Below are 115343 nucleotides of genomic sequence, written 5' to 3'. Positions count from 1 at the left end.
CCACAGGGCGCGAAGCCCCGACGGGCTGTCCACCCGCAACGCCTTGCCGGCCTCCCGCCACGCCTTGTCGCGCCGGTGCGGCTTGACGATCACCGGAAAGCGCAGATCGAGGTCCGGAGCCTCGGCCTCCGCCGACAGGTGCAGCCGCCGCGTCGCCGGAACCGGAAGGCCAAGGCGCTCCGCCAGCGCCTGAAAGCGGGACTTGTCGACCAGATCCTCAACCAGTTGCGCGTCGGCGAGCACGAAACGGAACGCCTGCGCCAGACGCCGCCGATGGCGCGACACCAGCAACAGCTGTGCGTCGGTCTCGAAGTAGAGCACCGGCGGCTCGGCCTGCGCCTCGCCGAACCCCTTCAACGCTTCGACCAGAACGTCCGTGGAAGCCGAAAAATCGGCCCAGGACAGCGCCGCCTTGGTGAAGCGGGAGTAGAGCGTCGGGCTGCCGGGGCGCGCCACCACGGCGCAATCCACGCCGGCCAAACCGATCGCCCGCACCAGATCCATGCTGCCCATAACACAGGCCAGCGCTCGTTTATGCATGCGGCTCATGCTTCCTCCTCGGTTCGGGCGCTGTTGGAAAACAGATTTGGTATGGTTTGTTATCGATGCATCCGGCATCCTCTCAGCAAACCGCCCTTGGAGAAAGTCCATTTTCGAGGGATGACGCGGGGAAACGGACTTTTTGTCGTCCTTCTTTTTTTCGCCTTGATCGTTTTCGATACGGCTCATAGGATGAAAAAATAAGACCGCGGCCCGCCGGTTACGAAAACAGACTTGCGGAGACCGAAAGCGCCGGCCCAAAGGGGGCCCGATACGGGGCCAGGGGAGGGATGGATTGCGCCAGAGAGATGTGATCCCAAAAGGCAACGATCCGGACGTGCGTTTCGGGGACGAGATCTTCCGCCGTATTCTCACAAAGGCGTTGGACAAGGGATACCGCTTTTCACGGTTCGACGAGGTCGGCGAAGGCGGCCCGATTTCCGGCGTCCCGCTGTTCTACCTGCGCCACGACGTGGACATTTCGCCGCCCATGGCGATCCACCTCGGCCGGATCGAGCACGAGCACGGCGTGAAAGCCAACTTCTTCTTCCAGATCAACGCCGAGACCTATTCCCTTTTCGTGCCGGAAACGCTCGACATCATTCGCGATTTACGGGCGATGGGCCATTGCGTCGGACTGCACATCGACGAGCAGTTGATCGGGGCGGACGAACAGGCCATCGAGCAGACCTTCGACTGGCTGCTCCACCGCATCATCGACGTGGATCGGGCGGTGAGTTTCCACCGCCCCTCCCGCGAGGTGCTCGGCCGGCGCTACGCCCGTTTTGTGAACGCCTATGATGACCGTGTTTTCGACAGCGGATCTTACCTGTCCGACTCCCGCCGAAGCTTGGCGTTTCACGAAACGCTGGAAAGCTGGCTGGAGGAAGGAAAGCCGCACATCCAGCTTCTTCTGCACCCGGAATGGTGGTGCGAGGTCAACTCGCTCGATCAGCTGTGGGGCATGTTGAGCGACCGGCGGACCGACCAGCTCTGCCGCTACATGCTGAAGAACTTCCCGAAAGTGTTCAACGGGCTGCTGCATGACGGGGACCGGAACTTCCCAATCTGATGGGACCCGACCTCAAGCGGCCATAACATGGGGCATCGGCCTGCCATGAAAGTCGCCGTGCATCAACCGAACTACTTTCCCTGGCTCGGCTACTTCGCCAAGGCCGCCAGCGCCGACGTGTTCATCTTCCTTGACGACGTGCAGATGCCCCAGGGCCGAAGCTACGTGCATCGGACGATGATCCATGCGCCGGCCGGCGGGACGTGGATGTCGGCGCCCGTCCGCCGGGCGGAACGCCAGCTGATCAAGGACGTGCGCTTCGCGGAGGAGGATTGGCGGCGGCGCCATCGGGCGACGCTGTTCCACACCTACCGCAAGGCGCCCTTCGCCGACCCGGTCATGGCGCTGGTCGACGCGATTTTCGCCTTTGAAAGCGACAGCCTGTCCGCGTTCAACATCCGGGCGGTGACCCTGGTGGCGGACTATCTCGGGCTGTCCTGCCGGTTCGCCCTGTCCAGCGCCCACGGCCTCACCTCCACCAGCGACGACCGCCTTATCGAGCTGGTGAAGGCCGTCGGGGGCGACACCTATCTCTCCGGCGCCGGCGGCAACAACTACCAGGATCCGGGGAAGTTCGAGCACGCGGGCATCGAACTGCGCGTTTGCGAATACAAACCTCGACCCTATCGGCAATTCCAGGGCGACGGCTTCGTGCCGGGCCTCAGCGTGCTGGACGCCCTGTTCAACCTTGGCCCGGACGCGGTGCGCCTCCTGTCCTACGGGGCCGCCGAAACATCCGTGCTGCCAGCCTGATGGGGAAGGTTCCACCCCTTAAGGCAAAAAGAAGTAGCATAAGATTCGACCTTGTGTTATGTGAATAAACAGCGGTACTGGCGCCTTCCGGACCGGGCAAATGCTTGGTGGGAATGCCGAACCTGCCTTGGACGTCGAGGACGATGGCACAGCGACGCGAAAAGGGGAAAATTCCCCACAGTGAATGGTCGGCGATCCGCACGCGCCACGCGGCGGGGGAGTCGCTGGCCAGCATCGCCCGCGATTACGGCTGCACGGGGCCGGCGATCCGCTACATCGTCAACCGACCAGGCAACGGCACCACAACCCCGGCTCCAGCCTCGCCCGAAAGCCGAAACGCCGAACCGTCCGAAACCGGGCGGCCCGAAATCAACCGGCGGCCGGCAGTCGCCGAGGGGACGCCCGCGTCCGCGCGTCCGGAACCGGTCGGCGGCTCTCGTGACGGCCATCGCAACAGCGGCGGCGGCGCGTCGAGCATCGATCCCGATCTCCGCTGGCGGGTCAGCAGCGAAATCGCCTCGTTCCTGGCTGTTTTCGATTCTTTTCTCTCCGACAACTCCCCGGAAATCTACGATGAGCTGTTGGGGGCGACTGACCGGCTGATGCGGGTCGCCGCGCGCACACGCATCGAACTGGAGCGCGCCCGCGCCTCCGCCGAGCCCGACCGGATCCAGGAAGCGCGTCCGGTGGCGCGCGGCTCCCGCTCCCGCGCCGTTCCGACCTGACGCCATTTTCCCCGCTTCGATGGTCCGGCCTTTGATCGTCTAGGCGGGGCGTGCACCCGCCCGCCTCATTTCAATCGTTCCCGCAGCCGACGCGCGAGGATCAGGCCGAGGAAGACCGTGCGCGTCAGCGCGCTTTTTTCGCGTGCCAACAGCCAGATTTTAGCCTTGCGGATCCCACCCTCGACGGCGGTCTTCGCCACCCGAAAGGGGTTCAGCACCACGGATGCATGCGACCGGTACAACTCCAACCGGTCCATATCCTGGCGGACGCCCAGGAACCGGGCCTTATAGGGTTCCCGCCCGCCGCCCATGTACATGGTGGTGGCGCCTCGGGCGATGGCTTCACAGATTGTCCGATAATAGCAAAGCGCTCCCAGCCGGAATTCGTTGTAGGCCGGGTCATGGGCGATCACCTCCACCATGTAGGCGGAGCCGACGATCTGGCAGATCATGCCGGCACAAAGCCGGCCGTCGATGTGCAGAACACTGACGAGGCCACCTTCCTTGGCGAACCGGATGATGCGTTCCGTTTCCTCGTCGTCGATGCTGAATCTTTTCTTTTTTGCTGATATCCGGGCATCGCTCAGCTCGACGATGGTGCGGACGTGCGCCTCGTCGATCTCCGCACCGGTGTAAAAGCGCAGACTGTGGTCGGGAAAGACCCGCGACAACCGGCGCACATCGTATTTGATATTGTTGCGCGTCGACTTGCCGAGCCGTGCCGTATATTCCTCGGCGGTCGACGGCAGGTCGATGACCCAGTCCTCCTTCGAATTGTGCCTCTGATACGGAAAAGGAAACGAGCCCGCATCCGTTTGCAGAGCCTGAAACCGTATCATCGACACATCGGGAAAGGCGTCAAAGATGTAGCGGGCGAAGCGGTTGATCTCGTCCTTGCCGACGACGATGAACTCGTTGAAGACAGTGACCCGCCCGTCTTTGTATTGAAACACGAAGATCGTGGTTGGTTGGTCGCCTTGGCGAACCACATAGGTGCAGACGTTGTCGGTCGGCCGTGATGTCCTGAAGAATGCGAGAGACGAGTGCGGGTGCCCATACAGGCGGATCAGCTCTCCCTCGACGAATTCCGGTACTTCATTGATATAACAGGAAATGTTCCCGGATTTATAATGAGCGGCTTTCAAGTCCTTTTGAAGGAGCATGTAAACTGCCACGGCATAACCTCCTCATTCGGTCGTTTGCGCCGATTGACGCCGATTATGCTTGCTGTTGACCTTGTCCCTTCGCCCTGATTGAAAGCCGAACTCCTTTTGGGGTTGGCTCAATGTATGGCTTGGAGTGGCGGAAGCGTCTCGGGACGGGTGTATGGATGATGCGCGTGCGTTCGCTGCGGTCGGACGGCGATAATATCTTACGCCAACCGCTGCGTAAACAAAGTCGCTTGGAAAAGGGACGGAAAATATGGATGGCCCGAGGCGGCAGAAAGAAGTGGTAAGAACCGGCCTGGAACACCCCGCGAATCGGCGGTAACGGCTCTTCGCCAAAGGAGGCTACCCCCGTCGATTGTCTTCTTATCGGTCTGGATCGCTGGCAAGATCGCCGGGCTCCGGAGCTTTCCGGCCCGCAAAAAGGCCCAAACCCAGCCACGCGAGCGGGACACCAGCCATGCACGCCCAATTTGCGACCGTCGACATCACGCCGACCCAGCCGGCGCCGCTGGCCGGATACGCCGCCCGTCAGGGAAACTTCACGACGGTCGAGGCGCCGCTGGAGGCCAATCTGGCCGCCTTCCCGCTTCCGGATGGGACCTGCGTCTTTCTCGGCAGCGTCGATACGCTGTTCGTCGGGCCGTCCTTGTCCGACCGGATCGCCGATGCGGCGGGCGTGGCGCAGGAGCGCCTGGTGCTCGTGTCCACCCACACCCACAACGCGCCGTCGCTGGCGCCGGAGGTGCCGACGCTCGGCCTACACGACCCCAGCTACGGCGACATGGTCGTGCGGCGCCTGGGCGAGGCCGTGCGTCGCCTGATCGACGGCCCGAAGGAGGCCGTCTCGGCCGCCTATGTCCAGTGTGCCGCCCCCTTCAACGTCAACCGGCGCCGTCCGGCCTGGATGCTCGATTACGGCACGCTGCGTCGAAAGCGGCGGTTCCGCTTCGGCAAGGGCGTCGCGATGGCTCCCTTTGACCGGGGGGTGGTCGATCCGCTGCTGCGCTGTATCATCCTGCGCGGCGAAAACGGGACGATCCGCGGCGTCCTGTGGTCTTATGCCTGCCACCCGGCCTTCTTTCCGTTCCGCGACCGCGTGTCACCCGATTTTCCCGGATCGGTCCGCGCCCATCTGCGCCGGAGGTTCGGCGACGGCTGCGCCATCCTGTACGTTCCGGGCTTCGCCGGTTCGGCCATTCCAAGGATCCCCTTCGCCCTGCCCCGCTCCGCTGGGGAGTGTCTGGCGCGGCTGCTGCCCTTCAACCCAGGCCTGCCGTCCTTCACGCCGGCAAGCTATGGAGAGTGGGTGGAACGGCTCTGCGCCACGGCGGCGGCCTGCGTCCACGACGCCCCGGCCGGAGACGAGGCCCCTGCGGTGACCTTCGCCCGGACCCGCTCCCCCGACATTTTCATCGGCCAGGGATCGACGTCGGGAAGCGATGTGCCGCTGGACATGGCCCGGCTGGACTTCGGCCCATCCTGCGGGCTGGTGGCGATCACCGGCGAGATGGTCGGTGAATGGATGCCGGTACTTCCCAAGTCGCTCTTCGAGCAGCGGATCGCGACCGGCTATCTGGCGGGGCCATGTCTCTACGTCCCGACTGACGCCGTCGTCCGGCAGGGTGGGTACGAGGGCGACGGCTTCCGTTCGCGCTTCGGCCTGGACGGCCGGTTCGTCGATGGGATGGACCGCATCGTCAACAGCACGCTGGGCACCATCTTTCAGTAGTTTCCCTTCGCCGAGCGAGGTGGACGCGATGACGCCGGTGATGAAATGCGGACGCGGCCCGAGGCTGTACCGTTGGTTCCGCCTTGCCGCCCTTTGCCTGGCGTCGCCTTTTCTTTTCGCCCTTCACGCCGCGCCGTTCGACCACACCCACCCGTGGCCGACCCCGCACGGCTCTCCCACGGCCGATCCGGTGCGCGGGAGCATGGGACAACGCTGCTGGAACCTGCGGAGCGCCGGGAGCAAGGCCCTGAAGCACATGGTCGCCACGACCAACATCTACGTCTCGCCCAGCGGTTCCGACGCCAACGACGGCAGCAAGGACGCGCCTTTCCGGACCATCGGCAAGGCGGCGTCGGTCGCCACGCCGGGAACCACGGTGCGCGTGGCTCCGGGAACCTACCAGGGCGGTATCAAGACCTGGGTGAACGGCACGGCGACGGCCCCGATCCGCTACCTGTCGGAGGTGAGGTGGGGTGCCCGGATCGTGCCGGCGATCTTTTCAAAATCCAACACCGCCTGGGACAACCGGGGCGACCACGTCGTCATCGATGGATTCGAGGTGGACGGTTCCCGCCATCCGCCCGGCGGGCAATGGCGCTGGGGCATCTACACCAGCGGGTCCCATTCCACCATCACCAACACGAAAGTCCACAACATCGCCCGCGATCCCAGCGCGCTCGGCGACCACAACGGGGGTGCGGGCATCCAGGGCGACGGCTATTACGGCGGGACCGACATCGATCTGACCAACAACATCGTCTACAACGTCGGCCCGCCCGGCCGCAGCAACGGCCTCGTCCACGGCATCTACGTCTCGACCCCCGCAAACGTCGAAAACAACCTCGTCTATCAGGTCCCCGGCGTGGGCATCCACCTGTGGCACGACGTCCACCACGTCAACATCCTGAACAACACGGTGTTCAAGAACGGCGCCGGCATCCTGGTCGGGGCTGGCGACTTTGTCCGGACGCGGGCGCCGAACGACCACACCGTCGTCGCCAACAACATCGTCTACGACAACGCGCACAACGGCATCACCGAACAAGGTCTGACCGGGACGCGCAACGTCTACAGCCACAACCTCGTTTACCGGAACGGCACCGACTGGAACCTCAAGACCGGGATGCGCCCGGTCGGCACGGTCACCGCCGACCCGAAGTTCGTGAACTACGTCCCGACCGGCGGCGGCGACTACCGCCCGGCCCCCGGTTCGCCGGCCATCGACGCCGCGCGCAGCATCTGCGACCTGACCACCGACCTCAACGGCGTGCCGCGCGGCCAAGGCATCGGCACGGACATCGGCGCCTACGAGCACAAGGCGGCCACCACAGCCGCAACGCCCACGCGCCTGCCGGAGCCGCCCTCGACCGACGTCATCGTCAAGGTCACCGCGTCGGGCGACCAGTACCGGGGAACGCCGAAGTTCCAGCTGGTCATCAACGGGCAGGCCTGGGGGCCGGTCCACACCGTCACCGCCGAGCGGGGGGCCGGCACGCAGGACTTCCGGTTCCGCCCCATCAGCGTACCGTCCGGCCTGTCGAGCCTCGGCGTGCGCTTCCTCAACGACGCCTATCGCAGCGATGGGGCGGATCGGAACCTCCACATCACGGCGGTGCAGGTCAACGGCATCGACCTGACGCCATCGCGGACCGGTCTCTATCGGACCGGCGACACGGCTTATGTGGATGTCGGCCGCCTGACCATGCCCTGAACACCCCCTTCGGCCTTCCGGCGTGCTAAGCTGCCGCCGGAAGGAGCATTCATGTCGTCTGAACACGTCTTGAAACTGGGTAAGTGGGACCGTCCCGCCAGCCTGCCGGACAGCCTCGCCACCGAACTGTCGGGCTGGCGTTTCGTGCTGAGGAATCCGGTCGCGCCGAGCTTCTATTCGAAGCCGGGAGCGCCTTGGGATATCCCGCCGGAAGGCTGCCTGCGCGTCAGCGAGCGCTGGAATACGGCGACGGAGGCGAACGCCACGCTCTTCCCCACCGACCAGTCCATTCCCGACGGCCATTGGGCGCTCGCCCGGTTCGAGGCGTCCATGTGGCGCGTGCAGTCCCTCGTCCCGGCCGATGGGCGCGCCACCGTGCGCGAGTTGCTTCGGGCGCGGGCCGACCGGCTGGTCAACGCCCGCCGCTGGACCCGCAGCGACCTTGAACTGCTCCAGGTTCTTCAGGATGGGGAGGTCTTCGCCCTCGACGACCTTCTCGCCGGCGACGAAGCGCGGGGGCGATCCCTGCGATCCCTGACGAAGCTGCAACTGGCCGCCGAGGCGTCCGGCGCGAACCCGGAGCTTCCGGACGCGTCCCGGCGCCTTCTGGACTCCGGCAAGGGCCCGGCCGTCTGGACGGATGCGGAGGCCAGGGAGGTTGCCGCCACGATCCTGGACTGGCATGCCCGGAAGCAGGCCCGCACCGCCGCCCGGGCCGGCCGGGGGGCGGAGGCGCGCGAGCGTGGCGAGGCACTGAAGGACTCCGTCGCCGACGCGGTGCGCAAGATCTTCCCCGGCATTCCCAAGGAGATTGCCGCCGCCGTAGCGACCCGCCTCGCGCCCAGCGTCGGCAAGCTGGCCCGCATGCCGGGGCTGCAGCCCATCGTCGATGCGGTCGCGGAAATCCGGCTGGAGCGGTGGCGGCAGGCCGTCGCCTCGGAACCCGAGGTGGCCGACCGGCTGCTGGCGATGCAGAAGCGCGGCGACCCTGGCCGGGCGCGCAAGCGCTACCGCGACCAGCGCGCGGTCGAGCGTGTCGAGGCCGAACTGCGCGACTGGCGCGGCGACCTTGCGCCCGTCTCCACGCGCCGCCTCGGATAAGGGGGACGCGGACCGGGGGGTTAAAGCGGATTTCAATCCGCTTTGGACCGCGACGGCGGTCCCGGCCGCGCGTGCGGCCGAAGCCCTGCCTCTCGCGGGAACGCAGTTCCCGCTGGCGGCAGGCGGATGCCAATGGCATCCGCTGAGAGCCGGCGAATGAGGCCATATGAATCTAAAGCGAATGCAAATTCGCTTTAGTGGCCTGGAAACACGGCGCGCGCCCAGTCACGCCAGTTCAGGCCCTCCCGGCTGCGGGTCGCGGGCACTGACCGCATCAGGCCGGCCGGACAGCGCGCGATCCCGCTGCGCAACAGCCGCGCCGGCCACATGATCCGCCCGATGGGCTCGGCCTCCGTCTCCACACCGAGCAGAAGGCGCGGGAACAGCGGGTTGGTGCGCAAGGTGAACTCGAACGACGCCCAGAACTTGGCGTTCAGCTCCATCAGGACGAAGTCGTCGCGCCGGGCGCAGGGCTTGAACTCCACCAGCCCCCAGCCGGTGTATTGGAAATCGGCGATCAGCCGCGTGGCCAGTTCCTCCACGCGCGGTGATTCATAGCGCTCAACGGCGACGGCCGAGCCGCCGTCCGGCGGGAAGCTGAACATCTCGTGATGCAGGCTGGAGGCGACGATCTTCCCCCGATCGGCGAGGAAGCCGAAGCCGATGACGCTCGCCCCCTCGATCACCTCCTGGAGGAGGTAGCCGCCCTCTCGCGCCGGCGGCGGCACGGCGTACAGTGAGTCCAGGCGGCGGCGCATGCCGCCGGTTCCCTCCCGCGCCGGCTTCAGGAAGACGGGGCCGCGATGGCCGTTCGCCTCTTCCACCGAATGCCAGGTCCGGGGCACGGGGATGTCCAACTCGCGCGCGCGGTTCAGCGTCGCAACCTTGTCGTAGAACCACAGATTCCGCCGCTCGAACGCGATGTCGCCGAGCCGGATCGCCTCACGGTCCTTCAGCACATGCTGCATGGCGTCGGAGCCGGTGGCGATGACCGTTCCGTCCTGGCAGGCGGCTTCCCCCTCCTCCACCGTCAGGTAGCGGGCGAAGGGGCGACGCGGCGGAACCCGTTCCCCCGGCAAGGGATATCCCAGCACGCGGAGCGACAGGTCGTTGCGCTGGAGCACGTCGGCAATGGCGAAGGACTGGGACAGGCCGGGAGACAGAATGACGACCTCTCCGACCCGGCCGGCATGGTGCCGTTCAGGCATGGGCCGTCTCCTCTTCGCCCGACGTTTCCACCTTCCTCGGTTCCGCGTTGCGGGCGAACAGATATTCGACTACCGTGTCGAGCAGGTAGACGAAGGATTCGGCGATGACGAACAGCACGAGCCAGCCTGTGTAGCTCAAGTAGCCGAGCGCTGCCGCCGCCCCGATGGCGAGAAAATTCACCGTTCTGATGACGTGCCACAAGACGATGTAGCGCCGCGCATCGACGATCAGCGCTACGTTGCTGGCCGGTTGCGAGATGAAATACATGTAGGAGGCGATCGCCATCATCGCGATGGAATGCGACGCGCTCTGCCACTGGGGACCGGCGACGTAGGACAGGAACAGCGGCCCGAGATCCCGGATGAGGATGAAGGGGATGAGGCCGATCCCCGCCATGGCTATGGTGGCGCGCAGGACGAGCCACGAAAAGGGCTTCCGCTCCGCATGCAGGCGGGAGACGCGCTGGTTGAACACGTCGCTGACCGCCGCCGACACCACCCGGCAGGGCGCGTAGACCAGCGATCCCGCCAGCGAATACCAGCCCGCCTCCGTCGCCCCGAAGGCGAACATGATCGTCGAAATCGGGATCTGCTGGTTGACCGAGGCGACAATCTGCGACAGCGCCAGGGCACCGATGGTCTTCCGGTGGGTCCGCAGCGTCGCCAGATTCCGGCGCAGCCGGGGCCGGAACACCAGCCGATGCACGTTGCCGGGCAGGATCCACAGCTGGATCGCCAGCGCGCAGACGTCCCCCACCAGCTGCCACAGCACCATGACCAGGGCGCCATGGCCGGCCGGCGGAGTCCAGACCAGCGGGGTCAGTGCCGTGCCCGAGACGAAGATCACCGCCCGCGTCACCTGGGCGACGGAAACCACCTTGAAGCGTCCGATCCGCATGGCGTAGGAGCGCAGCCCCATCGTCGTGATCAGGATGAAGACGCTCAACGGCGCCGACCACATCAGCGCCCACTGGCTCGGGATTTCCATGGAGAAGTGGGAGGCGACCTCCCAGCCCAGGGCTATGGCGACCAGCAGGACCAGGGCCGTCACCGCCGTCATGGACACCAGCGCCGCCAGCAGCCGGATCGCCATCGACCGCGTCGGCACGACGACGATCAACCGCTCCATCCTCCAGGTGCCGAGCGTCGCGATCAGCGAAGTGGTGCTGTAGGTGAAGGTGTAGAGGCCGAAGTCCGCCGGCTGGTACAGCATCAGGAACAGCGGCGCGCCCAGGAACAGAACCACCTGGGACAGGAACGCGCCGCTGGCCAGCGCCGAAGCATCGCGCACCAAGGACGACCGGGTGAATTGCCGAAACATCGCGCGCGAACCGGACCAGAAAGACTGCATGCGTCGTCTCCGCCCTCGGGCCTGACGGGATCAAAGTTCCCAGCAGGTCAAAGTTCCCAACGGATCACAGTTCGATGTGGCAGACCAGCCGCTCCGCCGCCGTCAATGGGGTCAGGGCGTAGAGTGCCTTTACGTTATGGGCGGCGATGCCGCGCAGCGGGTTGGGGATGCCCTTGATCCGTTCGCCCAGGAAACGGTCGGCCGGGCTGCCGAAATTGTAAATCCGCATATGCCGATATGGAATGCCGCTCTCGCGGACGATGGTTTCGATGTCCTGGCGGCGGAAGAAGCGGAGATCGTAGATGGTGTCCTCGCGGGACTTCTCCTTGAATTTGCGCTTCAACGTCTCGTTGTGCCCATTGTGGACGATGAAGAACAGGTGCGACCGCGTCACGCGGGCCTGCTCCCGCAGCAACTCCTTGATGAAGGCGTTGTCGTCGAACAGCACGAAGAAGCCGTTGTGGAACGACACGTCGAACTGCCGGTCCCGGAAGGTCAGGGCGGCGGCGTTTTCCACGCGGAAGTCGATGTTGGGCAGATCCTCGAACTGGTCGTCCAACTGCTGGATGACGTGCGCGTTGCTGTCCGTGGCGACGACCGTCTTGCCGATCTCCCGCAGGTAGAGCGAGTCCCGCGCGCTGCCGCAGGCGATCTCAAGAACCGTGTCGAACCGGCCTAGCGGAAGCTGCGACAGGAACAGACCGGCGCGGGGAACGGCCGACAGATAAGACCCGAGCCTCAGACGCCAAGTCGCCGTCCAATCGTAGGTCCGCCTTGCCGTTGCTTGCATGGGAGTCTCCGTAGCAATGTCGTGGGACTTGCCCCGCGGGGTACCGGGCGATAACACCGATCTTATCGGAACGGCTATCAGACCCGGCGTCCGGCCCGCAATGGAGCATAAGAGAAGAGGTCAGGCGTTTTCGGTCTTGCGCAGCGTGTGAAAATACTCCGCTCGGGTGTCGGCGGGCGCCGGGCGCGGCACCGTGACGGGACGCCAGCGGATCACCAGCGCCAGAAAGGTGAGATAAATGCGGTCGTCGGGAAGATAGCCCTGCACCGTCATATGCGAGATCATCTCCGTCACGAACAGCAGGACGATGGCGGCGTCGGTCCAGCGCAGGGTATCGTCCCGCGCCATGCGGAAGCAGGCCACGACGCCGAGCACGACCAAAGCCAGGTAAAAGGCCGCCCCCGCCACGCCCATCTCCACCAGGATTTCCAGCAGCAGGTTGTGCGGGTATTCCAGGCTGTGCTGCAGGCGGAATTCCCCCATGCCCCAGCCGAGCAGAGGCCGTTCCAGCCATTGGCGGTAGGCGAGGTCGCGCGCCTCCGATCGCACGTCCAGGGAATGGGTCATCTCGTTGGACAGCTGCATCTCGAAGCGTTGCAGCGTGTGCAGCTGAAGCGCCGCCCCCGTCGGCCCCTTCACCGCGACCAGCGTCGCGTAGCCCATCCAGGCCATGAAGACCAGCGTCCCGACCAGCAGGAAAAGCCGCTTTATCCCCACGCCGAGCCGGCGCGGCGACAGCAGAAGTGCCATCCCGATCAGCGGGATGCCGAGCACCGCGAACAGCATCGGACCTCGGCCGCCGATGACCGTCAGCGCGAACAGAGCCCCGACCGCACCGACGATGGCCGTCACCAGCCATTTGGGAGGCCCGTAGATGGCCAGCGCGAGGCAAGCCAGGAACAGAAGTTCGCCGTGCATGCCGTATTCGAGATAGTTGTTCCCGTTGATGCGCCCGGTGTTCGCCAAGGCGCGCTCGTCGATGCCGACGACCCAGCGGTAATAGGCGTAATAAAGAAGAAGCGCCACGCTCAGGCCCACCATCAGCCGCACCAGACGGGCGCGCCGCTCCGGGTCCTGCGCCAGAATGGAAGCGAAGAAATAGGCGGTGGCCCCGACCACGATGAAGCGGGAAATCTTATCGATGTTCCGGTATTCGTAGCTGGACCAAAAGACGCTGACGGCGCAGACCGCGCAGAACAGCACCATAAGGATGTCCGGCAGGTCGATCGGCAGCGGTTTCAGCCGGCGCGCCAGAACGCCCCACAGGATCAGCCCGCCGGTCATCACGAAGAACAGCACCGTCATATCGACCGGAACGAACCGGAATTCCGGCAGATTCTTGAACCGCCCCGCGAAGAGGAACAGGATGAAGCAGGTCTCGATGGACAGCAGGTCGTCCAGCAGGGCCGACCTCCACCCGCCCGGCTTTGAGCTGGCCGGACGGCCCGCATGGTAGGGCGGTTCTGGTTGAGCGCGCATCGTCGTTTCCACTCCCCGTTTCCGGCGGATTCGGCCATGGCATGCTATCTTACGAAAAGATTTCCGTAAACAAAACACGACATCAAAAAAGACGTAGAGCATGACGCGGATGCGCGATACCACACCACGGTTGCGCCCTAATAGTCGGTAACTTCCCCGAATGAGCGTTTGAGATGGACGCCTTGAAGGCGCCTTCTTTCTTTTGCTCATTTCGCGAATCTGCGCCCCGGCTGGCAGGGTAAGATAACACGGCGGCGCCATAGGGAGCCCACAGTTCCATGTCCCACAGCCATCTGTCCCACGGCCATCCACAGCAGGACCGCGTCAAGGTCGTCCACCTGTCGTCCGTGCATTCCGCAGAGGATGCGCGCATCTTTTCAAAGGAATGCATCAGTCTGGCGAAGGCGGGCTACGAAGTGTCGCTCGTCGTCCCCGACAACCATCTACAGGCGGCCGGCGGGCAACCCGCCCGGCGGCAGGACGTGGACATCCTGGCCGTGAAGCGGAACCAGGGCCTGCCGAAGCGTCTTTTCCGGACGACTTGGTCGGTCCTGTTCGCCGCCCTGAAGCTGCGCGGCGACGTCTACCATTTTCACGATCCCGAACTGATCCCCATCGGTCTCCTGCTGCGTCTGCTCGGCAAGCGCGTGGTTTACGACGTTCACGAGGATCTGCCGCGCGACCTGATGACCCGCCGCTGGATCCCGCGCGCCCTGCGCCAGCCGGTCGCCTCCGCCGTCGCCCTTACGGAATGGACCGCCGGCCGGGCCATGTCCGGCGTGGTGGCCGCCACCCCGATCATCGCCCGGCGCTTCCCCAAGGAAAAAACCGCCCTTGTCCAGAACTTCGCGATCCTGCAAGAGCTGGGCGACGTGGGCGGCCCACCCCTGGCCGAACGGCGGGGCGTGGCCCTCGTCGGCGGCATCACGGTGGACCGCTGCGCCCTCGACATGGTCGAGGCGATCGGGCGCGTGGGCCGTTTCCCCGACGCCAAGCTGCTGATGGCAGGCAACATGGAGTCCACGGCGCTGCGCGACCGGATGGAGGCGCTGCCGGGCTGGTCGCGGGTGGACTACCGCGGCCATCTGGACCGACCCGGCGTCCGCCAGCTGCTCAGCGAATCGCGTGTCGGGCTGGTCCTCTATTACCCGACGCGCAACTACGCGGAGGCGCAGCCGGTCAAGCTGTTCGAATACATGGCCACCGGCATTCCGATCATCGTCACCGACCTGCCCTACCTGCGCTCCGTCGTCGATGAACACCGCTGCGGTCTGGTCGTGCCGCCCCGCGATCCGGCCGCCATCGCCTCGGCCATCGAATGGATGTTCGACCACCCCGAGGAGGCGGCGGAGATGGGCCGGCGCGGCCAGGAGGCGGTGCGGAGCCTGTACAACTGGGGTCATGAGGAACGCGAGCTGATCCGGCTCTACGACCGCATCGCCCCCCGCCGCAGCCGCGACCGGACGCCTTTGCCCGGCCTCGCGCGGGAGAAGACGGAAGCCCGCTCCTGAAAGATTTCCAAAAGAAAACCCCTCTCCCGCACCGGCAGGAGAGGGGTTTTCTTTTTGGGCCGGCCGCTGCTTAACCGCTCGCCGCTTACACCGCGACCCCGAACTGTTCCTCCCACAGGGCGAGGCTGAACAGACGCCATTGCCCGCGCAGATCCAGGCTGCGGAAGCCATGACGCAGGCGGTCCGGGTTGCAGAAGCGCGCCAGCAACGGCGACCGCTCGACCGTCGCCTCCATGGTCCCGGCGTGCTGGGTGAGCCAGAGCCCCTCCGGTGCGGCGAAGCCCAGTTTGCTGCGGCGCCACGCGATGCTCTGCGGCAGCACGTCCTCCATCGCCTTGCGCGCGATCCATTTGGACCAGCCGTCGCTCATCTTCAGGTTCCAGGCCAGTGCGATGCAGTGCTCCACCAGCCGGTGGTCGAGGAAGGGCAGGCGCGTCTCGATGGAATGCGCCATGGCGTTCTTGTCCTCGAACCGCAGCAGCGGCGGAAGACCGGTGTTCTCCACCTCCAGGATTTGCAGGCTGCGCAGGTCCAGGCACGCCCGCGCGTACCGGCGGACCCAGTCGGGCATCGGCGGGCGCGGGCTGAGGTGCGGCGCCCGGCCGAGATAGTGGAGGTAGCGCAACGCCGGCGACAGATCCCGCACAGCCAGCGCCGCGAAGCGAAGGCTGGTCAGCATGGCGTTGTTCTGCAACGCCTGCCGCTGCCAGCGCACGACCTCGCGCGTGCCCTGCTGCCGCCACACGGCGAGTGCGTAGGCACAGTAATAGCGCTCGTAGCCGAGCAGCGTCTCGTCGGCCCCTTGCCCGTCCAGCAGGACGACCACGCCATTGTCACGCGCGGCCTGCATGACGAAGGACTGCATGCAGATCGACGGCGACGGGAAGGGCTCCTCCTGCTGGCTCACCACGCGGGCCAACGTGTTCCGGAAATCCTCGTAGGACGGCCTTGTCTTGATCCAATTCAGCCGGCCAGCACGCACCACCTCCCCGGCGAAGCCCTCCTCGCTGAGCGCGGGATCCTCGCTGATCGCGGTTATGGCGCTGAAAGGCGTCTGGCTCTGCGCACCGTGCAGCCGCGCCGCCAGCATCGAAACGCAGGAGCTGTCGAGCCCACCGCTGAGGCAGGTCCCCACCTGCACGTCGGAACGCAGCCGCAGCCGGACGGAGTCCTCGAACAGCTGGCGAAAGGTCCGCACCGCCTCCGGTCCCGTCCGGTCCTCCACCCCCGCCAGACGGTCGGCCAGATTGTAGTAGCGGTGCACCGAACAGCGGTCGCTCTTCAGGTCGTAGACCAAATAGTGGCCGGCGGCGAGGTTGGAGACCCCGTCGAAGAAGGTCTCGGTGGATTGCAGCGGAACACCGCCCAGCAGATAGTCGGACACCGCCGCCGGGTTCGCCCGCACCGCCCCCAGAAGCGGCAGCAGTTGCCGGATCTCCGACCCGAAGGCGAAGGCGTCCTCCGTCTCCACGTAATGGAACGGCTTCTCGCCGAAACGGTCGCGGGCGGCGAAAAGGATCCCGCGATTCTGGTCGTACAGGGCGAAGGACCACATCCCGTTCAGCCGGGACAGACAGTCCGTGCCCCAGGCGGCGTAGGCGGCCAGCAGAACCTCGGTGTCCGACTGGGAGCGGAAGCGGTGGCCGATCGCCTCCAACTCCTCCCGCACCTCGACGAAATTGTAGATTTCGCCGTTGTAGGTGACGATGTGGCGGCCGTCCGCCGACGCCATCGGCTGGTGGCCGGCGGGCGACAGGTCGAGAATGGCCAGCCGGCGGTGACCGAGCGCCACCCGGCCGTTCACCCAGTGCCCCTCGCCGTCCGGACCGCGGTGGCGGACGGCGTCGGTCATCTCCTTGATGCAGCGGCCGAGGTCGAGCTTGCCCGTCCGCGCGACGATGCCTGCAATCCCGCACATGATCTCAAACCTCCTCGGGATGACGTCACCGGACGTAGTATTTCCGGAAGCCGCGGGAGAAGATGTCGGCGTCGGCATCGCCGTAGAGCTTGTATTTACGCCCGTCCACCTGCGACAGGACCAGCCCGTCCACCGGGACCCGGTCGTCGGACAGGCGATGCAGCGCCGTCATCAGCGTCGTCGCCCGCGTGGAGCGCCAGCGGGCCAGCATGATCGTCCGGTCGGCCAGCCGCGCCAGGATGTGCGCGTCGCACACCGCCAGAACGGGCGGCGAGTCGATGATGACCGTGTCGTACTGGACCACCAGATCGCCGATCAGCTCCTGCATCCGCGCCGACTGGAGCACATCGCCCGGTGCCGCGAGACTCTGCCCCGCCGCCAGCACGTCGGTGCCGGAGCTAACGTCGTGCTGAATCACGTCCTGCAAGGGCCGGTCCTCGGTCAGGAACTCGGCCAGCCCCGGCCCCCGTTGCAGGTTGAACACGCGGTGCATGGTGGGCGCGCGCAGGTCGGCGTCGACGACGATCGTCCGGCGTCCCGACAAGGCCAGCATGCGCGCCATCGAGGAAGCGAGGCTGCTCTTGCCCTCGTTCGACACCGACGAGGTGATCAGCAGTACCTTAGCGGGGTTCGGCCCAGCGACGCCGGCGCGCAGCGCGATGGAGCGCAGATGCTCCAGGAACAGGGAATCGCGCTCCTCCAGCACCTCGTCGGCGGGCTTGGCGCGCCGCCAGCGCCGGAAGCGCACCGTCGGCAGCGTGCCCAGCACGCGCAGCGGCGTCATGTGGCGCAGCTGCGTCAGGCTCTGGATGGAATGGTCGGCGCGCTCCAGGATCACCGCCAGGATGGCACCGATGGCCGTGGACAGGATGAAGGCCGTCGCCACGATGGCGGCAACCGGCGGATGGGTGACCTTGCGCGGCACGACGGCGCGCGAGATCACGTTCACGTCCGCCCCGTGCAGCTTCAGATAGTCGATCTGCGCGTTGGCGTTGTTGAGGCGGGCGGTCAGCTGGGGCAGCAGGGTCCGCTTGGCCTCCATCTCGCGCTCGGCGACGCGGCTGTCCACCTCCGACGCGTTGACGCGGGTCATCTGGTCCTTCAGCGCCTCGATCTGCCGGCGCAGGCCCTCCTCGTTGGCCCTGCCGATGGCGACGGCGTTGAGGCGGGCGGTCTGGATCTTCGCCATCTCCTCGGCGATGCGGCCCCGGATGTCGCGCAGTTCGGTGCGCGCCTCGATCAGGCGGGGATGGCTCTCGGCGTAGCGGACGGAGAGCTGCTGCACGCGGGCGCTGGCCGCCGCCGCCGTCTCCTGAAGCCGCTGGATGAGGGAGGAGCTGAGCACCTGCGCCGCCACCGTGATGTCGCCGGACTCGCGCACCTGCTTGGCCTCGGCGAACTGGGCCTCGGCGCGCAGCCGCTCGGCAGTCGCCGCGATCAGCTGCCGGTTCAGTTCGGACATGCGCTCGGAGAGGGAGCGGGTGTTGGAATCGGGCTCAATGCCCAGCCGCAGGCGCATGTCCTCGAAGGTGCGTTCGGATTCATGGATGTCGCGGTTGAGCTTGGCGATCTCCGCCGTCAGGTTGTGGGCCAGGGTCTCGGCCGCCCGGACTTCCTCATCGCGCTTCTGAATCATGAACTGGTCGGCGATCATGTTGGCGACGAGCGCCGCGCGCTCCCGGTCCTCGGACAGGAAGCGGATGCCGATGACGCGCGAAGCGTCGCTGGAGGTGGTCTCCACCCGGCTGAGGAACCGGTTGATGATTTCGTCCCGGACGCGCTCGGGCGACAGGTCCTCGGCCGCCTGCTGCGTTTCCGCCGAGGGCACGAAGGCAAGCGCCGGCTCCATCCACGTCGTCAGCGTGGCGCGGGCGTCGTCGATGAAGGCGCGCAGGCCGGTCGGCGGGCGCAGCGTCGGGTTGAACTCCGCCACGCGGTCGAGGCCCAACCGCTCCACGACGGCCTCGGCCAGCCCGCGCGAACGGATGATGGCGATCTCGTTCTTGCGCGCCGTTTCTTCCGACGGCAGCAGGGTGCTCTGCTGGACCGCCGCACCCATGGGCGTCAGCTCGCGGGCGTTGAACATGATCCCCGCCTCGGCCTCGTAGAGCGGCGTCATTAGCCGCGTGGCGAGGAAGGCGAGCGCCGTCGCCACCAGCACCAGCAGCGCGATCAGCACGCGGCGCCTTTTCAGCGCGGCGAAGGTGTCGATTTCGTGGGTGGCTCGGCCGCCGTCGGGATTGACGTACGGCACGGCGTCGCGGGTACCGGCAGGCACGATCTTGTACTGATCCATAACCCTTCCTTTCACCACACGTGAAGGGCGCCGCTTCGGCCAGCTTGGGAACGTGGCCGCGCATCCGCTTCTTTTAGTGCCGGCGCACCGCCGCGCGCGTGGCGCGACGGGCAACGGGCATCAGGCGACGGGCGGCGGCGGGCCGCCCGGACGGGTCCCCCGGCCAGCGATGGCCGGAAGCTCGTCTTTTGCACAACACCCGATAAGCATAAGACAGCGAAATCATCTCTGTAAATGCAAAAAATGATGATCTCCGGACGCGCCTTATCTCCAATGTGAGGTGTGATCCGCCGGCAACAACGTTCCTACCACTTTCTTTCTGAACCTGCGGGCACCCTTATTTTCCACATCCGGCCGCCGCGCCTTATGTTTACATTAAGAGAAAAGATAACGTACCATCGCCTCGACGCCCCGTGGGGACCGGGACCGACACGTCCCGGCGAGAAGCGGCAACCATCCCGAGGCGCAACAAGGAGGGAGCGAATGAAAGGAGTCATTCAGTGTGGGGGCAAGGGCATGCGGCTGCGGCCCTACACCATGGTCTTGCCAAAACCGCTGATGCCCGTCGGTTCCAAACCTGTCCTGGAGCTTCTGCTGAAGTGGCTGCGCCGCAACGGTGTTCAGGAGGTCTACATCACCACCGGCTATCTCGGCCATCTGATCCGCACGGTGTGCGGCGACGGCCGGCAGTGGGGCATGAGCATCCGCTACACCGAAGAGCTTGAACCGCTCGGCACCGTGGGCGCTCTGCGCCTGCTGCGCGAAGAGCTTGACGAGACCTTCCTGGTCATCAACGGCGACGTTCTGACCGACCTCAACCTCGACGCCTTTTCCGGTTTCCACCGCCGCCAGGAAACGCTGCTGACCATCGCCACCTCGCGGCGCGCCATCCAGACCGATTTCGGCATCATCGAGGAAACGGACAACCGTGTCACCCGCTTCCAGGAGAAGCCGACGCTGACGCATCTGGTCAGCATGGGCGTCTACTGCATGGAGCCGGGCATTCTCGACTACATCCCCGACGGCGTGCCGTTCGGCTTCGACAACCTGATGTCCTGCATGCTGGCGGCGCGCGAGCCGGTCAGCATCTTCCAGCACGGCGGCCTGTGGCTGGACATCGGCCGCGTGGACGATTTCCAGAAAGTCCAGGAAATGGCCTGGGACGAGCAGTGGCCCACCTTCGAAACCCGCGCGGTCGCCTGAAGGCCGCCGAGTTTCCCTTCAATCCTTTCCGGCCTGCGATCTTTTCCGGAGAAACCTCATGCTGCTGGTCGCCGAGCCCATCCTTGGCGAGGAGGAAAAGGCCGCCCTCGCCGCGGTCATCGACGACGGCTGGATCACCATGGGCGACCGCGTCCGCGCGTTCGAACAGGCCTTTGCCGAGGCCCACGGCGCGCGCGACGCCGTCGCCGTGGGATCCTGCACGGCCGGGCTGCATCTGGTGCTTCTGGCCCTCGGTCTCGGCCCCGGTGACGAGGTGCTGGTGCCGTCGATGACCTTCGTCGCAACGGCCAACAGCGTTCTCTACACCGGGGCGACCCCGGTCTTCGTCGACATCGAGGGGGTGGACCTGCCCCTGATCTCCCCGTCGGACGCCGCCGCCAAATGCACGGAGCGGACCAAGGCGGTGATCCTCGTCCATTACGCCGGCTACCTGCCGGACCGCGAGGCGTGGCGGGACTTCGCCCAATCCCGTGGTCTGTTGCTGATTGAGGACGCCGCACACGCCGCCGGCCTGCCCCAGGCCGGGCGCATCGGCGACGCCGCCGTCTTCAGCTTTTACGGCAACAAAAACATGACCACCGCCGAGGGCGGAATGGTGTTTGCCGAGGACGACGCGGTGCTCGACACGGTGCGCCAGCTGCGCGCCCACGGCATGACCAGCGGGGCGCGGCAACGTCTGACCGGCCACGCCAGCGGTTACGACGTGACAATGCTGGGCTTCAACCACCGGATGGACGAGCTGCGCGCCGCCATCGGGCTGGTCCAACTGGCCCGGCTGCCGGCCTGGAACGCCACGCGGCGCGACCTCGCCGCCCATTATCGCCGCCGGCTGGCGCAGGACTGCCCCGACGTCGTCATGCCCTTCGCAGACCCGCGCCCGTCGGCCCACCACATCCTGCCCGTCCTGCTGCCGGCGGGGATCGACCGTCAGCGTCTTGCCGACGATCTGCGCGGCGACGGCGTCCAGACCAGCGTCCATTACGCGCCGGTCCACAGCTTCACCTTCTACCGCGAGCGCTTCCCCGGCGTGAACCTGCCCCGGACGGAGGAGTTCGCGCGCCGCACGCTGTCCCTGCCCCTGCATCCGAAAATGGGGACCGACGATGTCGAAAGCGTGACGCGGGCACTGGCTCGCGCGCTGGCCCATCAACGCGAGGACGTGCCGCAATGACCAGCGATTCCCAAGCCGCCACCGCCACGGGCAATTTCGACGGATTCCTGCGGCGTCTTTTCGACGTGACGCTCGCCTTGGTCGGCCTCATCCTTTTCTTACCGGTGCTGATCCCGGTGGTGATCGCCATCCGCCTGGACTCGGCCGGCCCGATCTTCTTCTCGCAGACGCGGCTCGGCCAGCACGGGCGCCTGTTCCGTCTCTACAAGTTCCGCAAGTTCCATGACGGAACCACGGGCCGGGCGGTGACGCTAAAGGGCGACAGCCGCATGACCCGCGTCGGCCGCTTCCTGGAGCGCACCAAGATCGACGAGGTGCCGCAGCTGTGGAACGTGCTGAAGGGCGACATGGCCATCGTCGGTCCGCGCCCGGAGACGCTGGACTTCGCCGACCTGTTCCAGGGCATGTACCACGGCGTGCTGGACCATCGGCCGGGCCTGTTCGGGCCGAACCAGGTCTATTTCCGCAACGAATGCGCGCTCTATCCCGAAAAGACCGACCCGCACGCCTTCTACCGCGCGGTCCTTTTCCCGGCGAAGGCGCGCATCGATCTCGGCTACTTCCCGCGCCGCAGCCTCGGCCAGGACATCGTCTGGCTGTTTCGCGGCCTGCTCGCCGTGTTCGGCCTCGGCCTGCCGAACGACGGCACGCTGGAGCGCATCCTGGAGCAGCTGCGGGCGGAGAACCGCGTCACGGTGAAGGAGTAGGTGCGGGTTAGCCCTTCGCGGCAGCCCGCTCTTTCTTTTGCTTTTGCCTCGCGAATTTGTTTTTTGGATAAGATAACAAACGGCGCGTGAGACGCCCGGCCAGCGCCCGCCACCAGCGCCCGCCAAGGGAGATGACCCATGTACCAGCTGGACCCCCGGCAGACCGACATTCCTGACGACCTGACGCCGAAAAAGCGTCGCTTTGTCGCCCCGGAGCAGACCATCGGGCGATCCCCCGACGATCCCGAGGTGCAGCGGCTGCTGAACCTGTTCAACGACCGCGCCGCGACGGTGGCGGTGGTGGGGCTGGGCTATGTCGGGCTGCCGCTGTCGCTCGCCGCCTGCGAGGCCGGCTACCGCGTCATCGGCTACGACATCGACACGGTGACGGTGGAGGAGCTGAACGCCGGCCACAGCCCGCTGCACCACATCGGCGACGACCGCATCGGCGGCGCCGTCGCGACCGGCAACTTCGCCGCGACAATGGAGGCCGCCCGCTTCCGCGACGCCGACGCCATCCTGATCTGCGTGCCGACGCCGCTCGGCCCCCATCACGAGCCGGACCTGTCCTATGTGGAGGCGACGGCCCGCGCCATCGCCGAACATCTGCGGCCCGGCCAGCTGGTGGTTCTTGAATCCACCACCTATCCCGGCACCACGCGCGACGTGATGAAGCCGATCCTGGAGGCCGGCGGGCTGAAATCCGGCACCGACTTCTACCTCGCCTACTCGCCGGAGCGCGAAGACCCCGGCAACCACGATTTCGGCACCGCCCGCATTCCGAAGGTTGTGGCCGGCGACGGCGAGGCGGCCCTGCGGCTGGCCGTGGCGCTCTACGACCAGTTCGTGGTCGGCACCGTTCCCGTCTCCACGCCCGAAACGGCGGAAGCGGTGAAGCTGACCGAAAACATCTTCCGTGCGGTCAACATCGCCCTGGTGAACGAGCTGAAGATCGTCTTCGACCGCATGGGCATCGACATCTGGGAGGTGATCGAGTCCGCCAAGACCAAGCCCTTCGGCTACATGCCCTTCTATCCGGGGCCGGGGCTGGGCGGTCACTGCATCCCCATCGACCCCTTCTATCTGACCTGGAAGGCGCGCGAGCTTGGCATCAGCACCCGCTTCATCGAGCTGGCGGGCGAGGTCAACGCCAGCATGCCTTACTACGTCGTGCACCGCGTCCGGGAAGAACTGGACCGCCGCTTCCGCAAGGGCCTGACCAGCGCCCGCGTGCTGGTGGTCGGCATCGCCTATAAGAAGGACGTGTCCGACATGCGGGAAAGCCCGGCGCTGACCATCATGGAGTTGCTGGACGCCGCCGGGGCCAAGGTCGATTACTACGACCCGCATTTCCCAACTATCCCGCCGACCCGGCAGCACGCCGAACTGGCCGGCAAAGCGTCGGTCGCGTTCGAAGGCTACGTGCTGTCCCGCTACGACGCGGCGGTAATCGTCACCGATCACAGCGACGTCGATTACGAAAAGCTCCTGCGCTTTGCCAAGCTGGTGGTCGACACCCGCAACGTCGTGGGCGCGCTGGGGCTGTCCGAAACTCCCGCCGTGGTGGCCAAGGCATGACGAGCATGAAGACGACGGATTTGCCCCGTGTTGCTATGGTCGGCTGCGGCTATTGGGGCATCAACCTGCTGCGCAACCTGCACGCCATCGGCGCGCTGGCCGCCATCTGCGAGGCGGCGCCGGCCCGCGCCGCCGAACTGTCCGAACAGTTCGAGGTGCCGGCCCTGACCTTCGACCAGGCTCTGGCCTCCCCCGACATCGAGGCGGTGGTGCTGGCTACCCCTGCGGAGACGCACGCCACGCTCGCCGTCCGCGCCATCGAGGCTGGCAAGCACGTCTTCGTCGAAAAGCCGCTGGCGCTGTGCGAGGAGGATGCGGAAAAGGTCCGCCGGGCGGCCACGGCGCACGGCCGCGTCGTGATGGTCGGGCACCTGCTGCAATACCACCCCGCCTTCCTGCGGCTGAAGCAGCTGGTCGGCGACGGGGAGCTGGGGCGGCTGCGCTACATCTATTCGAACCGCCTGAACCTCGGCAAATTCCGCAGCAAGGAGGACGTGTTCTGGAGCTTCGCTCCGCACGACATCTCCATGATCCTGGCGCTGGCCGGCGGCACGCCCGACAGCGTGCTGGCGGTCGGGCACAGCTACCTGCACAACGGCATCTCCGACCTGACGACGACGCACCTGACCTTCGCCAACGGCATCGACGCGCACATCTTCGTGTCGTGGCTGCACCCCTACAAGGAGCAGAAACTGGTCGTCGTCGGCGACGACGGCATGGCGGTGTTCGACGACTCCCGCCCCTGGGCGGAAAAGCTGGTGCTCTACCCGCACCGCGTCTCCTGGCGCGACGGCGTGCCGGAACCGTCCAAGGCCGACGCCCACCCCGTGGCGCTTGAGGCGGCCGAGCCGCTGCGGCTGGAGTGCCTGCACTTCCTCGATTGCATCCGCGAGGCCAGGCGTCCGCGCACCGACGTGGCGGAGGGCATCGGCGTGCTGAGCGTGCTGGACGCCGCCCGGCGCTCCATGGCCTCGGGCAAGCCGGTCGCCATCAAGGCCCCGGACTATGTGGAACCGGCGCCCCCGCCCTACGTCGTGCACCCGACCGCCTGCGTAGACGAAGGCGCGCTGGTCGGCGCCGGCACGAAGATCTGGCACTTCAGCCACATTCTGAAGAACACGGAGGTCGGGCGCGACTGCACCATCGGCCAGAACGTGGTGATCGGCCCGGACGTGACGGTTGGCGACCGCTGCAAGATCCAGAACAACGTCAGCCTCTACGCCGGCGTGACGCTGGAGGACGGGGTGTTCTGCGGCCCGTCCTGCGTCTTCACCAACGTCAACAACCCGCGCGCCGAGATCGAGCGCAAGAGCGAGTTCCGCCCGACCCGCGTCGGCCGGGGCGCCACCATCGGGGCCAACGCGACCATCGTCTGCGGCCACGATCTCGGTGCCTACTGCTTCGTCGCGGCGGGGGCGGTGGTGACCAAGCACGTGCCCCCGCACGCGCTGGTCGTCGGCAACCCCGCCCGCCAGATCGGCTGGGTCAGCCACGCCGGGGAACGGCTGGGCGACGACCTCGTCTGCCCGCGCACCGGCACCCGCTACCGCCTGGACGACAAGCTCGGGCTGGTCGAGATCGCGGACACCCAAAAGCAGTTCGCCAAGTCGGCCTAAGACCAGAAGAACCACCCATCGTCATTCCCGAAATCGGGAATCCAGGGCACGTCGAAACGCTCCAGTGTTGCCCTGGATCCCCGTTTTTGCGGGACGACGGAAAAGAAAATCGAACACGAAAAGGGAAGAACCGGCATGACCGATCCAATCCCCATGCGCCGCCCCATCGAGTTCATCGACCTCGGCCGGCAGCAGCAGCGCATCCGCGAACGGCTCGACACGGCGGTCGCCCGCGTGCTCGACCATGGCCACTACATCATGGGACCGGAGGTGTTCGAGCTGGAACGGCGGCTCTCCGCCTTCTGCGACGTGCGCCACACGGTCAGCTGCGCCAACGGCACCGATGCGCTGGTCATGGCGCTGATGGCGAAGGACCTGAAGCCCGGCGATGCCGTCGTGGTGCCCAGCTTCACCTTCTGCGCCACCGCCGAGGCGGTCAGCATGCTGGGCGGCATTCCCATCTTCGCCGACGTCCTTGAGGACACCTTCAACCTCGACCCGGCGAGCCTGAAGCAAGCGATCTCCACGGCGCGCGACGAAGGGCTTCGGCTGGCCGGCGTCATCACGGTGGACCTGTTCGGGCAGCCCTGCGACTACGACGCCATCGAGCCCATCGTCCGCGAGAACGGCCTATGGCTGATCTGCGACGCGGCCCAGGCCTTCGGCGCCATCTACCGGGGCCGCCACGTCGGCACCATCGGCGACATCACCACAACAAGCTTCTTCCCGGCCAAGCCGCTCGGCTGCTACGGCGACGGCGGCGCGGTCTTCACCGACGACGACGAGACGGCCGAGGTGCTGCGGTCGCTGCGCGTGCATGGCCAAGGCAAGGACAAGTACGACAACGTCCGCATCGGCGTGAACGGGCGGCTCGACACCTTGCAGGCGGCGATCCTGCTGGAAAAGCTGGCCGTCTTCCCGGAGGAGCTGGAGGCCCGCGCGCAGGTCGCCGACCGCTACGACGCGCTGCTTCCGGTCGAGCTGGCGCGCCCGGCGCTGCTGCCCGGCACGACGTCGGCCTGGGCGCAGTACACGCTGCGCACCCCGTCGCGCGACGCGGTGCTGGCCCGGCTGAAGGAGCACGGGATGCCGGCGGCCGTCTACTACGCCCGCCCGCTGCACCGGCAGAAGGCCTACGCGCACTATCCGGTGGCCGGCGGCGAACTGCCCGCGACCGACCGCCTGACCGCGACGGTGCTGAGCCTCCCCATGCACCCGTACCTGACCGACGAAGACCAGCGCTACGTCGCGGCCAGCCTGCAATCCGCCTTCGGCGCCGTCCAGGCGGCCGCCGAATAAGCCGGGTATCAGCCAAGATGAACATCCTGCTCATCAACCACTACGCCGGATCGGACGGGATGGGCATGGAATACCGCCCGTTCTATCTGGCCCGCGAATGGGTGGCGGACGGCCACCGGGTGACCATCGTGGGGGCCGACTACTCCCACCTGCGGCACCACCAGCCGGTCGTCCGCCGCGACCTGGACGTGACGGAGGAGGACGGCGTCCGCTTCCGCTGGCTGCGCACCCGCCCGTACAGCGGCAACGGCGTGGGTCGGGTCGTCAACATGCTGACTTTCGTGTCCAAGCTGTTCGCCAACGCCGACCGCATTGCGCGGGAGGAGCGGCCGGACATCGTCATCTGCTCCTCCACATACCCGCTGGACATCCACCCCGGCGCGCGGATCGCGGCCAAGGCCGGGGCGCGGCTGGTGTTCGAGGTGCACGACCTGTGGCCGCTGACGCCGATGCTGCTCGGCGGCTACTCGGCACGCCACCCCTACATCCAGCTTCTGCAACGGTCGGAGGACTGGGCCTACCGCAACGCCGACGTGGTCGTGTCGATCCTGCCGGGGGCGCGCGACTACATGGTCGGGCGCGGCCTGGACCCGGCGAAGTTCGTGCACGTCCCGAACGGCATCCCCATCGCCGCCCTTCAGGGCACCGGAGCCGGTGACCTGCCGGAGCCGCTCGCCACCCGCATCGCGAAGGAGCGTGCCGACGGGCGTTTCCTGGTCGGCTATGCCGGCGGCATCAACTTCGCCGACGCCATCGGGACGGTGCTGGACACCGCCGTGCTGCTGCGGGACGAGCCTGTGTCCTTCATCCTCTGCGGCGACGGGCCGGGCGCCGGTGAGCTGAAGGAACAAGTCACCCGCGCCGGGCTCGACCGCTTCCACCTCGCGGGCGTGATCCCGAAACGGACCGTTCACCGCTTCCTGTCGGAGATGGACGCGCTGGTCACCCCGTGGAAGCGCAGCCCGCTCTACCGCTTCGGCATTTCGCCGAACAAGATGTTCGACTACATGCTGGCCGGCCGGCCGATCATCCAGGCCTGCGACGCCTGCAACGACCTCGTCGCCGAGGGGCAATGCGGCTTCACGGTCCCGCCCGAAGACCCGGCGGCGCTCGCCGACGCCATTCTCCGCCTGTCCCGCATGCCACCGCCCGAACGCCTCGGCCTGGGCGAGAACGGCCAGCGCTTCGTTCTGCAAAACCACGACTACCGCATCCTCGCATCCCGCTTCATCGCCGCGACCGCCGCGACCTGAGACGCAAAAGAGGCCAGCGCATGAACCACCTCGCCAGAAAGACGGCCGACCACAAGACCGCTTACGATCCCTGGCCGCGCGTGGACCGAAGCCGCCCGGTCGTCTGCGTCCAAGGGCTGGGCTTCGTCGGTTCGGCCATGTCCATCGCCATCGCCAACGCGCAGCGGGACGGCCGGCCGCGCTATTCCGTGGTCGGCGTGGACCTGCCGAACGAGGCCGGGCGCCACCGCGTGTCCTGCATCGACCGGGGCGAGATGCCCTTTCCCGGCGGCGACCCCGAATTGGACGCGGCACTCGCCCGCGCGCACGAGGCCGGCAACCTGACCGCGACCGACGATCCGGACATCTTCAGCATCGCCGACGTGGTGCTGGTGGACATCAATCTGGACATCGACTGGTCGGCGCCGGAGCCCATCGTCCATTTCGGCCCCCTGCAACGCGCGATGGACGACCTGGGCGCCCGCCTTCAGCCCGGCACGCTGGTCATCGTCGAGACGACCGTCCCGCCGGGCACCTGCGAGCGGGTCGTCGCCCCGCGCCTCGCCGCCGGGCTGGAAAAGCGCGGCCTGCCGCCGGACGCCATCCTGCTGGCGCACTCCTACGAGCGGGTGATGCCCGGAGCGCAGTATTACGAGTCCATCGTCAATTACTGGCGCGTCTACGCCGGCATGACGCCGGAGGCGGCCGACGCCTGCGAGCGGTTTCTCGGCACCGTCATCAACGTGCGAGACTATCCCCTGACCCGGCTCGGCTCCACCACCGCGTCGGAAACGGCGAAGGTTCTGGAGAACGCCTACCGCGCCATGACCATCGCCTACATGGAGGAGTGGGGACGCTTCGCCGAGGCGGTGGGCATCGACCTGTTCGAGATCGTCGCGGCCATCCGCAAGCGCCCGACCCACGCCAACATGCGCCAGCCCGGCTTCGGCGTCGGCGGCTATTGCTTGACGAAGGACCCGCTGTTCGGCGCGGTCGCGGCGCGCACGCTGTTCGACCGGCCGGACCTGGCCTTCCCCTTCTCGGCGGCGGCAGTGCAGACCAACGGGGCCATGCCGCTGGTGGCGCTGGACAAGCTGCGGCACCGGCTGGGCGGCAGCCTGTCGGGGCGGCGCATCCTGCTGCTCGGCGTCAGCTACCGGGAGGACGTGGGCGACACCCGCTACTCCCCTTCTCAGGTCTTCGTCGAGGCCGCCGAAGGCGAAGGCGCCGACGTGGTCGGCCATGACCCGCTGGTCACGGTGTGGCCGGAACTGGCGCGCGGGGTCGTCAACGACCTGCCCGACGCCGGGAACTTCGACGCGGTGGTCTTCACCCAGCCTTCCCGCTTCTACCGCGGCATCGACTTGGCCGCATGGCTGAAGGACGCCGATGTGGCGGTGATCGACGCCAACAACGTCCTGACGGACGCGCAACGCCGCCAACTGCGGGACATGGGCCGCAGCCTCACTTCGATCGGACGGGGGGACGCATGCTGAAAGTGCTCGTGACCGGCGGTGCCGGCTTCATCGGCTACCACCTCGCCCGCACGCTGGCGGAGCGCGGCGACGCCGTGGACATCCTGGACAACCACGGGCGCGGCGTGCGCGACGGCGCGTTGACCGACCTGCTGGCCCGGCCCAACGTCCGGATGCTGGAGGCCGACCTGTGCCGCCCCGGCCTCGCGGAGGAAATGGACGACGACTACGACGTGATCTTCCATCTCGCGGCCATCATCGGGGTGGCGCACGTCCGCTCCCGCCCCTATGAGGTTCTTTCGGCCAACGTCGCCATGCTGGAGACCGCGCTGGCGCTCGCCCGCCGGCAGAAGGCTCTCGGCCGCCTCGTCTTCGCCTCGACCAGCGAGATCTACGCCGGCACGCTCCAGGCCTTCGGCATTCCGGTGCCGACCCCGGAGACCACGCCCCTGACGGCCGGCGATCTGGCCGAGCCGCGCACCACCTACATGCTGTCGAAACTGTATGGCGAGGCGCTGTGCCGCTTCTCCGGCGTGCCCTTCACCATCGTGCGTTTCCACAACGTCTACGGCCCCCGCATGGGGCTGGCGCACGTCGTCCCGCAATTGCTGGAAAAAGCCCATCGGCTTCCCGAGGGCGAGCCGCTGGTGGTAGCCAGCGTGGACCACAGCCGGTCTTTCTGCTTCGTGGACGATGCGGTGGAGTATCTGCTGCGCATGGCGACCCTGCCGGCCTGCGCGAACGAGACCTTCAACATCGGCACGCAGGAACCGGAGGTGCGGATCGGCGACCTCGCCCAGGTCATCCTGGACACGGTCGGCCGGGGCAACCCGATCGCCGCCGCGCCGGAAACGCCCGGTTCCCCGTCTCGCCGCGCGCCGGACATGAGCAAGGCCATCGCAGCGACCGGTTACCGTTCCCGCATCGACCTCGCAACGGGGGTGCGGCGCACCTACGACTGGTACAAGGACCGCGTCTTCGACAAGGCCGAGATCTGCGCGGTTTGAAAACGAAACGAGGGCCTCTTTCGAGGCCCTCGCTTTCTTATCAGCCGTGGCTGGCCGAGGTCAGGTCGTGCGGCAGCGCATCGACGTGATCGACGGCGTGCGCGGCGTCATCGACGACCGGCACCACCGCGACCGTGGGCGCCGCCGGATCGGAGATCGCCGGAACTGTACCGGCGACCTGCTGCTGCACAAAGGCCAGATACTCCGGCGACAGATCGACCCCCAGCGGAGCGGCGCTCTGCGGCGTGGCGACCGTCTCGGTATGGGTCTTGCCGGGATCGAGGTCCCAGTTGTTGCCGTTCCCCCACACCTTGTTGTTGACATAGGTGTTGTTGGGACCGGTCAGGCCCTGCTCGGTGATGCCGTTGTAGGCGTTGTCGTGGACGCTGTTGTTGGTGACTTCGACATGGTCGGCCGGGGCCGTCTCGTTCACAAAGTCACCGGCGCCGACCAGGATGCCCGCACCGTTCTTGTACACCGTGTTGTCGGCAATCTTCACGTCGTGGGCGTCGTGCCACAGGTGGATGCCCACGCCCGGAACGTTCGACACGTCGTTGTGCTCGACCGTGCCCGAGGACGAGATGTAGATGCCGTGGATCAGGCCGTTGGTGGTCCCGGCCGGGCCGACGTTGTAGATGACGTTGTTGCTCAGCGTGAAATCGCCGCCGCCGTAATAGCCGTCGCCCTGGATGCCGGCGCCGCCGTTGGAATCGCCAAGCGCGTCGGCGTTGCGGGCGATGTCGTGCACCTTGCTGTTCACGATGGCCGAGCCGTCGCCGCTGGTGAACAGGCCCCAGCGCCACGGCGTGCCGCCGTGGGTGGCCGACCCGTCAACCTCGAAGCCGTCGATCTTGACGTGGTCGCCCCGGTTGTCCCAGGCGGTGTTGGACGAGGAGTCGGCCGGCGGAACGATCTTGGCGCCCCACTTCACGTCCGAAACATAGGTGATCGGGGCCGACGCCGTGCCGCTGGCCGTCGTCTGGAAGCCGCCCTCATAGGTTCCGGGCGCCACATGCACCGTGGTTCCAGCCTCGGCGGCTTCGGAAGCCTTAACGATGGACTTGAACGGCGAACCCTTGCTGCCGTTGTTGGAATCCGAGCCGTTGGTCGAGACGTAAAGATCGGCCATAGCGGAGTTTTCCTTCGTTATGCGCGCTTTTAAAAAGCAAGAAGCCGCGGTCGGGCGTTTGGAAGGGCCCATGGAATGTGCCCCACGAAAGCATGGGGGCTGCGGCGGATGGGTATGTCGGGCCAGCCGGATCGACCGCCAGCCCCGTTCGTCTGGCCCCAGAGAAAAGGCGATTATGGTTAACAAAACATTACCCGCCTGATTTTCCGCCGGACGCTCGCCGGAGGCGGCCGGAACCGGGATGGGTTGCCGGGGCGCACCACCCTCGTGCTACATGATGGCGTGCTGCATGATGGCCTGCAACCGCACGGCGGCCGAGGAAGAGCCATGTTCCACCGTTCCCCTCCCCCGACCCGTCCCACCGGTGCCGGAGCGCAATTCGCGGCGCTGGTCACCGACGTGGCGCGCACGGTGGGAGGCCGCTTCGCGGCGGTGGCCGTGCTGGCGACGCTGGCCGCCATTGCGGAGGGTGCCGGCCTTCTGCTGCTGATGCCGTTGCTGGACCTGCTGGGGATCACCGGCAAGGGCGACGGCTCCATGCCCATGCTGCGCGCGGTTGGGCAGCGGATCGGCCTTGGCGGTGCGCTGGTCCTCTACGTCCTGCTGATCGCCGGGGCGTCGGCCGTGGTCTGGGCGCGGATGGTGGCCGGCACGGCGCTGCTGCTGAACTACGTCGATGCCCTGCGCCGGCGCCTGCACGACGCGGTGATGGCGATGGGCTGGCCCGCCCTGGCGGCAAGGCGCCAGGCCGACCTCACCCACGCGCTGACCCAGGAGGTCGCGCAGTGCGGCAGCGTGGTGCATTTCCTCCTGCAGATGCTGGCGTCGCTGGTGCAACTGCCGGCGCTGATCGTGGCGGCCTTCCTTCTGTCGCCGGCCTTCACGGCGGCGGCGCTGCTGCTGGCCGGCGCCCTCGCTCTGGCGGTGCGACCCCTGAGCCGCCGCGCCTACGCCCTTGGCCACGCGCTGGGCGAGACGCGGCGCGCCCTGAACGCGGAAATTGCCGATCAGACAGCGGGCCTGCGCATCCTCAAGGCGCTGGGCGCGGAGACGGTGCGCGGCGCGGAGTTCCGCGCTCTCGCCGGTCAGGAACAGGAGCGGCAGCTGTCCCAGGCGCGGGCCTCGGCCACGGCGCGGATGACGCAGCGGGTGGCGGCGGCCGGGGCGGCGGCCCTGGCGGTCTGGGCCGGTCTCGGCCCGCTCGGTCTGCCGCTGCCGGAGATGCTGGTTCTGCTGGCCCTGTTCGCGCGCCTGATGCCGGCGGCGCTGCGGGTGCAGGAGACGTGGCGCGTCATCCTGCAAATGCTGCCGGTGCACGGCCGTCTGCTGGCGTCTCTGGAGGAATGGCGGCGGGAGGCGGAGCCGGCGCCGGCCGAGGTGCCCCCCGCTCTGACCCGCTCCATCGCCCTTTCCGGCGTGGGCTACCGGCACGCGGCGCGGGCGGACGGCCCGCCCACGCTGGCCGGCATCGTCGCGGCGATCCCGGCCAAGAGCACCACCGCCCTGGTCGGCCCGTCCGGCGCCGGCAAATCGACGCTGGCCGACATCGTCATGGGGCTGGTGGCGCCGGACGAGGGGGCGGTGCTGGTGGACGGGGTGCCGCTGGATGGCCCGGGGCGGGTGGCGTGGCGCCGCCGCATCGGCTATGTGCCGCAGGACCCCTTCCTGTTCCACCGGACGATCCGCGAGAATCTGGCCCTCGCCCGCCCCGACGCCGGGGAGGAGGATCTGTGGCGCGCGCTGGAGGAAGCCGCCGTAGCCGACGCCGTGCGGGCGCTGCCGCAAGGGCTGGACACCGTCGTCGGCGACCGGGGCGCCAGCCTGTCCGGCGGGGAGCGGCAGCGCATCGCCCTGGCCCGCGCCCTGCTGCGCCGGCCGGACCTGCTGGTGCTGGACGAGGCGACCGCCTCGCTCGACGCGGAGACCGAGGGGCAGGTGGCCGACACGCTGCGCCGCCTGCATGGGCGCCTGACCGTGTTGGTGGTGGCTCACCGCCCAAGCACCGTGCGCACGGCCGATCACGTCCTGGTGCTGGAGGGCGGACGTCTGCTGGCCAGCGGTTCCTGGACGGAGGTGTGCGGCACGGCCGGAGACCGGCTGGCCGCCCTGGACATGGCCGGGTGAATGGCCGCCCTGAATTGCGTGCCGCGCGATACCCATGTGGCCAGAATGGTGACAAGCGCACCGGGCAGCGCCGTGCCGCACCGCTCCCGCGCAATTGTGCTGGACCGAAAGCAACCGCGAAGTGCATAATTCTCGTGTTTTGCCGTGGGAATTCGCCCGACGTCCCACACCCTCCTTGCGCCTGGAGACACCTCAATGATCGCGATCGAAAGTCGCGTCGTCGCCGCTCCCAACCTGCTGTTGACGGAAATTGATGGCGAAACGGTGATGATGGAGGTGGAAAGCGGCCAGTATTTCAACCTGGACGCGGTGGGCTCGCACATTTGGCGCGAACTGGCCGCCCCGGTGGAGGTGGCCGTCCTCTGCCGTCGGCTGGAGGACGAGTACGAGGCTTCCCCGGAGCGCATCCGCGACGATGTCCTTCGCTTCCTGAACCAGATGCTGGACAAGCGGTTGATCCGGATCGAACCGTGATCGCTGCGGTTCTTCGCCTGGAGGCCTTTCTGGCCTTGGCCCTGGCTCGTGTCCTGCTGTTCTCCCTGCCCTGGTCGCGGACCTCGGCGCTGCTGGGCCGCTTCGCCGCACCGGCGGGAACCGGCGCGCCTCCCAGCCCGCGCGACACGCAGCGGGCGCGGGCGGTGGCGCGGCGGGTGCGCGGCATGGCCGACCGGCTGCCTTGGCACAGCACCTGTTTGGTCCGGGCGGTGGCCGGCATGCTGTTGTTGGCCCGCCGCGGCATCCCCGGCAGCGGCATCCGCTTCGGTGTGCGCAAGGAGGACGGCCGGCTGAGCGCTCATGCCTGGTTGATCTTGGGATCGGAAGTCCTGCTGGGCGGGGAGGAGGCGGACACCTACGTGCCGCTCGCCGACCTTGTCCGCCGGTCCGGGGGCGGGGCGGCGTGAACGCGACCGAGCAGGCGTCCACGGCGCCCGGATACGACTACGGCCTCTACGGCTTGCGGCTGCGCTCGCCGCGTCCGCTCCCCTTCCTGCGCCCGATTCCGCCGGACGCGGGAAAGGAGGCGAACGTGGAGATCCGCTTCGCCCCCGTCGCCTTGTGCAAGGAACCGGTCGTCCAATCGTCTCCCTTTTCCAGCATCCACGCCGACGGCACCATTGTCCTGACGCGGCCGGAAGGGGTCCGTGTGCTGATCGAGGGAGGGCGGTGCCTAACCGTGGATGCGGCGGCGGACCTGACGGAGGCTGAACTCCATACGTGGCTGTTCGGCCCGGCCATGATGATGCTCTGCCACCAGCGCGGCACCCCCCCGCTGCACGCCAGCGTGATCGAGATCGGCGGTCAGGGCGTTGCCATCGCCGGCGACGCCGGGGCCGGCAAATCGACCACGGCGCGCGCCCTGATGAAGCGCGGCCACCGGCTGCTGACCGACGATCAGGCGATCGTCGATCCGGAAAGCCGGCTGGTCCATCCCGGCTATCCGGCCATGAAGCTGTGGGACAGCGCGGCGGTCGCCTTCGGCGACGCGGTGGACGGGAGGCTCCGGGTGAAGCGGGGGTTCGCCAAGTTCTTCCGCCCGCTGGGCGAGGACTTCCACCCGGACCCGGTGCCTCTGGCCCTCGTGCTGGTGCTGAAGACCGTTCCGGGAGCGGCGGCTCCGGTGGTCGAGGCACAGCCCCCGATCGCGGCGGCGGCGGCGCTGCTCCACCGCCACCTGTCGGGGCCGGGGGTGGCGCGGGCGCTGGATCGCGGGCGGGCGGCGTTCCAATGGACCACCGCGCTGGCGCCGCGCGTGCCGGTGCGCATCCTGCGACGTCCCGACGATCTGGCGCGGCTGGATGCGCTGTGCGACGCCATCGGTGATCTGGTCCGATCGGTCGCGAAGGGGAACAGGGCATGAGCGCGATTGCGGGACTTTGGCATCTCGACGGCCGGCCGGGGGCGGCGGACCTCCTGACGCCCATGCAACGCGCCCTGGCCCCGTTTGGCGCCGACCGCGCCGACGCGTGGGACGGCGGGGCTGTCGCGCTGGGCAGCCGACTGACCGTCCTGCTGCCGGAGGACGTCCACGACCGCCAGCCGCTGGTCGGGGGTGGCGGACGGTTCGTGCTGGTGGCCGACCTGCGCCTCGACAACCGCCCCGAACTGGCCGAAGCGCTGGGGATCGACCAGCGTCGCGCCGGGGCCATGGCCGATTCCGACCTGCTGCTGGCCGCCTGGGAACGCTGGGGAGAGGGCTGCCCGGCCCGGCTGATCGGCGCCTTCGCCTTCGCCCTGTGGGACGCGGAGAACCGCCGGCTGCACCTTGTGCGCGACCAGATGGGCGAGCGCCCGTTGTTCTACCACCACAGCCCCGACCGCATCGTCTTCGCCAGCATGTATCACGGGCTGCACGCCTTGCCCGACATCCCGCTGGCACCCGACCTCGGCGCTGTCCGCGCGCACGCCGCCTTTTTCGCCGATTACAAGGATCGCAGCTTCCACGCCGGCATCAAGCGCGTGCCGCCGGGATCCCGGCTGGAGATCAATGCCGGCGGTTTGCGCGTCAACCGTTATTGGGAACTGCCCGACCCGGCGCCGTTGCGACTGTCCAGCGACGCCGAGTATGTGGAGGCGTACCGCGAGACCTTCGACCGGGCGGTGCGCGACCGGCTGCGCGCCATTGGGCCGATCGGCTGCCATCTCAGCGCCGGCTACGACAGTTCCGCCGTGGCGACCACGGCGGCGGCAATGCTGGCCGAACGGGGGCAACGCCTGAGCGCCTACACGGCGGTTCCCATGGACGGGGTCACCCTGCATCCCTGGCGAGGGCAGATCATCGACGAAAGCGGAATCGCCTCCATCACCGCCGGGCGCTACGCCAACATGGACCACATTCTGGTCGGCCGGGACGGCCGCGCGATCGGCGAAGATTTCGAGATGATCTTCACCTATCTGCAGCAGCCCATCCGCAACGCCTGCAACCGAGTCTGGCGCTTCGACATCGCCCGGCGGATGCAGGAGCGGAAGGAACGGGTCCTGCTGAACGCCATCTTCGGCAACCTGACCATCAGCTACAACGACCGCGAGGCGCTGCCGGAGATGCTGGCGACGGGACGATGGCTGCGCCTTGCGCGCGAACTGCGGCTGTTGGCGCGGGGGGGATACTCCGTTCCGGGGCTGTTGGCGGCGACGCTGACGCCGTTCACGCCGGAACCGGTTGTGGCGCTGGCGCGCCATCTGACCGGGCGCAAGCGGGTGACCCGCCGGTATGCCTCTCCCCTCAGCGAAGCGGCTCTGGCGGCGATCCAAACCGAAGAGGCCGAAGGCCGATGGGAGGATATGGCCCGAGTGGCGGTCGGCAGCGCCCGGACACGGCGGGGCCGCATCGGATTCGGGCTTTTTCAGGGGGACACCGGGGCCTTCAACACGGCAATGCTGGGCGCCTTCGGTACGGACGAACGCGACGCGAGCCGGGACGTGCGTTTCATCAACCTGATCCTGTCGCTGCCGAGCCGGATGTTCCTGCGCGACGGCCAGGCCAAATGGATCTACCGGCAGGCCTTCGCCGGGCGGGTGCCGCCGGAGGTGATGATGCCCGCTTCCCGCAAGGGCTACCAGAGCGCCGACTGGATGCACCGGCTGGCGAAGGGACGGACCAGGATCAACGCGATACTCGATCAGGCACGGGGCGTCGCGGCCATCGAAGAAATGTTCGACATGCCGGATCTCGTCCGCCTGTCCCGGGAAGAGCTGGTCTTCGACCAGGCACACCTACCGGAAGTCCGCGACCGGCTGCGCTTCCGCTTTCTGACGGGCATCTGCAACATCGACTTCCTGCTGCGCGCCGGTCTGGGGCGGACGGGTTGACCCTCGCGTCCGCTCCCGGCACGGAGACCGGGCGCGTTCAGCCGTCAGCTGCCGAAGCCGTCGTCACCCTGGACACCGCCCGTGTTCCCGGTGCTGTCCACGATATCGAAAGCCGTGAGCTTCGGCTCGCTCCAAGGCTTCCGTTCCCGACGCTCGTCGGCGTCTTTTACGGCGATCGCTTCGCTCATACTTCCTCCAGTTTCGCGCTGCAGCGGGTTGAGCGTTTCAACCCAGTGTTGGGCAAGGGCCAGAATCGTTACCTCTTTTGGCCCTGCCGGTCAATGTTTTCAGGGCCGCCACGCGTCAAGGCCGCGGGTCGGGTGGGACGATTGACGCAAACCTCCGGACGCCGGCCTTGATGCCGTCCAAGTCTCCGTCGGACCGTTGCGGCGAGGCCACGACGGCGAATCGCCGAAGCCTTCAGCGGCTTTCGGATGCTGCGGGGCGACCATTTCCGCTCACTCCCCCCAAGCCGGTCGACCTCTGGCGGCAAAATGCGATGCCAAGCACCACCATTCCGTTCATGGCGAGCATTTTCAAACGGAAACTCCCGCAAAAACGCCCTCAATATTACAGAGTTGCAATGAAAAATCGAATCTAACCAATTTTATTTATGCCACACGTCATGTACAGTCTGCGGGCAACCATTATTGCCCGAATCTGCACGATAAAAATCGCTTGATACGGGCGCAAAAGCCAAGGAGGAGCCAATGGCGGAGGCATATATCGGGGAGATTCGCCTCTTTCCTTACAACAATATCCCGAGCGGATGGCATGTCTGCGACGGGTCGCTGCTGACCGTGCAGCAGAACGTGGCGCTCTTCTCACTCCTCAGCACGAGTTTCGGCGGTGACGGCCGGACCAACTTCGCTCTGCCGGACCTGCGCGGCCGCACCATCATCGGCGCCTACGGGGTGAACCAGAACGTCGCCACCCAAGTTGGCGGCAAGGGCGGCACCGAGACCGTCACCCTGACGCAGACGCAGATGCCGGTTCACAACCACACTCTGCAAGGCTCCAGCTCGAACGCCGGCACGGCAAACCCGACCAACGGCTATTTCGCCGTGCCGACAGCGCCGTCGACCCTGACGAACCCGCCGGCGACGCCGCCGATCTACAGCCCGGCCACCACGCCGCAAGTCGCGCTGAACTCCAACATCATCCAGCCGGCCGGGGGAAACCAGCCGCACGAGAATCGGCAGCCGTTCATTGCCCTGCAATACTGCATCTGCGTCAGCGGCTACTACCCGCAGCGGTCCTAATCAATAATTATTGGGAGATTGACCATGGCCGAACCTTACGTTGGAGAGATTCGCCTGTTCGCGGGCAATTTTGCACCGAATGGCTGGCATCTGTGCGACGGCAGCCTGCTCGCCATTCCGCAATACGAGTTGCTCTACGCCCTGCTTGGCACCACCTACGGCGGTGACGGCCGGACCACCTTCGGCCTTCCCGATCTGCGCGGCCGACTGCCCATCGGTACGGGCAGCGCCAACGGTGATCCCAACCAGGGCGGGACGAGCGCCTATACGCTGGGCCAGACCGGCGGCGCCACGACCGTGACGCTGACCGAGGCCCAACTTCCGTCCCACACCCATTTGCTGACGGCCACCAGCACCCCCGCCACCCAGACGTCGCCGGTCGGCGGCATCCTGGCCGACCCCACCGACAACTTCAATTCCTACATTCCCTATTCATCGACCGGCGTCATGCGCGTGATGGCCAATAACTCGCTGCTGCCCGCCGGCGGCAACGCGCCCCACAACAACGTTATGCCCACCATGCCGTTGACCTACATCATCGCGCTGGTCGGCCTTTACCCGGCTTCGAGCTGAGCGAGGGGGAGCAGAATCATGGACGCATTCTTTGGTGAGATCCGCGCATTTCCGTACAATTTCGTCCCAATGGGCTGGATGGAGTGCGCCGGCCAGACACTCAATATTCAGGCCAACCCCGCCCTGTACTCGATCCTCGGCATCCGCTTCGGCGGCGATGGGCAGACCAACTTCAAACTTCCCGACCTGCGCGGCCTCGCCGCCACCTCATTCGGGCCCGACGCCCTTGCGAACCCTTGGCCGTTCGGGCAGTCGCAAGGCGCGCCCACGGTTACGCTCAACCAAACCCAAATCCCGTCGCACGACCACGTGATCCAGACGCAAGGCGGCACTCCCCGCCTGACGGCGCCCGGAAACACGGCCATGCCAGCGGCCCCCCAGTTCATCTCGGGCGGCACGACCTACGTGTACCCGGCATATGCCAGCGCCACCGCCAGCCCGGCGCCGGTGGTGGCGCCGATGTCCCCGATGTCCATCAGCGTGGCCGGCGGGGGGCAACCCCACGACAACCATTCGCCGTACCTTGTCTTCCACTGGTGCATCAATGTCGATTCACCCGACTCCGTGTATCCGGTGAAGGACTGAGCGGGGGCCGGCGGTCGTGATTCCCGCGACACCGGCGCCGCTTCCGGAGTTTCCGAAGGTCGGGCAGCTTCCCCTTGGGAGGCTTGCCCGGCCGGCCTCCGGATACCGGCTGCGGCCCTGCCGCAACGCCGACCTGCCTTTTCTGCGCCGCCTCTACCGGCACGCCCGGGATGCCGAACTGGCCTCGACCGGCTGGCCGGAAGAGATGAAGCGCGCCTTCTGCGAGCAGCAGTTCAACGCCCAGCACACCGATTACCTGCGCCGCTTTCCGGCGGCAGACTATCTTGTGATTCAGGACGGGCGCGGTCCGGCCGGCCGGTTGTATGTGGATCGCTCCTCCTCCGACCTTCACCTGATCGACGTCAGCCTGCACCCCGCCCACCAGGGCCGCGGGCTGGGCTCGGCCCTGCTGCGCGTGTTACAGGAACTCGCCGCACAGCGGGGCGGCGGCGTCACGCTGAACGTCGCCCTGGACAACCATCGCGCCGCCTCGCTCTACGCCCGCCTGGGCTTCCATCCGGAAGGGGACGGCCCGACCCACCGAACGCTGCGCTGGATACAGCCGCCTCCCTGACGCGAATATTGATTATGTTCATTGGATGGTCTGGAAAACGTAAGCCCTGATAAGACGTTCCTATGTTCTATCCGGACTGTACCCCTTACGAAGACTAGACGGGCCAGCCGCCCCGCTATAGCATGTGCTCCATTAGAAAAACGCGATGAAGATGGCGGCCCGCTGACGCTGCGACCGGCCCATCACCCTTACCGCGCTTCATGGCGGAGGCATCGTCATGGGCGATCTCATGGGCGATAACGCCGAACGGACGTCCCACGACCAATCCCGGTTCCCGGCCGCGCGCCTATCCCGGCCGTTGTGCGGGCAATGCCCGGTCCGGGACGGCAGTCTGTGTCGCCGGATGGAGCGCCGGGATCGCGACCGGCTCTTTCCCTTCGGCGCGCGCATCCAGACCCGCAGGGCCGGGGCGCGGCTGTTCCACCAGGGCGAGCCGTTCGATCACATCCTCATCCTGCAATCGGGCTGGGCGCTGGTCCACAAGCTGTTCGAGGACGGCGAGCGGCAGATCGTCCGTTTCGTCCTGCCCGGCGATCTGATCGGCTTCGAGGGGAATGAGGAGGCCGGCATGGCCTACACCGCCGAAGCCATCACCGACGTGACCGTCTGCGCCATCAAGCGATCCGTCTTCTACCGCGCCTGCGCGCAATCGCCCCGGCTGGCGATGAGTTTCGCCTCGCTGGTGACGCGCGAGGCGCTGTCCGCCTGGAACCATGTCGGGGCCCTGGGGCACCAGACGGCGCAGGGGCGGGTCGCCAACCTGCTGCTCGACCTGCACCGGCGCGTCACCGCCCACCGGAACCCAAAGGACAGCGTCCTGCACATTCCTCTCAACCAGGTCCACATCGCCGACGCGACCGGACTGACGCCCGTGCACGTCTGCCGGACCCTGAAGCAGTTGAGGACGGAAGGGCTTCTTGATTTCCGGAAGGGCGCGCTGGTCCTGCTCGACCCGGAGCGTCTGGCCGAGATCGCGCAACTCGATCCCGACATTGCGCCGGAAGGCTCCATGACCATCCCGCCGAGCGCCGTCGCATGACCGCGCCATTCCTGGGGAGGCCGCACCGATGACAAGACGTTTGAGCCCCCTTCTTTTCCTCGTCCTGCTGGCGCTGCCGTCGCCCGCGCCGGCCGCAAGCGATGGGCCGGGCAACCCCGGCTACGGCCGGCAGGAAGCGGAGGAGCTTTGCGGCGGCTGCCACCGCGTGTCGCGGGACGGTTCCCCCAAACCCCCGGCCATGGTCGATGACACGATCGCGCCGGACCTGACCGAGCGGGTGCGCGATCCCGCCATCACCGAGCTGGCCCTGCGCAGCTATCTGCGGACCTCCCACCCGGTCATGCCGAACATCCGCCTGACCGAGGAGCAGACCGACGACATCGTCGCCTATCTGCTTTCCCTGAAAGGAAACCCGCGATGAAACGGCCCCCGCACCCCGTCATGGCCCTCGGCGCGGCCGCGCTTGCGGCGCTCCTGACCTCCGCCGCCTCGGCGCAGCCAGCCGATCCCGTCGCCGGCCGCCGCCTCGCCAACCGCTGGTGCACCTCCTGCCATGTGGTGGACAGCGGGAAGGGCGGCACCGACGCCGTGCCGACGCTCGCCAGCATCGCCCGCGATCCCAACCGGGGTCCGAACTGGGTCCGGCAATGGCTGACCTCTCCCCACCCCCCGATGCCCGACCTGAACCTCTCCCGCAACGAGATCGAGGATGTGGTGGCCTATCTGCAAAGTCTGGCGCGCTGACCCGCCCTCGGCGGCGAACCTAATCCAGGTTAAGGCCCGCGCGCGGAAATGGGTGCTGAATGGCCTCCGCAGCAGGAGGCCCCACCATGCGCAGGCACGCCAAGATCTGGTTCGTGCTGGCCGACGGCAGCAAGGCGCGCGTCTTGCTGCACCGCGTGGGAGAGCCGCGCCTGTTCGAGGAAATCGCGTGCGCTTCCGCGTCACCGTTGGAGACCGGGACGGGAATTGCCGACCTGATCAACGAGGCCGCCGCGCATGGCCTGTTCGACGGGCTGGTGCTGGTGGCGCCGCAGCGCACCTTGAGCGGCCTGCGCCACGCGCTGCTAAGCCCGGCGGGAGAGCGCCTGATCCATGGCGAGCCCAAGGATCTCATGGGTCTGCCGGGGCCGTTGCTGGCGGCGCGACTGTCGGCCCTGCTGCGCCGCCATACGGCGCTGTCACGGGTGAGGATGTGAACACATCGAGCCGGGGAGGAGGGCGATGAACGCGTTTTTTCTGTTCACGGGCAGCGGCCCGCTGGTGATTCTGACCTCCTACAACGCGATCGAGGATCCCGAACTGCTGCGCAAGCTGGCGACCAAGGGCATCGACAAGTTCGTCGCCCACTCCATTCCGCTTTCCCTGGCAAAGGAACGCTACGGCCGGCATTTCGACATGGTGTGCCAGGACCTTCGCGAAACCGACGACCTGCGCGTTCTGGACTACAACGGCCAGCACGCGCTGCACCTGTTCCACTTCCGCGAAATGGGACCGCCGACCGCGCATGAGCCGTCGTCGCGCTGGTGATCGGGGGTGCATCGATGAAGGCGATGATCCTGCCGGAGCCGCGCAGGACCCTGGTTTCCGCCACCCTGCCCGATCCGGAACCGGGGCCGCGCCAGCTGCTGATCCGGGTCCACACCTGCGCGGTGTGCCGGACCGACCTGCACGTCATCGACGGAGAGCTTCCAAACCCCAAACGCCCCCTTGTCCCCGGCCACGAGATCATCGGAACGGTGCTCGACACGGGACCGTTGGTGGAGCGCTTCAAGCTCGGCGACCGGGTCGGGGTGCCGTGGCTGGGGTGGAGTTGCGGGGAATGCGCCTATTGCCGCTCGGGTCGGGAGAATCTGTGCGACCGGGCACTCTACACCGGCTACCAGATCGACGGTGGCTATGCCGAACTGACCGTGGCGGACGAGCGTTACGCCTTCCCCATCGACCCTTCCTATTCGGACCTGGAGGCCGCGCCGCTGATGTGCGCCGGCCTGATCGGCTACCGCGCCCTGCGCATGGCGTGTGAAGGGGCCGGCGACGGGGAGTGCCTCGGCCTCTACGGTTTCGGGGCCGCCGCGCACATCGTGGCGCAGGTCGCCCGCCACCAGGGGCGGAGGGTCTTCGCCTTCACCCGCCCCGGCGACGACGCGGCGCAAGGGCTAGCCCGCGCGCTCGGCGCGGCCTGGGCCGGCGGCTCCGATGAGGCGCCGCCGGAACCGCTCGACGCGGCCATCCTGTTCGCCCCGGTCGGGGCGCTGGTGCCCACCGCGTTGCGGGCGGTCGCCAAGGGCGGAACCGTCGTGTGCGCCGGCATCCACATGAGCGACATCCCCTCCTTCCCCTACGGCATCCTATGGGGGGAGCGGGTCGTGCGCTCGGTCGCCAATCTGACGCGCCGCGATGGGGAGGAGTTCCTGGCTCTCGCCCCGCGGATCCCGGTCCGGACGCGGGTCACGCCTTTTCCACTCGCCCAGGCAAACGAAGCCGTCGCCGCCCTGCGTGGCGGCGCCATTGCAGGGGCGGCGGTGCTGACGCTGTGAGCGCCTTCAGGTCAGAAAGCGGAAGCAGTGCTCGTCGTAACAGACCGGCGGCAGCTTGCGCGAACGCAGCGCCGTGTTCAGCGCCGACAGGTTCCGCCGGCCGATTTCATGGGCCAGTTCGGGGTCCGGACCATTGTAGAGATGCCGCAGATAGGCGGCCAGGATAACGCCGTCGGTGCCGTCATGGTCGGCCGCTTTCCTCAGCGCCTCGGCCAGGAGCGTCACGGAACCTTCCGTTACAACGGGACGTGCGATGAGTTCGACGTTCATTGAGGATCCTCCCGTAAGATTTTATACCTTCAGCCTTCTCGCCTCGGCTGGTCTTGCGAGCAGACATGTTGTGATTAGCCCGCATTGATCCAAGACGAGGGTCTCGCAAGCGAACGTTCTATGTCTTGATTCAGATCATCTCTCCCGCGCCATATCCGGAAGAGCCGCCCCTATGCTTTCGAAAGCGGCAAAAGCAATCGTAGCAATTTCCTCCGCAAAGGAATGAGTCTTGAATTAGGGCTACCCCAAAAGGCGCAGGCGGACACTCGCCCGCATCCTTGATGTCCGGCCTCGTCCCGCGTAGTTCAGCTTCATCACCGGTTCCGGGGTGACCAGATCGATGAGCATGGCCGCGAAACGCGCCGCGACGATCCCTTTCCGCTATCTGGGTTTCGGGCTGCTCACCGTGCTTGGCCTGCGGCGGCGCGGCTTCTTCATTCCGCACCGTTACGCCGAATCCCTGCCCGACGCGGACCCGGCCCCACCCTACGCCCCGTGCGAGGCGCTGTTCGACCGCCACCGGGCGGATTTCGCGGCGGTGCTCGCCGACATGGACGTCCACGCCGACGCCCTGCTGGCCATCGGGCGCGAGCCGCCGCCGCAGCCCCGGTGGCGGCAGGACTGGTTTCCCCGGCTGGACGCCGCAGCCGCCTACGCGCTGGTCCGTCGGCATCGGCCCCGGCGCATCGTCGAGATCGGCTGCGGCCACTCCACGCGCTTCCTGGCGCGCGCCGTGCGCGACGGCGGCACCGCCTGCACCCACACGGTGATCGATCCGCAGCCGCGCGCCGACATCGGCGACCTGCCCGTTACCCTGATGCACGCCCTGGTCCAGCGGGTGGACAGCGCCCCCTTTGCGGCCCTGGACGCTGGCGACATGCTGTTCATCGACGGCAGCCATATCCTCGTGCCCGGCAGCGATGCCGACCACCTGTTCAACCGCGTCCTTCCGGCGCTCCGGGCCGGGGTTCTGGTCCACATCCACGATATCCTGCTGCCCGATCCCTACCCGCCCGCTTGGCGCTGGCGCGGCTACAACGAGCAGCTGGCGGTCGCGGCCTTGCTGTCGGGCGGCGCCTTCACGCCGCTGTTCGCCAGCCACTACGCCGCGACGCGCATGGCCGCCGAGGTGGCCGGCAGCGTCGCCGGACAACTGCCCCTGCCGGACGGCGCCATCGAATCCAGCCTGTGGCTGCGCAAGGTGAGCGCACCCCTGGGCGCGCTTCCTTAAGTGACCTGCCGCGTCGGTGTCGCTGAAGACCCATCAAGCGCGGGTGGGCCGCCCCTGATCCGGCAACACCCGTTATGGCGGCGCGCTCGGGTAGGCATCCCCTTGCGGAAGCAAGCGCCGGAATTCATCACGGACAATCCGGTAGCAATCGCAAGCGACCTCCTCCAACCCAACCGGGTCCGTGATCGTGATGTGCCCGCGCGTGTGGCGGATCATACCCGCGTTCTGCAAATCGTTCAGGGTCACGGTGACTCCGGCCCGCCGAACACCAAGCATGATGGCAAGATACTCATGGGTGAGCGGGAAGTCGTCGCCCGTGCGGTCCCGGGTCATCAGCAGCCAACGGGCGCACCGCTCCTCGATGCCGTGCAGACGGTTGCATGCGACCGATTGAGCGACCTGATTGAAGTGCGCCTGGGCAAAGCGCAACAGCTTGGCCCGCAGCGTATCGCCTTGGCGCAGCGCGGCCGTGAGCGCCTGGGCCGATATCCGCCAGCCATTGCCGGGGACCTCCATGTCGCACTGCTGAGGCATCCGATCGCTCTCCAACAGGACCGATGTTCCAACCAGCCCTTCGTTCCCGATGGTACCCACCTCCACCGCGCCGCCATCCGGCAGGACGGTGATCAGGGAGGCGCAGCCCTGCTCAATGAACCACGCCTGCGTGATGGGCTCATCCGCCCGGAAGAACGTCATTTTGTGCGGCAACGGGACGGGCGTCAGGTGGGGACGAAGCAACGCCTCCTCGGCAGGCGATAGACTTCTCAGGATGTAGTTTCTGCTTTCCATGGCGCTGCTCTCCGCATTCGCCGCGCAAGACGTCCGATGGAGCCAACAGCCGGGCGCCATCCGTTTGCATGTCCGCCAGCTGCGCAGAACGGGACGAGGGCGAGGCGCAACGCACCGGTGAAACCGGCAACAGGTGTCTGATCCTTTTTGTACGGAAACGGACAGTCAGAAGCACCGCAACCGGTGCATTGCTGAATGCGCCCATCGTTAGCGCGAGAACAAGCCGTCATGTCGCAAAAGGATCTTGAAGAGCTGTTGCGCCGCCATCGGGAGGTCATGGAGCAGGCGCGCGCCGTCGTTGATGAATCGAGGCGTCTTCGTGCCGCCAGCAAGGTGTCGCGGTCCGCAAACGAGAGAAAAAGCAAGCCTGAGGATCCATCAAAGTAGCGGATGCGCTGCTCATCGAAGGCGCAGCGGCAACAGCCTCTTAGCCGAGGCTGGGCGCGGGATCGAAGAAACGGAGAGCCCGCCGCTTCTTGAGGCGGCCGAGATGCTCCAGCAATTCAGCCACGTTCTCCGCCTCGACGCGGAGCAGACCGACCTGTTGCATGCCTTCGAAAATGACCGGATGTCCGGTGCCGGTATCGAACACCGTCCAGCCGGAGCCCTCGTAGTCGGGCCTTATTTCATAACGATTCGCCATACCCCCAGCATGGCTTTTTGCAGCGCAGTATGACACGGGGAATAAGGATATCCCCGCCACCCCCGACGCGCTGGCGCCTCCCCCAAGGGAGAGGGATAAGCGGTGATCCATTTACAGTATTGTAGCTGGGGATTGAGCCGCTGCCGATGACACGGGATGTGGATCGCGATAGCCGTCTTGCTCGGGGGATCCTTGGGCGTTTCGATTCCCGCCATTGCCACCGAGGCAGCGGCCACGGGGGCAGGGGCCACGCAGCGCTGGGTGGCTCCCTCCGCCATCGTATCCACGACCGGAACCGGCATTTTGAAGCTGTGCCGCGACTGGATGATCGTGCACAGCTGCCGGGAATACGGGGACATCGACATTCCGGCCCGCGTCGCCATCGGCGACGAATTCGAAATCACGTTCGGAAGCAATCCGAAAACCATTCGCTTCCAGGTCAAGGGCGTCTTGCTCCAGGACCACGGCTGCCTGCTGATCCCCAACTACGAGTCGATGCCGGCTGACCTGAGCCCCGACCCGACGTCCGACATGGTGATCGTGAAGGACTGCACGGTGATCCGGTGACGGCCAAGTTCTTGCTTGGTTCCGGGCATTCGGCTACTCTGCGCCGGTCAACGCTCAAATTGTCTCCGTATGAAACGCGCCCGCCGTCGGGCCACGCCGGCGCTTGGCCTGACCGACCGGAAAGGCACGCCATCGTAGGCTCGGCCAACCAAAGGGCGGCCCGACAGCCGTTGCAGAAGACCCCCGTTAACCAATGCAACATACACCGAAGAAATGCTGCACGATGTTGCACTGGCTAACGTCGAATAACGAACCCGCCCGCCACCGCTGCACAATGGACGCATACGAACGAACACGAACAACACCTTGAACAGAAAAGAGAAAGCCGGGATTTCACCCATTGTGCAGAATCGCCCCACTGCACAATCTGCACAACGATGCACAATCCGCGAACGGGCGGATCACCCACCCGTTCCCGAATGATCGCGACGTGGCCCACGCACGACCGAGAGACGGTCGGCTGGGATACCCAGGGCAGCCATGGCCGTCGCCACGATGGCGCGGGCGGACAGCCCAGCCTCTTCATACTGCCGCTCGGGCGAGTCCTGATCGATGAAGCGGTCCGGCAGGACCATGGGGCGAATCTTCAGCCCGCCGTCGAGCAGGCCGGAGGTGGCGAGGAACTGCAGCACGAAGCTGCCGAAGCCGCCGACCGAGCCCTCCTCGATGGTGATCAGCACCTCGTGGTGCAGCGCCAGCTGGCGCACGAGGTCTTCGTCCAGCGGCTTGGCGAAGCGCGCGTCGGCCACCGTGGTCGACAGCCCGCGCGCGGCCAGCTCCGCCGCCGCCTTGCGCGCCTCGCCCAGCCGCGCCCCGTAGCTGAGCAGCGCCACCTTGGAGCCCTCCTGCACCACCCGGCCCTTGCCGATGGGCAGGATGAGGCCGCGCTCCGGCATCTCCAGCCCGACGCCCTCGCCGCGCGGGTAGCGCAAGGCCGAGGCGCGGTCGTCGATGGCCGCCGAGGTCGCCACCATGTGCATCAGCTCGACCTCGTCGGCCGCCGCCATCAGCACGATGTCGGGCAGGCAGCCGAGATAGGCCACATCGAACGCCCCGGCGTGCGTCGCCCCGTCCGCCCCGACCAGTCCGGCGCGGTCGAGCGCGAAGCGCACCGGCAGGTGTTGCAGCACCACGTCGTGCACCACCTGATCGTAGGCGCGTTGCAGGAAGGTCGAGTAGATGGCGCAGAACGGCTTGAAGCCCTCGGTGGCCAGCCCCGCCGCGAAGGTCACCGCGTGCTGCTCGGCGATGCCGACGTCGAAGCAGCGGTCGGGAAAGCGCTGGCCGAACAGGTCCAGGCCGGTGCCCGACGGCATGGCGGCGGTGACCGCCAGCACGCGCCGGTCGGCCTCGGCCTCGGCGATCAGGGCGTTGGCGAAGACGCGGGTGTAGGTCGGCGCGTTGGACTTGGGCTTGGCCTGGGCGCCGGTGATGACGTCGAATTTGGTGACAGCGTGCAGCTTGTCGGCCGAGGCCTCGGCCGGGGCGTAGCCCTTGCCCTTCTTGGTGACGACGTGGATCAGGACGGGCTTGTCGTCCTCGGCGTCGCGCACGTTCTGCAACACCGGCAGCAGGTGGTCCAGGTTGTGCCCGTCGATGGGGCCGATGTAGTAGAAGCCCAGCTCCTCGAACAGCGTGCCGCCGGTCACCATGCCCCGCGCGTACTCCTCCGCCCGGCGCGCCGCCTTGCGCAACGGGCGCGGCAGTTGGTCCGCCAAATCCTCGGCGATGTGGCGCAGGGTCAGGAAAGGCTTGGAGGAAATCAGGCGCGACAGGTAGGCGCTGAGCGCCCCCACGGGTGGGGCGATGGACATGTCGTTGTCGTTCAGGATCACGATCACCCGGCTCTGGCCGGAACCGATGTTGTTCATCGCCTCATAGGCCATGCCGGCGCTCATCGCGCCGTCGCCGACTACGCAGACCACATGGTTCCTGCGGCCCAGCCGGTCGCGCGCCACCGCCATGCCAAGCCCGGCGGACATGGCCGTCGAGCTGTGCGCCGCCCCGAAGGGGTCGTACGCGCTCTCTGTCCTCTTGGTGAAGCCGCTGAGGCCGCCGCCCATGCGCAGGGTGCGGATGCGGTCGCGCCGCCCGGTCAGGATCTTGTGCGGGTAGCACTGGTGCCCGACGTCCCAGATCAGCCGGTCGGACGGCGTGTCGAAGACGTAATGCAGGGCGACGGTCAGTTCGACCACGCCGAGGCCGGCGCCGAGATGGCCGCCGGTGACGGACACCGCGTCGATGGTCTCCACGCGCAGTTCGTCGGCCAGCTGGCGCAACTGTCCGGCCTTGAGGGCGCGAAGCTCGGCGGGGGTGGGAACGGTGTCGAGAAGGGGGGTTCTGCTGGTCACGGCTCCGTGCTCCTTCCCCGTTCCGCGCGCCTGTTTCGGGCTTTTGCGCGCGTGTTGTTCTTGGATTCGAACTCCTGGATTTGAACAAGGGTGAAAGCTGTCGGAAGGGTGCGCCAGCATCCCGCGGGTATGATACGGTAAACTACCGCTCCCGCGCGTTCAGGCGTCCTTGCGCCCTTTGAGCACGAAAGAATGCCGGACGATGCCGTTGATCCCGACCTTCGATGGCATGGCCGAAAGCCGGCCAGGACAACCGCCGACCTTTTCTTCGTTCAGGAGCCCCCGCCGGATGACCGGCTGTTCCAGGGGGGCATCGACTGGCAGCGGATGACCTTCTACGACGACCGCGACGGCCATGCCTCGTACCGCGCCTTCGTGAAGCAGCGCCGTGCCATCGGCTGGGCGATCCAGAACCACCGCGGCTTCATCACCCTCACCAGTCCGGAGCGGAGCAGCCGCAAGATCATCATCGTCGCCAACGCCCCGGGAGTGGGCGGGCAAGGGCGTGCCGCGCTGCGCGACTGGATGGTCCGACAGCAGGCGTCACCCTCCATCGTCATCCATCGTGGGCACAGCTACCACGAAGACAGGACGATGTCCGAGATCGCCTCGGCGACGGCGCTGGTCTTCTGGGGCTCCTGCGGCGGTCAAGTGCGGCTTGCCGCCACGCTGGAGCAGGCACCAGACGCGCAGGTGCTGGCGACCCAGAACATCGGCATGTCGAGCATCAACCAGACCTTGTTGCGGATCATCGAGGAACGGTTGCTGAACAGCGGCGTCATCGACTGGAACGCTGTCTGGGCCGGCGCCCAGGCGCAGATCAACGACCAATATTTCTCGCCCTATAAGCGGCCCGACCAGAATTCCACCAATCTGGCCCTGAGAGGCTGGTGCATGTGGGTGGAACGGTCGAAGCACCCGCAGACCTGACCGATCCATGCTGTCGGCCAAGCGGCGTCCGTTCGCCATACCCGCGAACCGTCCGGCCGAAGGCCACAATACGTTTAAAACCACTCTTGACATGTGCGTCGTAGTTGACAGAACGACCGTCACCCGACACCCTTTGCAGGAACGGACACCCCGACTTCCGTTCGAGGAAGAACAATAACTTGTGTTCGATGGCCCAGCCGATGCCCGTGACCGAACCGAGACTCTGGCACGAGGCTGAGCGGCCATGATGCACCGCATCCGCATCGCTCGCACCCCGCGCACGCTTTACACGGCGCTGGTCCGGAACGGCGAGCCCGTCATCGATTCGGCCACCCTCATCCTGAAGCGGCTGCGCGGCGAGCTTCCGTCCGCCTGGGGCATGCTGCTGGCCGAACCGCGTCAGAGTGTGGACACCATCGACTGGTGGGGCGAAGGCCTGGGCAACCCCACGCCGCTGCACGCGGTGCCGGCCCATGAGCGCGCCAAGCTGCTGGCGGTCCTGAAGGAGCGGCTGGAACACGTCCGCTCCATCGCCGAGCGAGCGCGCGCCGGCAATCCGGAACTGGCCGAACTGATCCGGCTGGCCACGCAGTTCCCCGACGACAGCTGCGTCTATTCGGTGGCCGGGCAGCCGTGCGTCATCTTCTGGGGACACGCCACCGCCGGAGCGGCTCTTCTGGTTTCCGCGACGGCGACCGCCGCGCCGGTGGCTACGGGAGCCGCACCGCCCCCGGTCAGCGCCCCTCAAAACACCGCCTCGCCTGCCCCCAGTCCAACGCCGGCAACCCCGCCCCCCACACCGAACCCCACACCGGTCTTGGCCGTGCCCGGCTGGCGGGCTGGAATGATTGCCGGCTTGACCGTCCTGCTGCTCTTGTTGCTCTTCGCCGGCCTCGCCTTCTGGCTGCGCTGGTGGCCGGTCCCGCTGCTCATCGGCGGCGACCTGCAAGCCCGCCTGCGGCTGGAGGACGACCGGTCCGCGACGCTTCAGGCCGAACTTGACGCGCTGGAGGCCCGCTTGCAGGACGCGCGCAAGTCCTGCCGCGCGCCGGAGCCGGGCGCGGCGGCGCTGCCGCTTCCCCTTCAGCCGCCATCCGCGCCACCGTCCACACCGCCGGTCATCGCCGCGCCGGATCCGAAGCCGACGCCGGCACCGGCCCTGCCGCCGGTCGCAGCGGTGGAAGCACCGCCCGCCGCTCCGGCCGAGCCTCCGCTGCCGAAAAGCAAGCCCACGCCGCCGCCAACTCCTTCACCGGCACCTGCCCCGGCACCCGCCGTCGCGCCGGAAGCGCTGCCCGCTCCGGCACAATCCAAGCCGAAGGCACAGCCACAGCAGGCCGCAACCTGCCCGTCGCCGCGCCAGCCGTGGGAGGCCCCGGAAGTGGTGTTCGCCCTGGATGCATCCGGCAGCATGGCCTTTCCCTTTGGCATGTCCGACGCCGAGGAGGCGGCGATGATCGCTGGCGTCCGGCGCGGCGATCCGGCGGCCCTGGCGCGGGCCGGCGCGATCAACGCCAACCGTGCCGGCGACCGCCGCATCGACCATGCCAAGCGGGCGACGAAGGCCGCCGTGGACAAGCTGCCGGGCGATGTGGACGCCGGCCTGATCGTCTTTGGCAACTGCAAGAGCACGGACAATTTCAGCTTCTTCAAGAAGGGCGAGCGGCCCCGGCTGCACGGCATCGTGGACGGCATCCAGCCGCAGCAGGGCACGCCGCTGGCGCGCGGCATCGAACGCGCCGCGACCATGATGGACGGCTCCGATCCCAAGAAGCCGGCGGTCATCGTGGTCCTGTCGGACGGGCACGATTCCTGCGGCGCCGACCCCTGCGCCGCCGCCCGCCGGCTGAAGGCGCAGAAGCCGGGGCTGGTCATCAACGTCGTCCAAGTCACCAACGGCGATTCCGCGTCCTGTCTGGCGCGGGAGACCGGCGGGCGGGTCTTCAACGCCCAGGATGTCGGCGGCCTGATGCCGGCCGTGCAGAAGGCCACGGGCCAATCCCCCATCCCGGCCGAATGCCGGGGGCAATGAGGTCGTCGATGTCGATGGGAGCATGGCTGCGCTCGGAACCGTTGAGCGCCTATCAGGCGAAAGGGGCGCACGGCGACCCGGCCTTCCGCTCGGCCGCCCAGCTGCGGCGCGCGGTTCAGGTGCGGCTGGGTGGCGACACCGCCGACTTCCTCGCCGTGCCCAAAATCAACGAGCAGGGCGACCGGATCGACTGGTACGCCCCCTTCCCCGGCGACGTGGTGCCGCCCGCAAGCCAGACGGAGGAGGAGCGCGCCGACGCCCACGCCCAGGCCAGGGCCATGCAGGAACGCATACGCGCAGCGGCCACGGAACACCGGGCGCGGGCAACGACCCGCGACGACACGCTGTTCGCCGACCTGCTGACGGCGGCGGCGGAATTCCCGGACGGCAATCACGTCTATCTGGTCGATGGCCGTCCGGTGGCGACCTTCTGGGGCTTCACCCACATCGGCCTGGACGAGACCAGTTGGGCCATCCGCCCGCCGGTCGTCGCCCCCGCCCCGGACCCGGTGCCGGAGCAAGCCGCCCCATCCGTCGCCCCGGTTCCGCCACCGCCGGTGGCGCGCAGCTGGTTCCCGTTCCTGGCAGGCTGCCTGCCCTTTCTGCTGCTGCCGCTGCTGGCCCTGGGCCTGCTGTTCGGGTTGCGCGGCTGCGCGCCCGATTTGGTGGAACCCTATGTGGCCCGCGTCGCGCCCAGCCTGCCGGATCTGTTCGGCTGGACCAAGCCGGCCGAGCCGGAGCGCCCGGCCGAACCGCCGACCGTGGTGGTCGAGCGCCCCATGGTTCCGACCGTGCCCCCGACGCCCGATGCAGTAACGCCCGATGCCGTGCCCGCCGTCCCGGTCACGCCCGTCGTCCCGGCCGACCCCGCGCCGGAGGCAACCGCCCCCATGCCCCCGCCGCCCCTGCCGGAGCACAAACCCACCCCGCCCGCCGTTCCCCCAGCCACGCTGCCGCCGCCCGCACCCGGCCCCCTCGTCATCCCCGAGGAGGCGCGCAAGCAAGGCCGGGTGGACTTCCTGGAAGGCAACTGGCGTTCCAGGACCGACCTGTACGAGACGCGGTCCGGGCAGCCGGTGGTGGTGGACTACAGCTTCGACCGCAAGGGTGGCGGCACCCTGACCATCCGGCAGAAGAACGGCGTAGTCTGCCAGGGGCCCGCCCAGGCGCGGATGCAGGACGGACGCCTGACCATCGACGGGCTGAACGACCCGACATGCAGCGACGGCTCCGCCTTCACGCGCTCGCGGATCGACTGCACGGTCGGCGAGGGCGGGCGCGCCGCCTGCCAGGGCCGTCATTCGAACGGCCGCACCTTCCAAGTCGACATGCAACGCTAGGCCAACCGGGAAAGCGCTCGAATGCTTGCGGAACTGCGCAAATACGACGAAGTCACCTCGCTCATCATGAAGAGCGGCATCCAGTTCCTCGACGTGGGTCTGGTGCTGAAGACGGCTGGCAGCATGCCCGCCGGCTTCGTGCGTGACGGCGGCGGCCTGGGGCTGATCCGCCTCGACTACGACCGGGAACAGGGCGACTACCACCTGCCCGGCGACAGCCGCGCCCGCAAGAACCCGCAGATCGAAACGCTGCTGAAGGACACGCTGGCCCTGTTCGACCGGCAGTGGCTGCCGATCCCGGTGCTGCGCCGCCGCCCGGACGGCGGGTTCCACGAAGGGCCGACCAACTGGGCGCGTGCCCGCCTCGTACAGCTGGCTGAGGGGGAGGACCCCAAGCACACGCACCGCCTGACCATCGCCTTCGACACCACGGTGATGGACGAGGACGGCACGCTCTACCTGCGCCCGACCGGGGAGGACGTGCGCAGCGGCCATCTGTTCCAGTTCACCGACGACGCCAGGGTTGCCGCCGGTTTCGCCTCCCTTCCCTGGGTGGACGCGTGGCTGCGCGAACAGTTCGAGGCGGCGGCCAAGCGCCGGCGCATGCACCAGGACGACCTCGCCGCCGAACTGGCCGACTTCAAGCACCGTGCCCATTTCCTGCATCTGCTGAATCTCATCCTGGCCGCCGTGGCGGTGCCGCAGATCAAGGTGATCGCCAACCGGCCGGACGCCCTGCACCGCCCGGTGCCGGTGGATTTGATCCTCGACCTCGGCAACGCGCGGACCTGCGGCATCCTGATCGAGGAGACGCCCGGTTCCTCCAACCGGCTCGGCGACGTGCACGCGCTGGAACTGCGCGACCTGGGCGAGCCGCAGCTCGTCTGGCGCGAGCCGTTCCAGTCGCGCGTCGAGTTCGCGCAGGCCCATTTCGGCAAGGACCATCTGTCGGTGCAGAGCGGCCTGGGCGACGCCTTCCTGTGGCCGACCATCGCGCGGGTCGGGCCGGAGGCGATGCGGCTGGCCGGGCGGCGCCGGGGCACGGACGGGGCGACCGGCCTGTCCAGCCCCAAACGCTATCTGTGGGACGAGAACGAATACCCCACCGCGTGGCGCTTCAACGCCCCCCCGACCGGTGGCGCGTCCTGGGACGAGCCGCACGCTACCGCCGCCCCCTTCACCAACCACATCGACCAGAAGGGCGAGGCGCTGTTCGCCGAGGACGGCAGCGGCATGCCGGTCTTCATGCCGCACTACTCCCGCTCGTCCCTGATGACCTTCACGCTGACCGAGATCCTGGTGCAGGCGCTGACTCAGATCAACGCCCCCTCGCAGCGCCAGCGCTCCAGCCACGCCGACCTGCCGCGCCACCTGCGCCGCATCATCCTGACCGTGCCGCCCTCCATGTCGGTGCAGGAGCAGGCCATCTACCGCGAGCGCGCCAACCAAGCGTTGCGGCTGGTGTGGACGACGCTGGGCTGGCACCCGGAGGATTACGGCCCGGAGGTCAGCCCGCACTGCTGGCCGAAGATGCCCGACCTCGTCATGAACTGGGACGAGGCGACCTGTTCGCAGGTTCTCTACCTCTACAACGGGATCGTCTGGCATTTCGCTGGCAACGCCGAGCCCTTCTTCGCCACCATGCGCCGCCCGCGTCATGGGGAAGTGCCGGGGCGCAAACTGCGCGTCGCCTCGCTCGACATCGGCGGCGGCACCACGGATCTGGTGGTGACGGATTTCTCGCTGCACGGCGAGGGCATCAACCCCGACATCATCCCGGATCAGCTGTTCCGCGAGGGCTTCAAGATCGCGGGCGACGACATCCTGCTGCGCGTCATCCAAGCGGTGGTGGTCAAGGCCATCCAGCAGCACATGGCCGCCTGCGGCGTCCCCGACCCGCGCCTGCTGGTCGAGGAGCTGATGGGGCCCCATGCGACCGAGGCGCAGAAGGCCATGCTGCGCCAGCAGTTGGCCGTGCAGGTGCTGCACCGCATCGGTCTGGCCGTGCTGTCGGCCTACGAAGGGTACGACCCGGTGACCGGCGCGCCGGTGGAGGTTCGGGCCGTCCAGGACTTCTTCGACGTCGCCAGCCAGCCGAGCGAGAAGGTCGTCGCCTATGTGAACGACGCCGTGAGCGCGGCCGGCGCGACCGGCTTCGACCTGCGCACCGTGCCGGTGACCATCGACCTGGGATCGCTGCACGCCCTGTTCTGGGATTGGGAGATCCACAAGGTGCTGCGCTGCCTGTGCGAAGCGGTGCGGGCCTACGACTGCGACGTGCTGCTGCTGTCCGGCCGTCCGTCGCGGCTGCCGGCGGTGCGCGAGATGCTCCAGGCCGAACTGCCTCTGCCGCCGGATCGTGTGGTGCCGCTGCATTCCTTCCGCATCGGCAGCTGGTACCCGTTCCAGAAGAACGGCCGCATCGGCGACCCGAAGACCACGGCGGCGGTCGGCGCCATGCTGTGCGAGCTGGGGCGCTGCGGCAACCTGCGCAACTTCGCCCTGTCGGCCGACCGCCTGTTCGTGAAGTCCACGGCGCGTTACGTCGGCTTCCTCGACCTCGTCGGGACCATCACCCAGGACAACGTGCTGGACGAGCTGGACGTGGACGTCCGCCCTTCCGACGAGACGGGCGGGGCGGAAACGCAGGACCTCGCCAAGACGCACGTCTACCGGGGCATCGTGCAGCTGGGCTTCCGCCAGCTGCCCATCGCCCGCTGGCCGGCGACGCCGCTGTACCTGATGCACGCCGTGCCCGAACGGGCGGAGGCCGCGCGCGCCGCCGCCCCGCTGCTGACGCTGAAGCGCACCGTGCGCATTCCCAGCGCCGATCAGGTCCGCCGGGGCCGCAAGCCGCCCTTTGCGGTGGAGGATTACGGCATTTCCACGGCCGAACCGACCAACTCCGTCGCCGGCTTCCGCTCCTCCGACGTGAAGCTCAGCCTGCACACCCTGCCCTACACCGGCGTGGGGGAGAGCGGCTATTGGATCGACACCGGCGCCGTCGCCCTGCAGAAGTGAGAGAGCCGTCATCATGACCATGGATGGAAAGCCGCTTTCCGACCTCTGCCAGAATGCCTTCGAGGCCGCCGGACAGGCGATTTCCTGGATCGGCGACACCCGCGCCGACGCGCCGCGCCTGGACCGCGAGGGCGATGCGCTGACGCTTCAGCTGCGCCAGACCCGCAACCACTTGCGCCGCCTGCGCTGCGCCGCCGAACAGCCGCTCGCCATCGGCTTCTTCGGGGAGAGCCAAGTCGGCAAGTCCTACCTCGTCTCCGTCTTGGCGGCTGGGACCGATGGGCAGCTGGAAACGCAGCTCGGCGGGGACCGGCTGAACTTTCTGAAGCACGTCAACCCAGTCGGCCACGGCAAGGAGGCGACCGGCCTCGTCACCCGCTTCACCTGCCAGCCGGGCGGCGCGCCGTCCAGCCACCCCATCGACGTGCGGCTGCTGTCCGAGGCGGACATCGTCAAGATCCTCGGCAACAGCTATTACCGCGACTTCAACCAGCAGACCGCCACCCAGGTCAGCGACGAGACCATCAAGACCCGTCTGGCGGAACTGCGCGGCAAGGTCCAGGCGCAGCCCACTGGCGACCTGACGCCGGAGGACGTGATCGACGTCGCCGACTATTTCGGCCATCATTTCAAGGCGTCCATGGAGCGTTACGCGCGCTTCTGGAAGGAGGCGCCGGACCTCGCCCCGCGTCTGGCACCGGAGGACCGCGCCCGCCTGTTCGGCCTGCTGTGGCAGGACGTGCAGCCCTTCACCGACTGCTGCCTGATGCTGACCCGCGCGCTGGGGACGCTCGGCCACGCGGAGCGCGCCTACTGCCACCTGTCCGCGCTGGTCGAGCGGCGCGGCGGCGCCTCCAGCACGGAAACGGACTTCAGCAAGGAAAAGGGCATCATCAACGTCCAGACGCTCTGGCATCTGGGCAAGGACGGCGCCGACGCCGTGCCGCTGCTGCCGGTCCGAGACGGCGAGGCTGGGGCGGAGGTGTCGCTGCCCCGCTCCGTCCTCGCCGCGCTGGTCGCGGAGCTGCGCTTCGTGCTGGCCGACCCGCCGACCGCCGATCTGGTGAAGCGGGTGGACCTGCTGGACTTCCCCGGCTATCGCGGGCGCCTGAACGTCACCAGCGTGGCGGAGGTGACGCACCAGTCGCGCTCCACCGCCAACGCCGACCCGGTGGCGGAACTGTTCCTGCGCGGCAAGGTCGCCTACCTGTTCGAGCGCTACACCGCCGACCAGGAAATGAACCTGCTGCTGCTTTGCGTCGCCTCCTCCCGCCAGCCGGAGGTGGCGGCGGTCAAGGACGCGGTGTCCGCCTGGGTGCGCCAGACCCAGGGCGCCACGGCGGCGGAACGGCGCCGCCGCGCCGCCGGCCTGTTCTTCGTCATCACCCGATTCGACGAGAAGGTGGCCCCCATGGCCGCCGAAACGGACGAATCCCGCCGCATCGTCTGGTCCGACCTGATGAAGATGGCGCTGGAAAAGATCGGCGGGGAAGACTGGGTGGCCGACTGGAACGGCCGCCCCTTCGACAACACCTTCCTGACCCGCAAGCCCCGGCTCGCCGGATCGGTGATCGCCGTCGAAGGGCCGATCGAAAGCGGGGTCGAGACCGGCTATCTGCCCGGCCAGAAGGAGCGGCTGGACAAGCTGCGCGACGCCTTCCTGAACGAACCGCTGGTCCGCGAACACATCGCGGAGGCGCCGGACGCCTGGGAGGCCGTGATCGGGCTGAACGACGGCGGTGCTGACCGGCTGGTCGCCAAGCTGTCGGCCGCCGCCGACCCGTCGCAGAAGACCGGCCGCATCGAGGAGCTGCTCGCCCACGAATGCCGCCGCCTGCGCGACGGCGTCGGCACCTTCTATTCCGGCGCCGGAGCGGAGGCGGAGGAGCGGGTTCTCACCGATTTCGACCGCCTGCTGGAAGGCCTCAACCCCGATTTCCTGGGCGGCATTCTCGCCAGCCTGTACCCCTCGGCGGAGCGGCTGCGCTCGCTCTATTTCGGCGCGGGCGAGAAGGCGGAGGCCGAGACCCCGGCCGCACGCCCGCAACGCAGCCGCCTGGACCTGTCCGCCCTGCGCAGCGCCGCCCCCGCCGCCAGCGCCGCGCCGAAACCCAAGTCCGGCCGCGCGGCGGACTTCGCCCGCGCCGTGCTGCGCGACTGGCAGGAGCAGTTGCAGGCCTTCCCCGAGGACGAGGCGCTGCTGCGCCATCTCGGCAACCTGCCTCGCGATTCCGCGCTGTTCATCACGCGGGAGCTGCGCCGCGCCGCCTCCGCCCGAAACCTGGAGGACCGCATCGTCCAGGCCATTGAGGCGGCGGAGGCCAACGTCGGCGCCCAGTGGGAGGCGCTGGTGGACCGGCAGGTGCTGACCGCGTCTATGGCGATCAGCCGGCTCATCGACTACCTCGGCATGCTGGAGCGCCCGCCATCCGCCCGCCCGGCCCGCCCCGGCGACGACAGCCCGGTTTTCGCCGACCCGCCGCCGGCCGGCGCCTATCCGGACCTGCCGGAGGAGGAGACGCCCAGCCCCTTCGCCATCGACTGGCTGCTGTCTCTGCGCCAGAGCGCGCTGGACAACCTGGGCCATTCGGAATCCAGCGAGATCCCGCCACACGCCAACCAGCGCCTCGGCCGCATCCTGGCCGCGCTGCCCGCCACATTGCCCACCACGGGCGCCTGAGCACGAGGGAGACCCCGGCATGCGCGCCGACATCACCACCCACCCGCGCCTTGGCCCCGGCCATGGGCAGATCACCCTGGGCGCCGGGGCCACCGCTCCGGACGCCATCGCCATCGAGCGCAACCAGAGTTCCGCGCGCTGGCTCGGCCCCAACGGCTGGCAGGCGCACGAGCACGCCTTCAGCGTCGGGCCGGATCTGGAAGCCGGCGTCGAGGCCGGCCAGACGGTCCTGACGGTTGGCCCGGTCATCGTAGAACCGCTTCTGGAGGCGCAGGCGACCGCCGCCGCCTTCCGCCTGCACGTCCATGGCGCGACGAAGAGCACCGCGACGCTCAGCGTGCGCGGCCTGCTCGGCAGCCGGGCGCGCGCCGCAGAACCGCCATCGCCACCGCCGCCTCCCCCACCACCACTACCTCCTCCGCCGCCGCCACCACCGCCGCCCCCTCCTCCGCCGCCGATCAACGATCCACCAGGGGTCGGGTTGATCGCCGCCGGGATCGTGCTCGTCCTTGCCGTGGCCGGCGGGGCGGCGTGGTTCGTCCTGAAACAGACGGACGAGACGCCCATCCAGACCGCCGCTGCGCCGCCCCCGGCGCCCGCGCCGCAGGACATCCGCGCCGAGGTCCGCGCCTTTCTGGAACGCACGCCGGCGGCGGCCGACGCGCGCGGCAAGGGTGACGAACTCGCCAAGGGCGGAAAGCTGGACGGCGCGCTGCTGGTCTACCGCTACGCGGCGGAGAAGGGCGACGGCGACGCCGCCCTGGCGCTCGCCCGCATGTACGATCCAGCGACCTTCAACCCGCAGACCAGCCCACTGCCCGGCCCCAACGCCGACACGGCCCAACGCTGGTACGAGGCAGCGGCGGGCGCGGGTTCGGTCCCGGCGCAACGGCGCCTCGGCACCCTGCTGAAGGACAGCAACCCGCCGAAAGCTCTGGAATGGCTGAAAAAGGCCGCCGCCGCCGGCGACGCTGAGGCCGCGACCCTCGCCGCCGCGCTGGAGAAGAAGTGATGCCGCCGCGTTCTCCCGCCCTTTCCGCCCTCCTCGCCGCGCTGTGCCTCACGCTGGCCGCACCCATCGCCACGCACGCGGCGCCGGAGCGGACGCCATTGCTGATGGAAGGCAAGAAGACGCTGCACCAGCGCGTGCTGACGCGCCCCGGCGCCGCGCTGGCCCCGGCACCCGGCGCCGCCGCCAAAGGCACCGAACTGCCGGCGCTCTCCATCCTCTACGTCTACGACCGCAAGACGGTCGGCGACGCGGAATGGCTGGAAGTCGGCCCGAACAGCCGGGGCGAGGTGAAGGGCTGGGTCAGGGCCGATGCGACGCTGCCCTGGAAGCAGCAGTTGACGCTTGCCTTCACCAACCCGGCCGGGCGCGACCGCGCGCTGCTGTTCAAGGACAAGGCCGGCGTGCTGTCGGTGCTGGAATCCGCAGATCCGGGGACAGCGGCCAAGCCGCTGCTCACCGCCGCGACCAAGCCGCCTCTGCCGGCAAACTCGCCGGTGATGTCGATCGAGCCGGAAACCCACGTCGATTTCAACAAGCAGTTCTACCTGCTGCCGATCCTCCAGGCGGAGGAGGCGTACCACGGCGCCGGCTTCCCCGTGCGGGTGCTGGAGGTCGCCTCGGTCACCGCCCGGCCGGAGAAGGCACCCGACCAGCCGGCGCCCGACCGCACGCTGGCGTTGCGCAATTTCACCGCCAACGTGGTGTTCGTGATCGACAGCACGATCTCCATGGATCCCTACATCGACCGCACGCGCGAGGCGGTGCGCCGCATCTACGCCCGCGTGGCCGAGGCCGGGTTGGGGTCCAAGGTGCATTTCGGGCTGGTCGCCTTCCGCTCCTCCACCACGGCAACGCCGGGGCTGGACTATGTCTCCAAGCTGTTCGCCGACCCCAACAAGGTGGCGAACGGCGACGCCTTCCTGGCCCAGGTGAAGGGCCTGTCCCAGGCCAAGGTGTCGAGCGCCCGTTTTGACGAGGACGCCTTCGCCGGGGTGATGACCGCGCTTCGCGACATCGACTGGTCGGAGGCCGGCGGACGCTACGTCGTTCTCGTCACCGACGCGGGCGCGCTGAAGGGCGGCGACCCACTGTCGGAAACGAAGCTCGACGCGGAGCAGGTGCGGCTGGAGGCGGAACAGCGCGGCGCCGCCATCTACACGCTGCACCTGAAGACGCCAGCCGGTAAAGCGAGCCACGCTCAGGCGCAGGCCCAGTATCAGGCGCTGTCCTTCAACCGGGCGCTGAACAAGCCGCTCTATTACGACGTCGAGGCCGGTTCGGTGGAGCGGTTCGGCGCCACGGTGGACGCGCTCGCCGACGCCATTGTCAATCAGGTCAAAGTCGCCGCCGACGGCAAGATGTCGGAGGACGCTCCGGCCGCCGCACCGGAAAAGGATCCGGCCAAGCGCGCCGCCGACGACGCCCGGCTGGTCGGGCGGGCGATGCAGCTGGCCTATCTCGGCCGCGTCGAGGGGACGGAGCCGCCGCGCCTGCTGCGCGCCTGGATCGCCGACCGCGACTTCGCGAAGCCCGACCTCGCCACCACCGACGTGCGGGTGCTGCTGAACAAGAACCAGCTGTCCGACCTTCGCCAAGCGGTGAAAGGCATCGTGGATGCGGGCCAAGCGGCGCAGCTGACGCCCGACGACTTCTTCAAGCGCCTGCGCTCGGCCGCCGCTGTGCTGGGCCGCGACCCCAACCAGATGAACCGGCCGGACGCGCTGAAGCTGGGCGACCTCGGCCTGCTCGGCGAATACCTCGACGACCTGCCCTACAAGAGCAAGGTCATGAGCATCGACCAGCAGACCTGGAGCCGCTGGTCCATCGGCGAGCAGCAGGCCTTCCTGGACGAGTTGGAGCGCAAGCTGCGCCTTTACCAGATCTACCACGACGACACCGCCCGCTGGATCGCGCTGGACGAGGGCGGCAGCGCCGCCGATGCCGTCTTCCCGGTGCCGCTGGAGGCGCTTCCGTGACCGACGTCCTCCGGCTGGAGGGGGTGACGCGCCGCCATGGCGAGGGAACGGCCTCCTTCCGGGTGGAGGTGGGGCGCCTTGCTGTCGCGGCCGGGGAATGCGTGGCGCTGACCGGCCCGTCTGGATCGGGGAAAAGCACGCTGCTGGACCTGCTGGGCCTGATCGGCGCGCCGGAAAGTGCCGAGCGTTTCACGCTGACGACGGCGGGCGAATCGCTGGACGTCGCCGGGCTGTGGGCGCGGCGCGACCGCGACGCGCTCGCCGACGCGCGGGGCAGCGGCATCGGCTATGTGCTGCAAACCGGCGGGCTGCTGCCCTTCCTGACGGTGCGCGAGAACATTGCCCTGTCCTGCCGGCTGAACCGCCAGGGCAGCGCCCGGCGAGTGGCAACGCTGGCCCGCGTGCTGGGGGTGGAGCGGCTGCTCGACCGCAAGCCGCGCGACCTGTCCATCGGCGAGCGGCAGCGCGTCGCCATCGCCCGCGCGCTGGCGCACGGGCCGTCGCTGATCCTGGCCGACGAGCCGACCGCCTCCCTCGACCCCGCCAACGCGGAGCGGGTCATGGCCCTGCTGCTGGAGGTCACGCGCCACATGAAGGTCGCGGCGGTGGTGGCCAGCCACGATTGGGACCTGCTGGCCCGGCATCGCGTGCGCCGCGTCACGGCGGATCTGTCCGCCGCCCAGGACGGCGCGGTCGTCGCGCGCTTCAACGGGTGAGCGCGATGAACCGCTGGCTGCCCGCCCTGCATTTCGCCTGGAAGGACTTTCTGCACGAATGGCGGATTTCCGCCTGTCTCGTGCTGGCACTCGCGGCGGTGCTGACGCCGCTGTTGGTGCTGTTCGGTCTGAAATCCGGCATCGTCACCACCCTGACCGAGCGGCTGAAGGCCGACCCGGCCAATCTGGAAATCGTCGTGCTCGGCAACGGCCGGCTGGAAACGCCGTGGTTCCAGACCCTGTCCGCCGATCCGCTGGTCCGCTTCGCCGCACCCCGCACCCGCAGCCTCGCCGCGACCATCGACCTGCTGGCCGATGCGGACAATGGGCGCCGCGTGCTGCCGGCGGTGGAGATGCTGCCCACCGGCCCCGGCGACCCGCTGCTCGACAACCGCCCGGTGCCGGCCGATGCCGCCCAGGCGGTGCTGAGCGCGGCGGCGGCGCGCAAGCTGGGCGTCGGTCCCGGCGGGCGCCTGACCGCCGTCGTGCCGCGCAGCAGCGGGGAACGGCGGGAAGCCGCGTCCGTGTCGCTGACCGTGCTGGACGTGCTGCCGGACTCCACGCTCGTCCGCGAAGCGGTGCTGGTTCCCCTGCCGCTGCTGGTCGCGGCGGAGGATTTCCGCGACGGCTTCGCCGTTCCGGACCTCGGCTGGCCGGGCGAGCGCCCCGCCCCGCCGCGCACGCTGTTCGCCAGCGTCCGCCTGTACGCCGCCGGGATCGACGCCGTGGCGCCGCTGGCCGCCGCGCTGACCGCCCGAGGGCTGGAGGTGCGTACCCGCGCGGCGGAGATCGAGCAGGTCCGCGCCATCGACCGGGTGCTGAGCTTCCTGTTCGCCATCATCGCGGGCATCGGCGCGACCGGCCTCGTGCTGTCGCTGGCCGCCAGCCTGTGGGCCAACGTGGACCGCAAGCAGAAGGATTTGGCCCTGCTGCGGCTGGTCGGCTTCACCACGGCGCCGCTCGTCGCCTTCCCCGCCGCGCAGGCCGCGCTGACCGCGCTGTTCGGCTGCGCCCTGTCCGGCGCCGCCTACGCCGCCGTCGCCGCCGCGCTGAACCGCGTGCTGGCGGAAAACCCCACGCGGGACGAGGTCGTCTGCCGCCTGACGCCGGAGGCGGCCGGGGCGGCGGTTCTGCTCACCCTGCTTTTCGCTCTTCTCGCATCCAGTCTCGGAGGGATCCGTGCGTCGCGCATCGAACCGTCGCAGTGTCTGCGGGATGTTTAGCCGCGCGCTTGCCGGCGCCGCCCTTCTGGCGGCCCTTGCCGTCCCCGCCCTGGCGGCGGACGCCCCGACCCCCTTGCCGGCCCCCTGGGCGGAAAATCTGTGGAACCCGAAGCCGGACAAGGAGGACGTAATCCTTCCCATGCCCTGCGGCGGCGCCATGGCCTTCCGCCGGGTGGAGGTGCCGTCGGACGGACCGCTCGGCGACTATAAGGTGATGCTGGGCGGCACCGACGAGGCGGCGGCCTACGCCGAAAACAAGCACGCCGACTTCATCGCCGGCAGCTTCGGCGCCGGCAAAGGCGGGCGTTATTACCTGATCGGCAAGTACGAGGTCAGCGACCTGCAATTCCAGGCGCTGTCCGGAACTTGCCCGCAGCCATCCATGCGGCTGCGCCTGCCCAAGGTAAACGTCACCTGGTTCGAGGCGGTGGGCTTCGCCGACGCCTACAGCACTTGGGCGCGCGCCAACGCCGCCGACAAGCTGCCGCGCGAGGAGCAGGAGGCCGGCTTCCTGCGCCTGCCGACCGAGGCGGAGTGGGAATTCGCGGCACGCGGCGGCACCAAGGTCACGCCGACCGAGTTTGAGGACCGCACATTCCCCACGCCGGAGGGCATGGCCCGCTACGTCTGGTTCCAGGGCAGCCAATCGGCCAACGGCAAGCTGCAACTGACCGGGCTGCTGCTGCCCAACCCGCTCGGTCTGCACGACACGCTGGGCAACGCCGACGAGATGGTGTGGGAGCCGTTCCGCCTGAACCGCGTCACCCGTCCGCACGGACAGGCCGGCGGCTTCGTCGTGCGCGGCGGCAACCTGTTCACGTCGGAGGCCGACGTGCGCACCAGCTACCGGCAGGAGCAGCCCTTCTACGACGCGCAAGGCGCACGCCGCAGCGGCTCCACCGGCTTCCGGCTGGTGGTCGCCGCCCCGGTGGTGACCAGCCCGACCCAGCTGAAAGGCATCCAGAGCGCCTGGAGCGCGCTGGGCACCGCAGCCGAAAACCTCAGCGGCCCGGCCCTGACCGACCCCGTGGAAGAGCTGAACGTCATCGTCAAGGCGACCGAGGACGAGAACGTCCGGCGCCGCCTGCAAAATCTGCAAACCACCATCAAGGGCAACATCGCCGCCCGCGACGAACAGCGCGACCGCGCCGCCCGCGTGCTGCTGCGGCTGGGCGCCTTTCTCGGCAACAAGCTGGCCGACGACGCCCGCTCCATCGACCAGCTGGCCGCCGTGTACGAGGCTCGCGTCAAATCGTCCTCCGCCCAGGATGCCCTGGCCCAGCGCTACAAGGGCCAGCTCGACGTTGAGCGCGGGATCCTGGATGGAAATCTTAAATATTATGCGGATACCGTTCTGCGCGCGGCGGACGATTACCATGCGGACGTACTCGCCCGACAGAACGAGGTGCTGGCGTTGGAACTGAAAAACAGTGGGCTTACCGACCTCGTCCGCACGGCCGGGGTCTTCCTCGGGCACACGCAGGCCTACCGGGCCTCGCGCAAGGCCGAGCGCGACCAGTGGCTGGAACAACTGAAGAAGAATCGCTGACGGAGCGGACCCAGGATGCTGAAGAACCGGACCACCCTTCGAAACACCGCCTTTCGAAACACTGCGGCGGCCTTGGCCGTGGTCATGACGCTGAGCGCCTGCGCCACCCAGCGCGACACCACCACCATGACGCCCGCCGAAAAGCGCCTGTATGAACAATCGCAGGACTTCAACCAGACGATGGCGGAGGGTGCGGTGGCCGGCGTGCTGGTCGGCGCGCTGCTGGGCGCCGCCATCGGCGGCCGGCGCGGGGCGGCCATCGGCGCGGGCGCCGGACTCGCCGCCGGTCTCGGCGCCGGCTATATGGTCGCCAAGCAGAAGGAAACCTACGCGAACGAGGAAGCTCGCCTCGACAGCATGGTCGCCGACGTGCGGAACGACAACGTGAAGCTCCAACAACTGACCGCCTCGGCGCGCGACGTAATCGCCCAAGACCGTGACCGCATCGCCCTTGTCCAGCGCGAACTCGCCGCCGGCACCATGAAGGCTGACGAGGCCAAGCGCCGTCTGGCCGCCGTCGATCAGAACGTCGCGCACCTTCAGAAGACCATCGAAAATCTGAAGAAGAAGGTGAAGGAGTACCGTGAGGCGTCCAACCAGACCCGCGCGGAAAAGCGCATGAACACCTCGTCGATGGATGCGGAAATCGCGCAGCTGGAAGGCCAGGTCTCAACCCTGGAGAACGAGTTGAACCAGCTGGTGACGCGCCGGTCCGTCACCCGCGTCGGCTGATCGCGGAGACACGTCCATGAAGCGCACCCTTCTCGCCGCCGCCCTTCTGCTGCCGCTCTCCGCCTGCGTGACCGACGATCCGACCAAGGGCGGTTTCTTCGGCGGCGTCGGCGGCCTGTCCAGCGGCAACTACTCCAAGCGCATCGACGAGCGCAAGACGGAGCTGGAGAACCAGCAGGACCAGCGCATCGCCAACCAGCGCGCCCTGGACCGCGCCCAGCAGGAGCAGTCCGCCGTTGCCGACCAGCGCCGCGCGTCGGAAGCCAAGCTGCAAACCCTGCAAAACGACATTGCCGGACTGCGCCGCCGGCTGGCGGTGGCCCAGGGCCGGGAAAGCGCGTCCAAGGCGAAGCTCGCCAGCCTGTCGGTGGAGGCCGAACAGCTGGAGCGCGACACGAAGCTCGCCCAGGCCGACGGCTTCGCCACGCCGGAGGAGCGCGCCCAGCGGCTGGAACAGCTCCGCCGGTCGAAGGAGGAGCTTGAGCGTCAGGTGCAGTTCGCGCTCAAGCGCTGAGCTGGATCACTCGCCGCACTTGGTGTCGGTCACGGCGAGGCCGACACCATGCGCGGCGGCGTAGCCGGCGAGATCCGCGCCGGCCAGCGCGTAGGCGGCCTTGCTGCTTTCCGTCGCGTTCACGGTCAGGAAGGTGTTGATCCCCACCACCCGGCCGCAGCGGTCCACCAACGGGCCGCCGCTGTTGCCCGACGAGATTTGCGCGGTGTGGGCGATGGTGGCGAAGCCCTGGTCACGGTTCTGGATCGCCATGACCTCGCCCCGGCTGAGCGCCAGATCGGGAATCGCCGCGAGGTCGCCCTTCAGCAAAGCCTGAAAGCTGCTGTCGTTGCTGAGCAGCAGCCCCGGAAAGCCGGCGGCGACCACCTCCTCCAGCGGAGCGACCGACCGCGCGATGGCCAAGGTTTGCCGCCCGGCGACGCCCTGCTGAAGCTTCAGGATCGCGTAGTCGCGGCCGTTGCTGTCCTTCGGGACGGTCGGCGTGACGGCGGCGACGCGCGCCAGCAGCGGCTCGCCCAGCCCCTTGCCGACCAGGATGACCTCGCCGTTCTCAGCCTTTTCGACCACGTGGCGGTTGGTGATGACCGTGTCCGGTGTGACGAAGAAGCCCGACCCCGTCATCGGCGGCGCCAGCACCAGTACCGTGGTGGCCTCCAGCCGCCGCACCAGCTGTTCGCGCGTCAGAAGTGTGGGCGGAGCGGAGGACGCTTGCACGACGGGGGGCGCAGGCCGGGGGGGCGCAGGTGGGCTTGCTGAGGCGTGGCCAGGATCTCCCGGTGCCGGCGCGCAAACGTCGCCCTGCACCTGGGCCCGCAGTTCGTCGATGCGCTGCTGAAGGGAGCGGTTCCGTTCCACCCGTTCCTGCAGTTGTTGCTCAACCACCGCACTGTCCGAAGGGCGGTCGCACCCGCCCAGCATTCCCACCAGGACCGACAGCGCCAAACCGAGAGCAACGGAGGTTCGCTGCATTCACCGCTCCAACACGCGCCGTTTCGTTCATTCAGAAGCCGGACTTCTCCATTTTGGTGTACCACGTTCCTGAACATGCACGACAGACAAACGTCGGGGGCGTGTGCGGACGGGCCTTACATCACGGCCAGCAACAGAAACGGCAGCCCGAGCACCGCCAGCGCCGTGGAGCCGAGCACCGTGCCCGCCACCTCCTCCGGCGCGTTGCCGTAACGCAAAGCCCAGAGGTAGTTGAACACCGCAACGGGCATGGCGCTTTCCAGCAGGACCACCCCCCGGACCACCCCTTCCAGCTGCATCGCCTCTACGACCACCAGCCCGGCGGCCAGTCCCAGGCCGAGGCGCAGCGCCGACATACTCAGCGACCGCGCCATGCCCTGGATGCGCAGGCCGGACAGCGCCACCCCCAGCGAGAACAGCATCAGCGGCACGGCGCAGTTGCCGAGCAGCGCCGTCGTGTTGGTCAGCCATTGCGGCAGCGTCCCCCCGACGCCCAGCACCAGCAGCGCCAGAGCCACGGCGTAGACCACCGGCGTGCGCGCGACCTGCCGCAGGTCCATCTTTCCCGCCGCGATGGCCGGGCCGAGGGTGAACTGCAACACCGCCAGCACCGCGAAGAACAGCACCGCCAGCCCCAGCCCTGCCTGACCGAAGGCGAACATGCACACCGGAATCCCGAGGTTCCCCGCGTTTGGGAAGCTGAGCGCCGGCAGATACACCCGCATGGGCAGACGGCAGGCCAGCAGGATCACCGCCCCCACCGCGCCTGCCAGCGCCATGCAAGCGAAGGAGGCCAGCGCCATGGTCAGCAGCTCGTCCCCGCCCAGCGTCAGCCGCACCAAGGAGGAAAAGACCAGGCACGGGGTCGAGACGTTGACCGCGAAGGTGGTGATGAAGGCGCTGTCGTAGGGCAGGTTTGCCCGCTTCCATCCATAGCCGATGGCCGCGATCAGAAACACCGGCACCACCACGGCGGCGATGTCGGACAGGGGAGTCAGCAGGTCCATGGGCTAGCGGGCATCCTCAGCCGTGGCCCCGGCCGTTGCGAACCACATGTCAGCAGCCTCCATCCCTGTTGAGGACAACGTTGTCGCCACCGAAGGTGCCGGACTTCGAAGCCCGGCACAACGGCGGCGCCCACGCTGACATGCAAGGGTGGGATGCGCTACAGCGCCGCCAGCACCTCGTCCAGGGTGGCGAGGAACAGCTTGGCGTCGTCCGACGAGAAGACCAGCGGCGGCCGGATCTTCAGGATGTGGCCTTCCTGCCCGGTCGCGCTGATGAGCACCCGACGCTGGCGCATGCCGTTGACCACGCGGGCGGTTTCCTCCGACGCAGGAGTCTTCAGGGCGCGGTCGCGCACCATCTCGACGCCGATGAACAGGCCGTTGCCGCGCACGTCGCCGATCAGGTCGTGCTTGGCGGACAGGCCGCGCAGGCCCTCGATCATCTCCGTGCCGACCGTCAGGGCGTTCTCCTGGAGACGCTCCGCCTTGATCACCCGCAGCACCGCGAGCGCCACGGCGCAGGACACCGGGTTTCCGCCGAAGGTGTTGAAATAGCGTTGGTTCTTCCCGAAAGCCTCGATCACCTCCGGCCGGAACACGGCGCCGGCCACCGGATGGCCGTTGCCCATGGGCTTGCCGACGGTCACGATGTCCGGCACCAGCCCATGGCGCGCGAAGCCCCACATGTGCGTGCCGAGCCGCCCGAAGCCGGGCTGCACCTCGTCGGCGATGAAGATGCCGCCGGCCTTGCGCATCACCTCCACCGCCGGGGCGAGGAAGCCGGCGGGATCGGTAAAGACGCCGCTGCTGGAGAAGATGGTATCGACCAGCAGCGCCGCCGGCTTGATGCCCTGTTCCGCCATGTCGGCGATGGCCGCTTCCACGGCGCGGGCGAAGGCGGCCCCGACCTCGGCCTCCGGGATGCGGTAGCTGTCCGGCGCCGGCACCACGCGGACGTGGTCACCCAGCTTCGCCGCCGGGCCGAGCGAGGGCGACATCTCGGCGAGCGCGGTGGTCACGCCATGGTAGGCGTTGTGGGCGATGACCACGCCCGTCCCCCCGGTGTGGACGCGGGCGACGCGCAGGGCCAGGTCGTTGGCCTCGCTGCCGGTGCAGGTCATCATCAGGTGCGACAGCTCCGCCGGGAACTCCGCCAGGAAGGCCTCGGCGAAGTCGAGGATGCCGTCGGTCAGGTATCGCGTGTGGGTGTTCAGCACGGCGGCCTGCTTCGCCATCGCCTCCACCACCTCCGGCCGGCAGTGCCCGACCGAGGCGACGTTGTTGTAGGCGTCCAGATAGCGGTTGCCGTCGGGATCGTAGAGGTACGCCCCCTCACCCCGCACGACGTGCACCGGGTCGGCGTAGAACAGGCGGTAGGCCGGGCCGAGCAGCCGTTCGCGGCGGGCGATCAGGGCGCGCTCGCGCTCCGGCAGGGAACCGGCGGCGTCGGGCGCATAGGCGTTGATCATGGTCATGGGATCAGTCTTCCTGGCAGGCCTGACGGAGCAGGCGGGTCGCGGTGGGGGCCTCGTCGCCGGTCAGCCGGCCGAGACCGGCGAAAGCGCGTTCGGCGTTGCGCAGAATGTAGGCGCGGTTCTCGGGGTAGACGGCGGCCCGCCAACTGGTGATGCCGATGGTCAGGGCAAGGCGGGCGGCCACCAGATCGGGCAGCAACTCCACCTCCTCCGGCTTCAGCGGCAGCACGGCGTTGTAAGCGCGGGTCATCGCGACGATGGAACCAAAGGGCGTCTCGCCACTGGCGACGTGATACGCAAGCGCCGTCGCCAGATCGTTGACCAGCGGGGCCCTCAGCGCGTCGCCGAAGTCGATGATGCCGGTGACCGCCTCATGTCCAACCGGATCGATCACCACATTGTGGGGGTTGAGGTCGTTGTGGATGACCTGATGGCGCAGCGCGGGCAGCCGGGGGGCCACCTCGTCGGCAAAGCGGTCGACGAACCGCTCGACCATCCGCCGGCGCGCCTCGTCCTCTACATGGTGCAGCCGGTCCCGGACGCTGGCGGTGCACGTGATATCCCACAGCAGATCCCGCTCTGAGCCGGGATGCTCGAAATCGGCGAGCGCCCGGTCCAGCCGGGCCAGGGTCGTGCCCAGCGCCCGCATCTGCCCCGGCGATGCCGGCGTGGCGTGGAGCGGCGTGCCATCGAGGTAGGTTAGCAGCCGCAGCACCATGGCGCGGCCATCGGCCTGAACCGTCACCTCGGTCCCGCCATCCAGGGTCCGCACGACGCGCGGCACCGGCAGCGTGGCGTCGCGCGCCGCCACATGCAGCATGGCCTCGGTTTGGAAGTGGGTGACGACCTGCGGTTCCGCCGGATTGGTGAACTTCAGCACATAGCCCTGCCCGTCCGGGGCGGTGATGTGGAAGTTGCGATCACGCTCGCTGCTCAGCGCGCGCACGGTGCCGGCCACGCCGAAATACCGCTTCGCGACGGCGGCGGCCTCGTCCATGGAGATCGGCGGCGCAATGGTGGTCAAAACATCCTCTGGCGTCATGGCCGATGTCTCCTCGTCGCTCGAAGCTTCGATGTTTGATGCATCATCTTGGATAAAGGAATGGGCGCGCATCAGGAGGTGACCAGCTTGGTGGCCGCCGCGTCGATCCGCTCCAGAATCGGCCCGCTGGCCGACAGGATGTCGGTTTGGATGGCGTGGCTGGCGGCCGGACCATCGTGGCGGCGGATGGCGTCCATCAGCGGATAGTGGTGGTCGATCATGACGCGTCCGGCGCCCCCGTAAACGTCGGCGATCAGCGGTCCCATCTGGAGCCACAGTCGCCGCTGAATGTCGCGAAGCACCGGCATGTCCGCGATGTCGGCGAGTGCGAAGTGGAACATCTGATTGAGTTCGGTCGCCAGCGGCGTGTCGTCCGCGCCGATCGCCTCTTCGTTGCGTTTCAGAAGGGCTTCCAGGGCGCGAATCTGGGCCGGCGTGGCCTTCTGGGCGGCACGCTCGGCGGCAAGCCCTTCCAAGTTGAGGCGGATGTCGCGGATTTCCAGATAGCCGGCCTTGGTCAGCATGGGAACGCGGATGTCGCGCGGCGAGCGCAGCACAAGAGCCTGATCCTGAACGAGCCGCAGAATGGCGTCGCGCACCGGCGTGACGCTCGTCCCCAGCTGTTCCGCCATGTCGCGGATCTTGAGACGGTCGCCCGGCTTGAACACGCCCTTCATCAGGGCCTCGCACAGCTTCTGGTAAATCGTGCTGCCGAGGTTGTCGTGCTCGACAAGGCTCAAATCGTACCCGGCCATCGTTCGCTCACCACCCCGATATCCGCCCCATCGATGTATGATGCATCATAATGAGGGGTAAAAGGATGGAGGTCAAGACGCGCCTTGACCTCCCGCAGACGCGCTACACCAAACCCCATGCCGTCAGACCGACCACTGCGACGATGACGGCCAGCAGGGACAGGACGGACACCAGCCCGATGGGCAGCGCCAAACGGTAGATCGCTCCTTCCGCCGTCTTCAGACCGAGCAGGCCGGCGGCCAGGACGATGCGGCCGGGGGTCAGCATCGTGCAGATGCTCCCCGAGACCGTCTGAACCGCCGCCGTGAGCATCGGCGACAGGCCGCTCTCGGCCGCGAGGCTCAGCTGGATGTGCATCATCAGAGCGTTGGACGCCGTGTTGGAACCGGTCAGCGCCCCCGCGGCCGCGCCAAAGACCGGCGTCGCAAGCACGGCCATGTTTTCGGCGAACTCCCGCCATGCTTGACCGAACATCGCGGCTCCGCCCGACGCGGACATGAAGGTCGCCAGCTCGACGAAAACCAGAGTTGCCGCCATGGGCACCAGGGCCGCGCGAACGGCGCCACTAGCCACCTCCCTGGCTCGGCCGCCGGGCAGCGGCGCGAGGAGGATGGCGGCGATCAGCACCATCCAGGTCGCCGGATGGCGCAGCACGGCGAGCGGCGCCAAGCCGGCAAACGGGTCGAGCACCAGCCAATTCCCGGCCCAGTCCGAGAGCGGCGGCACGAGACGCGTCGCCATCAGACCGCAAACCAGCGCAACGTAGGGCCACAGGCGCCGAAGAAGCTGTCCCATGTCCACGTCGCTGCGCAGAAGGCGCGGGCCTTCGACCAGCACCAGCATGATCCCCGTCGCCAATCCCCCGCCCAGTTCCGGGGCGACGAAGCGATTGGTCGCCCAGATCAGCGCGGCCAGTCCCAGGATAAGAACGAGATCGGTCGCCCGGTCCGCCAAGGTGGATTTCAGTCCCGACTGGTGGATGAGGCGCCAGAAGACCGGCAAAAGACACGGCAGCACGACCGCCATCAGCAGCGCGCTCGCCGTTCCAAGCTCGGCGAAGGATACACCGATCAGTTCGGCGCCCACCCGCGTGCCGACGCCCATCGCCCCCCACGGAGCCAGCACCTGGCTGAACAAGCCGAGTGCCGCCGCGTGGACCAACGGCAGGCCCATGTGACGCAGCATGGCGAGCGCCACGACCAGACCGACGCCGAAGCCCGTGACGGACTCAGCGAAGGGACCGACCAGGAAACAGGCGACGAACACGGCGCGGCGCCGGTCTCCCTGGACCGTAGCGCCCTCTTGTCGGGGGCCGGTTTCGAAGGCGCGGTGGAACAGCAGGCCAGCGGCGATGATCGACATGGCGTGCCACGCCAACCACGCGCCCTCGGCAGCCTTGACCGCCACCGTGTTCAGCCCCTCGTCGACGGATGGCTGTGCCGCGATCAGCATGGCGAGCGCCAGCAGCATGCCGATCACACCCGCGTTCAGCAGGCTGACACGGCGGGAAGCGAGGAGAAGGATGGTGCCGACCAGCGGCATCATGTGGAGTGCGAGCGTCATAATCGGGGGAATTTAACCGCGGAGTGTCAGGGTCGGCTTCCGTAAAAACCGACCACATCGGCATACTAGTATACTGCGGGCGTTGCAATCGGCTCAAAGGCCATTGTCACGCCAAAGACCAATCTACATCCCGCAAAGGCGTGAAATTGTCCGGGAAAAGAAATGTCATGCCGCCAGCGCATAGCTGCCATCCACTCAAGAGCATCAGCCAAGTCAAGACCGAACCGCAACGCCCGCGTCATCGGGGTTGAGACGCACGCCTCATTCGTCTACAGCTTGGCGACCAGGCCGGGCCCCTCTGGCAGTTCCCCTGAACTGTGATGTCGGACTGGAAGACACGCAGAGTGGTCCCCGCCTGTGCCTTCGGTCCGGCTTCCCGCCGAGACCGCGGAATGGTCCCCGCAGGCGTGCCGCTCTCTTGCCCAATACAAGAGATAACGCACCACATGACCGATCTTCTCACGACCGAAGCGCTGTCCGCGCTGTTCCAGGTCATTGCCATCGACCTCGTGCTGGCCGGCGACAACGCCATCGTCGTGGGCATGGCGGCTGCAGCCGTGCCGCTGGCGATGCGCCGCAAGGTCATCTTCTGGGGCATCGCCGCCGCCATCGGGTTGCGCATCTTCTTCGCGCTGATCACCACGCAGCTTCTTGCCATCATCGGCCTGACGCTGGCCGGCGGCGTGCTGCTGCTGTGGGTCTGCTGGAAGATGTTCCGCGAGCTGCGCACGCACGGCGAGGACGAGGTGGCGCCCGACGAGGCCCTCAGCGCGCCCGACGTGCCGGCCGGCGCCAGCGTTACCGGCAACACCATGGGCAATGCCGCCGTCGCCACCGCCGGCGCAACCTCTTTCGGGGCCGCGATCTGGCAGATCATCGTGGCCGACGTGTCGATGTCGCTGGACAACGTGCTGGCCGTAGCCGGTGCCGCGAAGGAGCACCCGACCATCCTGGTCATCGGCCTGCTGCTGTCGGTCGTCCTGATGGGCGCCGCAGCCAACATGATCGCGCATGTGCTGCACAAGCACCGCTGGATCGGCTGGATCGGCCTTGCGATCATCACCTACGTCGCCGCCGACATGATCTGGCGCGGCAGCCACGAGGTGCTCCGCTCCTTGGCCTGACCGATCCTGGCTCGCGGTGCGCTCAGGCTGATCGCACCGCGAACCGATCGTAATGACGCCCATCCTCGGCTACGGATTTACATCGCCCTGCCGATTGTTTGTAATGCGATCCATTTTCGCCCTTGCGCGTTTGGATCGATCCAATTACCGTTTCTTAAAAGCCGGAACCGCCGTTCGTTCGGTCAAGAGTTCAAGGAAAGGCAATCCGCGCGACGCACCCCAAGACGAGGTGGGTGACGCGGATGCGGAGGGATGCCCGTGAATTACGACTTCCAATTCGACGCGGTCCTCGCGTCGTGGGATTACCTGCTCCAAGGGGCATGGCTGACCGTCCAGTTGTCGCTGGGCGCCATGGTCATCGGGCTCGCCGTCGCCATTCTGTGCGCACTGGGCAAGACCTCCGGGCCGAAGCCAGTGCGCTGGCTGATTAACGCCTACATCGAGATCATCCGGAACACGCCGTTCCTGGTGCAGATCTTCCTGATCTTCTTCGGGCTGCCCAGCCTCGGGCTGCGGATGTCGCCGGATGTGGCGGCGCTGGTCGCCATGGTGGTCAACGTCGGCGCCTACGCCACGGAGATCATCCGCGCCGGCATCGAATCGATCCAAAAAGGCCAGATCGAAGCCGGGCTCGCGCTCGGTCTGCGCCCCTTGCAGGTGTTCCGCTACGTGGTCCTGAAACCCGCGTTGCGCACCGTCTATCCGGCGCTGACCAGCCAGTTCATCCTGCTGATGCTCAGTTCCAGCGTGGTGTCGGCGATCTCGGCGGACGAGCTGACCTCCGTCGCCAACAACATCCAGTCGCAGACCTTCCGCAGCTTCGAGATCTACATCGTCGTGACGGGCATCTATCTGGTGCTGGCCATGATGTTCTCGGCCCTGTTCGCCGGCATCCAGCGGCTTGTCTTCGCCTACGACCTCGACCGCCGGTGAGGAGCCCCACGCCATGATCCGCTCCTTCGGGTACAACGAATTCCTGTTCCTGCTCAGCGCCGTGCAATGGACGCTGGCGCTGTCGGCCATCGCCTTTCTGGGCGGCGCCACGGTCGGCCTGTTCGTGGCACTGGGCCGCACCTCCACCATCAAGCCGGTCCGCTTGGCTACCACCGGCTATATCCAGATATTCCAGGGCACGCCGCTGCTGATGCAGCTGTTCCTCGTGTTCTTCGGGGCCACGGTGCTGGGCTTCGACATCAACCCCTGGGCCGCCGCCGCGCTGGGCCTGACGCTGAACGCCAGCGCCTTCCTGGGCGAGATCTGGCGCGGCTGCATCCAGGCGGTGCCGCGCGGCCAGTGGGAGGCGGGCTCCGCGCTGGGTCTGCGCTATCCGGGGCTGATGCGCTACGTGGTGCTGCCGCAGGCCGTGAAGATCGCCGTGCCCCCCACGGTCGGCTATCTGGTGCAGCTGATCAAGGGCACGTCGCTGGCTGCGATCATCGGTTTCACCGAGCTGACCCGCGCCGGGCAGATCGTCAACAACGCCACCTTCCAGCCCTTTCTGGTCTTCAGCATCGTGGCGGCGCTCTATTTCCTGATGTGCTGGCCGCTGTCGCTGTTGAGCGCGAGGCTGGAGCAGCGTTACGCGGCCCGCAGCCGCTGACAGACACCCATCAATACCCCCGTCAAAAACCAAAGAACCGCGAGGAAAACGCTCATGAACTTCCCCATCTCCCGCCGCTTGGCCGTCGCCGGCCTGATGATGGCCGCCGCCGCCGGACTCAGCTTCGGCTTCGCCGTTCCGGCCTCGGCCCAGACCGTCGATGAGATCAAGGCCAAGAAGAAGCTGACCGTCGGCATGCTGGTGGACTTCCCGCCCTTCGGCATCACGACGTCCGACGGCAAGCCCGACGGCTATGACGCCGACGTGGCCAAGCTGCTGGCCAAGCACATGGGCGTCGATGTGGAGATCGTGCCGGTCACCGGCCCGAACCGCATCCCCTACCTGCTGACCAACAAGGTGGATCTGCTGGTCGCCTCGCTCGGCATCACGGAGGAGCGCGCCAAGCAGGTCACCTTCTCCAAGCCCTACGCCGCCATCGAAATCGGCCTGCTCGCCCCGAAGAAGACGGCCATCAAGGGGCCGGAGGATCTGTCGGGCAAGCGCGTCGGCGTCACCCGCGCCAGCACGCAGGACCAGTCGGTTACGGCGGCGGCGCCGAAGGACGCGCGCATCATGCGTTTCGACGACGACGCCGGCGCGGTACAGGCGCTGCTGTCCGGCCAGGTCGACGCGCTGGGCATCAGCAACGTGGTCGCGCAGCAGATCAAGAAGATGGCGCCGCAGAACGATTACGAGATGAAGTTCGTCCTGCGCAGCCAAGTCCAGGGCATCGCCATGCGGCAGAACCAGGACGCCCTGCTGAAGTGGGTCAACGACTTCGTCGATACCGTGAAGAACAACGGCGAGCTGAACGCCATCCACCAGAAGTGGCTGGGCACCGACCTGCCGTCGGCCGTCAAGTCCTGATCGTGAAAGTCCTCGCGGGTCCTAAGCCCGCGAGGACGCTTCGAAGAACCGGAGGACAAAACATGGCGCTGGCCGACGATCTCAAGGGAACCACCGTGCCGCGACCCATGGAGAAGGACGTCATCATCCGCATGGAAGGCGTCCAGAAATGGTACGACAGCTTCCAGGTGTTGAAAAACATCGACCTTGACGTCCACAGGGGCGAACGCATCGTCATCTGCGGCCCGTCCGGGTCCGGCAAATCGACCCTGATCCGCTGCATCAACCAGCTGGAACGCCATCAGGAAGGCCGCATCACCGTCAACGGGGTCGAACTGGGCGCCCACCACCGCCAACTGGACGTCGTCCGGCGCGAGGTCGGCATGGTGTTCCAGCAGTTCAACCTGTTCCCGCACCTGACCGTTCTTCAGAACTGCATGCTGGCGCCGCTGAAGGTGCGCGGCCTGCCCAAGGCGGAGGCGAAGGCCATTGCTATGAAGTATCTGGAGCGCGTGCGCATCCCGGAGCAGGCCGACAAGTACCCAGGCCAGCTGTCCGGCGGGCAGCAGCAGCGCGTCGCCATCGCCCGTGCGCTGTGCATGAATCCCCAGGTCATGCTGTTCGACGAGCCGACCTCCGCGCTTGATCCCGAGATGGTCAAGGAGGTGCTGGACACCATGATCTCCCTGGCCGAGGACGGCATGACCATGCTGTGCGTGACGCACGAGATGGGCTTCGCCAAGTCGGTCGCGCACCGCGTGATCTTCATGGACCGGGGCGAGATCGTCGAGCAGAACACGCCCGAGGAATTCTTTACCAATCCCCGGTCCGAACGCACCCGGACCTTCCTCGGCCAGATTCTCTCCCACTGAGGACCGTCGTTCATGAAGCCTGAGATCATCCTGGTCGAACCCATGATGCCGGCCATCGAGACGGCGCTGGACGCGTCCTACACCGTCCACCGCCTCGCCTCGGCGCCCGATCGGGACCGCCTGCTGGCGGAGGTGGGGCCGCGCGTCCGCGCCATTGTCACTGGCGGCGGCACCGGGGTGAGCAACGCCGTGGCCGATGCCTGCCCTAATCTCGGCATCATCGCCATCAACGGCGTGGGTACGGACGCCGTGGATCTGGAACACGCCCGCGCGCGCGGCGTCCGCGTCACCAACACGCCCGGCGTCCTGACCGACGACGTGGCCGATCTGGCGATGGCGCTGCTGCTGGCGGCCTCGCGCCGGTTGGTGGTGGGCGACCGTTTCGTGCGCGCCGGCCAGTGGCCGACCGGCAAGCTGCCGCTGGCCCGCAAGGCGACGGGCAAGCGGCTGGGCATTCTCGGCCTTGGCCGCATCGGCGAGGCCATCGCGGTGCGCGCCGCCGGCTTCGGGATGAGCATCGCCTACACCAACCGCAAGCCGCGCGCCGACGTGCCCTACCGCTTCGTGCCATCGCTGGTGGATCTGGCGCGCGACAGCGACATTCTGGTGGTCGCCGCCTCCGCCGGGCCGGAATCGAAAAACCTCGTCGGGCGGGCGGTGCTGGACGCGCTGGGGCCGGAAGGCATCCTGATCAACGTGGCGCGCGGCAGCGTGGTGGACGAGCCGGAACTGGTGGCGGCGCTTGCCGAAGGCCGCCTGGGCGGTGCCGGCCTCGACGTCTTCGCCAACGAACCGCACGTCCCCGAAGCCCTGTTCGCGCTTGACAATGTGGTTCTGCAACCGCACCAAGCCAGCGCCACGCTGGAAACCCGGACGGAAATGGGGGAATTGGTGCTCGCGAACCTGACCGCCTTCTTCGCCGGGCAGCCGTTGCGCACGCCGGTCGTGTGATGTCTCGCCAGCCATTATCGCTCCCATGACCGCCCTGGACGACCGGAACCCACAGACCCGCATCACCCTGACGGAGGTTGCCAACCACGCCGGGGTGTCGCGCTCGACGGTTTCGCTCGTCCTGCGGGGGAGCCCTCTGGTGGCGGCGGAAACGCGCGAGCGCGTCCAGGCGGCCATCGAGGCACTGGGATATGTGTACAACCGGGGTGCCGCCACCCTGCGGGCCGCCCGGACCCAGACCGTGGGCCTGCTGATCTGCGAGATCAACAACCCCTTCTTTTCGGAGATGACGGCGGGGGTGGACGATGTGCTGGACAAGGAGGGGTTCGTCGCCTTCCTCGCCAACACGGCGGAATTGCCGGAACGCCAGGACCGGTTTCTCCAGCGCATGCGGGAACACAATGTTGACGGGGTGATCCTGTGCCCCGCCGGCGGCACCCAGCCCGACCTGCTCGACCGCCTGCGCCGGTGGCAGCTGCCCTGCGTGCAGGCGCTGCGTTTCCTGTCCGCGCGCGACGGCGACTATGCCGGCGTGGACTATGAATACGGCATGGAGACGCTGACCGAGCATCTGATCCGGCTGGGGCACACCCGCATCGCCTTCGTCGGCGGCAACCTCACCCACTCCGCCACCACTGAGCGGCGCAAGGGCTTTGCGGCGGCGATGCGCCGGCACGGGTTGTCTCCGGACATGATCGTGCGCTGTCCGCTGACCCGCCGGGCCGGGGCGGAGGCCGTCGGCGCCCTGCTCGACCGGCCAGACCCGCCCACCGCCGCGCTATGCTTCTCCGATGTGGTGGCCTTCGGCGTCATGCTGGGGCTGGAGGCACGGGGGCTGAAGGCCGGGCGCGACATGGCCGTCACCGGCTTCGACGACGTGCCGGAAGCCGCGCTCAGCCGCCCGGCGCTGACCACCGTCGCCACCTCCGCCAGGCAGATCGGCCAGGAGGCGGCCCGCCTTCTGCTGCGCCGCATCGCCGACCCGCAAGGCCCGCAGGAACGCGTGATCCTGCCGAGCCGCCTCGTCGTGCGCGAAAGCTGCGGCGCCATGACCCAAAGGCCCAGTATTTCATGAATGATTGTTCCATGAACGATTCCGTTGGCGCTCTGATCGCCGCGCGCGAGACCCGCCGCTGGCTGTCCGCCCTGCCCGCCCGCCCCGCCGACACGGCCGAGGCTTACGCCATCCAGGAGGAGGTCGCCCGCCGTCTTGGCCCCGTGACCGCCTGGAAGGTCGGCGCCCACAGCCTGGACTCTGAACCGTTCCGCGCGCCGATCAACCGGGCGACCATCTTCGACCGGGTGAAGCGCCTGCCCGCCTCTCTGTTTCAGGTCATCGGGATGGAGGCGGAAATCGCCTACCGCCTCGGTCGCGACCTTCCCCCGCGCGCCGAGCCCTACAGCCGCAAGGAGGTGCTGGACGCCGTGGCCTCCGTCCACCCGGCGTTCGAGATCGTGGACACGCGCTTCGCCGGTTTCGGCTCCCAGGATCCGCTCAGCCACATGGCCGACCAGATGAACCACGGCGCGCTGGTCGTCGGCCCGGCCATCGCGGACTGGCGGTCCCTCGACCCGCTGGCCGAGCGCGTCGCGCTGGACGTGGACGGCAAGCGCGAAATCGAGACGGTCGGCGGCAACTCCGCCGGTGATCCGGTGCGCCTGCTGGCGTGGATGGCGAACGTCGGCGTGCGTGGCTTCGGCGGCCTGCACGCTGGGGACGTGGTCACCACCGGCTCCTGCATCGGCACCGTCTTCGTGCGGCCGGGCAGCCGCTCCGTCGCGACCTACGGCACCATGGGGACCATCGAACTGACGGTGGAGTAGGCCCGTCCAGCGACCGGAGACTATCCTCCCCTGCGGCCTGCCGGCTCCGGTTCTGCCACAGCGTCGTTCGTCAATCCTGCTCTGGCCTCAGGGCGAAGGTGGCGAGGCGGCCATGCACGCGCTCGATGCGGTCCATCCGCTCGACCGCCGCATCGCCGAGCGCGGCGACGACGCGGCTGAAGATGTGGTTCAGCAAGCTCATCGGCGCCACGTAGGAATCGAACAGCGATACGCTGCGCGTGTAGCAGCGCAGCACGATATCGGCCATCCCGGCGCTGCGCACCGCCGTCGGATCGGTCAGCAGGATCGACCGCGCCCCAACCTCCCGCGCGACGTCCAGCGCGTCCAGCAGCGCCTGCATCCGCCGCCGGAACCCGATGGCGAGCACCACGTCCTTCGGGCCCACATCCACCATCTCCTCGGCCAGCGACAGGCTCCCGCTCGGCACCAGCCGCACGTCGGGCTTCAGCTGCACCAGCAGGGCGTGGGCGTAGACCGCCAGCGTCCGGGAGTTCCGGAACCCCACGACCCACACGCGTTCCGCCTTGGCCAAGGCTGTCACGGCCTCGTTCAGCGTGTCGGAGCGCAGCCCCTCCAGCGTGCGCGTCAGGTTCTGCAGATCCTGGCCGAGATGCGCGCCCAGATTGCCCGCCAGGGCGGACGGCGCGCCCGATTCCAGCAGTTCGCTGAGCGGAGACCCGGCCTCGCCGCCATCGCGCGCCTGGACGCGGGCCTCGTTGTAGCTCTCATAACCGAGCCGGCGGAAGAAGCGCACGGCGGTGGCCTTCGACACGCCGGCGCGGTCGGCCAGTTCCGTCGCGGAATAGCCCGCGAGGTTGTCCTGACACTCCAGCACCACCTTGGCCAGCTTCTTCTCGCTGGCGGTGAACTGGTCGTGCAGGTCGAGGATGCGCCGCTCGATGCTTGGCGTGGTTCCGTCCATGGGCTCCGTTCCGGTCATGCACCCTCACTATGAAACGTGTGTTTCGGACATTTCAAGAAAAGAAACGCCAGGTTCACAATTCTGTTGACGGACGGCGCCCCGAACGCTTGGCTTGAAGGGTGACCGCAGGCGTTAGGCAGAATCCAATGACCAAGCTTCCCCATCTCCACCCTGTCGCCCTTTACCACAACCCGATGGCCGACCGGCAGGCTCCCTACGGTGCCGCGCAACGCCGGGTCCTGAACCTGGAGGCGCACGACGCCGCCCGGCGGGAGATCGCCGCTTGGCCGGGCTATGCGCCGACGCCGCTCGTGGCGCTTCCCGGCCTCGCGGCGGCGGCCGGAATCGGGCGGCTCTGGTTCAAGGACGAGGGCGGCCGCTTCGGGCTGGGCAGCTTCAAGGCGCTGGGCGGCGCCTACGCGGTGTTCCGCCTGCTGGCGGCCGAGGTGGCGCGGCGCACCGGGGGACCAGCGCCGAGCGCCGCCGACCTGCTGAGCGGGAAGCACCGCGACGTCGTCTCGTCCATCACCGTGACCTGTGCCACGGACGGGAACCATGGCCGCTCGGTTGCCTGGGGTGCGCAAACCTTCAGCTGCGGCTGCGTCATCTACATCCACGCCACGGTCAGCGACGGCCGCCGCGACGCCATCGCGGCTTTTGGTGCCACCGTCGTGCGCACCGCCGGCAACTACGACGACGCGGTCCGGCAGGCGGGGGCCGACGCGGCGGCGAACGGCTGGATGGTGGTCTCCGACACCTCCTACGAGGGCTACATGGACGTGCCCCGCGACGTCATGCAGGGCTACACGGTCATGGTGCAGGAGGCCGTCGAGCAGCTTCCGCCCGGCGAACGCCCGACGCACGTCTTCATTCAGGCCGGCGTCGGCGGGCTGGCCGCCGCCGTCTGCGGCCACCTGTGGGAGCGCTGGGGCGCCGACCGCCCGCGCGTCGTGGTGGTCGAGCCGGACAAGGCCGCCTGCCTGTTCGAAAGCGCCCGCGCCGGCCGCCCGATGGCGGTGCACGGCGACTTGGACACCATCATGGCGGGGCTGGCCTGCGGCGAGGTTTCGCTGCTGGCCTGGACCATCCTCGCGCCCGGCGCCGACGACTTCCAGACCATCACAGACGAGGCCGCGAAGGACGCCATGCGCCTGCTGGCGGCGGGTACAGGCGGCGACCGGCCGCTGGTGGCGGGGGAATCCGCAGTCGCCGGACTGGCGGGGCTGCTGTGCGCGCTGGGCAACGGACAGGCGGAGGCGTTGGGGCTGGGGCCTGACTCCCGCGTGCTGCTGTTCGGCAGCGAGGGCGACACCGATCCCGACCTCTACGCCGCCATCGTCGGGCGCAGCGCCGAACAGGTGAGGGCGGCATGAGCGGGCACGACGCGCTCCGCATCGATCTCGACCGCCTTCTCGGCCGTCTCGACGCCTTGGCCCAGGTGGGGGCCATTGAAGGCGGCGGTGTTTGCCGGTTGGCGCTGACCGACGCCGACCGGGCGGGGCGCGACCTCGTGACCGGCTGGATGCGGGATCTGGGCCTGCGCGTGTCGATCGACGCCATCGGCAACGTCGTCGGGCTGCGGCCCGGCCGCCGCGAGGGGGCGCCGGTCATGACCGGCTCGCACATCGACACGGTGCGCACCGGCGGTCGCTACGACGGGAACCTCGGCGTGATGGCCGGGCTGGAGGTCGTGCGGACCTTGAACGACGCGGGCATCGAGACGGATTTCCCGCTGGCCGTCGCCGTCTTCACCAACGAGGAGGGCGCGCGCTTCGCGCCGGACATGATGGGCAGCCTCGTCTATGTCGGCGGGCTGCCGCTGGCCGAGGCGCTGGCAACGGTGGGGATCGACGGTGCGACGGTCGGCGACGAGTTGGCCCGCATCGGCTACGCCGGGGACGCGCCCTGCGGCAGCCCGGCCGTGCGGGCCCCAGCGGTGCGCGCTTATGTGGAACTGCACGTCGAGCAGGGGCCGGTGCTGGAGGCCGAGGGCGTCACCATCGGCGCGGTGGAGGGCGTGCAGGGCATCTCCTGGACCGAATACACGATCCGGGGCGTGTCCAACCACGCGGGCACCACGCCCATGCGGATGCGCCACGACGCCGGTTTCGCCGCCGGTGCCATCGCGGCGGAGGTGCGGCGCATCGCGGCTGAGATGGGCGGCGATCAGGTGGGCACGGTCGGCGCCCTGACGCTGGAACCGAACCTGATCAACGTGGTGCCGCACACCGCCGTGCTGACCGTGGACCTGCGCAACACCGACGAAGAGGCGCTGCGCGAGGCGGAGCGGCGGCTGGCCGCCTTCGTCGCCGCCCTTGCCGAGTCCGAGGGGGTGGGCATCGTCGCGCGCCGCCTCGCCCGGTTCGAGCCGGTGGCCTTCGACCCCGCCATGGTCGCCAAGGTGGAGGCGCTTGCCCAACGGCAGGGCCGCTCCGTCCGCCGCATGCCGAGCGGCGCCGGCCACGACGCCCAGATGCTGGCCCGGATCTGCCCGGCGGGCATGATCTTCGTGCCCAGCGCCGGCGGCGTCAGCCACAACGTCCGCGAATTCACGGCAACCGAGGACATCCGGGCGGGTGCGGACCTGCTGCTCCACCTCCTCCTCGATCTCGCCAACGGCTGAGGTTTTCCATGCGCGAACTGATCCGCGACGCCCTCATTGTGCCCGGAGACGGGGTGACCGAGCCCTTCGCGGGCGACGTTCTGATCGAGGACGACCGCATCGTCCGGCTGGGCGCGGTCCCGCTGACCGAGGCGCAGACCGCCGACCATGTGGTCGAGGCGGAAGGGCGGGCGCTGGCGCCGGGCTTCGTGGACATGCACAACCACGGGGCTTTGGGCGGCACGCGGATCGGGGCGCGGGGCCTGCCGGTCGCCTGCGAGATGGCGCTGCTGGGCGGCGTCACCAAGCGCATCTGCGGCGTGGACGGCCTGTCCCCCGCCCCGGTGGCCGAGGCGCAACGCAGCGAATACGCGCTCCAATTGAAGCCTCTGGATGGTGCCATCGAAGGGGAGTGGGGCTGGTCGTCGGTGGCCGAGTTCTTTGCCTGGCACCAGGGCCGCTCGGTGACCGACATGGGCCTGTACCTCGGGCACAGCGCGGTGCGGCGGGTGGTGATGAGCAACCTCGCCCGCGTCGCCACGGACGCGGAGGTGGCGGCCATGGCCGAGGTGGTGCGGCGCGAGGCCCCCTGGACGCTGGGGCTGTCCACGGGGCTCGTCTACAACCCCGCCGTCTATTCCGACCAGCGGGAGATCACGGGGCTGGTCCGCGCCTTCAACGAGGTGAAGCCGGGCGCCTTGTTCCCGCACCTGCGCTCCGAAAGCGACATGATCCTGGAATCGCTGAAGGAGGTGCTGGAGGCCGCCGTGGAGGGCGGCGGTGCTTACGGCAACGAGCATTCCAAGATCGCGGGCAGGCGCAACTACGCGAAGATCGGCGCGCTGGAAGGCATGCTGGCCGATGCGTCGGCGAGCATCCCGACCATCGAGAACATGTACCCCTACACCGCCGGTTCGACCACCGGCGACGCCATCTTCCCGCCGGAAATCCGCGCCGGGACGCGGGCGGAGTTCGTGGCGCGGCTGCGCGACCGTGGCGTGCGGGGTGCGCTCTACCAGCGCATGCGCGGCGACACGACGGGCTGGGACAACTTCGTCGATTTCTGCGGCGGCCTGGAGGGCATCCAGATCGCCGGCGTGAAGGAAGGGGTGGGCGACGCCTTCCTGGGCAAGCGGCTGGGCGACGTGGCCCGCGCGCGGGGTGCCGCCGACCTCGACTCGCGGGCGGCCTTCGACGCGGTCTTCGACTTCTACGCCGACAACGAGGCCGAGATCGGGATCATCACCCATTACGGCAACGATTTGACCGTCGAGCGATTCTTCCGCCGCCCGACCATGGCCATCTGCACCGACGGCCTGATGCCCGGACCGGGGCAGAAACCGCACCCGCGCGCCATTGGCGCCTTCCCCAAGGCGCTGCGGCTTGCCCGCGAAATGGGCATACCGTTGCAGGAAATCGTGTTCCGCATGGCGACGATGCCCTGCCGCTTCCTGCGCCTGCCCGACCCCGTGCTGAGGGAGGGGGCGGACGCCTCCCTGGTGTTATTCGATTGGAATCGCGTGCGGGAACGCAACGACTACCTGAATCCGCTGGTGCCGCCGGAGGGCATCGACGTCGTGTGGGTGCACGGCGCGCGGGTGCTCGACCACGGGATCTTCCATTCGGTTCCGCCCTTCGCCGGCCGCCCGCTCATTTCGCAGGCACATCGCTCATGAAACAAGCGATCCTTCTACGTCTTTTTTATGAAACGAGTGTTTCAAATCTCTGTTGACGCGGACCGGGTTCGGCTGGTCTCGTAACGGCGGGGGCGATGATGCCCCGCCCGTTTTCTCCCGAGGGGAAGTCCATGAGCGATGCCCTCAACGCCTTCATAGATCCAGATGTGCTGATCGACGGCGCCCCCCACGGCCCGCTCGCCGGGCTGAGCGTCGCGGTGAAGGATCTCTACGCCATCGCCGGGCGCGTGACCGGCGCCGGCAACCCCGACTGGAAGCGCACCCACGCGCCGGAAACGCGCAACGCCCCGGCGGTGCAGCGCCTGCTCGACGCCGGGGCCACGGTGCGCGGCGTCACCCACACCGACGAGCTGGCCTTCAGCCTGAACGGCCGGAACCACCACTACGGCACGCCGATCAACGCCGCGGCACCCGACCGCGTGCCGGGCGGATCGTCCAACGGGTCGGCGTCGGCGGTCGCGGGTGGTGCGGTCGATGTGGCGCTGGGCACCGACACCGGCGGGTCGGTGCGCGTCCCGGCCAGCCATTGCGCGCTGTTCGGCATCCGCCCGACGCACGGGCGCATTTCGACCGAGGGCCTCGTCCCGCTGGCCCCCAGCTTCGACACGGTCGGCTGGTTCGCCCGCAACCCCGCGCATCTCGCCGCACTCGGCGACATTCTGCTGCCGCCGGACGCCACCGACGCGCCGACGAGCGTCACCGGCCTGATGGTCCCCGAGGACGCCTTCGCCGAGTGCGACCCGGAATTGCGCGAGGCCTTCGTGCCGGTGCTCGCGGCGCTGGAAACCGCCTTCGGGCTGACCGCGCGGGGCGGCACGCTGGCGCCGCTGCCGCTGGCCGAGGCGTTCGAGGCCACCCGCACCCTGACCATGGCGGAGCTGAAGCGCGGTCACGGCGACTGGATACGCAACACCAACCCGACCTTTGGCCCCGGCTTGGTGCAACGCTTCCAGGCGGCGCTCGACCTTCCCGACGAGGCGGTGCCCCCGGCCAACGCCGTCCGCGTGCGGGTCACGGAGCATCTGCGCGCTGCCTTGGCTGGTGGGGTGTTGGCCGTGTTGCCGACCGTCCCCGCCCCGCCACCGCGCCGCGACGACCCGGACGCGGTGCTGGAGGCCTATCGGTTCCGCGCCCAACGCCTGACCTGCCCGGCCGGGCTGGCCGGCGTGCCGCAGATCAACATTCCCGCCGTCCGCATCGGCGGCGCGCCGGTCGGGCTGGCGCTGGTGGCATCTCCCGGCGCCGACCGCCTTCTGCTCGCCGCCGCCGCCAAGGCGGCCAAAGCCCTTTCCGCAATTCCCGCTTAAGTCCGCCACCCCGCCCTCTCAGGGAGACGTTCGACATGACGCCCACCTTCTCCAGGCGCCTCGTTCTGGCCGGCGCCGCCGCGCTTGCCCTCTCCGCCGCCAGCCTCACGCCGGCCACGGCCCAGGCACAGGGGACCCTGCGCGTCGGCATGACCGCCGCCGACATCCCGCTGACTCACGGCTCGCCCGACAACGGCTTCGAAGGGTTCCGCTTTTCCGGCTACACCCTGTACGACGCGCTGGTGAACTGGGACCTGTCGGCGGCCGACAAGCCGTCGGTCATCAAGCCGGCGCTGGCGCTGAGCTGGGAGGCCGACCCGAAGGAGCCCACCAAGTGGACCTTCAAGCTGCGCCCCGGCGTGAAGTTCCACGACGGCTCGCCCTTCGACGCCAAGGCGGTGGCCTGGAACTTCGAGAAGCTGCTGAACAAGGACGCCCCGCATTTCGACGCCCGCCAAGCGTCGCTGGTCGGCTTCCGCGCGGCGTCGGTCGCCTCCACCAAGGTCATCGATGACCTGACCATCGAGTTCACGACCAAGACCCCGGACAGCTTCCTGCCCTACCAGCTCTCCTTCATCCTGATGGCGAGCCCGGCGCAGTATGAGGCGGTCGGCAAGGATTGGGCGAAGTTCGCCGCCCAGCCATCGGGCACCGGCCCGTTCAAGCTGGACAAGCTGGTCCCGCGCGAGCGCGCCGAGCTGACGCCCAACAAGGCCTATTGGGACGTCGCCCGCGTGCCGAAGCTCGACAAGCTGGTCCTGATCCCGATGCCGGAGGCGAACACCCGCACCGCGGCCTTGCTGTCCGGTCAGGTGGACCTGATCGAGGCGCCGCCGCCCGACACCGTCGCCCGCCTGAAGTCGTCGGGCATGCAGATCACGTCGAACCCGTACCCGCACATCTGGCCGTACCACCTGAGCCGCCTGCCGGACAGCCCGTGGAACGACATCCGCGTGCGCAAGGCCGCCAACCTCGCCATCGACCGCGACGGCCTGACCGAGCTGCTGGGCGGCTTCGCCGTGCCGGCGACCGGCCACGTCATGAAGGGCACGCCCTGGTACGGCAAGCCGACCTTCGACATCAAGTACGACCCCGAGGCCGCCCGGAAGCTGATGGCCGAGGCCGGCTACAGCCCGAAGAAGCCGCTGAAGGCGAAGATCGTCATTTCCCCCAGCGGATCCGGCCAGATGCAGCCGCTGCCGATGAACGAGTTCATCCAGCAGAACCTGAAGGAAGTCGGCATCGACCTGGAGTTCGAGGTGATGGAGTTCACCTCCATGGTCAACCGCTGGCGCGCCGGCGCCAAGGCGGAGCAGAACGCCGGCATCCACGGCCTGAACTACTCCTACGCCGCCGTCGATCCGTTCAACGCCTTCATCCGCTTCGTGAAAAGCGACCTGCACGCCCCCAACGGCGTGAACTGGGGCTTCTACGCGGACCCGGAGATGGATGCGCTGGCCGCCAAGGCCCAGAACACCTTCGAGCCGGCCGCGCAGAACGAGGTTCTGGGCCAGATCCACGCCAAGATGGTCGATGACGCGACCTTCATCTGGATCGTCCACGACGTGGCGCCGCGCGCCATGTCGCCGAAGGTCAAGGGCTTCGTCCAGGCGCGGAACTGGTTCCTCGACCTGACGCCGGTGTCGGTGCAGTAGCCGTCGCACTTGCCCCCTCCCTAACCCCATCACCAGGGCTATCGCATTTGAATTTCCGCCGTTGATGAAGGCCTGCTCTGCCGGCAATCGCCTTTCCACACGTCATCCCCGCGCAGGCGGGGATCCAGAAAACTCCGCACAGAGGCACTTGTGGTGCCCTGGATTCCCGCCTTCGCGGGAATGACGATGGAAAGGTGTTTTCGCGCGGAAAGCAGCTTCAACGGCCAGATGCGATAGCCCTTCCCCGCTGGGCGGGGGAGGGGGGCAACGATCATCGGAGTCCCGTCATGTTCGCCTACATCCTGCGCCGCATCCTCTACATCGTGCCCATCGCGCTTGGCGTGACGCTGCTGGTGTTCGCGCTGGTCCACATCGCGCCGGGCGACCCGCTGAACGCCGTCGTCGGACCCGACGCCCCGGCCGAGGTGGTGGAGCAGCTTCGCCGCTCCTACGGCTTCGACCAGCCGTTGCCGGTGCAGTACGTCATCTATCTGGGCCACGTGCTGTCCGGCGACCTGGGGCAGTCGGTGGCGACCGGGCGGCCGGTGATCGCCGATCTGGGGCGCGCGCTGGGCAACACGCTGATCCTCTCGGTCGGCGCCGCCATCGTCGGCTTCACGTCGGGCATCCTGCTGGGTGCGCTGGCCGGCTGGCACCGGGGTGGGTTCATCGACCGCCTCGCCACGCTGCTGACCCTGATCGGGGTGAGTGTGCCGCACTACTGGCTCGGCATGGTGCTGGTGATCGTCATGGCGGTGGAGCTGAACCTGCTGCCGGCCATGGGCATGGCGCCGGGCGGCGCCACGGGCTGGGGCTTCACCGGCGCGCATCTGGCCCACGCCGTGCTGCCCGTGCTGACCATGTCGGTGATCCCCATGGGCATCGTCGCCCGCTCCGTCCGCGCCACGGTGGCCGAGGTGCTGCAGCAAGAGTTCGTGCAGGCGCTGCGCGCCAAGGGGCTGGGGCGCGGGCCGGTGCTGCGCCATGTGGTGCGCAACGTCGCCCCGACCGTGGTCTCCGTGCTGGGCCTTCAGTTCGGCTATCTGCTGGGCGGCTCGATCCTGATCGAGACGGTCTTCTCCTGGCCCGGCACCGGTTTCCTGCTGAACGAGGCGATCTTCAAGCGCGACCTGCCGCTGCTTCAGGGCACCATCCTGATGCTGGGCCTCTTCTTCGTGCTGCTGAACCTGCTGGTGGACATCGCGCAAGCCGCGCTCGATCCCCGCATGCGCCGTTCCTGACCGGAGGATTCCCATGGACGCAACGGCCATCAAACCTTCGTCGCTGGAACGCCCCAGGGCCGCCCGCTCGCCCGGCTACTGGAGCAAGGTGGGCCGCCGCCTGCTGCGCGACCCGGTCACCATGGGCTGTCTGGCGGTTCTGCTGCTGATCGTGCTGTCGGCGATCTTCGCCGACGTGCTGGCCCCGGCCGATCCCTACAAGGCCAGCATGATCCGCCGCCTGAAGCCCATCGGCACCCCCAACCACCCGCTGGGCACGGACGAGCTGGGCCGCGACATGCTGACCCGCCTTCTGTACGGCGGGCGGATGTCGCTGGTCATGGGCATCCTGCCGGTGCTGAACGCGCTGGTCATCGGCGGCCTGCTGGGCATCGTCGCCGGCTTCTTCGGCGGGCGGCTGAACATGGCGATCATGCGCACCATCGACGTGCTCTACGCCTTCCCTTCGGTGCTGCTGGCGGTGGCCATCTCCGGCGCGCTGGGCTCGGGCCTGACCAACGCCATCGTCGCGCTGACCATCGTCTTCGTGCCTCCGCTGGCCCGCATCGCCGAGACGGTGACGACCCAAGTGCGCGGCATGGATTTCGTGGACGCCGCCCGCGCCTCGGGTGCCGGGAGCTTCACGATCATCCGCGTGCATCTGCTGCCCAACGTGCTGGGGCCGATCTTCGTCTACGCCTCCAGCCTGATCAGCGTCAGCATCATCCTGGCCTCGGGCCTCAGCTTCCTCGGCCTCGGCGTCGAGCCGCCGCAGGCGGAATGGGGGCTGATGCTGAACACGCTGCGCCAGGCCATCTACGTCCAGCCCTGGGTGGCGGTGCTGCCGGGCGCCCTGATCTTCCTGACCTCGATCTGCTGCAATCTCGCCAGCGACGGGCTGCGCACCGCCATGGAGGTGAAGCTGTGACGGCTCTGCATCGTCTCGACCCCGTCGCCGACGTCGGCGGGCCGCACCAGCCCCTGCTGGAGGTGCGCGACCTGACCAAGCATTTCCCCGTGCGCGGCGGCCTGATCGGCCCGAAGCCGGTCGCCCGCGCCGTGGACGGCGTCAGCTTTGCCGTCGCCAAGGGGGAAACGCTGGGCGTGGTCGGCGAGTCCGGCTGCGGCAAGTCCACCACCGCCCGGCTGCTGATGCGCCTGATCGAACCGGACAGCGGTTCCCTGACCTTCGACGGCGAGGCGGTCGGCACCCGCCTGGGCCTGTCCCTGCGCGACCTGCGCCGACGCGTGCAGATGGTCTTTCAGGACAGCTACGCCTCGCTCAACCCGCGCCTGACCATCGCCGACAGCCTCGCCTTCGCGCCGATGGTGCACGGCGTGTCGCGGCGCGACGCCATGGAGGTCGCGGGCGACCTTCTCGGCCGCGTCGGGCTGGACCCCACGAGCTTCCTCGGCCGCTACCCGCACGAACTGTCGGGCGGCCAGCGCCAGCGCGTGAACATCGCCCGCGCCCTGGCGCTGCGCCCGCGCCTCGTCATCCTGGACGAGGCGGTGTCGGCGCTCGACAAGTCGGTCGAGGCGCAGGTGCTGAACCTGCTGGTGGAGCTGAAGCGGCAGCTCGACCTCACCTACATCTTCATCTCCCACGACTTGAACGTGGTGCACTACATCGCCGACCGCGTGCTGGTGATGTATCTGGGCAAGGTGGCGGAGGTCGGCCCGGTCGAGGCCATCTATGGACGGCCCGCCCACCCCTACACCCGCGCGCTGTTCTCCGCCCGCCTGTCCATGGACCCGGACGCGCGCACCAGCGCCGCACCGCTCCAGGGCGACCCGCCCAACCCGATCAACCCGCCGTCCGGCTGCCGCTTCCGCACCCGCTGCCCGCACGCCACGGCCGTGTGCGCGGAGCGCGAGCCGGCGCCCGTCGATCTCGGCGGCGGCCATGTCGTGGCCTGCCACCTGCACGAGGCCGCCCATGCCTGACCAGACCCAGAGCGCTCCCCTGCTGTCCGTCTCCGGCCTGACCGTCTCCTTCAAGACGGAGCGCGGCACGGCCAGCGCCATCAACGGCGTGGATTTCGACCTGAAGCGCGGCGAGGTGCTGTGCCTGCTGGGCGAATCCGGCTCGGGCAAGAGCGTCACGTTGCGCGCGCTGATGCGCCTGCTTCCCGAACGGCGCAGCCGCATCGCCGGCAAGGTCCTGCTGAACGGCGAGGACGTCTACGCGGTGCCAGAGCGGCGCATGGAGAAACTGCGCGGCAAGGCCATCTCCATGGTCTTTCAGGAGCCGATGCTGGCGCTCGACCCCGTCTACACCATCGGCCACCAGATCGCCGAGACCATCGTCCGGCACGAGGGCATCGCCTTCGCGGACGCGGAGCGCCGCGCGCTCGACCTGCTGGAGCGGGTGCAGATCCCCTCGGCCAAGCGCCGCCTGAAGGCCTACCCGCACGAGATGTCCGGCGGCATGCGCCAGCGCGCGATGATCGCGCTGGCGCTCAGCTGCAATCCCGCCCTGCTGCTGGCGGACGAGCCGACCACCGCGCTCGACGCCACGGTGCAGATGCAGATCCTGCTGCTGCTGCGCCAGTTGCAGGCGGAGCTGGACATGGCGGTCATCCTGGTCACGCACGACATCGGCGTGGCGGCGGAAACCGCCGACCGCGTCGCCGTGATGTACGCCGGGCGCTTCGTCGAACTGGGCACCGCGCGCCAGGTGCTGAAGGACCCGCAGCATCCTTACACGGCGGGCCTGCTCGCCTCCACCGTTCACGGCAACATGCGCGGCCACGCGCTGGAAGCCATTCCCGGCGCGCCGCCCGATCTGACCAACCTGCCATCCGGCTGCGCCTACGCGCCGCGCTGCCCGCACGCGGACGCGCACTGCACCGCCGCCCCGCCCTCCGAAACGTGGCTGGAACCCGGCCGCATGGCGCGTTGCGTGCGCGCTCGCGTTCCCGCCGCCGCTCCCGTCTGACCCGATTCCAAAGGGACTTATCCCCCCATGGACACTCTTCCGCCCAACCTTACGATCAACGGCTCGCGCCTGTGGCAGAGCCTCATGGAGATGGCGCAGATCGGCGCCACGCCGAAGGGCGGCGTCTGCCGCATCGCCCTGACCGACCTGGACAAGCAGGGCCGCGACCTGTTCGTGCGCTGGTGCCGGGAGGCCGGCTGCACCATCACCATCGACCGCATCGGCAACATCTTCGCCCGCCGGGCCGGGCGTGACGACAGCTTGGCCCCGGTGCTGACGGGCAGCCATCTCGACACCCAGCCGACGGGCGGCAAGTTCGACGGCGTCTACGGCGTGCTCGCCGGGCTGGAGGTCATCCGCAGCCTGAACGACCTGAACTACGAGACCGACGCGCCGGTCGAGGTCGCCGTCTGGACCAACGAGGAGGGCACCCGCTTCGCCCCGTCCATGGTCGCCTCCGGCGTCTTCGCCGGGGAATTCGACCTCGATTACGGCCTGTCGCGCGCCGACCTGGACGGCAAGACCATGGGCGAGGAACTGGCGCGCATCGGCTACGCGGGCGACGCGCCGGTCGGCGGCCGTCCCCTGACCGCCTATTTCGAGGCCCACATCGAGCAGGGCCCGATCCTTGAGGCCGAAGGCAAGACCATCGGCGTCGTCACCGACGCGCAGGGCCAGCGCTGGTACGAGATCACGCTGACGGGCCAGGAGGCGCACGCCGGCCCCACCCCCATGGAGCGGCGCAAGGACGCCCTGCTGGGTGCCGCCCGCGTGGTGGAGGCGGTGAACCGCATCGGCCTGAAGCACCAGCCGGGGGCCTGCGCCACGGTGGGGCTGATGCAGATCCACCCCAACTCGCGCAACGTCATCCCCGGCCGTGTCTTCTTCACGGTGGATTTCCGCCACCCCGACGATGCCGTGCTGGCCGCCATGGACGCGGAGTTGCGAGCCGAGGTGGCGCGCATCGCGGCGGACACGAAACTGGAATCCGAACTGGAGCAGATCTTCTATTACGCGCCGGTCCGCTTCGAGGAATCCTGCGTCGCCGCCGTCCGGCGCGGCGTCGAGCGAACCGGGCATTCGGCGCGCGACATGGTGTCGGGCGCCGGGCACGACGCCTGCTACGTCGCCAAGGTGACGCCCACGGCGATGGTGTTCATCCCCTGCGTGGACGGCATCAGCCACAACGAGATTGAGCACACCACCCCCGAATGGGCCGCCGCCGGCTGCGAGGTTCTGCTGCACGCCGTGCTGGAAAAAGCGTCGGTGTCGGCCGGTTCTTCTCGCTAAGAACGGGCTTCGATGCAAAGCCCTTCTCCCCTTGTGGGAGAAGGGTTGGGATGAGGGGTATGCGGCGAAGCCGCACATGCGACTCAGACACTTTTCCGGCCTACCGGCCGTAACACCCCCTCACCCCAACCCCTCTCCCACAAGGGGAGAGGGACTTAGCCGCCCCCCTCAGTCCCTTTCAGCAGGCTCAAGAACCGCTCCAGCACCAGATTGGGCTGGGCGCCCTTCTTGGTGACGGTGTGGAAGTTCTGGGCGTACCGATAGCTGTCCGGCAGCAGGGCGCGCATAGCCCCGCGCTCCACCCATTGGCGGGCGTAGTGGGTCGGCAGGAAGCCCACATAGCAGCCGGTCAGGATCAGGAAGGCGACGCCCTCCCGGTCGGTGGCGGTGGCGGTGGTGTTCAGCCGTTGCTGGATGCCGGCCGCCTCCGGCGCCTGCTCCGCCTGGGCGGGAGCGACGGCGTCGGCGGCCTCCACCGCCGCGCGCGTCACCGCGTCGGGTGCGGCGTCGAACAGGGGATGCTTCTGGCCGCAGTAGAGGCGTGACTCCTCCTCGTAGAGCGTGAAGCGCTCCAGACCGGGCAGGACGCGCCGGGTCGGTACCACCCCGACATGCAGCCGTCCGTCGAGCACGCCCCGCTCGATCTCGTTGGGCGGGATCATGCGGATGTTCACGCGCACCTCCGGCCCCTGCTGCTTCAGCCCGCGCAGCGCGTTGGTGACGCGCATCTGCGGCATCGTCACGAGGTTGTCGGTGATCCCGATGTTCAGTTCGCCGCGCAGGCGCCGGTGCGCCGCGTTGATCTCGCTGCGGAAACTCTCCAGCCCGGCGAGCAGACGCAGCGTCGCCTCATAGGCCAGCCGCCCTTCATCCGTCAGCAGGAAGCCCGCCCGGCCGCGCCGGCACAGGCGCAGGCCCAGCCGCCGTTCCAGATCCGCCATGTGCAGGCTGATGGCGGCGCGGCTGATGTTCAGCTCCACCTCCGCGGCGGAGAAACCTTCGCACTCCACCACCGTTTTGAAGACGCGCAACAGGCGGATGTCGGCGTCGTTCACTCCGGTCAGCGGGCGGGGCTGCTTGCTCATGATAGGTAAGCAATCGCTTGCGTGAAGTTTTGATGGTTTGGATTTAAGCGCAACCGAACGCCGGGGCACACTTCTTTCTTAAAGAGGCCGCCACGCACCAGGAGATTTCCGGATGAGCCCGTTGGACGAGAAGCAAGCCCAGGGAAACGACCGCGCCGCCGGGCTGACCCGCGAGGAGCTGGACGCCCACTGGATGCCCTTCACCGCGAACCGGGAGTTCAAGGCGAACCCGCGCATGATCGTGCGCGGCGAGGGCGCCTGGTACTGGGACGCGCAAGGCCGCAAGATCTATGACAGCCTGTCGGGCCTGTGGTGCAGCGGTGCCGGCCACAGCCGCCGCGAGATCAGCGAGGCCGTCGCCCGCCAGATCGGCGAACTCGACTACAGCCCCGGCTTCCAGTTCGGCCACCCGGCCTCCTTCAAGCTGGCGCACAAGCTGTCCTCGATGACGCCGGCCGGTCTGGACCATGTCTTCTTCGTGAACTCCGGCTCGGAGGCGACCGACACGTCGCTGAAGATGGCGCGCGCCTACTGGCGCCTGAAGGGGCAGCCGGCCAAGACCAAGCTGATCGGCCGGTCCAAGGGCTATCACGGCGTCAATTTCGGCGGCATCAGCCTGGGCGGCATCGGCGGCAACCGCAAGCTGTTCGGCACGGGCGTGGACGCCGACCATCTGCCGCACACGCTGCTGCCGCAGAACGCCTTCACCAAGGGCCTGCCGGAGCAGGGCGCCGAGCTGGCCGACGCGCTTGAGGAACTGGTGGCGCTGCACGACGCGTCCAACATCGCCGCCGTGATCGTCGAACCGCTCGCCGGCTCGGCCGGCGTGCTGCCGCCGCCGAAGGGCTATCTGCAGCGGCTGCGGGCGATCTGCGACAAGCACAACATTCTGCTGATCTTCGACGAGGTCATCACCGGCTTCGGCCGCATGGGCGCGGCCTTCGGCGCCGACGCCTTCGGCGTGGTGCCCGACATCATGAACGTCGCCAAGGGCCTGACCAACGGCGCGATGCCGATGGGCGCCGTCATCGCCAGCCGGGAGATTTACAAGACCTTCATGGAGAACGGCGGGCCGGAGTATCTGGTGGAGTTCCCGCACGGCTACACCTACTCCGCCCACCCCGTGGCCTGCGCCGCCGGCCTCGCCGCGCTGGACCTGTTCGAGCGGGAGAAGCTGGCCGACAAGGCGGCGGCACTCGCCCCGCATTTCGAGACAGTCCTGCACGGGCTGAAGGGGCTCCGCCACGTCACGGACATCCGCAACTACGGTCTGGCTGGTGCTGTGCAGATCGAAGCCCTGCCGGGTGAGCCGGCGCGCCGGCCCTACGAGATTGCCATGAAGTGCTGGGAGGCCGGCTTCTACGTCCGCTACGGCGGCGACACGCTGCAATTCGGCCCGCATTTCATCAGCGAGCGCGAGGATCTCGACCGGCTGATGAACGCCGTCGCCGACGCCATCCAGTCCGTCGCCTGACGCCTTCCGGGACCCCGGACGCACCGGCCCTGCCGCCGCCTCCCCTCGGCGGCAGGGGGCTGGCACAACCTTGCGCGAACCGCTATTCCTCCTTCCCACCTGAAACCCCGGCGCACGGCGCGGGGTTTATCCAGCAATCAGGGCCGGCAATCAGGGAATGGAGACTCCGAATGGTTCAGGCAAACTCCGGGGCCGACATCGCGGTTGTGGGGCTCGGCGTGATGGGGCGCAACCTCGCCGCCAATCTGGCCGATCATGGGGCGGTGGTGGCCGGCTACGATCTCGATGCCGACCGCCGGGCCGCCTTCGCCGCCGCCGTGCCGGGTGCCGTACCCTGCGCCGCGCCGGAAGACGTGCTGTCCGTGCTGAAGACGCCGCGCGTCATCCTGATGATGGTGCCGGCCGGGCCGGCGGTGGACGCGCTGCTGGCCATCCTGCTGCCCGGTCTGGCGGCCGGCGATGTGGTGATCGATGGTGGCAATTCCCATTACGACGACACGCGCCGCCGCGCCCGCCTGACGGCGGAGTCCGGCATCCACTTCGTCGGCCTGGGCGTGTCCGGCGGCGAGGAGGGGGCGCGGCACGGCCCGGCGCTGATGGCCGGCGGCACGGTGGAGGGAATCGAGCGCGTCGCCCCCCTGCTGCGCGCCATCGCCGCGCGGGCCGGTGACGGAGAACCTTGCTTCGCGCGCATCGGCCCGGACGGCGCCGGCCATTTCGTGAAGATGATCCACAACGGCATCGAATATGCCGACATGCAGCTGATCGCCGAGGGCTATCACCTGCTGCGCCACCTCGGCGGCTTCTCCTACGAGCAGCTGGCCGACCGTTTCGCGGCCTGGAACGGGGGCGAGCTGGCCTCCTACCTCATGGAGATCACCGCCGACATCCTGCGGACCTCCGACCCCGAGACCGGCGCGCCGATCCTGGAGGTCATCCGTGACGCCGCCGGCCAGAAGGGCACCGGCCATTGGGCGACGACCACCGCCATGCAACTGGGCATGCCCGCCCCGACCATCGCGGAGGCGGTGCACGCCCGCTGCCTGTCCGCCCTGAAGGACGAGCGCGTGCGCGCCGCCGCCGCCTTCCCGGCCCCGCCTGCGCCCGCCGTGGCCGACCCGGACGCCTTTGCCGCCGGGGTCGGCGACGCGCTGCTGTGCGGCCGGATTGCCATTTACGCCCAGGGCTTCGCGGTCATCGCCGCCGGCAGCCGCCAGTTCGGCTGGGACGTCGATCTGGCGGCGGTCGCGTCGGTGTGGCGGGGCGGCTGCATCATCCGCGCCCGGCTGGTGGACCGCATCCTCGACGCGCTGCGACGCGCGCCGGACCTGCCCAACCTGATGTTCGACCCCGCCATCACCGCCCTGCTGGCGGAGGGCGAGGCCGGATGGCGCCGGACGGTGGGCGCGGCGGTCGCCGCCGGACAGCCCGTGCCGGCCATGGCTTCCGCCCTCGCCTACTGGGACGGCTACCGCAGCGAACGGCTGTGGGCCAACATGATCCAGGCGCAACGCGACTTCTTCGGCGCCCACGGCTACGAACGAACCGACCGCCCCGGCATGGCCCACACTCAATGGGTCCGATAAGGGACGCCTGAACGGACGTTCGCGGCCCCCTCCCAGTCCGCTCCCAAACATCCGGCACCCGCCGCAGAACCCATGCGCCCTTTCCGGGTGACGACCGGGAAGGGTGCCCTGCCGCGGCCGGTTTGCGTTGTTGAACTACATGATAACGAATTCCACAAGATGCCGTTCGCCGCCGATGGACATTGCTCAGAATGGCGTCATACGGCCACACAACCACCCAACTGGCGCCATTGCATCGGCCGACGCGGAGGCGTAGCGTAGTTAGGCTACCTTTTAAAATGGCTGGAACGCGTCATGAGCGATCTGCACCCACGGCTTGTCGAGGTCACCGAGCGCATCCGCGCGCGCAGCCGCGACACGCGCGCCGCCTATCTGGAGCGCACGCGCCGCGCGGCGGCCGCCCATCCGGCGCGCAGCGGCCTGTCCTGCGCCAATCTGGCCCACGCCTTCGCGGCGGCGCCGACGACGGACAAGCTGCGCCTGCGCGGTGGCGCCCACGCCAACCTGGGCATCGTCACCGCGTTCAACGACATGCTGTCGGCGCACCAGCCCTATGAAGGCTATCCCGCCATCATCAAGACGGCGGCGCGGGAAGTCGGGGCGGTGGCGCAGGTAGCGGGCGGCGTGCCGGCCATGTGCGACGGCGTCACCCAGGGCAACCCCGGCATGGAGCTGTCGCTGCTAAGCCGCGACGTGATCGCCATGGGCACGGCGGTCGCCCTGTCGCACAACATGTTCGACGCCGCCGTGATGCTGGGCGTGTGCGACAAGATCGTCCCCGGCCTCGTGATCGGGGCGCTGCACTTCGGCCATCTGCCGGTGATCCTCGTCCCGGCCGGGCCGATGATGACCGGCATCTCCAACGACGAGAAATCGAAGGTCCGCCAGCTCTTCGCCACCGGCAAGGCCGACCGGGAGGCGCTGCTCGACGTCGAGGCCAGAGCCTATCATGGCGCCGGCACCTGCACCTTCTACGGCACCGCCAATTCCAACCAGATGCTGATGGAGGTGATGGGCCTGCACCTGCCTGGCGCCGCCTTCGTCCACCCGAACACGCCCCTGCGCGACGCCCTGACGGCGGAAGCGGCGCGGCGCGCGCTGTCCCTCACCGCCAACGGCCCGTCCTACACGCCGATTTCCCAAGTGGTGGACGAGCGTGCGGTGGTGAACGGCATCGCCGCCCTGATGGCGACCGGCGGTTCGACCAACCACACCATCCACCTCGTCGCCATGGCGGCGGCGGCGGGCATCCGCATCACCTGGGACGACTTCGACGACCTGTCGAAGGTCGTGCCGCTGCTCGCCAGCGTTTACCCCAACGGCAAGGCCGACGTGAACCACTTCCACGCCGCCGGGGGCATGGCCTTCCTGATCGGCGAGCTGCTCGCCGCCGGCCTGCTGCACCCGGACGTGACCACCGTGGCCGGCGAAGGGCTGCACCATTACCGGCGCGAGCCCGTGCTTCAAGACAACGCGCTGATCTGGCGCGACAGCCCGGCCGCCAGCCTCGACGCCACCGTGCTGCGGAGCGTCGCCGAACCCTTCGCGCCCGATGGCGGCCTGCGCCTGATCCGGGGCAACATCGGCCGTGGCGTCACCAAGATATCGGCGGTGAAGCCCGAGCATCGCGTGATTGAGGCTCCGGCCATCGTCTTCGACACGCAGGAGCAGCTGGTCGCCGCGCACAAGGCGGGCGAGTTGCACCGTAACTTCGTCGCCGTCATCCGCTTCCAGGGGCCGCGTGCCAACGGCATGCCGGAACTGCACCGCCTGACACCGGTGCTCGGCGCGCTTCAAGACGAAGGCTTCAAGGTGGCCCTGCTTACCGATGGGCGCATGTCCGGCGCGTCGGGCAAGGTCCCCGCGGTCATCCACATGTCGCCGGAAGCCTTGGGTGGCGGTCCCATCGGCCGTCTGCGCACCGGCGACCTGATCCGCCTGGACGCCAACGCCGGCACCGTCGAGGCGTTGGTGCCTGAGGCCGAATGGGCCGCCCGCGCGGCCGTTCCAGCGCTTCCGCCAACCGATGACTTGGCCGGCAGCCTTGGCCGGTCCCTCTTCAACGGTCTGCGCGGCATCGCTCTTTCCGCCGAGGAAGGCGCCACCACCTTTGGAAACTGATCCGCCGCCGCGCGCCGAACCCAAACGACAACGCCTCTTTCCGGCCGACCAAGGAATATTGCAACATGACGGTACCGCAGACCTTGAAAACCTGGACCGCGATGGAAACGATCCTGGCACCGTCCGCCTGAGGAGAGCCCTCCCACCATGAACGCTGTTCTGCACATCATCCTCATGGGTGTCTGCGGGTCCGGCAAGACCTCCGTGGGTGAGGCGTTGGCCCAGCGCTTGGGGTGCCGCTTCGCCGACGCGGACAGCTTCCACCCGGCCGAGAACGTCGAAAAGATGCGCGCCGGAATCCCGCTGAACGACGAGGACCGCGGCCCCTGGCTGACGGCGATCCGTGCCGCCTTGGACGGCTGGAGCGCGGCCGGTGAAAGCAGCATCATCGCCTGCTCGGCGCTGAAGCAGGCCTATCGCGACGTGCTGTCGTCGGACGGCGACGTGATCTTCGTCTATCTCAAGGGCTCGAAGGAGCTGATCGCCGAGCGGCTGAAGGCGCGCAGCGGCCACTACATGAACCCGAACCTGCTGCAAAGCCAGATCGAAGCGCTGGAGGAGCCAGCCGACGCCATCGTCATCGACGTGTCGCCCCCCTTGGAGGTGATCGTCGACACGCTGCTCGCCCAGCTGAAGGCGCGCTCGGCGGAAGGCGCCGCGCTCGCCGGCTGAATCACTGTCCTTGTCCGTCCGTGGGTCCAACCCGCGGAGCTTTTTCTGGGGGAGAGAAATCATGTCGGGTACGGAGAACCTGATCGCGGGCTTCCGGGCGTTCCGCGCCACCTATTTCGAGCAGCGGCCGGCGCTCTACGAGGCGCTGGTGAAGGAGGGCCAGCACCCGGAGGTGCTGATGATCGCCTGTTCGGATTCCCGCGTCGATCCGGCCCTGCTGCTCAACACCCAGCCGGGCGAGCTGTTCGTGGTGCGCAATGTGGCGAACCTCGTGCCGCCCTACCAGCCGGACAGTCAGTATCACGGCACCAGTGCGGCACTGGAATTCGCGGTGCGCGACCTTCAGGTCCGCCACACCATCATCCTGGGCCATTCCGGCTGCGGCGGCATGCGGGCCTTGCGCGCGCTGCGGAACGGCATCCAAGCGGGGCGCGAGTTCATCTCCCCCTGGGTCTCCATCGCCGGCGAGGCCTTCGAGCAGGCCGGCGCGGAGCCGAACGAGGCCGAGGCGGAGCGCGCGACGGAGCAGGCGGCGCTGAAGGTGTCGCTGAAGAACCTCCGTAGCTTCCCCTGGGTGCGCGAACGGGTCGCCTCGGGCGACCTCACGCTGCACGCCTGGTGGTTCGACCTAAAGACTGGCGAGCTGTGGGCGCTCGACGAGGAGGCCGGATCCTTTTCGCGGATCGGGTAGCCCGTCAGCCGACCATCCGGCGCTGGCGGACTGCCTGCTTGTTGCGCTCCAGCCGCTCCTGCAACGGCTCGCCTTTGCGCAGGGCCACCGCGACGGTCAGGATGTCGCCGATCAGCAGATGGGCGATGCGCGAGGTCATCGGCACGAAGATGTCGGCATCCTCTGACACGTCCGACAGCAGCGCCACCGTGGCGAGCCGTGCCAGCGGGGAGCCGGAGCAAGTCAGCGCGATCACCGACGCCCCGACGGACAGGGCGTTCTCCGCGCTTTCGATGATGTCGCGGGCCCGGCCGGAGTTCGACACCGCCACCACCACGTCGCCGCGCCCCAGGGTCAGGGCCGACATGTTGTAGACGTGCGGGTCGATGTAGGCGACGGTCGGGATGCCGAGGCGGAAGAACTTGTGCTGGATGTCCTGCGCGACGATGCCGGAGTTTCCCGCCCCGTAGAATTCGATGCGGCGCGCCCGCGCCATCAGGTCGGCGGCGCCCTCCACGGCGCTGGCCGACAGGTTGCTGCGGACCTTCATCAAGGTGGCGATGGTCCGGTCGGCGAGCTTCCCTATGATAGCGTCGGCGCCGTCGTCCGGACGGACGTCCTGGTGAATGAACGGCATGCCCCCGGCGATGTTCTGTGCCAGCTTGATCTTGAACTCCCGGAACCCGCTGCATCCCAGCGTGGCGCAGAAACGCGCGATCGTCGGTTCGCTGACCCCGACGCGCTTCGCCAGATCGGCCATGTGCAGGTTGATGACCTCGCCCGGTTGAGCCAGCACATACTCGGCCAGCTTGCGTTCCGAGGGTCGGAACTGGTCGCGCAACGCCTCGATCCTGGTCAGCATGGACCTTTCCTCTCCCTTTCGGATGTACGCGCAAGCCTACCACATGTAGCTTTTCTACAGAACGACTGATGCGGACGCGGGATGGCCGGCATGCCCGGAAAAGACCCGACTGGGCTTGATCGCGAACCAACGACAGTTTGTCACACCTCTTTCGCGCAAAACGGCGGCGCGGGCTGCGGCCGCGCCCTTGCGCGTCCTTCCGCCTCATGTTATGTAGTTTTCCTACAGAGCATCACTACAAAGCGCGCTTCGCGACGTCCGACCGGCTTTTCCCGCATTCGTTGTTGGAACCAAAACGCCCCTCTGGCGGGTATTTCAAAACACCGCGTCACCCATGAGGCGCCCTGCAATGGATCGCGCTCGCGCGCCCCGTCAGTAAAAGTGAGCAACGGCTATGACAGTCACCACACTCGCCGACCTCGACGCCCTCATCGCCCGCGTGAAGGAAGCCCAGAAGGCCTTCTCGGACTTTTCGCAGGACAAGGTCGACCGCATCTTTCGTAGCGCGGCCCTGGCCGCCGCCAACGCCCGCATTCCGCTCGCCAAGCTGGCGGTCGAGGAAACCCGCATGGGCGTCATGGAGGACAAGGTCATCAAGAACCACTTCGCGTCCGAGTACATCTACAACAAGTACAAGGACGAGAAGACCTGCGGCATCCTCGAAGAGGATCCCGAATACGGCATCATGACGATCGCCGAGCCGGTCGGCCTGATCTGCGCCATCGTCCCCACCACCAACCCGACCTCCACCGCCATCTTCAAGGCCCTGATCAGCCTGAAGACGCGCAACGGCATCGTCTTCTCGCCCCATCCGCGCGCCCGCAAGGCGACCTGCGAGGCCGCCCGCCTCGTGCTGGCCGCCGCCGTCGAGGCCGGGGCGCCGCCGGACATCATCGGCTGGATCGACGAACCCTCGCTGGAACTGTCGAACGCCGTCATGCGCCACCCGGACATCAACCTGATCCTCGCCACCGGCGGGCCGGGCATGGTGCGGGCGGCCTATTCGTCGGGCAAGCCGGCCATCGGCGTCGGCGCCGGCAACACCCCGGCGGTGATCGACGAGTTCGCGGACATCAAGCGGGCCGTCGCCTCCATCCTGATGTCCAAGACCTTCGACAACGGCGTGGTCTGCGCGTCGGAACAGTCGGCCATCGTCGTGGACGCGGTCTACGACGCGGTGCGCGACCGTTTCGCCCACCACGGCGGCTACATCCTCTCGGCCGGGGAGGCCGACGCGGTGCGCAAGGTCCTGCTGACGGAAGGCTCCCTCAATTCCGCCATTGTCGGCCAGTCCGCCCGCGCCATCGCCGAGATGGCCGGCGTCACCGTGCCCGCCAACACCAAGGTGCTGATCGCCGAGGTGACCGACACCACCTGCGACGAGCCCTTCGCGCACGAAAAGCTGTCGCCGACGCTGGCGCTCTACCGCGCCCGGGACTTCATGGACGCCTGCGACAAGGCGGCGGATCTCGTAGCGCTCGGCGGCATCGGCCACACCTCGGCCCTCTACACCGACCAGGACCAGCAGGCCGAGCGCATCCGCATCTTCGGCGACCGCATGAAGACGGCGCGCATCCTGATCGACACGCCCTCCTCCCAGGGCGGCATCGGCGACCTCTACAACTTCCGCCTCGCGCCGTCGCTGACGCTGGGCTGCGGCTCGTGGGGCGGCAACTCGATCTCCGAGAATGTCGGGCCGCAGCACCTGCTGAACCGCAAGACCGTGGCGAAGCGGGCCGAGAACATGCTGTGGCACAAGCTGCCGAAATCCATCTACTTCCGCCGGGGCTGCCTGCCCTTCGCGCTGGAGGAGCTGCGCGGCAGGAAGCGCTGCCTGATCGTCACCGACCGCTTCCTGTTCGAGAACGGCCACGTCGCCGAGACGGTGCGCATCCTCAAATCCCTCGGGCTGGAGGTGGAAACCTTCTTCGAGGTCAACGCCGACCCGACGCTGGCCGTCGTGCGCCGGGGGCTGGCGCTCGCCAACGCCTTCCAGCCGGACGTGATCCTGGCGCTGGGCGGCGGCTCGCCCATGGACGCGGCCAAGATCATGTGGGTGATGTACGAGGCGCCGGACGTGGCGTTCGAGGATCTGGCGCTACGCTTCATGGACATCCGCAAGCGCATCTACACCTTCCCCAAGCTGGGGGTGAAGGCGCAGTTCGTGGCGGTGCCGACCACCTCGGGCACCGGCTCGGAGGTGACGCCCTTCGCGGTGGTCACGGACGAGCGCACCGGGATCAAGTACCCCATCGCCGACTATGAGCTGACGCCGAACATGGCGATCATCGACGCCAACCTCGTCATGGACATGCCCAAACCGCTGACGGCGGCGGGCGGCATCGACGCGGTGACGCACGCGCTGGAGGCCTACGCCTCGGTCCTGGCGAACGAATACAGCGACGGGCAGGCGTTGCAGGCCCTGAAGCTGCTGAAGGAGCATCTGCCGTCCGCCTACCGGAACGGCGCCCGCGATCCGAAGGCGCGCGAGCAGGTGCACAACGCGGCGAGCCTCGCCGGCATCGCCTTCGCCAACGCCTTCCTCGGCGTCTGCCACTCCATGGCGCACAAGCTGGGGGCGGAGTTCCATCTGGCGCACGGCCTCGCCAACGCGCTGCTGATCGCCAACGTGATCCGCTACAACGCGGTGGACGTGCCGACCAAGCAGACCGCCTTCAGCCAGTACGACCGGCCCAAGAGCGTCGCGCGCTACGCCGAGATCGCCCGGCGCCTGAGCCTGGACGGCAGCCGCGACCACGAGCGGGTCGAAAAGCTGATCGCCTGGGTGGAGGATCTGAAGGCCACGCTGGACATCCCGTCGTCGATCCAGGCGGCCGGCGTGCCGGAGGCGGACTTCCTGGCCAAGGTCGATGCCATCGCCGAGGCTGCCTTCGACGACCAGTGCACCGGCGCCAACCCGCGCTTCCCGCTGGTCGCCGAGATCAAGCAACTGCTCCTCGACAGCTACTACGGCCGCGCCTACGTCGAACCGTCGCTGCGCGAGACCGCTCCGGTCCATTTGGAAGCGGTCCGCAAGAAGCCCGAAGCCGCCGAGTGACCGCCGGGCAACCGGCGAACGACCGCCGGGGCGTGCCGTGGGCTTCGGCTCGCGGCACGCCCCGGCTTTTTCCGGCACTCACTTTGTTCCAGTGAGGGCCAGGGCCGCCGTGACCGCCTCCACGAAGTTCGCCTCGCCCCGCCAGAACGGGAGCGGGCCGAGCGTCGCCGCCAGCGGCACGGAGGCGGTCACCTCCAGCCCGCCGAGCAGGTCCGGGGGAAGGGGCCGCCCCCGCCAGAAGGCCCCCGCCTCCGTGGACAGAGGCTTGGGCGGCACCGGCGCCTCGGGCTCCGGCGCTTCGCTTCCGCCGATGTCGCCAAGCATCGCCAGGAAGGCCGCGCGGTCCCGGCCGCGCAGGCGGAACAGCAGGAACGGGTCGCGGTCGAAGCGCTCGGCCAGCAGGTAATAGACCGCCGCCACATGCTTGCAGGGGTTCGACCAGTCCGGGCAGGAACAGGCGGTCTCCAGATCGCGCAGCCGTTGCGGGAACAGCGGCGCCCCGGCGTCGCGGAAGCGGTCCTCCAGTGTGTCCGGCATCTCTCCGGCGATCAGGCGGGCCGCACTCCAGGCGTCCTTCGACAGGCGCGTGGCGATGGCCGCCCATTTGGCGTCGGCGATGGGCGCGATGGTGATGGTCACGCAGTAGGGCGACGGGCGGGATCCCTGGACCTTCGCCGTCACCTTGCCCGGCGCCACGGTCAGGTCCAGCACCTGCCCCTTGCGCGCGTAGGTGCGCCCGCGCGTCAGCCGCTCGCCGATGTCGAAGGAGTCCAGCACCTCGATCCAGCGCCGGCCCCACCAGTTTTCGGCGAAGGCGCCGCGCCGGCTCTGCGCCTTGATGCCCCCCTTGGCCTCCCGCCGGGGCTGGTAGCGATGGAAGTCCTCGTAGCCCATGCCCCTCTCCTCCCGTCCGGCGTCATCCCTCAGGCGACCGCGTCCTCGCGCAGGGCGAACAGGTCGCGCAGGGCGTCGGTGCCCAATTCGGTCAGCCAGTCCTCGCCCGCGCCGACCACCGCCTCGGCGACGGCCTTCTTGGATTCGATCATCTCGTCGATCTTCTCCTCCAGCGTGCCGGCGCAGACGAACTTGTGGACCTGCACGTTGCGCGTTTGGCCGATGCGGAAGGCGCGGTCGGTCGCCTGATTCTCCACCGCCGGGTTCCACCAGCGGTCCACATGGAAGACGTGGTTCGCCGCCGTCAGCGTCAGGCCGGTGCCGCCCGCCTTCAGCGACAGCAGGAAGATGGGCGGCCCGTCCGCCGCCTGAAATCGCTCCACCATGCGGTCGCGCGCCGGCTTGGGCACGCCGCCGTGCAGGAACAGCACCTCGCGCCCGAAGCGGTCCTGAAGGTGCGGCTTGATAATGTCGCCCATTTCCGTGAACTGGGTGAAGACCAGAGCCCGCTCGCCGACCGACAGCACCTCCTCCAGCATCTCGGTCAGGCGGTTCAGCTTGCCCGACCGCCCATCCGTCGCCGACCGGTCGCCGAGGAACTGGGCCGGGTGGTTGCACACCTGCTTCAGCTTGGCGAGCGTGGCGAGGACGAGGCCCTTGCGCCGGATGCCGCCGGCCTCTTCCAGCTCGCGCAGGGACTCCTCGACCACGGCGGCGTAGAGGGAGGCCTGCTCCCTGGTCAGGGTGCAGAAGACCTTCATCTCCTGCTTGTCCGGCAGGTCGTCGATGATGGCCCGGTCGGTCTTCAGCCGGCGCAGCACGAAGGGGGCCGTCAGCGACTTCAGCCGGGCGACGGCGTCCGGGTCGCGGCGCGTCTGGATCGGCATGAAATAGTCGCGCTTGAAGGCCGCCGCCGTGCCGAGGAATCCGGGGTTCAGGAATTCCATCACCGACCACAGGTCGCCGACGTTGTTCTCCACCGGCGTGCCGGTCAGCGCCACGCGGAAGCCGGCGGGCATGGCGCGGGCGGCCTTGGCCTGCTTGGTCTCCGAATTCTTGATGTTCTGCGCCTCGTCCAGGATCACCCCGGCCCAGGGCACGGCGCTGAGCATGGCGGCGTCGCGTTGCAGCAGGGTGTAGCTGGTCACCACCAGATCGTGCGCCTTGCAGTCGCGGCGCAGCGCGGCGCCGGTGCGCGTGCGCCCGGCCCCGTGGTGGATCATGACGGCCAGATCGGGGGTGAAGCGCGCCGCCTCCCGCTTCCAGTTGGCGACGACGGAGGTCGGGCAGACCAGCAGCGTGGTCGGGCGCGCCCGCCCCTCCTCCTCCGACGCGTCCTTCTCGCGCTGGAGCAGGGTCAGCGTCTGCACGGTCTTGCCCAGGCCCATGTCGTCGGCGAGGCAGGCGCCCAGCCCCCAGCGCCGCAGGAAGGCCAGCCAGGAGAAGCCGCGCCGCTGGTAGGGGCGCAGGGTCGCCGCGACGCCCGGCGGCACCGGCAGCTCGTCGAAGGGCCGCGCGCCGGTCAGCCGGTCCAGCAGGTCGCGGATCCAGCCCTCCACGTCGATGCCGTCCACCCTCATGTCCGGGCTGCCGCCCAGCGCTCCACCGAGCGCCATGCGGACCACGTCGCGCGCCGCCATTTCCTGCCCGCGCCGCCGCAGCCGTTCGGCCGCCGCCTTGATCTCGGCGGCGTCGAGCAGGACCCATTGCCCGCGCACGCGCACCAGCGGTGTCTTCAGCCGCGCCAGCGCCGCCAGATCCCGCGCCGACAGGGTCTGGCCGCCGAGCGCCACCCGCCAGTCGAATGCGACCATGTCCTCCAGCGTCAGCCCGCCGCCGCCCTGCATCTTGGGCGCGCGCAGCTTGACCCGCGTGGCGATGCGCGTCTTCGTGCCCCGGCCGGCCCACCAGGCGGGCAGCAGCACGCCGAAGCCGGCCTGCTCCAGCGCGGGGGCGGTGCGCGTCAGGAAGTCCACCGCGCCGCCCGCGTCGGTGTCGAAGCCGGCGGGCACGCCGTGCCGCAGGCTGGCCTCGATTTCCGGGCTGAGCCGACCGGCCTGCGCGAAGGACAGCAGCAGGAACTCCCGCAGGCCGCCGCCGGCCGGAAAGCCTTTCAGCCGGCGCCCGGCCGCGCCGCGCGCGCGCGCCGCCCAGGCGTCGGGGACCGGCACCAGCAGGCTTGGGTCCTCGTGCGATTGCAGCAGGTAGCGGACCGTCCAGGCGCCATCCGGGACGGAGACGGCGACACCCTCCTCCGCATCCGGATCGGGTGCCGGTTCCTCCAGCCGGAAGCAGAGGCGGACGGGGCTGGCAGCGATCACCGCGACCGGGCGCCGCCACTCTGCAAGCCGCCGCGCCAGCTCGTCGAGCGCGGCGGGATCGCCCGTCACCTCGGCCTTCGGGCCGGTCAGCGCGGCGAGCCAGCGGTCGTCCACGCTCGCCCCCGCCAGCCGGAGAGCCAGCGCCGCATCCTCGCGGATCATGGCGTCGGCGATCCAGGCGAGGAAGTCCGACAGCACCGCCGTGGGCGCGGCGTCAGGGGGCGTCCCGCCCTCCCCGGCGGCCCGCGCCGCGTCCGGCATGGCCTGGACCAGCCGGGCCAAGACCTGTGCGTCGCGGCCGAGATAAGCCGGGCGCCAGCGGGCGAAGGCGCGCCCGTCTTTCCGCACGAGATCCGGCAGCACGCGCCCGCGTGCGACCAACGCCCCGGCAAACCGCAACGCCGCCGCCCAGCAGGCCAGATCCGCCCCCGCGAACAGGCTGGGCGCCAGGGGCTCGTCCGCCGAAACCCGCGCAAGCACCGCAATCGCCTCCCCCGGCGTCAGGGCAAGGGCCGAGGTCTCCCACGCCGTCAGAGCCGCCGGAACCCCCTCGTCCCGGTCGAGATCGATGATCGGGCTTGAAGCGACCGGCCGACCGCCCGCCGAGGGCAGCCACAGCGTCACGCTTCCAACCGTGGCGGCGGTGTCGAGGCCGAGCGCCCACAGCGCCTCCGCCAGCGCGTCGGCTCCGGCGTCGTAGGGGTTCGGATCGGGCCGAGGACGTTTGGCGGCCTGCGCCCTGCCCTTGCGCCGGCGCAGCGGCACCGCGTTGGTCGGGGCCGTCTCGCCCCACAGCCACAGCGCGTCGTTCCAAAAGGCAGCGTGCACAAAGGTCGCCATGCACCGTACCCGCGTTCTCAAAGACCAAAGGCATCACGCCCGGTCGGGCGCACGCTTTCGTAAGCGCGACCATACTCCCGCAAGAGACCGCCGGCCATCCACACCGCCGGCCAACGGCCTGCCGGGCGCGGTTCACATCCGGGTCGCGGGCGGCGGGGCGGCGGCCGGCGGGTCGCCCACGGTGATGCCGGCGAACTCCAGCTGCCGCCCGACCAGCGCTCCGAGCGCCGCGTCGAGACCGTCCTCCAGCAGGAGAAAGGGGCCGAAATCGGCGCTCTCGGTCCGGGCGATCAGCGCCACGCCGGCCGGAACGACGACAACCTGCCAGACGACATCCTCCGGTTCGCGGGTGGCGGCGAGGGGACCGACGCCGCTGGCGTTGAGCGCCACCATGCGCGCGTAGGTGACCATGCCGGCGGCGTCGCGCATGGCCGGGCGGTAGGCCGGATGGGCGGACAGCGCGACCGGCCCCATGTCCGGTGGAACGTCCATGGTGGCGGCAATCCGGGGTCCGAAGGGCGTGTCCATCAACTGGCCTTCGATCAGGATGGCCGGCGCGCCGAGGTCGCGCATCATCCTCCGGCAGTGCGCGATCTGCGACGGCCACAGCGGCGGTGGACGGGTGACGGCGATGATGGTCCTGGCGGTCATGATGCCCTGCTTGGCCGGTTCCGCGGATGATATGGGGGATTGATATGGGGATCGGAACCACTTGACCGCGGTCAAGTGAGAGGCGGAATTGTCCGAATATTGTCCGGTCATTCGTTCAAATGTCCGGGGGGTTTGATGTTTTGCTATCAGTGTGAACAGACCGCGCGCACCGATTCCAGCGCCGGTTGCGCCACCGCCAAGGGCATGTGCGGCAAGGACGCGACCACGGCCGACCTGCAGGACCTGCTGGTCCACGCGGTGAAGGGCATCGCCCAGTACAGCCGCCGCGCCCGCGCGCTGGGCGCCGCCGACCGCGAGGCCGACGCCTTCGTGCTGTACGCCCTGTTCACGACGCTGACGAACGTGAACTTCAACGCCACCCGCTTCGTCGGCCTGCTGAACGAGGCCGCCCAGACCCGCGACCGCGTCAAGGCGCTGTACGAGACCACCGCCCGCGATAAGAGCGCCGCCGTCGAAACGCTGTCCGGCCCCGCCCTGTGGCAGCCCGCCGCCGACATGGAGGGCCTCCAGGCCCAGGCCGCCGAGGTGCCGGTCACCGCCGGTCAGACCGAGGTGGGCGAGGACATCGTCGGCCTGCGTGCGCTGATCCTCTACGGTCTGAAGGGTGTCGCGGCCTACGCCCACCACGCCTATGTGCTGGGCGGGGCGAGCGAGGAGGTGTTCGCCGGCGTGGCCGACGCGCTGGACTTCCTGGCCAACGAGCCGAAGGACGCGGGCGCCCTGCTGGAGCAGGCGCTGGGCCTCGGCCGCCTGAACCTGAAGGTCATGGAGCTGCTGGATTCCGCCAACACCGGCCGCTTCGGCACGCCGACGCCGACGCCGGTACGCGTCACCCCGATCAAAGGCAAGGCCATCCTGGTCAGCGGCCACGACCTGGGCGACCTGGAAGCCCTGCTGAAGCTGACCGAGGGCAAGGGCATCAACATCTACACCCACGGCGAGATGCTGCCGGCCCACGGCTATCCGACGCTGAAGGCCTACCCGCATCTGGCCGGCAACTGGGGCGGCGCGTGGCAGGACCAGCAGCGCGACTTTGCCGAATTCCCCGGCCCGATTCTGATGACGTCGAACTGCATCATCGAGCCGAACCCGCGCTACCGCCAGCGCATCTTCACCACCGGCCCGGTGGGCTGGCCCGGCGTGCGCCATCTGGAACACCACGCCTTCGGCCCGCTGGTCGACGCGGCGCTGGCCCTGCCCGGCTTCAAGGACGACGCGGCGGAGGAGAAGACGATCCTGGTCGGCTTCGGCGGTGACGCCGTGCTGGGCGTGGCCGATAAGGTGATCGAGGCGGTCAAGGGCGGTGCGATCAAGCACTTCTTCCTGATCGGCGGCTGCGACGGCGCGGCGCCGGGCCGCAACTACTACACCGACTTCGCCACCGGGGCGCCGAACGACACGGTGGTGCTGACGCTGGGCTGCAACAAGTACCGCTTCAACCAACACGACTTCGGCGCCATCGGCGGCATCCCGCGCCTGCTGGACATCGGCCAGTGCAACGACAGCTACTCCGCCATCCGCATCGCCGGCGCGCTGGCCGACGCCTTCGGCTGCGAGGTGAACGACCTGCCGCTGTCGCTGATCGTGTCCTGGTTCGAGCAGAAGGCGGCCGCCGTGCTGCTGACGCTGCTGGCGCTGGGCATCAAGAACATCCACCTGGGCCCCACCCTGCCGGCCTTCATCACCCCGGCGGTGCTGGACCAGCTGGTCGAAACCTTCGGCATCCGCCCGATCTCGACCGCCGAGGCCGACATCGCCAACGCCCTGAACCGCGCGGCGTAACGGTTGTCGATCTCAGTCCCCTCTCTCGCCCATTCTTTTGGTTGGGGAGAGGGGACTTTCTCCTTTCCAAACGGGATGTCATGACGACCCACACCATCGATCTGGTCACCCGCGACGGCGAGCGGGTGAGCTTTCCCTGCGACGAGACCGAATCGGTGGTCGCCGCCGCCGCGAAGGCCAACCTGACGCTGCCCGGCCATTGCCGCGAGGGCGGCTGCGGCGCCTGCCGCGCCACCGCCAGCGAAGGCGATTATCATCTGGCCGGACACAGCGCGTCGGCTCTGCCCGCCGAGGCCGCCAATGCCCGCGAGGTGCTGCTGTGCCGGACCTTCCCGCGCGGCGACCTGTCCATCGCAGCCCCCTTCGACCGCTCCCACATCCTGTCCGGCCCGGTGGCCGAGCGTCAGGCCGAGATCGTCGAGCGGGCGTTGGTCGGTGAGCGCACGGTGCGGCTGCTTATCAGTCTCGTGCCCGACGAGGACAACGGCAACGCGGCCGAGTTCGAGGCCGGCCAGTACATGGAGCTGGAGATCCCCGGCACCGGCGTGCGCCGCGCTTATTCGCTGTCTAATACAGCGAACTGGCTGGGGCACCTGGAATTCCTGATCCGCCTGCAACCGGGCGGACGCTTCTCGCACTGGCTGGAGCACGAGGCACGGCCGGGGCAAATCCTGTCGGTGCGCGGACCGCAGGGCAGCTTCACCTTGCAGGAACGCGGCCTGCGCCCGCGCTGGTTCGTGGCCGGCGGCACGGGGCTGGCGCCGATGCTGTCCATGCTGCGCCGCATGGCCGAATGGCAGGAACCGCAGGAAGCCCGCCTCTATTTCGGCGTCAGCGTGGAGGCCGAACTGTTCGCGCTCGATGAGCTGGAGCGACTGAAGGCCGAATTGCCCAAGCTGACGGTCGTGCCCTGCGTGTGGAAGCCGGGCGCCGGCTGGACCGGGTTCGCCGGCACGCCGGTGGACGCGCTGCGCCGTGATCTGGCGGACGCGAAAACCGCGCCGGACATCTACCTGTGCGGGCCGCCGGCTCTGATCGACGCGGCGGAAGCCGCCGCGCGCGACCACGACGTTCCCGCCGACCACCTGTTCAGCGAGCGTTTCCTGCCGAGCTAGAGCCTGTTAGTGCTTGAGATTGCTGCCCAATATATGGGGATGTCAGTTGAGCGCCGAGTTGGGGTTCTGACGGACGCGGAGCGGGAGTTTCTGCATCCGTTGAAAGGAGTGCCGTCCGCAGGGCAAAACCCGCGCCGGACCATCGAGGCGATCGTGTGGCGCCCCTGGAACGGAGCGAAACGGCGGAGCGGCGCTGGGCCCCTCATGGATGGGGGACTGTCAGGAATTCCGTGTACGGGCCGGTTGAGATCAGGCGAGCGTGAACCGGTCCTCGAAGAGGATGGCGAGTTGAGCGCGGGCCATGCCCCATTCGCGTGGTGGCATCTTCCAGTCTTTGGTCGCCAGGTTCAACACCAGATACAGCCGCTTCATGGCGCTCTCGTCGGTCGGAAAGTGGCCGCGGGTGCGCACGGCACGGCGCAGCTTGGCGTTCAGTGCCTCGATGGCGTTTGTCGTGTACACGATCCGGCGGACGTCATCGGCGAAGGCGAAGAACGGGATCACCGCCGCCCAGTTCCGCCGCCACGCCATGGCGATGGCCGGGTACTTGCCGCCCCAGGGGCCGGCGGCGAACGCCTCCAGGGCCCGCTCGCCGGCGTCGGCATCGGTGGCCCGGTAAATGGCCTTCAGCGCCGCGGCCACCGCCTTGCGCTCCTTCCAGGACACGAACTCCAG

The 115343-nt window shown here is 68.3% G+C and carries 99 protein-coding genes (1 of these 99 running past the window's edge); 72 read left to right on the top strand and 27 right to left on the bottom strand.

The genetic code is table 11. From position 1 onward, the window contains the following. Positions 1–549: the start of a carboxylate--amine ligase gene (locus J2852_RS10220; RefSeq protein WP_209874822.1), read on the bottom strand. Its footprint begins 627 nt before the window's first position; only the first 549 of its 1176 coding nucleotides appear in the window; the start codon lies at positions 547–549; its stop codon lies off the left edge, out of view. 286 nt (positions 550–835) lie between these two features. On the opposite strand from J2852_RS10220, the gene J2852_RS10215 reads away from it, so the two are divergent. From J2852_RS10215 to J2852_RS10205, 3 genes are all read left to right on the top strand, one after another. Continuing rightward, positions 836–1612: a hypothetical protein gene (locus tag J2852_RS10215; protein WP_209874818.1), complete on the top strand. Its 777-nt coding sequence runs from the start codon at positions 836–838 to the stop codon at positions 1610–1612. A gap of 45 nt (positions 1613–1657) precedes the next feature. After that, positions 1658–2365 carry a WbqC family protein gene (locus J2852_RS10210; protein ID WP_209874815.1) on the top strand — a complete coding sequence of 236 codons (708 nt, stop codon included), beginning with the start codon at positions 1658–1660 and terminating at the stop codon, positions 2363–2365. Between the two features lie 113 nt (positions 2366–2478). Next, positions 2479–3090, top strand: coding sequence for a hypothetical protein (locus J2852_RS10205; RefSeq protein ID WP_209874811.1), 612 nt, complete (start codon positions 2479–2481; stop codon positions 3088–3090). A gap of 65 nt (positions 3091–3155) precedes the next feature. On the opposite strand, the gene J2852_RS10200 is transcribed toward J2852_RS10205, so the two are convergent. Then, positions 3156–4265, bottom strand: coding sequence for a GNAT family N-acetyltransferase (locus J2852_RS10200; RefSeq protein WP_209874809.1), 1110 nt, complete (start codon positions 4263–4265; stop codon positions 3156–3158). A 451-nt stretch (positions 4266–4716) separates the two neighbouring features. Here J2852_RS10200 and J2852_RS10195 point away from each other — a divergent pair, with 451 nt between their 5' ends. From J2852_RS10195 to J2852_RS10185, 3 genes are all read left to right on the top strand, one after another. After that, the gene (locus tag J2852_RS10195) at positions 4717–5988 is read left to right on the top strand and encodes a hypothetical protein (RefSeq protein WP_209874806.1); all 1272 of its coding nucleotides are present in this window, start codon (positions 4717–4719) and stop codon (positions 5986–5988) included. Between the two features lie 202 nt (positions 5989–6190). After that, complete coding sequence (locus tag J2852_RS10190) at positions 6191–7699, top strand: carbohydrate-binding domain-containing protein (RefSeq protein ID WP_209874803.1); 1509 nt, start codon at positions 6191–6193, stop codon at positions 7697–7699. Positions 7700–7750: 51 nt separating this feature from the next. Further along, the gene (locus tag J2852_RS10185) at positions 7751–8800 is read left to right on the top strand and encodes a hypothetical protein (RefSeq protein ID WP_246499467.1); all 1050 of its coding nucleotides are present in this window, start codon (positions 7751–7753) and stop codon (positions 8798–8800) included. 194 nt (positions 8801–8994) lie between these two features. On the opposite strand, the gene J2852_RS10180 is transcribed toward J2852_RS10185, so the two are convergent. The 4 genes from J2852_RS10180 to J2852_RS10165 form a co-directional block, all read right to left on the bottom strand. Continuing rightward, positions 8995–10008: a hypothetical protein gene (locus J2852_RS10180; protein WP_209874800.1), complete on the bottom strand. Its 1014-nt coding sequence runs from the start codon at positions 10006–10008 to the stop codon at positions 8995–8997. Further along, on the bottom strand, positions 10001–11359 hold the full coding sequence (locus J2852_RS10175) for a lipopolysaccharide biosynthesis protein (protein ID WP_209874797.1): 1359 nt from the start codon (positions 11357–11359) through the stop codon (positions 10001–10003). The genes J2852_RS10180 and J2852_RS10175 overlap by 8 nt, the downstream gene beginning before the upstream one ends. 64 nt (positions 11360–11423) lie before the next feature. Next, positions 11424–12149, bottom strand: coding sequence for a class I SAM-dependent methyltransferase (locus J2852_RS10170; RefSeq protein WP_209874794.1), 726 nt, complete (start codon positions 12147–12149; stop codon positions 11424–11426). Positions 12150–12269: 120 nt separating this feature from the next. Next, complete coding sequence (locus J2852_RS10165) at positions 12270–13628, bottom strand: O-antigen ligase family protein (protein WP_209874793.1); 1359 nt, start codon at positions 13626–13628, stop codon at positions 12270–12272. 278 nt (positions 13629–13906) lie between these two features. Here J2852_RS10165 and J2852_RS10160 point away from each other — a divergent pair, with 278 nt between their 5' ends. Further along, positions 13907–15139, top strand: coding sequence for a glycosyltransferase family 4 protein (locus J2852_RS10160; RefSeq protein ID WP_209874792.1), 1233 nt, complete (start codon positions 13907–13909; stop codon positions 15137–15139). An 85-nt stretch (positions 15140–15224) separates the two neighbouring features. Here J2852_RS10160 and asnB read toward each other — a convergent pair whose 3' ends face one another. Both asnB and J2852_RS10150 read right to left on the bottom strand, forming a co-directional pair. Beyond that, positions 15225–17057, bottom strand: coding sequence for an asparagine synthase (glutamine-hydrolyzing) (gene asnB / locus J2852_RS10155; protein WP_209874791.1), 1833 nt, complete (start codon positions 17055–17057; stop codon positions 15225–15227). Between the two features lie 25 nt (positions 17058–17082). Next, positions 17083–19353, bottom strand: coding sequence for a GumC family protein (locus tag J2852_RS10150; protein ID WP_209874790.1), 2271 nt, complete (start codon positions 19351–19353; stop codon positions 17083–17085). A gap of 483 nt (positions 19354–19836) precedes the next feature. Between J2852_RS10150 and J2852_RS10145 the strand changes: the two genes are divergently transcribed. The 9 genes from J2852_RS10145 (at position 19837) to J2852_RS10105 (ending at position 30662) form a co-directional block, all read left to right on the top strand. Continuing rightward, the gene (locus J2852_RS10145) at positions 19837–20556 is read left to right on the top strand and encodes a nucleotidyltransferase family protein (RefSeq protein WP_209874789.1); all 720 of its coding nucleotides are present in this window, start codon (positions 19837–19839) and stop codon (positions 20554–20556) included. Positions 20557–20614: 58 nt separating this feature from the next. After that, positions 20615–21748 carry a DegT/DnrJ/EryC1/StrS family aminotransferase gene (locus J2852_RS10140; protein ID WP_209874788.1) on the top strand — a complete coding sequence of 378 codons (1134 nt, stop codon included), beginning with the start codon at positions 20615–20617 and terminating at the stop codon, positions 21746–21748. Further along, entirely contained in the window at positions 21745–22455 is a 711-nt protein-coding gene (locus J2852_RS10135; RefSeq protein WP_209874785.1) for a sugar transferase, read from the top strand. Before J2852_RS10140 ends, J2852_RS10135 begins: the two co-directional genes overlap by 4 nt. Before the next feature lie 138 nt (positions 22456–22593). Further along, entirely contained in the window at positions 22594–24033 is a 1440-nt protein-coding gene (locus J2852_RS10130) for a nucleotide sugar dehydrogenase (RefSeq protein WP_209874782.1), read from the top strand. After that, the gene (locus tag J2852_RS32005; RefSeq protein WP_281418440.1) at positions 24030–25649 is read left to right on the top strand and encodes a Gfo/Idh/MocA family oxidoreductase; all 1620 of its coding nucleotides are present in this window, start codon (positions 24030–24032) and stop codon (positions 25647–25649) included. The genes J2852_RS10130 and J2852_RS32005 overlap by 4 nt, the downstream gene beginning before the upstream one ends. A gap of 135 nt (positions 25650–25784) precedes the next feature. Then, complete coding sequence (locus tag J2852_RS10120) at positions 25785–26948, top strand: DegT/DnrJ/EryC1/StrS family aminotransferase (protein WP_246499465.1); 1164 nt, start codon at positions 25785–25787, stop codon at positions 26946–26948. A gap of 17 nt (positions 26949–26965) precedes the next feature. Further along, positions 26966–28201 (top strand): glycosyltransferase family 4 protein, encoded by a 1236-nt coding sequence (locus J2852_RS10115; protein ID WP_209874779.1) that lies wholly within the window; start codon positions 26966–26968, stop codon positions 28199–28201. A 20-nt stretch (positions 28202–28221) separates the two neighbouring features. Continuing rightward, on the top strand, positions 28222–29676 hold the full coding sequence (locus J2852_RS10110; RefSeq protein ID WP_209874775.1) for a nucleotide sugar dehydrogenase: 1455 nt from the start codon (positions 28222–28224) through the stop codon (positions 29674–29676). After that, the gene (locus tag J2852_RS10105) at positions 29670–30662 is read left to right on the top strand and encodes an NAD-dependent epimerase/dehydratase family protein (RefSeq protein WP_209874772.1); all 993 of its coding nucleotides are present in this window, start codon (positions 29670–29672) and stop codon (positions 30660–30662) included. The genes J2852_RS10110 and J2852_RS10105 overlap by 7 nt, the downstream gene beginning before the upstream one ends. Before the next feature lie 40 nt (positions 30663–30702). Here J2852_RS10105 and J2852_RS10100 read toward each other — a convergent pair whose 3' ends face one another. Then, on the bottom strand, positions 30703–31791 hold the full coding sequence (locus J2852_RS10100; RefSeq protein WP_209874770.1) for a right-handed parallel beta-helix repeat-containing protein: 1089 nt from the start codon (positions 31789–31791) through the stop codon (positions 30703–30705). Positions 31792–32118: 327 nt separating this feature from the next. Between J2852_RS10100 and J2852_RS10095 the strand changes: the two genes are divergently transcribed. The 5 genes from J2852_RS10095 (at position 32119) to J2852_RS10075 (ending at position 37722) form a co-directional block, all read left to right on the top strand. After that, positions 32119–33915: an ABC transporter ATP-binding protein gene (locus J2852_RS10095; protein WP_209874767.1), complete on the top strand. Its 1797-nt coding sequence runs from the start codon at positions 32119–32121 to the stop codon at positions 33913–33915. A 195-nt stretch (positions 33916–34110) separates the two neighbouring features. Further along, positions 34111–34389 carry a PqqD family peptide modification chaperone gene (locus tag J2852_RS10090; protein ID WP_209874764.1) on the top strand — a complete coding sequence of 93 codons (279 nt, stop codon included), beginning with the start codon at positions 34111–34113 and terminating at the stop codon, positions 34387–34389. Continuing rightward, positions 34386–34817, top strand: a complete 432-nt coding sequence (locus tag J2852_RS10085; RefSeq protein WP_209874761.1) for a lasso peptide biosynthesis B2 protein — start codon at positions 34386–34388, stop codon at positions 34815–34817. The genes J2852_RS10090 and J2852_RS10085 overlap by 4 nt, the downstream gene beginning before the upstream one ends. After that, positions 34814–35773: a serine kinase gene (locus J2852_RS32220; RefSeq protein WP_209874758.1), complete on the top strand. Its 960-nt coding sequence runs from the start codon at positions 34814–34816 to the stop codon at positions 35771–35773. The genes J2852_RS10085 and J2852_RS32220 overlap by 4 nt, the downstream gene beginning before the upstream one ends. Continuing rightward, positions 35770–37722, top strand: coding sequence for an asparagine synthase-related protein (locus tag J2852_RS10075; protein ID WP_209874755.1), 1953 nt, complete (start codon positions 35770–35772; stop codon positions 37720–37722). Before J2852_RS32220 ends, J2852_RS10075 begins: the two co-directional genes overlap by 4 nt. A gap of 44 nt (positions 37723–37766) precedes the next feature. Here J2852_RS10075 and J2852_RS10070 read toward each other — a convergent pair whose 3' ends face one another. Next, positions 37767–37910 carry a hypothetical protein gene (locus J2852_RS10070; protein WP_209874752.1) on the bottom strand — a complete coding sequence of 48 codons (144 nt, stop codon included), beginning with the start codon at positions 37908–37910 and terminating at the stop codon, positions 37767–37769. Between the two features lie 522 nt (positions 37911–38432). On the opposite strand from J2852_RS10070, the gene J2852_RS10065 reads away from it, so the two are divergent. From J2852_RS10065 to J2852_RS10020, 10 genes are all read left to right on the top strand, one after another. Then, entirely contained in the window at positions 38433–38984 is a 552-nt protein-coding gene (locus J2852_RS10065; RefSeq protein ID WP_209874749.1) for a phage tail protein, read from the top strand. Positions 38985–39008: 24 nt separating this feature from the next. Further along, entirely contained in the window at positions 39009–39557 is a 549-nt protein-coding gene (locus J2852_RS10060; RefSeq protein WP_209874745.1) for a phage tail protein, read from the top strand. Between the two features lie 18 nt (positions 39558–39575). After that, complete coding sequence (locus J2852_RS10055) at positions 39576–40142, top strand: phage tail protein (RefSeq protein WP_209874743.1); 567 nt, start codon at positions 39576–39578, stop codon at positions 40140–40142. A 16-nt stretch (positions 40143–40158) separates the two neighbouring features. Continuing rightward, the gene (locus tag J2852_RS10050; protein ID WP_209874740.1) at positions 40159–40716 is read left to right on the top strand and encodes a GNAT family N-acetyltransferase; all 558 of its coding nucleotides are present in this window, start codon (positions 40159–40161) and stop codon (positions 40714–40716) included. Between the two features lie 343 nt (positions 40717–41059). Beyond that, entirely contained in the window at positions 41060–41755 is a 696-nt protein-coding gene (locus tag J2852_RS10045) for a Crp/Fnr family transcriptional regulator (protein WP_209874738.1), read from the top strand. Between the two features lie 28 nt (positions 41756–41783). Continuing rightward, entirely contained in the window at positions 41784–42137 is a 354-nt protein-coding gene (locus J2852_RS10040) for a c-type cytochrome (protein WP_209874735.1), read from the top strand. After that, positions 42134–42460 (top strand): c-type cytochrome, encoded by a 327-nt coding sequence (locus J2852_RS10035; protein WP_209874732.1) that lies wholly within the window; start codon positions 42134–42136, stop codon positions 42458–42460. Before J2852_RS10040 ends, J2852_RS10035 begins: the two co-directional genes overlap by 4 nt. Positions 42461–42546: 86 nt before the next feature. After that, entirely contained in the window at positions 42547–42915 is a 369-nt protein-coding gene (locus J2852_RS10030; RefSeq protein WP_209874729.1) for a baeRF12 domain-containing protein, read from the top strand. 25 nt (positions 42916–42940) lie between these two features. Next, positions 42941–43246 (top strand): hypothetical protein, encoded by a 306-nt coding sequence (locus J2852_RS10025; protein ID WP_209874715.1) that lies wholly within the window; start codon positions 42941–42943, stop codon positions 43244–43246. 14 nt (positions 43247–43260) lie between these two features. Then, on the top strand, positions 43261–44256 hold the full coding sequence (locus tag J2852_RS10020) for a zinc-dependent alcohol dehydrogenase family protein (RefSeq protein ID WP_209874712.1): 996 nt from the start codon (positions 43261–43263) through the stop codon (positions 44254–44256). 6 nt (positions 44257–44262) lie between these two features. Here the strand turns inward: J2852_RS10020 and J2852_RS10015 are convergent, their stop codons facing one another. Beyond that, positions 44263–44481 (bottom strand): hypothetical protein, encoded by a 219-nt coding sequence (locus J2852_RS10015; RefSeq protein WP_209874709.1) that lies wholly within the window; start codon positions 44479–44481, stop codon positions 44263–44265. A gap of 385 nt (positions 44482–44866) precedes the next feature. On the opposite strand from J2852_RS10015, the gene J2852_RS10010 reads away from it, so the two are divergent. Beyond that, entirely contained in the window at positions 44867–45757 is an 891-nt protein-coding gene (locus J2852_RS10010; RefSeq protein WP_246499464.1) for a class I SAM-dependent methyltransferase, read from the top strand. 72 nt (positions 45758–45829) lie between these two features. Here J2852_RS10010 and J2852_RS10005 read toward each other — a convergent pair whose 3' ends face one another. Together J2852_RS10005 and J2852_RS10000 are read right to left on the bottom strand one after the other, a co-directional pair. Beyond that, positions 45830–46546, bottom strand: coding sequence for a Crp/Fnr family transcriptional regulator (locus tag J2852_RS10005; RefSeq protein WP_209874706.1), 717 nt, complete (start codon positions 46544–46546; stop codon positions 45830–45832). A gap of 427 nt (positions 46547–46973) precedes the next feature. Continuing rightward, positions 46974–47189, bottom strand: coding sequence for a hypothetical protein (locus J2852_RS10000; protein WP_209874703.1), 216 nt, complete (start codon positions 47187–47189; stop codon positions 46974–46976). Positions 47190–47345: 156 nt separating this feature from the next. Here J2852_RS10000 and J2852_RS09995 point away from each other — a divergent pair, with 156 nt between their 5' ends. Further along, entirely contained in the window at positions 47346–47756 is a 411-nt protein-coding gene (locus tag J2852_RS09995) for a hypothetical protein (RefSeq protein WP_209874701.1), read from the top strand. A 401-nt stretch (positions 47757–48157) separates the two neighbouring features. On the opposite strand, the gene dxs is transcribed toward J2852_RS09995, so the two are convergent. Beyond that, positions 48158–50107, bottom strand: a complete 1950-nt coding sequence (gene dxs, locus J2852_RS09990) for a 1-deoxy-D-xylulose-5-phosphate synthase (RefSeq protein WP_343206715.1) — start codon at positions 50105–50107, stop codon at positions 48158–48160. A gap of 192 nt (positions 50108–50299) precedes the next feature. On the opposite strand from dxs, the gene J2852_RS09985 reads away from it, so the two are divergent. The 12 genes from J2852_RS09985 to J2852_RS09930 all read left to right on the top strand — a co-directional run bounded on the left by J2852_RS09985 (position 50300) and on the right by J2852_RS09930 (position 67832). Beyond that, complete coding sequence (locus J2852_RS09985; protein WP_209874695.1) at positions 50300–51037, top strand: hypothetical protein; 738 nt, start codon at positions 50300–50302, stop codon at positions 51035–51037. A gap of 244 nt (positions 51038–51281) precedes the next feature. After that, positions 51282–53069 carry a VWA domain-containing protein gene (locus J2852_RS09980; protein WP_209874692.1) on the top strand — a complete coding sequence of 596 codons (1788 nt, stop codon included), beginning with the start codon at positions 51282–51284 and terminating at the stop codon, positions 53067–53069. A gap of 8 nt (positions 53070–53077) precedes the next feature. After that, positions 53078–54409 (top strand): SrfA family protein, encoded by a 1332-nt coding sequence (locus J2852_RS09975; protein WP_209874689.1) that lies wholly within the window; start codon positions 53078–53080, stop codon positions 54407–54409. A 21-nt stretch (positions 54410–54430) separates the two neighbouring features. Further along, positions 54431–57430, top strand: coding sequence for a virulence factor SrfB (locus J2852_RS09970; protein WP_209874687.1), 3000 nt, complete (start codon positions 54431–54433; stop codon positions 57428–57430). A 13-nt stretch (positions 57431–57443) separates the two neighbouring features. Continuing rightward, positions 57444–60110 carry a virulence factor SrfC family protein gene (locus tag J2852_RS09965; RefSeq protein WP_209874686.1) on the top strand — a complete coding sequence of 889 codons (2667 nt, stop codon included), beginning with the start codon at positions 57444–57446 and terminating at the stop codon, positions 60108–60110. Positions 60111–60129: 19 nt separating this feature from the next. Next, the gene (locus J2852_RS31465) at positions 60130–61122 is read left to right on the top strand and encodes an SEL1-like repeat protein (RefSeq protein ID WP_246499462.1); all 993 of its coding nucleotides are present in this window, start codon (positions 60130–60132) and stop codon (positions 61120–61122) included. After that, positions 61122–63098, top strand: coding sequence for a vWA domain-containing protein (locus tag J2852_RS09955; protein WP_209874684.1), 1977 nt, complete (start codon positions 61122–61124; stop codon positions 63096–63098). The genes J2852_RS31465 and J2852_RS09955 overlap by 1 nt, the downstream gene beginning before the upstream one ends. After that, on the top strand, positions 63095–63814 hold the full coding sequence (locus tag J2852_RS09950; RefSeq protein WP_343206714.1) for an ABC transporter ATP-binding protein: 720 nt from the start codon (positions 63095–63097) through the stop codon (positions 63812–63814). The genes J2852_RS09955 and J2852_RS09950 overlap by 4 nt, the downstream gene beginning before the upstream one ends. Before the next feature lie 5 nt (positions 63815–63819). Beyond that, positions 63820–65037, top strand: coding sequence for an FtsX-like permease family protein (locus tag J2852_RS09945; protein WP_209874682.1), 1218 nt, complete (start codon positions 63820–63822; stop codon positions 65035–65037). Next, entirely contained in the window at positions 65030–66586 is a 1557-nt protein-coding gene (locus tag J2852_RS09940; protein ID WP_211112183.1) for a formylglycine-generating enzyme family protein, read from the top strand. The genes J2852_RS09945 and J2852_RS09940 overlap by 8 nt, the downstream gene beginning before the upstream one ends. Before the next feature lie 15 nt (positions 66587–66601). After that, the gene (locus tag J2852_RS09935; protein WP_209874673.1) at positions 66602–67318 is read left to right on the top strand and encodes a YMGG-like glycine zipper-containing protein; all 717 of its coding nucleotides are present in this window, start codon (positions 66602–66604) and stop codon (positions 67316–67318) included. A gap of 16 nt (positions 67319–67334) precedes the next feature. Then, positions 67335–67832: a hypothetical protein gene (locus J2852_RS09930; protein ID WP_209874670.1), complete on the top strand. Its 498-nt coding sequence runs from the start codon at positions 67335–67337 to the stop codon at positions 67830–67832. Positions 67833–67838: 6 nt separating this feature from the next. Here J2852_RS09930 and J2852_RS09925 read toward each other — a convergent pair whose 3' ends face one another. From J2852_RS09925 to J2852_RS09900, 6 genes are all read right to left on the bottom strand, one after another. After that, on the bottom strand, positions 67839–68546 hold the full coding sequence (locus J2852_RS09925; RefSeq protein WP_209874667.1) for a S1 family peptidase: 708 nt from the start codon (positions 68544–68546) through the stop codon (positions 67839–67841). Positions 68547–68917: 371 nt separating this feature from the next. Further along, positions 68918–69808, bottom strand: a complete 891-nt coding sequence (locus tag J2852_RS09920) for an AEC family transporter (RefSeq protein ID WP_209874665.1) — start codon at positions 69806–69808, stop codon at positions 68918–68920. A 158-nt stretch (positions 69809–69966) separates the two neighbouring features. After that, on the bottom strand, positions 69967–71283 hold the full coding sequence (locus J2852_RS09915) for an aspartate aminotransferase family protein (RefSeq protein ID WP_209874662.1): 1317 nt from the start codon (positions 71281–71283) through the stop codon (positions 69967–69969). A gap of 4 nt (positions 71284–71287) precedes the next feature. After that, positions 71288–72325, bottom strand: a complete 1038-nt coding sequence (locus J2852_RS09910; RefSeq protein WP_209874660.1) for a phosphotransferase — start codon at positions 72323–72325, stop codon at positions 71288–71290. 71 nt (positions 72326–72396) lie between these two features. Continuing rightward, positions 72397–73080 carry a GntR family transcriptional regulator gene (locus tag J2852_RS09905; protein ID WP_209874657.1) on the bottom strand — a complete coding sequence of 228 codons (684 nt, stop codon included), beginning with the start codon at positions 73078–73080 and terminating at the stop codon, positions 72397–72399. 103 nt (positions 73081–73183) lie between these two features. Further along, a complete protein-coding gene (locus J2852_RS09900) occupies positions 73184–74644 on the bottom strand; it encodes an L-lactate permease (RefSeq protein WP_209874655.1) in 1461 nt (486 codons plus the stop codon). Between the two features lie 446 nt (positions 74645–75090). Here J2852_RS09900 and J2852_RS09895 point away from each other — a divergent pair, with 446 nt between their 5' ends. The 8 genes from J2852_RS09895 (at position 75091) to J2852_RS09860 (ending at position 81861) form a co-directional block, all read left to right on the top strand. Next, entirely contained in the window at positions 75091–75768 is a 678-nt protein-coding gene (locus J2852_RS09895) for a TerC family protein (protein ID WP_209874651.1), read from the top strand. A gap of 258 nt (positions 75769–76026) precedes the next feature. Next, positions 76027–76701, top strand: a complete 675-nt coding sequence (locus J2852_RS09890; protein ID WP_209874650.1) for an amino acid ABC transporter permease — start codon at positions 76027–76029, stop codon at positions 76699–76701. A gap of 13 nt (positions 76702–76714) precedes the next feature. Further along, positions 76715–77368 carry an amino acid ABC transporter permease gene (locus J2852_RS09885; protein WP_209874648.1) on the top strand — a complete coding sequence of 218 codons (654 nt, stop codon included), beginning with the start codon at positions 76715–76717 and terminating at the stop codon, positions 77366–77368. A 54-nt stretch (positions 77369–77422) separates the two neighbouring features. Beyond that, on the top strand, positions 77423–78235 hold the full coding sequence (locus J2852_RS09880) for a transporter substrate-binding domain-containing protein (RefSeq protein WP_209874645.1): 813 nt from the start codon (positions 77423–77425) through the stop codon (positions 78233–78235). 62 nt (positions 78236–78297) lie between these two features. Further along, the gene (locus J2852_RS09875; protein ID WP_281418439.1) at positions 78298–79086 is read left to right on the top strand and encodes an amino acid ABC transporter ATP-binding protein; all 789 of its coding nucleotides are present in this window, start codon (positions 78298–78300) and stop codon (positions 79084–79086) included. Positions 79087–79098: 12 nt separating this feature from the next. Beyond that, positions 79099–80037 (top strand): 2-hydroxyacid dehydrogenase, encoded by a 939-nt coding sequence (locus J2852_RS09870; protein WP_209874643.1) that lies wholly within the window; start codon positions 79099–79101, stop codon positions 80035–80037. A 25-nt stretch (positions 80038–80062) separates the two neighbouring features. Next, on the top strand, positions 80063–81112 hold the full coding sequence (locus J2852_RS09865) for a LacI family DNA-binding transcriptional regulator (RefSeq protein WP_209874640.1): 1050 nt from the start codon (positions 80063–80065) through the stop codon (positions 81110–81112). A gap of 11 nt (positions 81113–81123) precedes the next feature. After that, positions 81124–81861 (top strand): 2-keto-4-pentenoate hydratase, encoded by a 738-nt coding sequence (locus J2852_RS09860; protein ID WP_209874637.1) that lies wholly within the window; start codon positions 81124–81126, stop codon positions 81859–81861. 70 nt (positions 81862–81931) lie between these two features. On the opposite strand, the gene J2852_RS09855 is transcribed toward J2852_RS09860, so the two are convergent. Beyond that, positions 81932–82822: a MurR/RpiR family transcriptional regulator gene (locus tag J2852_RS09855; RefSeq protein WP_209874615.1), complete on the bottom strand. Its 891-nt coding sequence runs from the start codon at positions 82820–82822 to the stop codon at positions 81932–81934. 128 nt (positions 82823–82950) lie between these two features. Here J2852_RS09855 and J2852_RS09850 point away from each other — a divergent pair, with 128 nt between their 5' ends. The 10 genes from J2852_RS09850 to J2852_RS09805 all read left to right on the top strand — a co-directional run bounded on the left by J2852_RS09850 (position 82951) and on the right by J2852_RS09805 (position 95516). After that, on the top strand, positions 82951–84177 hold the full coding sequence (locus J2852_RS09850; RefSeq protein WP_209874613.1) for a diaminopropionate ammonia-lyase: 1227 nt from the start codon (positions 82951–82953) through the stop codon (positions 84175–84177). Beyond that, on the top strand, positions 84174–85427 hold the full coding sequence (locus J2852_RS09845) for a Zn-dependent hydrolase (protein ID WP_209874610.1): 1254 nt from the start codon (positions 84174–84176) through the stop codon (positions 85425–85427). Before J2852_RS09850 ends, J2852_RS09845 begins: the two co-directional genes overlap by 4 nt. 8 nt (positions 85428–85435) lie before the next feature. Continuing rightward, the gene (locus J2852_RS09840) at positions 85436–87082 is read left to right on the top strand and encodes an N-acyl-D-amino-acid deacylase family protein (RefSeq protein WP_209874607.1); all 1647 of its coding nucleotides are present in this window, start codon (positions 85436–85438) and stop codon (positions 87080–87082) included. Positions 87083–87213: 131 nt separating this feature from the next. Further along, positions 87214–88410 (top strand): amidase, encoded by a 1197-nt coding sequence (locus J2852_RS09835; protein WP_209874603.1) that lies wholly within the window; start codon positions 87214–87216, stop codon positions 88408–88410. A gap of 35 nt (positions 88411–88445) precedes the next feature. After that, a complete protein-coding gene (locus tag J2852_RS09830) occupies positions 88446–90065 on the top strand; it encodes an ABC transporter substrate-binding protein (RefSeq protein ID WP_209874600.1) in 1620 nt (539 codons plus the stop codon). A gap of 287 nt (positions 90066–90352) precedes the next feature. Beyond that, on the top strand, positions 90353–91306 hold the full coding sequence (locus J2852_RS09825) for an ABC transporter permease (protein ID WP_209874596.1): 954 nt from the start codon (positions 90353–90355) through the stop codon (positions 91304–91306). Between the two features lie 13 nt (positions 91307–91319). After that, positions 91320–92213 (top strand): ABC transporter permease, encoded by an 894-nt coding sequence (locus tag J2852_RS09820; RefSeq protein WP_209874593.1) that lies wholly within the window; start codon positions 91320–91322, stop codon positions 92211–92213. After that, positions 92210–93232 carry an ABC transporter ATP-binding protein gene (locus J2852_RS09815; protein WP_343206713.1) on the top strand — a complete coding sequence of 341 codons (1023 nt, stop codon included), beginning with the start codon at positions 92210–92212 and terminating at the stop codon, positions 93230–93232. Before J2852_RS09820 ends, J2852_RS09815 begins: the two co-directional genes overlap by 4 nt. After that, positions 93225–94226, top strand: coding sequence for an ABC transporter ATP-binding protein (locus tag J2852_RS09810; RefSeq protein ID WP_209874590.1), 1002 nt, complete (start codon positions 93225–93227; stop codon positions 94224–94226). Before J2852_RS09815 ends, J2852_RS09810 begins: the two co-directional genes overlap by 8 nt. 27 nt (positions 94227–94253) lie before the next feature. Then, positions 94254–95516: a Zn-dependent hydrolase gene (locus tag J2852_RS09805; RefSeq protein WP_209874588.1), complete on the top strand. Its 1263-nt coding sequence runs from the start codon at positions 94254–94256 to the stop codon at positions 95514–95516. 155 nt (positions 95517–95671) lie between these two features. Here J2852_RS09805 and J2852_RS09800 read toward each other — a convergent pair whose 3' ends face one another. Beyond that, positions 95672–96601 (bottom strand): LysR family transcriptional regulator, encoded by a 930-nt coding sequence (locus J2852_RS09800; protein ID WP_209874585.1) that lies wholly within the window; start codon positions 96599–96601, stop codon positions 95672–95674. A 112-nt stretch (positions 96602–96713) separates the two neighbouring features. On the opposite strand from J2852_RS09800, the gene aptA reads away from it, so the two are divergent. From aptA to J2852_RS09775, 6 genes are all read left to right on the top strand, one after another. After that, positions 96714–98075 carry an omega-aminotransferase AptA gene (gene aptA / locus J2852_RS09795; RefSeq protein ID WP_209874582.1) on the top strand — a complete coding sequence of 454 codons (1362 nt, stop codon included), beginning with the start codon at positions 96714–96716 and terminating at the stop codon, positions 98073–98075. A gap of 170 nt (positions 98076–98245) precedes the next feature. After that, on the top strand, positions 98246–99661 hold the full coding sequence (gndA, locus tag J2852_RS09790) for an NADP-dependent phosphogluconate dehydrogenase (protein WP_209874580.1): 1416 nt from the start codon (positions 98246–98248) through the stop codon (positions 99659–99661). A 294-nt stretch (positions 99662–99955) separates the two neighbouring features. Next, a complete protein-coding gene (gene edd, locus J2852_RS09785) occupies positions 99956–101782 on the top strand; it encodes a phosphogluconate dehydratase (RefSeq protein WP_209874577.1) in 1827 nt (608 codons plus the stop codon). Further along, complete coding sequence (locus J2852_RS32325; protein ID WP_425514363.1) at positions 101779–101913, top strand: GntT/GntP/DsdX family permease; 135 nt, start codon at positions 101779–101781, stop codon at positions 101911–101913. Before edd ends, J2852_RS32325 begins: the two co-directional genes overlap by 4 nt. 16 nt (positions 101914–101929) lie before the next feature. Continuing rightward, entirely contained in the window at positions 101930–102454 is a 525-nt protein-coding gene (locus J2852_RS09780) for a gluconokinase (protein ID WP_209874570.1), read from the top strand. Positions 102455–102515: 61 nt separating this feature from the next. Beyond that, positions 102516–103145, top strand: a complete 630-nt coding sequence (locus J2852_RS09775) for a carbonic anhydrase (RefSeq protein ID WP_209874567.1) — start codon at positions 102516–102518, stop codon at positions 103143–103145. Between the two features lie 4 nt (positions 103146–103149). On the opposite strand, the gene J2852_RS09770 is transcribed toward J2852_RS09775, so the two are convergent. Then, positions 103150–103986 carry an SIS domain-containing protein gene (locus tag J2852_RS09770; RefSeq protein ID WP_209874565.1) on the bottom strand — a complete coding sequence of 279 codons (837 nt, stop codon included), beginning with the start codon at positions 103984–103986 and terminating at the stop codon, positions 103150–103152. A 394-nt stretch (positions 103987–104380) separates the two neighbouring features. On the opposite strand from J2852_RS09770, the gene adhE reads away from it, so the two are divergent. Continuing rightward, a complete protein-coding gene (gene adhE, locus J2852_RS09765; protein WP_209874562.1) occupies positions 104381–107044 on the top strand; it encodes a bifunctional acetaldehyde-CoA/alcohol dehydrogenase in 2664 nt (887 codons plus the stop codon). Between the two features lie 78 nt (positions 107045–107122). Here adhE and J2852_RS09760 read toward each other — a convergent pair whose 3' ends face one another. The 3 genes from J2852_RS09760 to J2852_RS09750 all read right to left on the bottom strand — a co-directional run bounded on the left by J2852_RS09760 (position 107123) and on the right by J2852_RS09750 (position 111750). Further along, positions 107123–107938, bottom strand: a complete 816-nt coding sequence (locus J2852_RS09760; protein WP_209874560.1) for an SWIM zinc finger family protein — start codon at positions 107936–107938, stop codon at positions 107123–107125. Between the two features lie 29 nt (positions 107939–107967). Continuing rightward, entirely contained in the window at positions 107968–111099 is a 3132-nt protein-coding gene (locus J2852_RS09755) for a DEAD/DEAH box helicase (RefSeq protein WP_209874557.1), read from the bottom strand. 132 nt (positions 111100–111231) lie between these two features. Beyond that, positions 111232–111750, bottom strand: coding sequence for a hypothetical protein (locus J2852_RS09750; protein WP_209874554.1), 519 nt, complete (start codon positions 111748–111750; stop codon positions 111232–111234). 135 nt (positions 111751–111885) lie between these two features. Here J2852_RS09750 and hcp point away from each other — a divergent pair, with 135 nt between their 5' ends. Both hcp and mmoC read left to right on the top strand, forming a co-directional pair. Next, positions 111886–113553, top strand: coding sequence for a hydroxylamine reductase (gene hcp, locus J2852_RS09745; protein ID WP_209874551.1), 1668 nt, complete (start codon positions 111886–111888; stop codon positions 113551–113553). An 80-nt stretch (positions 113554–113633) separates the two neighbouring features. Continuing rightward, on the top strand, positions 113634–114668 hold the full coding sequence (gene mmoC / locus J2852_RS09740) for an aromatic/alkene monooxygenase hydroxylase FAD-binding subunit MmoC (RefSeq protein ID WP_209874549.1): 1035 nt from the start codon (positions 113634–113636) through the stop codon (positions 114666–114668). A 249-nt stretch (positions 114669–114917) separates the two neighbouring features. Here the strand turns inward: mmoC and J2852_RS09735 are convergent. Next, positions 114918–115343, bottom strand: a 426-nt coding sequence (locus tag J2852_RS09735) for a transposase (protein WP_209874546.1), incomplete at its 5' end; no start/stop codon positions are given.

The organism is Azospirillum soli (assembly GCF_017876165.1).
GTDB classification, from domain to species: Bacteria; Pseudomonadota; Alphaproteobacteria; order Azospirillales; family Azospirillaceae; genus Azospirillum; species Azospirillum soli.
This window is presented reverse-complemented; position numbering and strand designations above follow the sequence as displayed.

Coding starts and splice junctions, on each gene's coding strand:
- J2852_RS09975 (WP_209874689.1), top strand. CDS start 53,078: ATGTCGATGGGAGCATGGCTGCGCTCGGAACCGTTGAGCGCCTATCAG.
- J2852_RS10195 (WP_209874806.1), top strand. CDS start 4,717: ATGCACGCCCAATTTGCGACCGTCGACATCACGCCGACCCAGCCGGCG.
- J2852_RS09920 (WP_209874665.1), bottom strand. CDS start 69,808: ATGGACCTGCTGACTCCCCTGTCCGACATCGCCGCCGTGGTGGTGCCG.
- J2852_RS10185 (WP_246499467.1), top strand. CDS start 7,751: ATGTCGTCTGAACACGTCTTGAAACTGGGTAAGTGGGACCGTCCCGCC.
- J2852_RS09865 (WP_209874640.1), top strand. CDS start 80,063: ATGACCGCCCTGGACGACCGGAACCCACAGACCCGCATCACCCTGACG.
- J2852_RS31465 (WP_246499462.1), top strand. CDS start 60,130: ATGCGCGCCGACATCACCACCCACCCGCGCCTTGGCCCCGGCCATGGG.
- J2852_RS10150 (WP_209874790.1), bottom strand. CDS start 19,353: ATGGATCAGTACAAGATCGTGCCTGCCGGTACCCGCGACGCCGTGCCG.
- J2852_RS09810 (WP_209874590.1), top strand. CDS start 93,225: ATGCCTGACCAGACCCAGAGCGCTCCCCTGCTGTCCGTCTCCGGCCTG.
- J2852_RS10065 (WP_209874749.1), top strand. CDS start 38,433: ATGGCGGAGGCATATATCGGGGAGATTCGCCTCTTTCCTTACAACAAT.
- J2852_RS09935 (WP_209874673.1), top strand. CDS start 66,602: ATGCTGAAGAACCGGACCACCCTTCGAAACACCGCCTTTCGAAACACT.
- J2852_RS09980 (WP_209874692.1), top strand. CDS start 51,282: ATGATGCACCGCATCCGCATCGCTCGCACCCCGCGCACGCTTTACACG.
- J2852_RS09800 (WP_209874585.1), bottom strand. CDS start 96,601: ATGAGCAAGCAGCCCCGCCCGCTGACCGGAGTGAACGACGCCGACATC.
- J2852_RS09870 (WP_209874643.1), top strand. CDS start 79,099: ATGAAGCCTGAGATCATCCTGGTCGAACCCATGATGCCGGCCATCGAG.
- J2852_RS09905 (WP_209874657.1), bottom strand. CDS start 73,080: ATGGCCGGGTACGATTTGAGCCTTGTCGAGCACGACAACCTCGGCAGC.
- J2852_RS10035 (WP_209874732.1), top strand. CDS start 42,134: ATGAAACGGCCCCCGCACCCCGTCATGGCCCTCGGCGCGGCCGCGCTT.
- J2852_RS10005 (WP_209874706.1), bottom strand. CDS start 46,546: ATGGAAAGCAGAAACTACATCCTGAGAAGTCTATCGCCTGCCGAGGAG.
- J2852_RS09880 (WP_209874645.1), top strand. CDS start 77,423: ATGAACTTCCCCATCTCCCGCCGCTTGGCCGTCGCCGGCCTGATGATG.
- J2852_RS10025 (WP_209874715.1), top strand. CDS start 42,941: ATGAACGCGTTTTTTCTGTTCACGGGCAGCGGCCCGCTGGTGATTCTG.
- J2852_RS09945 (WP_209874682.1), top strand. CDS start 63,820: ATGAACCGCTGGCTGCCCGCCCTGCATTTCGCCTGGAAGGACTTTCTG.
- J2852_RS10095 (WP_209874767.1), top strand. CDS start 32,119: ATGTTCCACCGTTCCCCTCCCCCGACCCGTCCCACCGGTGCCGGAGCG.
- J2852_RS10070 (WP_209874752.1), bottom strand. CDS start 37,910: ATGAGCGAAGCGATCGCCGTAAAAGACGCCGACGAGCGTCGGGAACGG.
- J2852_RS10165 (WP_209874793.1), bottom strand. CDS start 13,628: ATGCGCGCTCAACCAGAACCGCCCTACCATGCGGGCCGTCCGGCCAGC.
- J2852_RS10135 (WP_209874785.1), top strand. CDS start 21,745: ATGACCAGCGATTCCCAAGCCGCCACCGCCACGGGCAATTTCGACGGA.
- J2852_RS10030 (WP_209874729.1), top strand. CDS start 42,547: ATGCGCAGGCACGCCAAGATCTGGTTCGTGCTGGCCGACGGCAGCAAG.
- J2852_RS32005 (WP_281418440.1), top strand. CDS start 24,030: ATGACGAGCATGAAGACGACGGATTTGCCCCGTGTTGCTATGGTCGGC.
- J2852_RS09885 (WP_209874648.1), top strand. CDS start 76,715: ATGATCCGCTCCTTCGGGTACAACGAATTCCTGTTCCTGCTCAGCGCC.
- hcp (WP_209874551.1), top strand. CDS start 111,886: ATGTTTTGCTATCAGTGTGAACAGACCGCGCGCACCGATTCCAGCGCC.
- J2852_RS09760 (WP_209874560.1), bottom strand. CDS start 107,938: ATGGGCTACGAGGACTTCCATCGCTACCAGCCCCGGCGGGAGGCCAAG.
- J2852_RS10120 (WP_246499465.1), top strand. CDS start 25,785: ATGACCGATCCAATCCCCATGCGCCGCCCCATCGAGTTCATCGACCTC.
- J2852_RS09845 (WP_209874610.1), top strand. CDS start 84,174: ATGAGCGGGCACGACGCGCTCCGCATCGATCTCGACCGCCTTCTCGGC.
- J2852_RS10160 (WP_209874792.1), top strand. CDS start 13,907: ATGTCCCACAGCCATCTGTCCCACGGCCATCCACAGCAGGACCGCGTC.
- J2852_RS10040 (WP_209874735.1), top strand. CDS start 41,784: ATGACAAGACGTTTGAGCCCCCTTCTTTTCCTCGTCCTGCTGGCGCTG.
- aptA (WP_209874582.1), top strand. CDS start 96,714: ATGAGCCCGTTGGACGAGAAGCAAGCCCAGGGAAACGACCGCGCCGCC.
- J2852_RS10210 (WP_209874815.1), top strand. CDS start 1,658: ATGAAAGTCGCCGTGCATCAACCGAACTACTTTCCCTGGCTCGGCTAC.
- J2852_RS09895 (WP_209874651.1), top strand. CDS start 75,091: ATGACCGATCTTCTCACGACCGAAGCGCTGTCCGCGCTGTTCCAGGTC.
- J2852_RS10105 (WP_209874772.1), top strand. CDS start 29,670: ATGCTGAAAGTGCTCGTGACCGGCGGTGCCGGCTTCATCGGCTACCAC.
- J2852_RS09780 (WP_209874570.1), top strand. CDS start 101,930: ATGAACGCTGTTCTGCACATCATCCTCATGGGTGTCTGCGGGTCCGGC.
- J2852_RS09985 (WP_209874695.1), top strand. CDS start 50,300: ATGCCGGACGATGCCGTTGATCCCGACCTTCGATGGCATGGCCGAAAG.
- J2852_RS09830 (WP_209874600.1), top strand. CDS start 88,446: ATGACGCCCACCTTCTCCAGGCGCCTCGTTCTGGCCGGCGCCGCCGCG.
- edd (WP_209874577.1), top strand. CDS start 99,956: ATGAGCGATCTGCACCCACGGCTTGTCGAGGTCACCGAGCGCATCCGC.
- J2852_RS10110 (WP_209874775.1), top strand. CDS start 28,222: ATGAACCACCTCGCCAGAAAGACGGCCGACCACAAGACCGCTTACGAT.
- J2852_RS09910 (WP_209874660.1), bottom strand. CDS start 72,325: ATGACGCCAGAGGATGTTTTGACCACCATTGCGCCGCCGATCTCCATG.
- J2852_RS09840 (WP_209874607.1), top strand. CDS start 85,436: ATGCGCGAACTGATCCGCGACGCCCTCATTGTGCCCGGAGACGGGGTG.
- J2852_RS09770 (WP_209874565.1), bottom strand. CDS start 103,986: ATGCTGACCAGGATCGAGGCGTTGCGCGACCAGTTCCGACCCTCGGAA.
- J2852_RS10055 (WP_209874743.1), top strand. CDS start 39,576: ATGGACGCATTCTTTGGTGAGATCCGCGCATTTCCGTACAATTTCGTC.
- J2852_RS10190 (WP_209874803.1), top strand. CDS start 6,191: ATGGGACAACGCTGCTGGAACCTGCGGAGCGCCGGGAGCAAGGCCCTG.
- J2852_RS10000 (WP_209874703.1), bottom strand. CDS start 47,189: ATGGCGAATCGTTATGAAATAAGGCCCGACTACGAGGGCTCCGGCTGG.
- J2852_RS09850 (WP_209874613.1), top strand. CDS start 82,951: ATGACCAAGCTTCCCCATCTCCACCCTGTCGCCCTTTACCACAACCCG.
- J2852_RS10020 (WP_209874712.1), top strand. CDS start 43,261: ATGAAGGCGATGATCCTGCCGGAGCCGCGCAGGACCCTGGTTTCCGCC.
- J2852_RS09860 (WP_209874637.1), top strand. CDS start 81,124: ATGAACGATTCCGTTGGCGCTCTGATCGCCGCGCGCGAGACCCGCCGC.
- gndA (WP_209874580.1), top strand. CDS start 98,246: ATGGTTCAGGCAAACTCCGGGGCCGACATCGCGGTTGTGGGGCTCGGC.
- J2852_RS09750 (WP_209874554.1), bottom strand. CDS start 111,750: ATGACCGCCAGGACCATCATCGCCGTCACCCGTCCACCGCCGCTGTGG.
- adhE (WP_209874562.1), top strand. CDS start 104,381: ATGACAGTCACCACACTCGCCGACCTCGACGCCCTCATCGCCCGCGTG.
- J2852_RS09875 (WP_281418439.1), top strand. CDS start 78,298: ATGGCGCTGGCCGACGATCTCAAGGGAACCACCGTGCCGCGACCCATG.
- J2852_RS10130 (WP_209874782.1), top strand. CDS start 22,594: ATGTACCAGCTGGACCCCCGGCAGACCGACATTCCTGACGACCTGACG.
- J2852_RS10045 (WP_209874738.1), top strand. CDS start 41,060: ATGGAGCGCCGGGATCGCGACCGGCTCTTTCCCTTCGGCGCGCGCATC.
- J2852_RS09775 (WP_209874567.1), top strand. CDS start 102,516: ATGTCGGGTACGGAGAACCTGATCGCGGGCTTCCGGGCGTTCCGCGCC.
- J2852_RS10060 (WP_209874745.1), top strand. CDS start 39,009: ATGGCCGAACCTTACGTTGGAGAGATTCGCCTGTTCGCGGGCAATTTT.
- J2852_RS09825 (WP_209874596.1), top strand. CDS start 90,353: ATGTTCGCCTACATCCTGCGCCGCATCCTCTACATCGTGCCCATCGCG.
- J2852_RS09940 (WP_211112183.1), top strand. CDS start 65,030: ATGTTTAGCCGCGCGCTTGCCGGCGCCGCCCTTCTGGCGGCCCTTGCC.
- J2852_RS09820 (WP_209874593.1), top strand. CDS start 91,320: ATGGACGCAACGGCCATCAAACCTTCGTCGCTGGAACGCCCCAGGGCC.
- J2852_RS09970 (WP_209874687.1), top strand. CDS start 54,431: ATGCTTGCGGAACTGCGCAAATACGACGAAGTCACCTCGCTCATCATG.
- asnB (WP_209874791.1), bottom strand. CDS start 17,057: ATGTGCGGGATTGCAGGCATCGTCGCGCGGACGGGCAAGCTCGACCTC.
- J2852_RS10140 (WP_209874788.1), top strand. CDS start 20,615: ATGCTGCTGGTCGCCGAGCCCATCCTTGGCGAGGAGGAAAAGGCCGCC.
- J2852_RS10075 (WP_209874755.1), top strand. CDS start 35,770: ATGAGCGCGATTGCGGGACTTTGGCATCTCGACGGCCGGCCGGGGGCG.
- J2852_RS10145 (WP_209874789.1), top strand. CDS start 19,837: ATGAAAGGAGTCATTCAGTGTGGGGGCAAGGGCATGCGGCTGCGGCCC.
- J2852_RS09755 (WP_209874557.1), bottom strand. CDS start 111,099: ATGGCGACCTTTGTGCACGCTGCCTTTTGGAACGACGCGCTGTGGCTG.
- J2852_RS09995 (WP_209874701.1), top strand. CDS start 47,346: ATGTGGATCGCGATAGCCGTCTTGCTCGGGGGATCCTTGGGCGTTTCG.
- mmoC (WP_209874549.1), top strand. CDS start 113,634: ATGACGACCCACACCATCGATCTGGTCACCCGCGACGGCGAGCGGGTG.
- J2852_RS10100 (WP_209874770.1), bottom strand. CDS start 31,791: ATGGCCGATCTTTACGTCTCGACCAACGGCTCGGATTCCAACAACGGC.
- J2852_RS10115 (WP_209874779.1), top strand. CDS start 26,966: ATGAACATCCTGCTCATCAACCACTACGCCGGATCGGACGGGATGGGC.
- J2852_RS09955 (WP_209874684.1), top strand. CDS start 61,122: ATGCCGCCGCGTTCTCCCGCCCTTTCCGCCCTCCTCGCCGCGCTGTGC.
- J2852_RS10175 (WP_209874797.1), bottom strand. CDS start 11,359: ATGCAGTCTTTCTGGTCCGGTTCGCGCGCGATGTTTCGGCAATTCACC.
- J2852_RS09835 (WP_209874603.1), top strand. CDS start 87,214: ATGAGCGATGCCCTCAACGCCTTCATAGATCCAGATGTGCTGATCGAC.
- J2852_RS09900 (WP_209874655.1), bottom strand. CDS start 74,644: ATGACGCTCGCACTCCACATGATGCCGCTGGTCGGCACCATCCTTCTC.
- J2852_RS10180 (WP_209874800.1), bottom strand. CDS start 10,008: ATGCCTGAACGGCACCATGCCGGCCGGGTCGGAGAGGTCGTCATTCTG.
- J2852_RS10205 (WP_209874811.1), top strand. CDS start 2,479: ATGCCGAACCTGCCTTGGACGTCGAGGACGATGGCACAGCGACGCGAA.
- J2852_RS10090 (WP_209874764.1), top strand. CDS start 34,111: ATGATCGCGATCGAAAGTCGCGTCGTCGCCGCTCCCAACCTGCTGTTG.
- J2852_RS09965 (WP_209874686.1), top strand. CDS start 57,444: ATGACCATGGATGGAAAGCCGCTTTCCGACCTCTGCCAGAATGCCTTC.
- J2852_RS09930 (WP_209874670.1), top strand. CDS start 67,335: ATGAAGCGCACCCTTCTCGCCGCCGCCCTTCTGCTGCCGCTCTCCGCC.
- J2852_RS09805 (WP_209874588.1), top strand. CDS start 94,254: ATGGACACTCTTCCGCCCAACCTTACGATCAACGGCTCGCGCCTGTGG.
- J2852_RS10170 (WP_209874794.1), bottom strand. CDS start 12,149: ATGCAAGCAACGGCAAGGCGGACCTACGATTGGACGGCGACTTGGCGT.
- J2852_RS09915 (WP_209874662.1), bottom strand. CDS start 71,283: ATGACCATGATCAACGCCTATGCGCCCGACGCCGCCGGTTCCCTGCCG.
- J2852_RS09855 (WP_209874615.1), bottom strand. CDS start 82,822: ATGACCGGAACGGAGCCCATGGACGGAACCACGCCAAGCATCGAGCGG.
- J2852_RS10010 (WP_246499464.1), top strand. CDS start 44,867: ATGAGCATGGCCGCGAAACGCGCCGCGACGATCCCTTTCCGCTATCTG.